This window comes from Sphingomonas folli (genome assembly GCF_019429525.1).
Classification (GTDB): Bacteria; Pseudomonadota; Alphaproteobacteria; order Sphingomonadales; family Sphingomonadaceae; genus Sphingomonas; species Sphingomonas folii.
Genome location: NZ_JAHXZL010000009.1, coordinates 55,490 through 166,580, shown reverse-complemented (window position 1 = coordinate 166,580; position 111,091 = coordinate 55,490). Strand labels below are relative to the sequence as shown.

109 protein-coding genes and 2 tRNA genes (2 of these 111 cut by a window edge) are annotated in these 111,091 nt (G+C 72.3%); 50 read left to right on the top strand and 61 right to left on the bottom strand.

Features of this window, described 5'->3' with window-relative positions; genetic code table 11:
- A protein-coding gene (locus KZ813_RS14640) for a M23 family metallopeptidase (RefSeq protein WP_219755714.1) crosses the window boundary here: on the top strand, window positions 1-495 show its final stretch. 975 nt of this gene lie to the left of the window's left edge; 495 of the gene's 1,470 nt are visible here — the last part of the coding sequence; its start codon lies beyond the left edge, outside the window; the stop codon is at window positions 493-495.
- Window positions 496-512: 17 nt separating this feature from the next.
- On the opposite strand, the gene KZ813_RS14635 is transcribed toward KZ813_RS14640, so the two are convergent.
- Window positions 513-866 carry a hypothetical protein gene (locus KZ813_RS14635; RefSeq protein WP_219755713.1) on the bottom strand — a complete coding sequence of 118 codons (354 nt, stop codon included), beginning with the start codon at window positions 864-866 and terminating at the stop codon, window positions 513-515.
- Between the two features lie 129 nt (window positions 867-995).
- Between KZ813_RS14635 and KZ813_RS14630 the strand changes: the two genes are divergently transcribed.
- On the top strand, window positions 996-2,465 hold the full coding sequence (locus KZ813_RS14630; protein ID WP_219755712.1) for a S41 family peptidase: 1,470 nt from the start codon (window positions 996-998) through the stop codon (window positions 2,463-2,465).
- A gap of 209 nt (window positions 2,466-2,674) precedes the next feature.
- On the opposite strand, the gene KZ813_RS14625 is transcribed toward KZ813_RS14630, so the two are convergent.
- Together KZ813_RS14625 and KZ813_RS14620 are read right to left on the bottom strand one after the other, a co-directional pair.
- The gene (locus KZ813_RS14625) at window positions 2,675-3,202 is read right to left on the bottom strand and encodes a YceD family protein (protein WP_219755711.1); all 528 of its coding nucleotides are present in this window, start codon (window positions 3,200-3,202) and stop codon (window positions 2,675-2,677) included.
- A complete protein-coding gene (locus KZ813_RS14620; protein WP_308461901.1) occupies window positions 3,199-3,720 on the bottom strand; it encodes a ubiquinol-cytochrome C chaperone family protein in 522 nt (173 codons plus the stop codon). Before KZ813_RS14620 ends, KZ813_RS14625 begins: the two co-directional genes overlap by 4 nt.
- A 132-nt stretch (window positions 3,721-3,852) precedes the next feature.
- Between KZ813_RS14620 and KZ813_RS14615 the strand changes: the two genes are divergently transcribed.
- The 8 genes from KZ813_RS14615 (at window position 3,853) to KZ813_RS14580 (ending at window position 13,057) form a co-directional block, all read left to right on the top strand.
- Window positions 3,853-4,329, top strand: a complete 477-nt coding sequence (locus KZ813_RS14615; protein ID WP_219755710.1) for an outer membrane protein assembly factor BamE — start codon at window positions 3,853-3,855, stop codon at window positions 4,327-4,329.
- Window positions 4,330-4,647: 318 nt separating this feature from the next.
- The gene (locus KZ813_RS14610) at window positions 4,648-5,973 is read left to right on the top strand and encodes a glycosyl transferase family protein (RefSeq protein ID WP_219755709.1); all 1,326 of its coding nucleotides are present in this window, start codon (window positions 4,648-4,650) and stop codon (window positions 5,971-5,973) included.
- Window positions 5,970-6,977 (top strand): hypothetical protein, encoded by a 1,008-nt coding sequence (locus KZ813_RS14605; protein ID WP_219755708.1) that lies wholly within the window; start codon window positions 5,970-5,972, stop codon window positions 6,975-6,977. The genes KZ813_RS14610 and KZ813_RS14605 overlap by 4 nt, the downstream gene beginning before the upstream one ends.
- 96 nt (window positions 6,978-7,073) lie before the next feature.
- Window positions 7,074-7,988: a sulfite exporter TauE/SafE family protein gene (locus KZ813_RS14600; protein WP_219755707.1), complete on the top strand. Its 915-nt coding sequence runs from the start codon at window positions 7,074-7,076 to the stop codon at window positions 7,986-7,988.
- Entirely contained in the window at window positions 7,985-8,749 is a 765-nt protein-coding gene (locus tag KZ813_RS14595) for a TIGR02186 family protein (RefSeq protein ID WP_219755706.1), read from the top strand. The genes KZ813_RS14600 and KZ813_RS14595 overlap by 4 nt, the downstream gene beginning before the upstream one ends.
- A 78-nt stretch (window positions 8,750-8,827) precedes the next feature.
- Window positions 8,828-10,510 (top strand): ATP-binding protein, encoded by a 1,683-nt coding sequence (locus KZ813_RS14590; protein WP_219755705.1) that lies wholly within the window; start codon window positions 8,828-8,830, stop codon window positions 10,508-10,510.
- Between the two features lie 101 nt (window positions 10,511-10,611).
- On the top strand, window positions 10,612-11,586 hold the full coding sequence (locus KZ813_RS14585) for a retroviral-like aspartic protease family protein (protein WP_219755704.1): 975 nt from the start codon (window positions 10,612-10,614) through the stop codon (window positions 11,584-11,586).
- 61 nt (window positions 11,587-11,647) lie between these two features.
- Entirely contained in the window at window positions 11,648-13,057 is a 1,410-nt protein-coding gene (locus KZ813_RS14580; RefSeq protein WP_258046806.1) for a M20/M25/M40 family metallo-hydrolase, read from the top strand.
- Window positions 13,058-13,263: 206 nt separating this feature from the next.
- On the opposite strand, the gene KZ813_RS14575 is transcribed toward KZ813_RS14580, so the two are convergent.
- From KZ813_RS14575 to KZ813_RS14530, 10 genes are all read right to left on the bottom strand, one after another.
- Window positions 13,264-13,896: a cell wall hydrolase gene (locus KZ813_RS14575; RefSeq protein ID WP_219755703.1), complete on the bottom strand. Its 633-nt coding sequence runs from the start codon at window positions 13,894-13,896 to the stop codon at window positions 13,264-13,266.
- A gap of 173 nt (window positions 13,897-14,069) precedes the next feature.
- A complete protein-coding gene (locus tag KZ813_RS14570; protein ID WP_219755702.1) occupies window positions 14,070-14,405 on the bottom strand; it encodes a DUF1491 family protein in 336 nt (111 codons plus the stop codon).
- Window positions 14,402-14,860, bottom strand: coding sequence for a PaaI family thioesterase (locus KZ813_RS14565; RefSeq protein ID WP_219755701.1), 459 nt, complete (start codon window positions 14,858-14,860; stop codon window positions 14,402-14,404). Before KZ813_RS14565 ends, KZ813_RS14570 begins: the two co-directional genes overlap by 4 nt.
- Window positions 14,847-15,317, bottom strand: a complete 471-nt coding sequence (locus KZ813_RS14560) for a PTS sugar transporter subunit IIA (RefSeq protein WP_219755700.1) — start codon at window positions 15,315-15,317, stop codon at window positions 14,847-14,849. Before KZ813_RS14560 ends, KZ813_RS14565 begins: the two co-directional genes overlap by 14 nt.
- Window positions 15,318-15,348: 31 nt before the next feature.
- Window positions 15,349-15,939: a ribosome hibernation-promoting factor, HPF/YfiA family gene (gene hpf, locus KZ813_RS14555; protein ID WP_219755769.1), complete on the bottom strand. Its 591-nt coding sequence runs from the start codon at window positions 15,937-15,939 to the stop codon at window positions 15,349-15,351.
- Window positions 15,940-15,993: 54 nt separating this feature from the next.
- A complete protein-coding gene (dnaQ, locus tag KZ813_RS14550) occupies window positions 15,994-16,689 on the bottom strand; it encodes a DNA polymerase III subunit epsilon (protein WP_219755699.1) in 696 nt (231 codons plus the stop codon).
- A 7-nt stretch (window positions 16,690-16,696) separates the two neighbouring features.
- Window positions 16,697-17,290 (bottom strand): dephospho-CoA kinase, encoded by a 594-nt coding sequence (gene coaE / locus KZ813_RS14545; RefSeq protein ID WP_219755698.1) that lies wholly within the window; start codon window positions 17,288-17,290, stop codon window positions 16,697-16,699.
- Between the two features lie 7 nt (window positions 17,291-17,297).
- Complete coding sequence (locus KZ813_RS14540) at window positions 17,298-18,113, bottom strand: shikimate dehydrogenase family protein (protein ID WP_219755697.1); 816 nt, start codon at window positions 18,111-18,113, stop codon at window positions 17,298-17,300.
- A complete protein-coding gene (locus KZ813_RS14535; protein WP_219755696.1) occupies window positions 18,110-18,697 on the bottom strand; it encodes a Maf family protein in 588 nt (195 codons plus the stop codon). Before KZ813_RS14535 ends, KZ813_RS14540 begins: the two co-directional genes overlap by 4 nt.
- Before the next feature lies 1 nt (window position 18,698).
- Window positions 18,699-19,529, bottom strand: coding sequence for a pyruvate, water dikinase regulatory protein (locus KZ813_RS14530; RefSeq protein ID WP_219755695.1), 831 nt, complete (start codon window positions 19,527-19,529; stop codon window positions 18,699-18,701).
- A 335-nt stretch (window positions 19,530-19,864) separates the two neighbouring features.
- On the opposite strand from KZ813_RS14530, the gene hemE reads away from it, so the two are divergent.
- From hemE to ribA, 7 genes are all read left to right on the top strand, one after another.
- Window positions 19,865-20,890: a uroporphyrinogen decarboxylase gene (gene hemE, locus KZ813_RS14525; RefSeq protein WP_219755768.1), complete on the top strand. Its 1,026-nt coding sequence runs from the start codon at window positions 19,865-19,867 to the stop codon at window positions 20,888-20,890.
- Window positions 20,891-20,905: 15 nt separating this feature from the next.
- Window positions 20,906-21,361 (top strand): CopD family protein, encoded by a 456-nt coding sequence (locus tag KZ813_RS14520; protein WP_219755694.1) that lies wholly within the window; start codon window positions 20,906-20,908, stop codon window positions 21,359-21,361.
- A gap of 158 nt (window positions 21,362-21,519) precedes the next feature.
- Window positions 21,520-22,776, top strand: a complete 1,257-nt coding sequence (gene rho / locus KZ813_RS14515) for a transcription termination factor Rho (RefSeq protein ID WP_219755693.1) — start codon at window positions 21,520-21,522, stop codon at window positions 22,774-22,776.
- A gap of 152 nt (window positions 22,777-22,928) precedes the next feature.
- The gene (locus KZ813_RS14510) at window positions 22,929-23,645 is read left to right on the top strand and encodes a TerC family protein (protein WP_219755767.1); all 717 of its coding nucleotides are present in this window, start codon (window positions 22,929-22,931) and stop codon (window positions 23,643-23,645) included.
- A 74-nt stretch (window positions 23,646-23,719) separates the two neighbouring features.
- Window positions 23,720-24,328, top strand: coding sequence for a LolA family protein (locus KZ813_RS14505; RefSeq protein ID WP_219755692.1), 609 nt, complete (start codon window positions 23,720-23,722; stop codon window positions 24,326-24,328).
- A gap of 257 nt (window positions 24,329-24,585) precedes the next feature.
- Complete coding sequence (locus KZ813_RS14500; protein ID WP_219755691.1) at window positions 24,586-25,368, top strand: exodeoxyribonuclease III; 783 nt, start codon at window positions 24,586-24,588, stop codon at window positions 25,366-25,368.
- 47 nt (window positions 25,369-25,415) lie between these two features.
- A complete protein-coding gene (ribA, locus tag KZ813_RS14495) occupies window positions 25,416-26,438 on the top strand; it encodes a GTP cyclohydrolase II (protein ID WP_219755766.1) in 1,023 nt (340 codons plus the stop codon).
- A 113-nt stretch (window positions 26,439-26,551) separates the two neighbouring features.
- Here the strand turns inward: ribA and KZ813_RS14490 are convergent, their stop codons facing one another.
- On the bottom strand, window positions 26,552-27,769 hold the full coding sequence (locus KZ813_RS14490) for a UbiH/UbiF/VisC/COQ6 family ubiquinone biosynthesis hydroxylase (protein ID WP_219755690.1): 1,218 nt from the start codon (window positions 27,767-27,769) through the stop codon (window positions 26,552-26,554).
- 117 nt (window positions 27,770-27,886) lie between these two features.
- On the opposite strand from KZ813_RS14490, the gene KZ813_RS14485 reads away from it, so the two are divergent.
- On the top strand, window positions 27,887-30,193 hold the full coding sequence (locus KZ813_RS14485) for an FtsK/SpoIIIE family DNA translocase (RefSeq protein WP_219755689.1): 2,307 nt from the start codon (window positions 27,887-27,889) through the stop codon (window positions 30,191-30,193).
- A 139-nt stretch (window positions 30,194-30,332) separates the two neighbouring features.
- Here KZ813_RS14485 and KZ813_RS14480 read toward each other — a convergent pair whose 3' ends face one another.
- Window positions 30,333-31,976 carry a S10 family peptidase gene (locus KZ813_RS14480; RefSeq protein ID WP_219755688.1) on the bottom strand — a complete coding sequence of 548 codons (1,644 nt, stop codon included), beginning with the start codon at window positions 31,974-31,976 and terminating at the stop codon, window positions 30,333-30,335.
- Between the two features lie 187 nt (window positions 31,977-32,163).
- The gene (locus KZ813_RS14475) at window positions 32,164-33,174 is read right to left on the bottom strand and encodes a ligase-associated DNA damage response exonuclease (RefSeq protein ID WP_219755687.1); all 1,011 of its coding nucleotides are present in this window, start codon (window positions 33,172-33,174) and stop codon (window positions 32,164-32,166) included.
- A gap of 80 nt (window positions 33,175-33,254) precedes the next feature.
- Between KZ813_RS14475 and KZ813_RS14470 the strand changes: the two genes are divergently transcribed.
- Entirely contained in the window at window positions 33,255-33,434 is a 180-nt protein-coding gene (locus KZ813_RS14470; protein WP_219755686.1) for a hypothetical protein, read from the top strand.
- A 90-nt stretch (window positions 33,435-33,524) separates the two neighbouring features.
- Window positions 33,525-35,918, top strand: a complete 2,394-nt coding sequence (locus tag KZ813_RS14465; RefSeq protein WP_373369284.1) for a ligase-associated DNA damage response DEXH box helicase — start codon at window positions 33,525-33,527, stop codon at window positions 35,916-35,918.
- 74 nt (window positions 35,919-35,992) lie between these two features.
- On the opposite strand, the gene KZ813_RS14460 is transcribed toward KZ813_RS14465, so the two are convergent.
- From KZ813_RS14460 to ftsE, 4 genes are read right to left on the bottom strand one after another with little or no spacing between them, the layout of a single operon-like run.
- On the bottom strand, window positions 35,993-36,688 hold the full coding sequence (locus KZ813_RS14460) for a lysophospholipid acyltransferase family protein (RefSeq protein ID WP_219755684.1): 696 nt from the start codon (window positions 36,686-36,688) through the stop codon (window positions 35,993-35,995).
- Window positions 36,685-37,224 carry a YdcF family protein gene (locus KZ813_RS14455; RefSeq protein ID WP_219755683.1) on the bottom strand — a complete coding sequence of 180 codons (540 nt, stop codon included), beginning with the start codon at window positions 37,222-37,224 and terminating at the stop codon, window positions 36,685-36,687. Before KZ813_RS14455 ends, KZ813_RS14460 begins: the two co-directional genes overlap by 4 nt.
- Entirely contained in the window at window positions 37,221-38,093 is an 873-nt protein-coding gene (locus tag KZ813_RS14450; RefSeq protein WP_219755682.1) for a cell division FtsX domain-containing protein, read from the bottom strand. Before KZ813_RS14450 ends, KZ813_RS14455 begins: the two co-directional genes overlap by 4 nt.
- Window positions 38,090-38,800: a cell division ATP-binding protein FtsE gene (ftsE, locus tag KZ813_RS14445; protein ID WP_219755765.1), complete on the bottom strand. Its 711-nt coding sequence runs from the start codon at window positions 38,798-38,800 to the stop codon at window positions 38,090-38,092. Before ftsE ends, KZ813_RS14450 begins: the two co-directional genes overlap by 4 nt.
- 144 nt (window positions 38,801-38,944) lie before the next feature.
- Between ftsE and KZ813_RS14440 the strand changes: the two genes are divergently transcribed.
- The 6 genes from KZ813_RS14440 to KZ813_RS14415 all read left to right on the top strand — a co-directional run bounded on the left by KZ813_RS14440 (window position 38,945) and on the right by KZ813_RS14415 (window position 45,264).
- The gene (locus KZ813_RS14440; RefSeq protein WP_219755681.1) at window positions 38,945-39,784 is read left to right on the top strand and encodes a zinc-ribbon domain-containing protein; all 840 of its coding nucleotides are present in this window, start codon (window positions 38,945-38,947) and stop codon (window positions 39,782-39,784) included.
- Window positions 39,785-39,876: 92 nt separating this feature from the next.
- Window positions 39,877-39,963, top strand: a tRNA-Leu gene (locus tag KZ813_RS14435).
- 112 nt (window positions 39,964-40,075) lie between these two features.
- Window positions 40,076-41,131, top strand: coding sequence for a type III polyketide synthase (locus KZ813_RS14430; protein ID WP_219755680.1), 1,056 nt, complete (start codon window positions 40,076-40,078; stop codon window positions 41,129-41,131).
- A gap of 41 nt (window positions 41,132-41,172) precedes the next feature.
- Complete coding sequence (locus KZ813_RS14425) at window positions 41,173-41,823, top strand: methyltransferase domain-containing protein (RefSeq protein WP_219755764.1); 651 nt, start codon at window positions 41,173-41,175, stop codon at window positions 41,821-41,823.
- Window positions 41,805-42,887 (top strand): NAD(P)/FAD-dependent oxidoreductase, encoded by a 1,083-nt coding sequence (locus tag KZ813_RS14420; RefSeq protein ID WP_219755679.1) that lies wholly within the window; start codon window positions 41,805-41,807, stop codon window positions 42,885-42,887. The genes KZ813_RS14425 and KZ813_RS14420 overlap by 19 nt, the downstream gene beginning before the upstream one ends.
- A 166-nt stretch (window positions 42,888-43,053) precedes the next feature.
- Complete coding sequence (locus KZ813_RS14415; RefSeq protein ID WP_219755678.1) at window positions 43,054-45,264, top strand: transglycosylase domain-containing protein; 2,211 nt, start codon at window positions 43,054-43,056, stop codon at window positions 45,262-45,264.
- Here KZ813_RS14415 and KZ813_RS14410 read toward each other — a convergent pair.
- The 3 genes from KZ813_RS14410 to KZ813_RS14400 are packed head-to-tail and all read right to left on the bottom strand — an operon-like array spanning window position 45,210 to window position 46,961.
- A complete protein-coding gene (locus tag KZ813_RS14410; RefSeq protein WP_308461900.1) occupies window positions 45,210-45,932 on the bottom strand; it encodes a M48 family metallopeptidase in 723 nt (240 codons plus the stop codon). The two genes, KZ813_RS14415 and KZ813_RS14410, sit on opposite strands and share 55 nt — an antisense overlap.
- Window positions 45,933-45,939: 7 nt before the next feature.
- Window positions 45,940-46,383 carry a YcgN family cysteine cluster protein gene (locus tag KZ813_RS14405; protein ID WP_219755677.1) on the bottom strand — a complete coding sequence of 148 codons (444 nt, stop codon included), beginning with the start codon at window positions 46,381-46,383 and terminating at the stop codon, window positions 45,940-45,942.
- Window positions 46,371-46,961, bottom strand: coding sequence for an SCO family protein (locus tag KZ813_RS14400; protein ID WP_219755676.1), 591 nt, complete (start codon window positions 46,959-46,961; stop codon window positions 46,371-46,373). Before KZ813_RS14400 ends, KZ813_RS14405 begins: the two co-directional genes overlap by 13 nt.
- 76 nt (window positions 46,962-47,037) lie before the next feature.
- Between KZ813_RS14400 and KZ813_RS14395 the strand changes: the two genes are divergently transcribed.
- Window positions 47,038-47,643 carry an ankyrin repeat domain-containing protein gene (locus KZ813_RS14395; RefSeq protein ID WP_219755675.1) on the top strand — a complete coding sequence of 202 codons (606 nt, stop codon included), beginning with the start codon at window positions 47,038-47,040 and terminating at the stop codon, window positions 47,641-47,643.
- 265 nt (window positions 47,644-47,908) lie between these two features.
- Here KZ813_RS14395 and KZ813_RS14390 read toward each other — a convergent pair whose 3' ends face one another.
- Entirely contained in the window at window positions 47,909-48,397 is a 489-nt protein-coding gene (locus KZ813_RS14390; protein ID WP_258046804.1) for an MmcB family DNA repair protein, read from the bottom strand.
- 104 nt (window positions 48,398-48,501) lie between these two features.
- On the opposite strand from KZ813_RS14390, the gene pdeM reads away from it, so the two are divergent.
- Entirely contained in the window at window positions 48,502-49,179 is a 678-nt protein-coding gene (gene pdeM / locus KZ813_RS14385; RefSeq protein WP_219755762.1) for a ligase-associated DNA damage response endonuclease PdeM, read from the top strand.
- Here pdeM and KZ813_RS14380 read toward each other — a convergent pair.
- Both KZ813_RS14380 and KZ813_RS14375 read right to left on the bottom strand, forming a co-directional pair.
- On the bottom strand, window positions 49,141-49,860 hold the full coding sequence (locus tag KZ813_RS14380; protein ID WP_219755673.1) for an HAD family hydrolase: 720 nt from the start codon (window positions 49,858-49,860) through the stop codon (window positions 49,141-49,143). The genes pdeM and KZ813_RS14380 overlap by 39 nt on opposite strands.
- On the bottom strand, window positions 49,857-50,537 hold the full coding sequence (locus KZ813_RS14375) for a YggS family pyridoxal phosphate-dependent enzyme (protein ID WP_219755672.1): 681 nt from the start codon (window positions 50,535-50,537) through the stop codon (window positions 49,857-49,859). The genes KZ813_RS14380 and KZ813_RS14375 overlap by 4 nt, the downstream gene beginning before the upstream one ends.
- A gap of 22 nt (window positions 50,538-50,559) precedes the next feature.
- Between KZ813_RS14375 and KZ813_RS14370 the strand changes: the two genes are divergently transcribed.
- Complete coding sequence (locus KZ813_RS14370) at window positions 50,560-51,084, top strand: thiamine phosphate synthase (RefSeq protein WP_258046803.1); 525 nt, start codon at window positions 50,560-50,562, stop codon at window positions 51,082-51,084.
- 7 nt (window positions 51,085-51,091) lie between these two features.
- On the opposite strand, the gene KZ813_RS14365 is transcribed toward KZ813_RS14370, so the two are convergent.
- Complete coding sequence (locus tag KZ813_RS14365; protein WP_219755671.1) at window positions 51,092-51,784, bottom strand: dienelactone hydrolase family protein; 693 nt, start codon at window positions 51,782-51,784, stop codon at window positions 51,092-51,094.
- A 120-nt stretch (window positions 51,785-51,904) separates the two neighbouring features.
- Here KZ813_RS14365 and KZ813_RS14360 point away from each other — a divergent pair, with 120 nt between their 5' ends.
- The 6 genes from KZ813_RS14360 to KZ813_RS14335 are packed head-to-tail and all read left to right on the top strand — an operon-like array spanning window position 51,905 to window position 57,440.
- Entirely contained in the window at window positions 51,905-52,138 is a 234-nt protein-coding gene (locus KZ813_RS14360) for a DUF6489 family protein (protein WP_219755670.1), read from the top strand.
- The gene (mnmE, locus tag KZ813_RS14355) at window positions 52,139-53,413 is read left to right on the top strand and encodes a tRNA uridine-5-carboxymethylaminomethyl(34) synthesis GTPase MnmE (protein ID WP_219755669.1); all 1,275 of its coding nucleotides are present in this window, start codon (window positions 52,139-52,141) and stop codon (window positions 53,411-53,413) included.
- A 10-nt stretch (window positions 53,414-53,423) separates the two neighbouring features.
- Complete coding sequence (gene mnmG / locus KZ813_RS14350; protein WP_219755668.1) at window positions 53,424-55,133, top strand: tRNA uridine-5-carboxymethylaminomethyl(34) synthesis enzyme MnmG; 1,710 nt, start codon at window positions 53,424-53,426, stop codon at window positions 55,131-55,133.
- Window positions 55,130-55,738: a 16S rRNA (guanine(527)-N(7))-methyltransferase RsmG gene (gene rsmG, locus KZ813_RS14345; RefSeq protein ID WP_219755667.1), complete on the top strand. Its 609-nt coding sequence runs from the start codon at window positions 55,130-55,132 to the stop codon at window positions 55,736-55,738. The genes mnmG and rsmG overlap by 4 nt, the downstream gene beginning before the upstream one ends.
- Complete coding sequence (locus KZ813_RS14340) at window positions 55,738-56,520, top strand: ParA family protein (RefSeq protein ID WP_219755666.1); 783 nt, start codon at window positions 55,738-55,740, stop codon at window positions 56,518-56,520. Before rsmG ends, KZ813_RS14340 begins: the two co-directional genes overlap by 1 nt.
- Window positions 56,517-57,440, top strand: coding sequence for a ParB/RepB/Spo0J family partition protein (locus KZ813_RS14335; RefSeq protein ID WP_219755665.1), 924 nt, complete (start codon window positions 56,517-56,519; stop codon window positions 57,438-57,440). Before KZ813_RS14340 ends, KZ813_RS14335 begins: the two co-directional genes overlap by 4 nt.
- A gap of 213 nt (window positions 57,441-57,653) precedes the next feature.
- On the opposite strand, the gene holA is transcribed toward KZ813_RS14335, so the two are convergent.
- The 4 genes from holA to KZ813_RS14315 are packed head-to-tail and all read right to left on the bottom strand — an operon-like array spanning window position 57,654 to window position 62,126.
- The gene (holA, locus tag KZ813_RS14330; RefSeq protein ID WP_219755664.1) at window positions 57,654-58,667 is read right to left on the bottom strand and encodes a DNA polymerase III subunit delta; all 1,014 of its coding nucleotides are present in this window, start codon (window positions 58,665-58,667) and stop codon (window positions 57,654-57,656) included.
- On the bottom strand, window positions 58,664-59,179 hold the full coding sequence (gene lptE / locus KZ813_RS14325) for an LPS assembly lipoprotein LptE (RefSeq protein WP_219755663.1): 516 nt from the start codon (window positions 59,177-59,179) through the stop codon (window positions 58,664-58,666). Before lptE ends, holA begins: the two co-directional genes overlap by 4 nt.
- Window positions 59,176-61,677 (bottom strand): leucine--tRNA ligase, encoded by a 2,502-nt coding sequence (gene leuS, locus KZ813_RS14320; protein WP_219755662.1) that lies wholly within the window; start codon window positions 61,675-61,677, stop codon window positions 59,176-59,178. Before leuS ends, lptE begins: the two co-directional genes overlap by 4 nt.
- Before the next feature lie 14 nt (window positions 61,678-61,691).
- The gene (locus tag KZ813_RS14315) at window positions 61,692-62,126 is read right to left on the bottom strand and encodes a DUF3576 domain-containing protein (RefSeq protein WP_183922552.1); all 435 of its coding nucleotides are present in this window, start codon (window positions 62,124-62,126) and stop codon (window positions 61,692-61,694) included.
- Between the two features lie 194 nt (window positions 62,127-62,320).
- Here KZ813_RS14315 and KZ813_RS14310 point away from each other — a divergent pair, with 194 nt between their 5' ends.
- Entirely contained in the window at window positions 62,321-63,046 is a 726-nt protein-coding gene (locus tag KZ813_RS14310) for a hypothetical protein (RefSeq protein ID WP_258046801.1), read from the top strand.
- 298 nt (window positions 63,047-63,344) lie between these two features.
- Window positions 63,345-65,924: an ATP-dependent chaperone ClpB gene (gene clpB / locus KZ813_RS14305; RefSeq protein ID WP_219755661.1), complete on the top strand. Its 2,580-nt coding sequence runs from the start codon at window positions 63,345-63,347 to the stop codon at window positions 65,922-65,924.
- Between the two features lie 142 nt (window positions 65,925-66,066).
- Here clpB and KZ813_RS14300 read toward each other — a convergent pair whose 3' ends face one another.
- Window positions 66,067-66,840 carry a glycosyltransferase family 2 protein gene (locus tag KZ813_RS14300; RefSeq protein ID WP_219755660.1) on the bottom strand — a complete coding sequence of 258 codons (774 nt, stop codon included), beginning with the start codon at window positions 66,838-66,840 and terminating at the stop codon, window positions 66,067-66,069.
- On the bottom strand, window positions 66,840-67,898 hold the full coding sequence (locus tag KZ813_RS14295; protein ID WP_219755659.1) for a glycosyltransferase: 1,059 nt from the start codon (window positions 67,896-67,898) through the stop codon (window positions 66,840-66,842). The genes KZ813_RS14300 and KZ813_RS14295 overlap by 1 nt, the downstream gene beginning before the upstream one ends.
- Before the next feature lie 56 nt (window positions 67,899-67,954).
- On the opposite strand from KZ813_RS14295, the gene KZ813_RS14290 reads away from it, so the two are divergent.
- Together KZ813_RS14290 and KZ813_RS14285 are read left to right on the top strand one after the other, a co-directional pair.
- The gene (locus KZ813_RS14290; RefSeq protein WP_219755658.1) at window positions 67,955-68,749 is read left to right on the top strand and encodes a glycosyltransferase family A protein; all 795 of its coding nucleotides are present in this window, start codon (window positions 67,955-67,957) and stop codon (window positions 68,747-68,749) included.
- Window positions 68,746-69,726 (top strand): hypothetical protein, encoded by a 981-nt coding sequence (locus tag KZ813_RS14285; protein WP_219755657.1) that lies wholly within the window; start codon window positions 68,746-68,748, stop codon window positions 69,724-69,726. The genes KZ813_RS14290 and KZ813_RS14285 overlap by 4 nt, the downstream gene beginning before the upstream one ends.
- A gap of 16 nt (window positions 69,727-69,742) precedes the next feature.
- On the opposite strand, the gene KZ813_RS14280 is transcribed toward KZ813_RS14285, so the two are convergent.
- The 6 genes from KZ813_RS14280 to dnaK all read right to left on the bottom strand — a co-directional run bounded on the left by KZ813_RS14280 (window position 69,743) and on the right by dnaK (window position 78,445).
- Entirely contained in the window at window positions 69,743-71,122 is a 1,380-nt protein-coding gene (locus KZ813_RS14280) for an efflux transporter outer membrane subunit (RefSeq protein ID WP_219755759.1), read from the bottom strand.
- A gap of 242 nt (window positions 71,123-71,364) precedes the next feature.
- On the bottom strand, window positions 71,365-72,516 hold the full coding sequence (locus tag KZ813_RS14275) for an HlyD family secretion protein (protein ID WP_219755656.1): 1,152 nt from the start codon (window positions 72,514-72,516) through the stop codon (window positions 71,365-71,367).
- Window positions 72,513-74,165: an MFS transporter gene (locus KZ813_RS14270; protein ID WP_219755655.1), complete on the bottom strand. Its 1,653-nt coding sequence runs from the start codon at window positions 74,163-74,165 to the stop codon at window positions 72,513-72,515. The genes KZ813_RS14275 and KZ813_RS14270 overlap by 4 nt, the downstream gene beginning before the upstream one ends.
- Before the next feature lie 226 nt (window positions 74,166-74,391).
- The gene (gene era / locus KZ813_RS14265) at window positions 74,392-75,309 is read right to left on the bottom strand and encodes a GTPase Era (RefSeq protein ID WP_308461899.1); all 918 of its coding nucleotides are present in this window, start codon (window positions 75,307-75,309) and stop codon (window positions 74,392-74,394) included.
- 23 nt (window positions 75,310-75,332) lie between these two features.
- Window positions 75,333-76,451, bottom strand: coding sequence for a molecular chaperone DnaJ (gene dnaJ / locus KZ813_RS14260; protein ID WP_219755653.1), 1,119 nt, complete (start codon window positions 76,449-76,451; stop codon window positions 75,333-75,335).
- Between the two features lie 83 nt (window positions 76,452-76,534).
- Window positions 76,535-78,445 (bottom strand): molecular chaperone DnaK, encoded by a 1,911-nt coding sequence (dnaK, locus tag KZ813_RS14255; protein ID WP_219755652.1) that lies wholly within the window; start codon window positions 78,443-78,445, stop codon window positions 76,535-76,537.
- Window positions 78,446-78,632: 187 nt separating this feature from the next.
- Here dnaK and KZ813_RS14250 point away from each other — a divergent pair, with 187 nt between their 5' ends.
- Entirely contained in the window at window positions 78,633-78,914 is a 282-nt protein-coding gene (locus KZ813_RS14250) for an ETC complex I subunit (RefSeq protein ID WP_219755758.1), read from the top strand.
- Between the two features lie 300 nt (window positions 78,915-79,214).
- Here the strand turns inward: KZ813_RS14250 and fumC are convergent, their stop codons facing one another.
- Window positions 79,215-80,636 carry a class II fumarate hydratase gene (gene fumC, locus KZ813_RS14245; protein WP_219755651.1) on the bottom strand — a complete coding sequence of 474 codons (1,422 nt, stop codon included), beginning with the start codon at window positions 80,634-80,636 and terminating at the stop codon, window positions 79,215-79,217.
- Between the two features lie 252 nt (window positions 80,637-80,888).
- Between fumC and KZ813_RS14240 the strand changes: the two genes are divergently transcribed.
- Window positions 80,889-82,211: a dicarboxylate/amino acid:cation symporter gene (locus KZ813_RS14240; RefSeq protein ID WP_219755650.1), complete on the top strand. Its 1,323-nt coding sequence runs from the start codon at window positions 80,889-80,891 to the stop codon at window positions 82,209-82,211.
- Between the two features lie 362 nt (window positions 82,212-82,573).
- The gene (locus KZ813_RS14235; RefSeq protein ID WP_219755649.1) at window positions 82,574-83,527 is read left to right on the top strand and encodes a hypothetical protein; all 954 of its coding nucleotides are present in this window, start codon (window positions 82,574-82,576) and stop codon (window positions 83,525-83,527) included.
- 9 nt (window positions 83,528-83,536) lie between these two features.
- Here the strand turns inward: KZ813_RS14235 and KZ813_RS14230 are convergent, their stop codons facing one another.
- The 7 genes from KZ813_RS14230 to KZ813_RS14200 form a co-directional block, all read right to left on the bottom strand.
- Window positions 83,537-84,616 carry a TrmH family RNA methyltransferase gene (locus KZ813_RS14230; RefSeq protein ID WP_219755648.1) on the bottom strand — a complete coding sequence of 360 codons (1,080 nt, stop codon included), beginning with the start codon at window positions 84,614-84,616 and terminating at the stop codon, window positions 83,537-83,539.
- A gap of 141 nt (window positions 84,617-84,757) precedes the next feature.
- Window positions 84,758-85,222 (bottom strand): transcriptional regulator NrdR, encoded by a 465-nt coding sequence (gene nrdR, locus KZ813_RS14225; RefSeq protein ID WP_219755647.1) that lies wholly within the window; start codon window positions 85,220-85,222, stop codon window positions 84,758-84,760.
- 32 nt (window positions 85,223-85,254) lie between these two features.
- On the bottom strand, window positions 85,255-85,452 hold the full coding sequence (locus KZ813_RS14220; protein ID WP_219755646.1) for a hypothetical protein: 198 nt from the start codon (window positions 85,450-85,452) through the stop codon (window positions 85,255-85,257).
- A gap of 11 nt (window positions 85,453-85,463) precedes the next feature.
- The gene (gene glyA / locus KZ813_RS14215; protein WP_219755645.1) at window positions 85,464-86,786 is read right to left on the bottom strand and encodes a serine hydroxymethyltransferase; all 1,323 of its coding nucleotides are present in this window, start codon (window positions 86,784-86,786) and stop codon (window positions 85,464-85,466) included.
- The gene (gene rpiB, locus KZ813_RS14210) at window positions 86,783-87,217 is read right to left on the bottom strand and encodes a ribose 5-phosphate isomerase B (protein WP_219755644.1); all 435 of its coding nucleotides are present in this window, start codon (window positions 87,215-87,217) and stop codon (window positions 86,783-86,785) included. The genes glyA and rpiB overlap by 4 nt, the downstream gene beginning before the upstream one ends.
- Window positions 87,218-87,340: 123 nt before the next feature.
- Window positions 87,341-89,188 (bottom strand): DUF885 domain-containing protein, encoded by a 1,848-nt coding sequence (locus KZ813_RS14205; protein ID WP_219755643.1) that lies wholly within the window; start codon window positions 89,186-89,188, stop codon window positions 87,341-87,343.
- A gap of 70 nt (window positions 89,189-89,258) precedes the next feature.
- Window positions 89,259-90,002 carry a dienelactone hydrolase family protein gene (locus KZ813_RS14200; RefSeq protein ID WP_219755642.1) on the bottom strand — a complete coding sequence of 248 codons (744 nt, stop codon included), beginning with the start codon at window positions 90,000-90,002 and terminating at the stop codon, window positions 89,259-89,261.
- 676 nt (window positions 90,003-90,678) lie between these two features.
- Between KZ813_RS14200 and KZ813_RS14195 the strand changes: the two genes are divergently transcribed.
- Both KZ813_RS14195 and map read left to right on the top strand, forming a co-directional pair.
- Complete coding sequence (locus KZ813_RS14195; protein ID WP_219755641.1) at window positions 90,679-90,876, top strand: ParD-like family protein; 198 nt, start codon at window positions 90,679-90,681, stop codon at window positions 90,874-90,876.
- 1 nt (window position 90,877) lies between these two features.
- Window positions 90,878-91,645, top strand: a complete 768-nt coding sequence (gene map / locus KZ813_RS14190; protein ID WP_219755640.1) for a type I methionyl aminopeptidase — start codon at window positions 90,878-90,880, stop codon at window positions 91,643-91,645.
- 227 nt (window positions 91,646-91,872) lie between these two features.
- On the opposite strand, the gene KZ813_RS14185 is transcribed toward map, so the two are convergent.
- The gene (locus KZ813_RS14185; protein ID WP_219755639.1) at window positions 91,873-93,699 is read right to left on the bottom strand and encodes an ABCB family ABC transporter ATP-binding protein/permease; all 1,827 of its coding nucleotides are present in this window, start codon (window positions 93,697-93,699) and stop codon (window positions 91,873-91,875) included.
- A 101-nt stretch (window positions 93,700-93,800) separates the two neighbouring features.
- On the opposite strand from KZ813_RS14185, the gene KZ813_RS14180 reads away from it, so the two are divergent.
- The gene (locus KZ813_RS14180; RefSeq protein ID WP_219755638.1) at window positions 93,801-94,034 is read left to right on the top strand and encodes a hypothetical protein; all 234 of its coding nucleotides are present in this window, start codon (window positions 93,801-93,803) and stop codon (window positions 94,032-94,034) included.
- A 175-nt stretch (window positions 94,035-94,209) separates the two neighbouring features.
- On the opposite strand, the gene ubiG is transcribed toward KZ813_RS14180, so the two are convergent.
- On the bottom strand, window positions 94,210-94,962 hold the full coding sequence (gene ubiG / locus KZ813_RS14175) for a bifunctional 2-polyprenyl-6-hydroxyphenol methylase/3-demethylubiquinol 3-O-methyltransferase UbiG (protein ID WP_219755637.1): 753 nt from the start codon (window positions 94,960-94,962) through the stop codon (window positions 94,210-94,212).
- Window positions 94,963-95,014: 52 nt separating this feature from the next.
- Here ubiG and KZ813_RS14170 point away from each other — a divergent pair, with 52 nt between their 5' ends.
- Window positions 95,015-96,316 (top strand): aspartate kinase, encoded by a 1,302-nt coding sequence (locus KZ813_RS14170; RefSeq protein ID WP_219755636.1) that lies wholly within the window; start codon window positions 95,015-95,017, stop codon window positions 96,314-96,316.
- Between the two features lie 158 nt (window positions 96,317-96,474).
- On the opposite strand, the gene KZ813_RS14165 is transcribed toward KZ813_RS14170, so the two are convergent.
- From KZ813_RS14165 to KZ813_RS14150, 4 genes are all read right to left on the bottom strand, one after another.
- Complete coding sequence (locus tag KZ813_RS14165) at window positions 96,475-97,326, bottom strand: TorF family putative porin (RefSeq protein ID WP_219755635.1); 852 nt, start codon at window positions 97,324-97,326, stop codon at window positions 96,475-96,477.
- A gap of 168 nt (window positions 97,327-97,494) precedes the next feature.
- Window positions 97,495-99,051 (bottom strand): SulP family inorganic anion transporter, encoded by a 1,557-nt coding sequence (locus KZ813_RS14160; RefSeq protein WP_219755634.1) that lies wholly within the window; start codon window positions 99,049-99,051, stop codon window positions 97,495-97,497.
- 256 nt (window positions 99,052-99,307) lie between these two features.
- On the bottom strand, window positions 99,308-100,621 hold the full coding sequence (locus KZ813_RS14155) for an ATP-binding protein (RefSeq protein ID WP_219755633.1): 1,314 nt from the start codon (window positions 100,619-100,621) through the stop codon (window positions 99,308-99,310).
- Between the two features lie 11 nt (window positions 100,622-100,632).
- The gene (locus tag KZ813_RS14150) at window positions 100,633-101,343 is read right to left on the bottom strand and encodes a response regulator transcription factor (protein WP_132908299.1); all 711 of its coding nucleotides are present in this window, start codon (window positions 101,341-101,343) and stop codon (window positions 100,633-100,635) included.
- 158 nt (window positions 101,344-101,501) lie between these two features.
- On the opposite strand from KZ813_RS14150, the gene KZ813_RS14145 reads away from it, so the two are divergent.
- Window positions 101,502-101,576, top strand: a tRNA-Gly gene (locus tag KZ813_RS14145).
- 54 nt (window positions 101,577-101,630) lie between these two features.
- Here the strand turns inward: KZ813_RS14145 and KZ813_RS14140 are convergent.
- Window positions 101,631-102,173, bottom strand: coding sequence for a cupin domain-containing protein (locus KZ813_RS14140; RefSeq protein WP_258046800.1), 543 nt, complete (start codon window positions 102,171-102,173; stop codon window positions 101,631-101,633).
- 230 nt (window positions 102,174-102,403) lie between these two features.
- On the opposite strand from KZ813_RS14140, the gene KZ813_RS14135 reads away from it, so the two are divergent.
- Together KZ813_RS14135 and KZ813_RS14130 are read left to right on the top strand one after the other, a co-directional pair.
- Window positions 102,404-103,078 carry an HPP family protein gene (locus tag KZ813_RS14135; RefSeq protein ID WP_219755631.1) on the top strand — a complete coding sequence of 225 codons (675 nt, stop codon included), beginning with the start codon at window positions 102,404-102,406 and terminating at the stop codon, window positions 103,076-103,078.
- A 54-nt stretch (window positions 103,079-103,132) separates the two neighbouring features.
- A complete protein-coding gene (locus KZ813_RS14130) occupies window positions 103,133-103,942 on the top strand; it encodes a DUF72 domain-containing protein (protein WP_219755630.1) in 810 nt (269 codons plus the stop codon).
- A 326-nt stretch (window positions 103,943-104,268) separates the two neighbouring features.
- On the opposite strand, the gene ribH is transcribed toward KZ813_RS14130, so the two are convergent.
- From ribH to KZ813_RS14100, 6 genes are all read right to left on the bottom strand, one after another.
- Window positions 104,269-104,688, bottom strand: coding sequence for a 6,7-dimethyl-8-ribityllumazine synthase (ribH, locus tag KZ813_RS14125; protein ID WP_219755629.1), 420 nt, complete (start codon window positions 104,686-104,688; stop codon window positions 104,269-104,271).
- Between the two features lie 345 nt (window positions 104,689-105,033).
- Window positions 105,034-106,167 carry a 3,4-dihydroxy-2-butanone-4-phosphate synthase gene (gene ribB, locus KZ813_RS14120; protein WP_219755628.1) on the bottom strand — a complete coding sequence of 378 codons (1,134 nt, stop codon included), beginning with the start codon at window positions 106,165-106,167 and terminating at the stop codon, window positions 105,034-105,036.
- Window positions 106,157-106,780, bottom strand: coding sequence for a riboflavin synthase (locus KZ813_RS14115; RefSeq protein ID WP_219755627.1), 624 nt, complete (start codon window positions 106,778-106,780; stop codon window positions 106,157-106,159). Before KZ813_RS14115 ends, ribB begins: the two co-directional genes overlap by 11 nt.
- Window positions 106,781-106,789: 9 nt before the next feature.
- On the bottom strand, window positions 106,790-107,827 hold the full coding sequence (ribD, locus tag KZ813_RS14110; protein WP_219755626.1) for a bifunctional diaminohydroxyphosphoribosylaminopyrimidine deaminase/5-amino-6-(5-phosphoribosylamino)uracil reductase RibD: 1,038 nt from the start codon (window positions 107,825-107,827) through the stop codon (window positions 106,790-106,792).
- 243 nt (window positions 107,828-108,070) lie between these two features.
- Window positions 108,071-108,418, bottom strand: coding sequence for a hypothetical protein (locus KZ813_RS14105; RefSeq protein ID WP_219755625.1), 348 nt, complete (start codon window positions 108,416-108,418; stop codon window positions 108,071-108,073).
- Window positions 108,419-108,435: 17 nt separating this feature from the next.
- Window positions 108,436-109,803 (bottom strand): glutamate--tRNA ligase, encoded by a 1,368-nt coding sequence (locus KZ813_RS14100; RefSeq protein ID WP_219755624.1) that lies wholly within the window; start codon window positions 109,801-109,803, stop codon window positions 108,436-108,438.
- Window positions 109,804-109,883: 80 nt separating this feature from the next.
- On the opposite strand from KZ813_RS14100, the gene KZ813_RS14095 reads away from it, so the two are divergent.
- On the top strand, window positions 109,884-110,819 hold the full coding sequence (locus KZ813_RS14095) for a ribose-phosphate pyrophosphokinase (protein WP_219755623.1): 936 nt from the start codon (window positions 109,884-109,886) through the stop codon (window positions 110,817-110,819).
- 64 nt (window positions 110,820-110,883) lie between these two features.
- Here KZ813_RS14095 and KZ813_RS14090 read toward each other — a convergent pair whose 3' ends face one another.
- Window positions 110,884-111,091, bottom strand: partial view of a sugar porter family MFS transporter gene (locus KZ813_RS14090; RefSeq protein ID WP_219755622.1) — the end only. It continues 1,148 nt past the right edge of the window; only the last 208 of its 1,356 coding nucleotides appear in the window; its start codon lies off the right edge, out of view; it ends in the stop codon at window positions 110,884-110,886.

Below are 111,091 nucleotides of genomic sequence, written 5' to 3'. Positions count from 1 at the left end.
GGCGGGCAGATGCTCGATCCGTCGGGCACGATCGAGCGCCGCGGCGCGATGGGGATGCCGGTGGCGGGGCGGATCACCTCCACCTTCGGCATGCGGATGCACCCGCTGCTCGGCTTCATGCGGATGCACAAGGGCACCGACATCGGCGCGCCCTACGGCAGCCCGATCTACGCCGCGGTCGACGGCGTGGTGCAGTTCGCCGGGCGCGCCGGCGGCTACGGCAATTTCATCAAGCTGGCGCACGGCGGCGGACTCGTCACCGGCTACGGCCATATGAGCCGCTTCGCGGTCGGCCAGGGCGCGCGCGTGCGTCGCGGCCAGGTGATCGGCTATGTCGGCTCGACCGGCATCTCGACCGGGCCGCACCTGCACTGGGAGGTGTGGAAGAACGGCCAGCCGGTCAACCCGCGCACGCTGTCGCTGTCGAGCGTGCAGACGCTGCCCGCCGAGACGATCCGCGCGATGCGCGCCAAGATTGCGCGGCTGATCGGATAGACGAGCCCGCGGGCGGCTCAGCCGGCGGCGCCGCGCCCCGCGATCGCGCGCGCGTCGGTGACGGTGGCGGTGCCGTCGTCGCTCAGGGTGACCAGCCACGCCGACCGATCGTCGCAGGTCGCGACCCAGGCGGCCTTGCCCGCGACCGGGTCGGTCGCGACCGAGCGCTCGACCTGCTGGCACGTGCGCCCGGCATCGCGGATGGCGCGGAACAGCGCGACGTTGCGTTCCTTCTCGTTGAGCGCCTGCATCTTGGCGACATAGTCGCCGCGCGGCGCCGCCGTGGCCTGGTTGGCGGTCTCGCTGCCGCCGCAGCCGGCGAGCGCGAGCAGCGCGGGGAGGACGAGCGGGGGGAGGGAGCGCGCGATCATGCCGCCACGCTAGCAGATCGTCCCGCGATGTTGCCAGTCCGGGCCGATCTCCGCGGGCGTCGCGCGGCGCCGCCATATACAAGTAGCCGACGCAGCGATACGAATGGCGCGGGTTCGTAGGAGTAGGTGATGCGTACACCGCGGTGGGTGGGCGCGCTCGCGCTGGCTGGCATGCTGGCAGGGTGCGGCGGCGGCGATGATCGGGCCAGCGGAGTCGGCACCGGTGGCGGGTCGACCGTGGTCGGCGGCGGCGGAAGTGGCAGCGGAAGCGGCAGTACGGGTAGCACCGGCGGCTGCGCGCTGCGCGCGCGGCAGGACTGGGCCTTCTCCATCCTCAACGAATGGTACCGTTACCCGGAACTGCTCGCCGGCAACGTCGACCCGGCGAGTTACTCCACGCTCGACGATTATGTCGACGCGCTCACCGCGCCGGCGCGCGCGCAGAACCGCGACCGCTATTTCACCTACGTCACCTCGGCGGCGGCAGACGCGGCCTATTTCGCCTCGGGCAAGACCGCGGGCATCGGCGTGCGGCTCGCCTTCGACTCGACCAACCGCCTGTACGTGAGCGAGGCATTCGAGAACGCGCCGGCGCTCGCCGCCGGGATCGACCGCGGCGCGCAGATCCTCGCGATCGGCACCTCGACCGCCAACTTGCGCGACATCAGCGACATCGTCGCCAAGAACGACAATGCGGCGCTGAACGCGGTGTTCGACGATTCGACGCCGGGCAGCCAGCGCGTGCTGCGGGTGAGCGATCCCGCCGGCACGCGCGTGGTGTCTCTGACCACCGCCGATTACTCGCTGACGCCGGTATCGACCCGGTACGGCGCCAAGGTGCTCGAGTCGGACGGGCGCAAGGTCGGCTACATCAACCTGCGCACCTTCATCGCCAGCGCCGACGACCAGCTGCGCAGCGCCTTCGCGACCTTCCGCGCGCAGGGCGTGACCGACCTGGTGATTGACCTGCGCTACAATGGCGGCGGGCTGCTCTCCACCGCCGAGACCTTCACCGACCTGCTCGGCGGCGCGCGCTCGACCTCGGACGTGCAGGCCTACACCAGCTATCGCCCGTCCAAGTCGAGCCAGGACGAGATCCGCTACTTCCGCCGCGAGGCGCAGGCGATCGCGCCGACCCGCGTCGCCTTCATCGGCACGGGCGCGACCGCCTCGGCGAGCGAATATGTCATCAACGCGCTGATCCCCTATCTCCACGCCGACGTCGCGCTGATCGGCAGCAACACCTATGGCAAGCCGGTCGGACAGATCCCGTTCGACAATCCGTCGTGCACCGACGACCGGCTGCTCGCGGTTTCGATCGCGCTGCAGAACTCGGCGCGGCAGGGCGACTATTTCAACGGCCTCGCCACCAAGGTCGAGGCGAGCTGCCAGGCGGACGACGACGTCTCCCACGCGCTCGGCGACCCGACCGAGAGCGCGCTGCGGACCGCGCTCGACTATATCGCGGGGCGCAGCTGCACGCGGATCGGCACCAGCGCCGCGCTGTCGCGCTCGACCCGGCTGTTCGCCCCCGCCGACCGCGCGCTCACCGTGCCCCACCCGAGCGCGGCACAGCGCGACCAGCCCGGCCTGTTCTGACCCGCCCGGCGCGGCGGCCGCCCACGCGCGCTCGGCCGGCGTCGCCGCTGACGTCTATGACGCGCGCGCCGCGGCGCCGCTGCTGGCATGGGACCGCGCGCACCCCGCCAGCGGTGACGGTCGGCGACGTGGCGGACCACGTCGTGGCGGTCGCGCGGGCGGGGCCGGCGCGGCCCGCGGTCGACGCCATCGCGCCCGACAGAGGCGGCTCAATCCTCCGGCGCCGCGAGCCTGGCCCTGAGCCCGGCGAGCGCGCCGAACGGCCCCGCCTCCTCCTCGCTCAGCACGCCCGCCGCGCGCAGCACCCCCGCCGCGCGCGGGCCGCGCGGGAAGGGATCGAGCGCGAGCGCCATGGTCTCCGCCGCGGTCTCGCCCAGGTCGACCCCCCCGCCCTCGAGCTCGACCGTGTCGATCGAGTCGCCGCCGAGCTCGATCTCGTCGTCGCCACCCGCCCCCGGCGCGACGAAGCGGAGCGCCACGGGCTCGTCGATCGTGGCGGGCAGCGGGTCGCCGGTGACCGAGCAGGCCTGCACCACCGCGGCGCGGACGGTGCCGTGCACCAGCACGCCCGCGGCGTCGCGCCGCACCGCGAACGCGCCCTCGAGCCGCTCGACCGCGACCAGGTCGAAGCGGCGGGCCAGCGCGGCGCGCTCGTCGGCGTCGGCCGCGATCGTCACGCGGCGGTCCTCGCCGCCGATCGTGTCGAGTCGCTCGACGCGGGAGAACTCGATCGTCACGCCAGTCGTCCTTCCATCATCTCGGTCACGCCGAGCGGGTCGAGCGCGCGGCGCAGCGCCTTGAGCTCGCCGCGCACGTGCGCCAGCGCGGCGGCGTCGGGGGCGACCCCGCGATAGAGGTTGCGCACCAGCGCCGCGTCGAGGTCGGCGTCGCCTTGCGCCGCCAACCCGTCGCGATAGACGCCGAGCCGGCCGCCCAGCATCCCCATCATCCGGCCGACATGCTTGCCCACGACCATGTCGCCGAAGCCGATCTGGCGCACCTGCGCGTCCATGTCGTCGACGAAACGCTCGGTCAGCCGCACCGAGGCGTCGGTGCCGTCGGGCACCTGCTCGAGCCGCAGCAGCACCATCGCCAGCACCGCGGCGACCATGTCGAAGCGGCCGTCGAGCGTGTCGGGCACCGCGCCGTCGAGATACCAGTGCGGCTGGCGCGCGCGCGCCACCACCGCGTCGTACAGCGGCAACGCCGCATCGCGCGGTCCGCGCCGCCGCAGCCACCCACTCAGCCAACCCACCTGACGCACTTCCTCTCGACCATCGGGCGCGGCGCTTGTCTCGCCCCGCGCGCCGGCATATTGAGGCGCGAGGCCGCAATGTCCACGCGCGCGTGTCGCGCGGGCGGGCGGCTGGGTTTCCGCGGAGTATCGATGCGCCCCCTTCTTCCCCTCGCCCTGGTTGCCGGCGTGCTCGCCGCCGGGTGCACGCCGCTTCGCTCGCACCAGGGCTATATCGTCGACGCCGACCTGGTGAACTCGATCCAGCCCGGGGTGGACAACCGCCAGTCGGTGCTCGCCACGCTCGGCACGCCCAGCTTCGCCAGCCAGTTCAACCAGGGCGACTGGTATTATGTCTCGCGCGACAGCCGCAACCTCGCCTTCACCCCGCCCAAGCCGCGCGACCAGCTGACGATGCAGATCAGCTTCGACCAGGCCGGCAACGTCAGCGCGGTGCGCAAGTCGGGGATCGACCAGGTCGTCGCGCTCAAGCCCGACGGCAAGACCACGCCGACGCTCGGGCGCAGGCGCGGCTTCTTCCAGGACCTGTTCGGCAACATCGGGACGGTCGGCGCGGCGGGCGCGGGCGGCGCCGGCGGCGGCCCGGGCGGCGGCGGCACCGGTCCCTGATCTCGCCGTAGCGGGGCGCGGGGCGACCCGGCCCCGCGGCGCGGTCGCGTGACGCCCCTATAACGATCGGGTGTGCAGCGACGTCGCGCCTTCGCTGGTCCCCCGCGGTTCGGCCGCGTCGCCACGAACGCCGCGACGCGGCCAGTACCGGCTTGGGGTCGGCACCGGTCCCGAAAGGGGGAAAGGGACCGCGGCGGCTAACGCGCGCCCGGTCGCTTTGTTCGCCGGCGTTAACGCTTTCTCGCGAACGTTGCCGATCGGCCACAGTCCAGCCGCGATGATCACCCCCGGCCGAGCGGTCGTCCTCGCGGCGGTCCGGTGAGCGCGGTCGCCCTGCTCGACCGGGTCGCGGCCGAGGCGGCGCTGTTCGCCGCGGTCACGCTGCTCCTGCTCGGGCTCGACGACCTGCTGCTCGACCTGATCGCCGCGGCCGCGCGGCGACCGGATCGCGTGTTGCGCGTGCCGGCGGGCACCCCGCCGCTGCGGTTCGCGCTGTTCGTCCCGGCGTGGCGGGAGGAGCGCGTGATCGGGGCGATGCTCCGGGCGACGCTCGCGCGCTACGATCATGGCGACTATCGGATCTATGTCGGCTGCTACCCGAACGACCCCGCCACCGCGGCCGCGGTGCGCGCCGTGGACGACGCGCGGCTGCGCCTCGTCGTCGGCGCGCGCGATGGCCCCACCACCAAGGCGGACTGTCTCAACCAGCTCTGGCGCGTGCTCGCCGCCGACCGCGACTGGCGCCCCGACGCGGTGGTGCTCCACGACGCCGAGGACATGGTCCACCCGCTCGAGCCGCGCGCGGCGGCGGACGCGCTGCGCGACGCGGCGCTGGTGCAGCTGCCGGTGCTGCCGCTGATCGACCCGGCGCGACGCTGGATCACCGGCCATTACGCCGACGAGTTCGCCGAGACCCACGCGCGCGACCTGGTGGCGCGCGGCGCACTCGGTGCCGCGCTGCCGCTCGCGGGGGTCGGCTGCGCGATCCGCTACGCCGCGCTGGAGCAGCTCGCGGCGGCGAACGGCCTGCCCTTCGCGGCCGACAGTCTCACCGAGGACTATGAGCTCGGGCTGCGCGCGGCGGCGCTCGGGCTGACGGTGCGGTTCACGCGGTGGCGCGATGCCGCCGGCGGGCTGATCGCGACCCGCGCCTATTTCCCCGACACGCTGCCGGGCGCGGTGCGGCAGAAAGCGCGCTGGGTCGGCGGCATCGCGCTCGCGGGCTGGGATCGCACCGGCTGGGGCGCGCGCCGCGTCGCCGAGCGCTGGATGCGCTGGCGCGACCGGCGCGCGCCGCTCGCCGCCGCCGCGGTGACGGCCGGCTATACCGCGGTCGCGTTGGCGGCGATGAGCGCCGCGGGGCATCACTGGCGCGGCGACTCGCCGCCGATGCCGCCGCGCGGGCTGCGCGCGATGCTCGCGATCAACGCCGTGCTGCTCGGCTGGCGGCTGGTCGCGCGCGCGCGGCTGACCGCGGCGGCCTATGGCTGGCGCGAGGGACTGCGCGCGCTGCCGCGGATCGCGGTCGCCAACGCGGTGCTGGTGTTGTCGGCATGGCGCGCGGCGCGGCTTCACGTCGCGGCGCTGCGCGGCGCGCCGCTGCGGTGGGAGAAGACCGCGCATCGCTTCCCGGACGTGCCGTGAGACGCGGGCGCGCGCTGCGCTGCTGGGGGCTGCTGCTCGCGCTCTGGGTGAGCGCGCGGGCGGCGTGGCTGTGGCAGGAGCGGGCGCCGGCGGCCCGTCGCGCGGCGATCGCGGCGTCGGTGATCGCGCCGCGACCGACCGCCCCGCTCGCCCCGCGCCCCGGAACCATCGTGGGCGCGTCGGTAGCACCCGAGCGTCGACCCGGTCACGTCGCGGTGCCACGTCCGGCCGCCCCGCACCCGCCGACCCGATCCCCGCGGCTGATCCTCGCGGCCCGGAGCGTGGCGCCGCCAGCGCTCCCGCCCGCGAGACCGGCCGAGCCTGACCATCGGCCATCGGGTGGACCGACGTCGCTCGGCCTCGACGGCACCGCGCCGCCGATCGGGGCCGACGCGGCGCCGCGCTGGTCGCAGACCGGCTGGCTGCTGCTACGCGGCGGCGCGGCGACGAGTACCGCCGCGCCGCAGCTCGGCGGGGCGCAGGTGGGTGCCCGGGTCGCCAGGGTGATCGACGACGACGCGCGCCTGGCGGTCTCGCTGCGGCTGGTGTCCGCCGTGCGGGCGCGCGAGCGCGAGGCGATCGCCGCGGTCGAGTGGCAGCCGCGCACGCTGCCGCTCCGGCTGCTGGCCGAGCGCCGCGTCGGCGTGGCCGGCCTGCGCGGCGGCTGGGGCCTCGGCGCGACGGGCGGGATCAGCGATCGGGCGATCGGTGCCGGCGCCCTGCTGGACGGCTATGTCCAGGCCGGCGCGATCGAGCGGCGCGGCGGCTACGCCGACAGCGCGGTGAGTCTCGAGCGGCCGGTCGCGACTCGCGACGGTGCCACGCTGCGGCTCGGCGTCGGCGCCTGGGGCGCGGCGCAGCGCGGTGCCGGGCGGCTCGACCTCGGCCCGACCGCGACGCTGCGGCTCGGGCACGCGCGCGCGACGCTGGCGTGGCGCGCGCGCGTCGCCGGGGACGCGCGGCCGGGCTCGGGCGCGGCGCTGACGATCGGGATCGATCGCTGACGGTGCGCCCGACGGGGGCCTCGTCCCGCGTCGCGCCGCTCGCGGCTTCCCGGCGGTGGCGCCGGCGCCCCGAACCGGCTAGCGGCTGGGAGCGCCATGGACATCTACCTGCCGATCGCGAATCTGTCGGTGAACGCGCTCGTGATGATCGCGCTCGGCGCGGGCGTCGGGCTGCTCTCGGGCATGTTCGGCGTCGGCGGCGGCTTCCTCACGACGCCGCTGCTGATCGTCTACGGCATCCCCCCCACCGTCGCCGCCGCCTCCGCCGCGACCCAGGTGACCGGCGCGAGCGTCTCGGGCGTGTTCGCGCACTTCCGCCGCAACGGCGTCGACACGCGGATGGGCACGGTGCTGGTGATCGGCGGCGTGCTCGGCTCGCTGTTCGGCGCCTGGCTGTTCCGCCTGCTGCAGCGCTGGGGGCAGATCGATACCACGATCGCGATCACCTACGTGCTGCTGCTCGGCTCGATCGGGCTGATGATGCTGCGCGAGGCGGTGAGCGCGATCCTGGTGGCGCGCGGGCGCCGCGCCGCGCCGCCGCGCCGCCGTCGCCACCACCCGCTGGTGGCGGCGCTGCCGTTCCGCATGCGCTTCTACGCCTCGGGGCTGTACATCTCGCCGCTGGCGCCGCTGCTGCTCGGCTTCTTCACGGGCATCCTGACGATCCTGCTCGGCGTCGGCGGCGGCTTCGTGCTGGTGCCCGCGATGATCTACCTGCTCGGCATGGCGACCTCGGTGGTGGTCGGCACCAGCCTGTTCCAGATCCTGTTCGTCACCGCCGCGGCGACGATGGTCCATGCCACCACGACGCGCGCGGTCGACATCGTGCTGGCCGCGCTGCTGCTCGTCGGTTCGGTCGTCGGCGCGCAGGTCGGCGCGCGTTTCGCGGCGCGCGCGCGGCCCGAGTATCTCCGGCTCGCGCTCGCGCTGATGGTGCTGCTGGTGGCGGGGCGGATCGCGCTCGGGCTCGGCTGGCGCCCCGACGAGATCTACGCGGTGGAGCTGACGTGAGGCGCGCCGCCTGGGCGCTGGCCCTCGCCGCGCCGCTGCTCACCGCGCAGAGCAAGCCGGTGCTGGTGCCCGACGTGTCGCAGCGCGACATCGAGATCGCCTACAGCTTCACCGGCGCCGAGCTGCTGCTGTTCGGCGCGATCCTCTATCCCGGCGGTCGGGTCCCGACCGGCGAGCGCCCCGCCGACATCGTCATCGTGGTGAAGGGGCCGACCCAGTCGATCACGATCCGCGAGAAGGAGAAAGTGGCGGGCATCTGGGTCAACGCCGGGCGGCTGCGCTATCGCTCGGCGCCCTCCTTCTACGCGCTGGCGTCGTCGCGCCCGCTCGGCCGGCTGGTCGACGCGCGCACCCGCGCGATCTACGAGCTGGGGCTCGACAGCCTCCAGCTCTCCCCCGCCTCGGCGGCGCCGACCGAGGTGCAGGACCGTTTCACCCGCGGGCTGGTGGAGCAGCGCCGTCGCGCCGGCCTGTTCTACGAGGCGCCGGGCGCGGTCGAGATCACCGACGGCGTGCTCTATCGCGCGCGGGTCGTGATCCCCGCGCGGGTCCCGGTGGGCCGTTTCACCGCCGAGACCTTCCTGATCCGCGACGGCCGCGTGCTCGCCGCCGCGGTGCGCGAGATCGACATCCGCAAGTCCGGCTTCGAGCGCTTCGTCGCCGCCGCGGCGCAGCGCCACGAGATCCTCTACGGGCTCGCCGCGGTGACGCTGTCGGTGCTGCTCGGCTGGGCGGCGGGACGGTTCGCGCAGCGCGGCTGAGGCGCGCGCCTCCATCCTATCTTTACGAAGCGGCGGTACCGCTGTCCCCGCTCGGATCGCAGGGAAAAGCAGTTTCGTATGAACGACATCGTCGGCCAGGGCGAGTTTCGCGCGGCACTCGCCGCGGCCTTCCCGGACGCGCCGCCCCCGGCGCCCACGCCCGCCCGCGCCGCGCCGCTCGGCTATGTGCTCGAGATCGCGGGCGGCCAGGGCGAGCTGGTGCTCGACTCGCCCTCGCTCGCCGCGCTCGCGGGCCATCCCGACCCGCTGGTCGCCAGCGCGGGCCAGGTCGGCGGCCAGCTCAAGGTGAGCGCCGGCGGGATGTGGCTGGTGGCCACGGTGCGGACCGTGCGGCTAGCGCGCGGCCAGGCCGACCAGGTGATCGCCGCGGTCGACTTCATCGGCGAGGGCGAGGTCGAGCGGCTCACCGGCCACCTCCACCATTTCCGCCGCGGCGTCACCGCCTTCCCGCTGCCGGGCGCGGAGGTGTTCGCGGTGACGGGCGCCGACCTCGAGCAGGTCCACGCCGCCTCGGGCCGCGCCGCGATCGCGATCGGCACCGTCCACCCCACCCGCGACGTGCGCGCCTCGCTGTACGTCGACTCGCTCTTGGGCAAGCATTTCGCGCTGCTCGGCTCGACCGGCACCGGCAAGTCGACCGCGGCGGCGCTGATCCTCCACCGGCTGTGCCGGCTGGCGCCGCAGGCGCACGTGGTGATGATCGACCCGCACGGCGAGTATGGCGCCGCCTTCGCCGAGGAGGGCGCGCTGTTCGACGTCTCGAACCTGCAGATGCCCTATTGGCTGATGAACTTCGAGGAACATTGCGAGGTGCTGCTCACCAGCGCCGGGCCGGAGCGCCAGGTCGACGCCGACATCCTCGCCAAATGCCTGCTCGCCGCGCGCGGCAAGAGCCGGCTGGGACAGGAGATCGCGCGGCTGACGGTGGACGCGCCGATCCCCTATCTGCTCAGCGACCTCTCCCAGATCCTGCAGCAGGAGATGGGCAAGATGGACCGCGCCGGCGACACCGCGCCCTATCTGCGGCTCAAGAACAAGCTCGACGAGCTGAAAGCCGACCCGCGCTACGGCTTCATGTTCTCCGGCATGCTGGTGGCGGACACGATGGCGGCGTTCGTGCAGCGCATCTTCCGCTTCTGCGGCGACGGCAAGCCGATCTCGATCATCGACGTCTCGGGCGTGCCGAGCGAGATCACCGCGGTGGTGGTGGCGGTGCTGAGCCGGATGGTGTTCGACTTCGCGATCTGGTCGCGCAACGAGCCGCAGCGCCCGATCCTGCTCGTCTGCGAGGAGGCGCACCGCTACGTCCCCGCCGGGCGCGAGGAGCGCACCGCGGTGGGGCGCATCCTCGGCCGCATCGCCAAGGAGGGGCGCAAGTACGGCGTCTCGCTCGGGCTGGTGACGCAGCGCCCGTCCGACCTCGCCGAGGGCGTGCTGTCGCAGTGCGGCACGATCATCTCGATGCGGCTCAACAACGAGCGCGACCAGGCGTTCGTGCGCGCCGCGATGCCCGAGGGCGCGCGCGGTTTCCTCGACGCTTTGCCCGCGCTGCGTAACCGCGAGGCGATCGTGTGCGGCGAGGGCGTGGCGATCCCGATCCGGGTCGCCTTCGACACGCTGGAGGAAGGCAAGCGGCCCGCGTCCGACGATCCGATCTTCTCGGCGCTGTGGCGCGAGGGCGGCGGCGAGGAGCAGATCGTGGCGCGCACGATCCAGCGCTGGCGCGGCCAGGGCCGCTGAGCGCCGGCGCCGCGCCGACCGCTCACCCTCGTGCCGCGCCCCGGCTCGGCGGCCGGCATCGCCGCTGGCGCTCCGTCCGGATCGGGCGTACCATCGCTGTCATGGAGAGGTGGCTCGCGCTCGTGCTGGCCGGCATGACCCTGCCCGCGACGGCGCAGGTCGGGGTGCCCTCCCCGGCGCCCGCGGCCGCACCGGGGGTCAGCCCGGTGACGCTGCCCGACGAGCTGCCCGCCGGGGTCGGCGACGAGCTCGACTTCCTCACCGCCGAGGACCGCATGACCGTGCCGGTCGAGATCGCCGGGGCGGGTCCCTTCCCCTTCATCATCGACACCGGCGCGCAGCGCAGCGTGATCTCGCGCCAGCTCGCCGCGCACCTCGGCCTGCCGCGCGGCCGCCGCGTTCGCCTGGTCGCGATGGCGGGGACGAGCGACGTCGACACCGTCATCATCCCGGCGATCACGGTGAGTCCGAGGCCCGTCGGCAGCGTCGGTGGCGAGCGGATCGAGGCGCCAGCGCTCGAGGCACGCCACCTCGGCGCCCCCGGCATGCTCGGGATCGACACGCTGCAGGGCCAGGCGCTGACGATCGACTTCGACTCGCAGCGGATGCAGGTGACCCCGTCGAGCAAGCGCGAGCGGCTCAAGCGCGAGCCCGGCGAGATCGTGATCCAGGCGCGCAGCCTGTTCGGCCAGTTGGTCGTGACGAGCGCCACGGTGGCGGGGCGGCGCGTGCGCGTGGTGCTCGACACGGGGACCAGCGTCAGCCTCGGCAACCTCGCGCTGCGGCGGCTCCTGTCGGGGCGACGCGGCGAGACGACGATGCTGACCAGCGTGCTCGGCGTCCAGCTCGCCGCCGATTACGCGCTGCTGCCCGAGATGACGCTGGGGCCCGCCAAGATCCGCTCGCTGCCGATCGCCTTCGCCGATGCCGCGCCGTTCCGCGTCTTCGGCATCGACGACAAGCCCGCGCTGATGCTGGGCATGGACGCGCTGCGGCTGTTCCGCCGGGTCCACATCGATTTCGCCAACCGCGAGCTGCGCCTGCTGCTGCCGCGCGACCTGCGCTACAGCGGCTGAGAGCCGTTGCGCCCCGCGCGCTTCGCTGCGAGGCTGGCGGCGGACGGACGAGGGAGGATCGATGCGCGGGATCGGGATGGCGGCTCTGCTCGCCGGGCTGCTGGCGGGGACGATGGTAGCGGGCGGCGCGGCGGCGCAGGCGCGACCCGACGAGAAGGCCTTCTTCGATCTCTACCGCGAGATGGTCGAGACCAACACGGTGGTCGACGTCGGCAGCTGCACCCAGGCGGCCGAGCAGGTCGCGGCACGGCTGAGGCGCGCGGGCTATGCCGACACCGACGTCACGCTCTTCTCCACCCCCGAGCACCCGAGGGACGGCGGCGTGGTCGCGGTGCTGCGCGGCAGCGACGCCGCGCTCAAGCCGATGCTGCTGCTCGGCCACCTCGACGTGGTCGAGGCCAAGCGCGCCGACTGGCAGCGCGACCCCTTCAAGCTCGTCGAGGAGGGCGGCTATTATTACGCGCGCGGCGCGGTCGACGACAAAGCGATGGCGGCGATCTGGGCAGACGCGATGGTCCGCTTCCGCGAGCAGAACTATCGGCCACGGCGCACGATCAAGCTGGCGCTGACCTGCGGCGAGGAGACCACCTTCGCCTTCAACGGCGCGCAGTGGCTGGCACAGCACCGGCCCGAGCTGATCGCGGCCGAGTTCGCGCTCAACGAGGGCGGCGGCGGGCGGCTCGACGCGCAGGGCAAGCGCCAGCTGCTGGCGGTGCAGGTCGGCGAGAAAGCGGCGCAGAATTTCACGCTGCTCGCGACCAACCCGGGCGGCCACAGCTCCACGCCCGTGCCCGACAACGCGATCTACGAGCTCGCCGACGCGATCAAGGCGGTGCAGAACTACGAGTTTCCGGTGCGCTTCACCGACACGACGCGCGCCTATTTCGCCGCCAGCGCGAGGCGCGTCGGCGGCGAGCAGGCGGCCGCGATCACGCGGCTGCTGGCCGACCCGCCGGACCGGGCGGCGGACGCGATCGTCAGCCGCGACAAGGTGATGCACTCGACGCTGCGGACCACCTGCGTGACGACGCTGCTGAGCGCGGGCCACGCCGAGAACGCGCTGCCGCAGCGCGCCACCGCCAACGTCAACTGCCGCATCTTCCCGGGCGAGACAGTCGACGGCACGCTGGCCAAGCTGCGCGAGCTCGCCGGGAGCAAGGTGACCGTCACGGCCAACCAGCCGATCCGCCCCACGGCGGTGCCGCCCACGCTCGATCCCAAGATCATCGGCCCGATGGAAGCGCTGGCGAGGAAGCATTTCCCCGGCGTGCCGCTGCTGCCGACGATGTCGACGGGGGCGACCGACGGCGTGTTCCTCGAGGCGATCGGCATCCCGGTCTACGGCGTACCGGGGACCTTCCTCGACCCCGACTTCAACGGGGTGCACGGGCTGAACGAGCGGATCCGGGTGGAGTCGCTGTACGCCGCCCGCGACTATCTGTTCGATCTGGCCAAGGCGTATGCGGGCTGAGCGTCGGGACGAGAACACCCCCTAGGTCACCGACGCGTCACCCCGGCGAAGGGCCGGGTCCAGCTGAGAACGCCGCGGTGAGACCCACGACGGTTCCGTAGCTGGACCTCGGCTCTCACCGGGGTGACGATCTCGTTGGGGGCCGACGTGCCCGATCAGCTACGGGCGGCGGACACTCGTCCCATCACCCGCGAGCGCGACCGCGCTCAGCGGAAGAAGACGTGGTTGCCGATCGAGGCGACGCGCTGGCCGGCGGCGCGGCCGGTGCTGCGGTGGTGGAAGTAGAGCGCGTTCGACGCGTCGGTCTCCCACGCGTCCTTCATCGCGACCTTGGCGACCGCCATCGCGGTGCGCCAGTCGTCGTTCGACGGCGCCGCCGGCATCACGCCGCCGCGGACGAAGGAGAACTGACCCTTCTGGGTGATGACGTCGCACACGCTGCCGCCGAAGCGGCGCGACTTGGTGCGGTTCAGGATCACCTCGGCGACCGCGAGCTGGCCCGTCAGCGGCTCGCCGCGCGACTCGAAATAGATCGCGCCGGCGAGGCAGCGCATGTCCTCGTCGGTGTTCGACGGGATCGACTGGTCGGCGACGGCGGCGGCGAGGGTGGGGTAGGCGACCTCGTCGTCCGCCTGGGCGGCGGAGTCCTGGTCGAGGATCTGGTCGGCGCTGTCGGGCGCCGACGTCGCCGGAACCGCGTCGGTGACGGCGAGTTGACTCGTCGCGACACCGGGGAGCGTCGGCACTTCGGCGGCGAGGCCGGGCGCGCTCTGCAGGGCGAGCGAGACGATCGAGGCAGTGAACGCTGCGAGAGCGGCAGCGCGGGAACGTAAGGGCATTCCAGGTCTTGTCTGTGCGGTGGGTACGCGGATACGGTCGCTGAAGCAGCGTTAGCTGTCCCAAAAGACCGACCGGGTGCCCCCCCGACTGCGTCACCGTCCGGGATCGCACCCCGTGTCGGCACAACGCCTGTTGTCGATCCCATCTCGCTACGGGCGAGAGGTTAACAGCGTCAATCGACCAGCATCGTTTCAGCGACGAACCGTTCGGCGTCCGGGACGTCCAGTTCGATCACCCACAGGTCGGGGTCGCGACGCCGTCGCAGCCGCCAGTAATCCTCGACCGCGATCGAGTCGCCGTCGCCCGGCCCGGCCGCGACCAGCACGTCCCGGTCGTCGATCCCGCGCATCCGCTCGACCGCGCGCATCGCGCGCCCCTCGCACAGCAGCACCAGCACCGCGCCCGACTGCGCCTCGCCCGAGGCGCGCACCACCGCCATGCCGCCGCTGTCGTTGACCCGGCGCAGCAGCGCGCCGACCGCGAGATGGGTGGGCAACCGCGCGCTCACGATGCCGCCGCATAGCCGGGCAGCGCGGCGAGCGCGATCCGCGAGCGCATGAAGGTGCCGGTGCCCCGCGCGACCTCCTCGCCGTCGGCGGCGACCAGCCGCGCCTCGGCGACGAAGACGCGTCGCTGCCCGCTCACCCAGCGCCCCTCCGCCACCACCTCGCCCTCGCCGAGCGGGCGCGTGAGCAGCAGGCTGAACTGGGTGGTGAGCAGGAAGCGGTTGGTCACCAGGCTGTTGCACGCGTAGAAGGCGGCGTCGTCGAGCATCTTGAAGTAACTGGTGCCGTGCGCCGCGCCGGCGGCGTGGAAGTGGCGCGGGTCGACGCGGAAGCGGATCCGCGCGACGCCGGGCTCGATGATCTCGAGCCGCGACTCGAAGAGCCGGTTGATCGGCGCGGCGGCGTAGAGCGACTCCAGCGCGCGGTGATGCGCCGCCGCGCCCTCAGGCCGCGTCACGCGTCTCGTCCGCGGTGAGCAACGCGTAGATCGCGTCGGGCGAGCCGGCGCCGCGCAGCTTCGCGACGAGCGTCCGGTCGCGGAAGCGCCGGGCCACGCGCGCCAGCGCCTTGAGGTGCGCGCCACCGGCCTGCGGCGGGGAGAGCATCGCCGCGACCACGTCGACCGCGACGTCGTCCACCGCGGCGAAGCCGATCGGCTGTGCCAGCCGCGCCACGATCAGCGCGACCCGCTTCATCCCCGCGAGCCGCGCGTGCGGGATCGCGATCCCGCCGCCGAAGCCGGTCGACCCTTCCCGCTCGCGCGCGGCCAGCCCGTCGGCGATCGCGCGCGCGTCCAGCCCCACCCAGGGCGCGGCGAGCGCGCCGAGCTGGGTGAAGAGGGCCTTCTTCGACGCCGCGGGCAGTCCCACGACGACGAGCTCGGGCACGAGCAGGTCGCTCAGGTCAGTAGCCATGATCGATGCCAAGTAGGTGGCCGCGCGCGCCTCAGCCAGCGCGCTGCGGCTCGACCCATCCGATCGTACCGTCGCCGCGGCGATAGACCATGTTGTACGAGCCCGTCCCGGCGTTGCGGAACAGCAGCGCCTGGGTGTTGCGCAGGTCGAGCATCATCACCGCGTCGGACACGCTCGCCTCGGGCACGTCGACGCGGGTCTCCGCGATCACCAGCGGCGCGTCGCCCGCCTCGTCCTCGTCGGCCGACTCGGCGAAGAGCGTATAGCCCGCATTGTCATAGCCGTTGCGGTCCTGCTCGGCCTCCACCGCGGCGTGCGCGGGGGTGCGGTCCTTGAGGCGGCGGACGTAGCGGCGCAGCTGCTTGTCGATCTTCTCGGCGGCGCCGTCGAACGACAGATGCGCGTCATGCGCGTCGTGACGCCCCTTGAGCACCAGACCGCGCGTGACGTGCGCGACGATGTCGCAGGTGAAGCCGTTGTCGTGCGGGCCCTTGCCGAAGGTGGTCTCGGCCGAGATGGCGCGCGCGAAATATTTGTCGGCGATACCCTGGAGCCGGTCCTGCACATGGGCCTTCAGCGCGTCGCCGATCGCCACCTGGTGACCTGATACCCGGATATCCATCATCTCTTCTCCATCGTTGCCGGTCGAGCCCCCGTCCGGCTGGTGCTAAGCGCGTCATCCGGACGCGTCGGCCCCCCAAAGGGGTTCGCTGACCCCCTTCAGAAACGCGGCGTGCGCGGCCAGTTCCGCCGCATTCGCCGAAAAGAGCCGCGGCGGGCGCGCGCGCGCCGGGGTCGGCGCGGCGCCGGCGGTCGCGGCGGCGACCATGATCGGCTCGCTCACCAGCCCCAGCCCGATCTGGCGGCCGCCCTGCAGCTCGACATAGACCTGAGCGAGCAGCTGCGCGTCGAGCAGCGCGCCGTGCAGCACGCGGTGCGAGCGGTCGATGCCGTAGCGGTTGCACAGCGCGTCGAGCGTGTGCTTGGCGCCGGGATGGCGCGTGCGCGCGAGCTGGAGCGTGTCGACCATGCGCGAGCGGCACACCGCGCTGCGACCGCAGCGCTCGAGCTCGCCGTTGAGGAAGGAGAAGTCGAACCCGGCGTTGTGCGCGATCAGCGGCGCGTCGCCGATGAAGTCGAGCAGCGCCTCGACGCCGAGCGCGAACACCGGGTGCTTGGCGAGGAAGTCGATGCGCAGACCGTGGATGCGCGCGGCCTCCTCGGGCATGTCGCGCTCGGGGTGGAAATAAGCGTGGAAGGTGCGCCCGGTCTCGCAGCGATTGACCAGCTCGACGCAGCCGATCTCCACCATCCGGTCGCCGCCGGCGAAGCTCAGCCCCGTGGTCTCGGTGTCGAAGACGATCTCGCGCATGAGGTGGTTATCGGCCCGCCGCGGCGCGCGCGCAAGCGATCAGGCGCAGCACCGCGGCGCGGGTATCGGCCAGCGGCACGTCGGTGGCGATCACCGCGTCGGCGCGCTTGCGCTTCTCCGCGTCGGGCAGCTGGCGCGCCAGGATCGAGTCGAGCTTGGCCGCGGTCATGCCGGGGCGGGCGAGCGTGCGCGCGCGCTGCACCGCCGGTGCGGCCGATACCACCGCGACCTGGTCGACCGCGGCGTCGCCGCCGGTCTCGAACAGCAGCGGCACGTCGAGCACCACCAGCGACGCGGCGGCGTGGCGCGCGAGGAAGTCGGCGCGCTCGGCCGCGACCGCGGGGTGGACGATCGCCTCCAAGTCGCGCAGCGCGACTTTGTCCCCCAGCACCGCGGCGCCGAGCGCGACACGGTCGACCCCCGCCGGACCGGTCGTCCCGGGGAAGCGCGCCGCGATCGCCGCGACCAACGCGCCCCCGGGCCCCTGCAGCCGGTGGACCACCGCGTCGGCGTCGAACACCGGCACGCCCGCCTCGGCGAACATGTGCGCGACCGTGGTCTTGCCCATGCCGATCGAGCCGGTGAGCCCGAGCACGATCATCGCGCGCTCACGCCAGCAGCAGGTCGCGCAGCGCGTCGTCGTCCTCGCGCGGCGGCGCGGCGCCGAAGAACAGCTCGAAGGCGAGCGCGGCCTGGCCGATCAGCATCTCCAGCCCATCGACGGTGTCGAGCCCGCGCGCGCGCGCGGCGGCGAGCAGCGGGGTCTCGAGCGGGGCGTAGACGATGTCGTAGACGATCGCGTCCTCGGGCAGCGGCGCGAGGTCGAGCGACAGCGGCGGCTGACCCGCCATGCCGAGCGCGCTGGCGTTGACCAGCAGCGCGGTGTCGGGGCGCGGCCGCGCCTCGAGCGGCAGCGCGTCGCCCTTGAGGCCGAACCCGGCGAGCAGCGCGGCGGCCTTCAGCGGGGTCCGGTTGAGCAGGGTCACGCGCCCTACCCCCACCTTGGACAGCGCGAACAGCACCGCGCGCGCTGCGCCGCCCGCACCGACGACGGTCACCGCCGCGCCGCCGAGATCGAGGTCGGCGATCGGCGAGAGGAAGCCGGCGGCGTCGGTGTTGGTGGCGGCGAGCCGACCCGATCCGTCGCGGAACACGGTATTGGCGGCGCCGATCGACTCGCGCACGCCGCCGGGATCGGGGACATGGTCGAGCGCCGCCACCTTGTGGGGCACGGTGACGTTGCAGCCGCGCCAGTCGGGGTCGGCCGCGCGCGCCGCGAAATAGCCGGCCAGCCCGTCGGCCGCGACGCGCTCGGCGCGATAGTCGCCGGCGATCCCCAGCCGCTCGAGCCAGAAGCGATGGATCAGCGGCGACTTGGAATGCGCGATCGGGTCGCCGATCACCTCGGCATAGGGGGTGGTCACGTCGGCAGCACCTCGCGCGTGCGGAGATAGTCGAGCACCGGCAGCAGCGGCATGCCCAGCACCGTGAACTGGCTGCCCGACACCTTGGCGAACAGCTGCACGCCCGGCCCCTCGATGCGATAGCAGCCGACGCAGCCCGCGATGGCGGGCCACTCGGCGTCGAGATAGGTCTCGATGAAGGGGTCGGAGAGGGTTCGGACGAGGATCCGCGCCGAATCGACCACCCGCCACACCGCGCGGCCCCCTTCCGCGATCACCGCCGCGCTGACGAGATCGTGGTGGCGCCCCGACAGCCGGCGGAGATGGTCGCGCGCCTCGTCGCGCGACGTCGGCTTGTCGAGCACGGTGCCGTCGTCGAGCACCGCGAGGCTGTCCGAGCCGAGCACCAGCGCGCCGGGATGACGCGCCGAGACCTTGAGCGCCTTCAGCTCGGCGAGCGCGTCCGCGAGGTCGCGCGGGCGCGCGCCCGTCATCGCCGCCTTGAGCGCGGCCTCGTCGGCGTGCGCCGGCTCGGCGGTGAAGGGCACGCCCGCGGCGGACAGCATGGCGGTGCGCGAGGCGCTCTGCGAGGCGAGGATCAGCATGTCAGTCGGTCGCGCGCGTCGCGGTGCCGCGGCGCTCGTTGACCAGCGCGATGATCGCCGCGGCAGTCTCCTCGATCGAGCGCCGCGTGACGTCGATCACGGGCCAGCCGTTATCGGCGAAGATGCGGCGCGCGAAGGCGATCTCGCGCGCCACCGCGTCCTGGTCGACATAGTCGGTCTCGGGCGCCTGGTTGAGCGAGAGCAGCCGGTTGCGGCGCACCTGGATCAGCCGGTCGGCGCTCGTCGTCAGCCCTACCACGAGCGGATAGTCGAGCGCGAACAGCGAGGCCGGGGGTGGGCTCTCCACCACGATCGGGATGTTGGCGGTCTTATAGCCGCGGTTGGCGAGATAGATCGAGGTCGGCGTCTTGGACGAGCGGCTCACCCCCGCCAGGACGATGTCGGCCTCCTCCCAATCGTCGTGCGCGATGCCGTCGTCGTGCGCGATGGTGAACTGGATCGCGTCGACGCGCGCGAAATAGGCCGCGTCGAGCACGTGCTGCCGGCCCGGGCGGGCCTTGGCCTGCTGGCCGAGCAGCATCGAGAGCGCGTCGTTGACCGGGTCGAGCGGCGCCACCGTCGGCAGGCCGAGCGCGCGGCAGCGGTTCTCCAGCGCGGCGCGCGTCGCGGGGTTCACCAGGGTGAACACCACCAGCCCCGGGTTCTGCGCGATCTCCTGGAGGATGCGGTCGAGGTGCATCTCGGTGCGCACCATCGGCCAGAAGTGCCGCACCGTCTCGACGTCGTCATATTGCGCCAGCGCCGCCTTGGCGATGTTCTCCAGCGTCTCGCCGGTGGAGTCGGAGAGCAGGTGGAGGTGGAGGCGCACCATCCTCAGCCGCCTGGGGATCGAACTGTGGACAACATGGTGACGCGCGCTAGCGCAACTCGCCCGCGCCGCCAAGCGAGCGCCGCGGCGGTGGACGAATCGGATTCGATCCACAATCTCGTCCGCAGCCGCGGGGTTCCTCCACAGCCTGTGGATAGCGGGGACGAGGAGTGACGAATCCCCGGCTCCGCGTCGGACTCGCGCCGTCAAGCTGTTGGCATTTCCGGTGACGGCGGATTAAGCCACCGCAACCCACGCGCCATCCGCATCAACATCCTTCTTCGAGATTCTATTATCTGAAGGGGGCGAGGACGATCTCACCCGTGCCCACTCCCCCGATCCAGCCGACCAAGACGCTGTTGCGCGCGCTGCGCGGCGAGCGGCAGGAACGGCCGCCCCTCTGGCTGATGCGCCAGGCCGGGCGCTACCTCCCCGAGTATCGCGCCCTCCGCGCCGAGAAGGGCGGCTTCCTCGCGCTCGCCACCGACCCCGAGGCGGCCGCCGAGGTGACGCTGCAGCCGATCCGCCGCTTCGGCTTCGACGGCGCGATCCTCTTCTCCGACATCCTGATGGTGCCCTGGGCGCTCGGCCAGGCGCTCAGCTTCGGCGCGGGCGAGGGGCCCCGGCTCGCGCCCCGGCTGATCGACGCCGCGCTCGAGTCCCTCGCGGCAGCGCCCGCTCGGCTCGACCCGGTCTACGCCACGGTGCGTCGCGTCGCCGCCGCGCTGCCGCCCGCCACGACGTTCCTCGGCTTCGCCGGCTCGCCCTGGACGGTGGCGACCTATATGGTCGCGGGCCAGGGCAGCCGTGACCAGGAGGAGACGCGGCTGTTCGCCTATCGCGACCGCGTCGCCTTCGAGTCGATCATCGACGCGGTGGTCGCGCTGACGGTCGACTATCTCGCAGCGCAGCTCGACGCCGGGGTCGAGGCGGTGCAGCTGTTCGACAGCTGGGCGGGCAGCCTGTCGCCCGAGCAGTTCGAGCGCTGGGTGATCGCGCCCAATCGCGCCATCGTCGACTCGCTGCGCGCGCGACGGCCGGGCGCGACGATCATCGGTTTCCCCAAGGGCGCGGGCGGCAAGCTCCCCGCCTATGCCGCGGGCACCGCGGTGGACGCGATCGGGCTCGACGAGACGGTCGACCCCGCCTGGGCCGACCGCGTGCTCCCTTCCGGGCTGCCGGTGCAGGGCAACCTCGACCCGCTCGCGCTCCGCGTCGGCGGCGCCGCGCTGGATGCCGGGATCGACCGCGTGCTCGCCGCTTTCCCCGAGCGGCCGCACGTGTTCAACCTGGGCCACGGCATCGGCCAGCACACCCCGGTGGCGCACGTCGAGCATCTGGTCGCGCGCGTGCGCGGCGCGTAAGGGCAGCATATGGGCATGGCGGGTTTCCTGGGCGCGACCTACGACTGGGTGAAGGCGGCGCACCTCATCTTCGTGATCTTCTGGATGGCGGGGCTGTTCATGCTGCCGCGCTACCTCGTCTATCATCAGGAAGGTCTGGGCGGCCCGGCCGAGGCGGCGCGCTGGGTCGAGCGCGAGGGCAAGCTCCGCTCGATCATCCTGACGCCCGCGATGATCCTCGTGTGGCTGCTCGGCGTCGCGCTCGCGCTCAACGCCGGCATCGCCGACGGCACGCCGGGGCTGGGCTGGCTCCACGCCAAGATCGCGCTGGTGGTGCTGCTGTCGGGCTATCACGGCTGGGCGATCGGCTACGCGCGCAAGCTCGCCGCGGGGCGCGCCACGCTGTCCAACCGCGCGCTGCGGCTGGTGAACGAAGTGCCCGCGATCGCCGCCGTGCTGATCGTGATCCTGGTGATCGTGAAGCCGTTCTGAGACGCCCGCGCCGGCTTGACTAAGCCGCGGCCGACTCTTACCTCGCGGTCACGGCGTGACCGGTCCCGGCCACCCGCCTCCTCTACAGCTTCGTATCTCGAGCGTATTCTTCGCCGGCCGAGCTTCCCCCCACTCCCGAGCACATCGGACACGTCTACATGCATCTCAAGGATTTGAAGAAGAAGGCCCCGGCCGACCTCGTGCAGCTCGCCGAGGAGCTGGGGGTCGAGGGCGCGTCCACGCTGCGTAAGCAGGATCTGATGTTCGCCATTCTCAAGGTCCAGGCCGAGAACGGCGAGCAGATCATGGGCGAGGGCACGATCGAGGTGCTGCCCGACGGCTTCGGCTTCCTCCGCTCGGCGCAGGCCAATTATCTCGCCGGCCCCGACGACATCTACGTCAGCCCCAACCAGGTGCGGAAGCACGGGCTGCGCACCGGCGACACGGTCGAGGGCGAGATCCGCGGGCCCAAGGACGGCGAGCGCTACTTCGCGCTGGTCAAGATCACCCAGGTCAATTTCGAGGATCCCGACCGCGTCCGCCACCGCGTCAACTTCGACAATCTGACGCCGCTCTACCCCGACGAGCGGCTCAAGATGGAGATCGAGGACCCGACGATCAAAGACAAGTCGGGGCGCGTGCTCGACGTCGTCGTGCCGATCGGCAAGGGCCAGCGCTGCCTCATCGTCGCCCCGCCGCGCGTCGGCAAGACGATCATGATGCAGAACATCGCGCGCGCGATCAGCCACAACCACCCCGAGGTGTTCCTGCTGGTGCTGCTCATCGACGAGCGCCCCGAGGAAGTCACCGACATGTCGCGCACGGTGATCGGCGAGGTGGTCTCCTCCACCTTCGACGAGCCCGCGACGCGCCACGTGCAGGTCGCCGAGATGGTGATCGAGAAGGCCAAGCGCCTGGTCGAGCACAAGAAGGACGTGGTGATCCTGCTCGACAACATCACCCGCCTGGGCCGCGCCTACAACACGGTGGTGCCCTCGTCGGGCAAGGTGCTGACCGGCGGCGTCGACGCCAACGCGCTGCAGCGGCCCAAGCGCTTCTTCGGCGCGGCGCGCAACATCGAGGAGGGCGGCAGCCTCACCATCATCTCGACCTCGCTGATCGACACCGGCAGCCGCATGGACGAGGTGATCTTCGAGGAGTTCAAGGGCACCGGCAACGCCGAGATCGTGCTGGACCGCAAGGTCGCCGACAAGCGCATCTTCCCCGCGATCGACGTCGGCAAGTCGGGCACGCGCAAGGAAGAGCTGCTGGTCGAGAAGGACAAGCTCAGCAAGATGTGGGTGCTGCGCCGCATCCTGATGCAGATGGGCACCGTCGACGCGATGGAGTTCCTTCTCGGAAAGATGAAGGATTCCAAGACGAACGACGATTTCTTCGACTCGATGAACCAGTGAGCCGCGCCCGCGCCGGTCACACCGGCGCGGGCGTGACAGGCGGGTGAAAGCTCCCGCCGGTTAGCACAGGATAACTTTGGCCGGGCGGCGCGTTGTCACGACGTGCCGCCCGCTCGTATCTCCAGGAGACTGACTAAGTGAGCCTGATCGCCATGCTGGCCGCCGCGGGGGCGGCCGCCGCGCCGCAGGGACCGGGCTCGCTCGGCGACATCTGGCAGCATATCGTCGCCGATTTCTCGAACCTCTCCGACCCCGCCGCGCTCGCGGCCTTCGGCTCGGTGCTGATGATCGACCTGGTGCTGGCGGGTGACAACGCGATCGTCGTCGGCGCGCTCGCCGCGGGCCTGCCCTCCGACCAGCGCAAGAAGGTGATCCTGATCGGCATCGGCGCCGCGCTGGTGCTACGCATCTTCTTCGCGCTGATCGTCACCTGGTTGATGGGGATCGTCGGCCTGATCTTCGCGGGCGGCCTGCTGCTGCTGTGGGTCAGCTGGAAGTTCTGGCGCGAGATTCGCGCCGACGGTCACCAGCCCGACGCCGAGGGCAACGGCGACGCCGCGGTGGCGCCCGCGCGCAGCTTCGTCGGCGCCGCCTGGGCGGTCGCGGTCGCCGACGTGTCGATGAGTCTCGACAACGTGCTCGCGGTCGCCGGTGCGGCGCGCGAGCATCCCGGCATCCTCGTCGTCGGCCTGCTGCTGTCGGTCGCGCTGATGGGACTCGCCGCGAACTTCATCGCGCGGATCATCGATCGCTACCGCTGGATCGCCTATGTCGGCCTCGCCGTGATCCTCTTCGTCGCGGGCAAGATGATCTACGAGGGCTGGGTCGGCGCCGAGAACACGCCGGGGCTGGTGACACTGCTCGGGTGAGCGGATCGCGCCGGGTTCACAGCGCGTTCAACGCCGTCGCGTCAGTCTCGCGCCGGCCTGACAACGGAGTGACGATGCGTATATTCACCGTGCCGCTGGCGGCGATCGCGATCGTCGCCGCACCGGCCGCCGCGCAGGGCAACGATCTCGCCGCGGTCCAGCGCTTCCTGACCGCGGCCGAGACCATGACCGCCAATTTCAGCCAGACCGATCGCGACGGTCGCGTGCTGACCGGCGTGCTGACGCTCAAGAAGCCCGGCAAAATCCGCTTCCAATATGAGAAGGGGGTGCCGCTGCTCATCGTCAGCGACGGCAAGGCGTTCACCTTCATCGACTATTCGGTGAAGCAGGTGCAGCGCTGGCCGATCGGCAACTCGCCGCTGGGCGTGCTGATCGATCCCAGCCGCGACATCTCGCGCTATGCCAGGGTGGTCCCCTCGCCCAACCCCGACGTGCTCTCGGTCGAGGCGAACGATCCCAAGCACCCCGAGTTCGGCCGCATCACGATGGTGTTCGCGCGCGACGCCGCGGCGCCGGCGGGGCTGATGCTCCAGGGCTGGGTCGCGCTCGACAGCCAGGGCAACCGCACCACGATCCGGCTGAGCGGGCAGAAGTTCAACGCGCCGGTGAGCGACGGCGCCTTCCGCTGGACCGACCCCCGCCGCCGCGGCCGCAACGGCTGACGAATTTTTCCAACCCGTTCATCTGACCGACAGCTTAATTGTCCTAAATGAAGGGCGTGGGGGCGGACGCCTCGGGGATTTTCCCCCTGTTGCCCTGAGCCCTTCTCCCCCGCTTGCGTGATGAACGCTGTGTCGGCCCTCGCTCCATGCCCCCGGAGCGGGGGCCTTTCACGTTCTGGGCCTCTCTCGTTCGCGGGCCGCGCCGAGACGGGCGTCGGGCGCTTCCCGCGGCGCACTCGACCGCCTATGTCGCGCGCGTGAAGATCGTCTCCTGGAACATCAACTCGGTCCGCTTCCGCCTCGACATCGTCGAGCGCTTCCTCCGCGAGGCCGCCCCCGACATCCTGTGCCTGCAGGAGACCAAGGTCATCGACCCCGACTTCCCCGTCGCGGCCTTCCGCGCGCTCGGCTACGAGCACGTCCTGCTCAACGGCCAGCGCATGCACCACGGCGTCGCGATCGTCAGTCGCGTGCCGATCGAGGCGGACGAGCGGCTCGACTGGCAGGCCAACCGCGAGGCGCGCCACCTCGGGGTGCGGCTGCCCGGCGGCGTCCGGCTGGAGAACGTCTACGTGCCGGCGGGCGGCGACGTGCCCGACCGCGAGGTGAACCCCAAGTTCGGCCAGAAGCTCGACTTCGTCGAGCGGATGACGCGCTGGTCCGAGACGCTGGACGTGCCGACGATCCTCACCGGCGACTTCAACATCGCGCCGCTGCCGAGCGACGTGTGGAGCCACAAGGCGCTGCTCAAGGTGGTGAGCCACACGCCCGTGGAGGTCGAGGCGCTCGAGCGGCTGCGCGCCTCGAACGACTGGGTCGATCTGGGGCGCCACTTCCACCCCGCGCCGGCGCGGCTCCACACCTGGTGGAGCTATCGCTCGCCCGACTGGACCAGGAACGATCGCGGCCGCCGGCTCGACCATATGTGGGCCACCGCCGACGTCGCGCGGACGGCCACGTCGCACATCGTCCACGAGGATTGCCGCAGCTGGCTCAAGCCGAGCGACCACGTGCCGATCATGACCGAGTTCGCCTGGTGAGCGGTGCCAGCGCCGACCCGCGCGACGCGGCGCGCGCGATCGACGCGATGCGCCGCGGCTGGCCGGTCGCGCTCCACGCGCCCGGCGAGCCGGCGCTGGTGCTACTCGCGGTCGAGACCGCCGACGCCGCGCGGCTCGCCGCCTTCGCCCCGGGCGACGACTATGCGATCCTGATCTCGGCCGGGCGCGCCGAGACGCTGACGTTGACCAACCAGCGCGAGTCCGCCGCGCCCGACCTGCCCGTGCTGATCGAGCGCGCGCCCTGGTTCGACATGGCGCTCGCCACCGCGCTGGCGGACCCGCAGCTCGACCTCGCCACCCCGCTCAAGGGCCCGTTCCGCACCGCCGAGCTGGCCAGCCCGGTCGCCGCCGCCGCGGCGCTGCGGCTGGCGCGCGTGGCAGGACTGCTCCCCGCCTTCTTCACCGCCGCGGCCGAGCCGGCGGTCGCGATCGACGTGGCCGCGATCGACGCGCACGAGGACGCCACCCGACTCTCGATCGCCGTGCGCGCGCGGCTGCCGGTGGCGCGGGCGGAGGACGCCGAGATCGTCGCCTTCCGCTCGCCCGAGAGCGCCGACGAGCATGTCGCGCTGCTGATCGGCCAGCCGACCGGCGTGCCGCCGCTGGTGCGGCTGCACAGCGAGTGCCTGACGGGGGACGTGCTCGGCAGCCTCAAATGCGACTGCGGCCCGCAGCTCCACGCCGCGATCGACCGTATCCGCGCCGCCGGCTGGGGCATCCTGCTCTACCTGCGCCAGGAGGGGCGCGGCATCGGGTTGGTCAACAAGTTGCGCGCGTATGCGCTGCAGGACCAGGGCTATGACACGGTCGACGCCAACACGCGGCTCGGCTTCGCGGTGGACGCGCGCGACTTCGGCGTGGCGGCGCGGATGCTGGTGCTGCTCGGACAGGAGCGCGTGCGGCTGCTGACCAACAACCCCGCCAAGGTCGCGGGGCTCGAGGCCGCGGGGGTGACGGTGGTGGAGCGCGTGCCCCACGCCCTGCCCGCCAACCCGCACAACGAGCGCTATCTCGCGACCAAGCGCGACCGGACCGGGCACCAGTTCTGAGGGTGGGTGGGGACGATAGGTGGCGCCATCCTCACCCTCCCCTCTCCCAGCGGGAGGGGAAGGGTGGCGCGCAGCGCCGGAAGGGTGAGGGTGACTCCTGACCGAGCGTCGGCCTAGACCGTCGCGCCCATCAGCAGCTTGGGCAGGTCGCCGCTCTCGCCGCGTGCTTCGCTCATGAAACGGTCCTTGAGCGGCGGGATCCGGTCGACCGCGCCGATGCCGAACCGGCGCACCGCGCTCGCCGCCTTGCCCGGTATCCCGAACAGCCGCGTCAGCGTGTCGGTCGCCGCCGCCACCATGAAGGTGTCGAGCCCGCGCCACGCCTCGTAGCGGCGCAGCAGCTGCGCGTCGCCCGCGTCGAGACCGAGCCGCCGCCCCTCGACCAGCACCTCCACCAGCGCGGCGACGTCGCGATAGCCGAGGTTGACCCCTTGGCCCGCGATCGGGTGGATGCCGTGCGCCGCGTCGCCCACCAGCACCAGCCGCGTGCCCGTCACGCGCGCGGCGTGGTGGAAGCCCAGCGGGTAGCTCGCGCGCGGGCTGGCGTGCGACAGCGCGCCGAGGAAGCCGCCCATGCTCTTCTCGGCCTCGGCGAGGAAGCCGCGGTCGCCCAGCTTGAGCATCCCCGCCGCCTGGTCTGCCGCGACCGTCCAGACGATCGCCGAGCGATGGCCGATGTCGTCGTCGGGCAGCGGCAGCAGCGCGAAGGGGCCGGCGGGGTAGAAGATCTCGTAGGCGACGTTCTCATGGTCGCGCGCGTGGTGGAACGCGCCGACGATCGCGGCGTGGTGGTACTGCCAGCGCGCCACCGCGATCCCCGCCGCCTCGCGGGTCGGTGACCGGCGCCCCTCGGCGGCGACGAGCAGGTCGGCGGTGACCGTGCGCCCGTCGGACAGGGTCGCGCGCACGCCGTCCTGGTCGCGCTCGACCGTCGTCGCGCGCGTGCCCATGCGGAGGTCGACCCGCGACGCGGCGCTGACCGCGTCGTAGAGCGCGCGCCGCAGCAGCCGGTTCTCGTACATCGTGCCGAGCGCGGCATCCTCGGGCGCGGGCACGAAGTCGAGCTTGCCGGGCGCCAGCCCGTCGCTCACGCGGATATGGCGGATCGGGCAGCCCTTGCCGCGCAGCGCCTCGCCCACCCCGATCGCGTCGAGCATGCGGTGGCTCGCGCTCGCCACCGCCGAGGCGCGGCCGTCGAAGCCGTCCGCGAGCATCACCGACGGGTCGGCGGGATCGACGACGATGGCGGAGAGGCCGTGGCGGTCGAGCGCGACCGCGAGCGCGCTGCCGACCAGCCCGCCGCCGAGGATGAGCACGTCTGCGTGGTCCATGGCGCTGCCCTACAGGGTCGCGCGCGGGCGGGAAAGGCCGGCTCTCTTGACGCGGACTCGCCGGCGGCGGACAATGAGCGCCGGGCATCTCGGACATCGTTGAGGACGGAAGCAAGCATGGCGAGCAGGGCCGACGCGCCGCTGTGGCGCGAGACGGTGAAGGCGGGGGCGCGGCGCAGCGGCGCGCTGATCGTCGCGGTGGCGCTGGTCGCGCTCACGCTGGCGATGGCGCTGGCGCTGGCCAGCTACCGCCCGAGCGACGCCGCGTTCAACACCGCCGCGGGCGGGGTCGGCGGCAATCTGCTCGGCGCGCCGGGGGCCTGGTTCGCCGACCTCGCGCTGACGCTCTTCGGCCCGGCGGTGGCGTTGCTGCTGCCGGTGGCGCCGCTGGTGGCGGCGCGGCTGTGGCGCGAGCAGCCCGCGGGCGCGTGGCCGCGGATGCTGCGCGGCACCGCGGTGGCGGTGGCGCTGATGGCGGTCGCGCTCGGCTGCGCCGCACCGGGCGCGGTGCCCGCGCTGCCGTTCGGCTGGGGCGGCGCGGTCGGGCTGGGCGTGGTCGCGGCGACGCGCTGGGCGCTCGGGCTGGTCGGCGACGCGCAGGTGCGCTGGTGGGGCGTGGTCGCGCTCGGCGTGGTCAGCGGCGTCGGCGGCGCGTTCCTGTGGGGTCGAAGCCTGGAGATCGACTTCGCGCGGCTCGCGCCGCGCGGGGGGCTGCGGCGCGCGCGCGGCGACGCCGACGACGGGCGCGACGACGTCGACGCGCCGTTCGACACCGCCGACGCCCCCGCGCCGGCGCGCCGCCCCGCGCCGCGCGCGGTGGCCGAGCCCAACGATCGCCCCGCGCCCGTCATCAGCGACCGCACGCTGGCGCCCTCCGCGGCGCGGCCCAAGCCGCAGCAGCGGCTCGACCTGCGCGACAGCTACACGCTGCCGGGGCTCGACCTGCTCACCCCCTCGCCCGCCAACCAGAACAACCCGGTCGACAAGGCGGCGCTGGAGCGCAACGCGCGGCTGCTCGAGACCGTGCTCGACGACTTCAACGTCAAGGGCAACATCACCGAGGTGCGCCCCGGCCCCGTCGTGACGATGTACGAGCTCGAGCCCGCGCCCGGCATCAAGGCGACGCGCGTGATCTCGCTCGCCGACGATATCGCGCGCAACATGTCGGCGATCTCGGCGCGCGTCGCGACGATCCCCGGGCGCACCGTGATCGGCATCGAGCTGCCCAATGCCAGGCGCGAGATGGTCTCGCTGCACGAGCTGGTGGCGAGCCAGGCGTTCGAGGACCAGTCGGCGCAGCTCCCCGTGATCCTGGGCAAGAACATCGCCGGTGATCCCGTCATCGCCGATCTGGCGCCGATGCCGCACCTGCTGGTCGCGGGCACGACCGGCTCGGGCAAGTCGGTCGGCCTCAACGGCATGATCCTGTCGCTGCTGTACCGGCTCACGCCCGACCAGTGCCGCATGATCATGATCGACCCGAAGATGCTCGAGCTGAGCATGTACGACGACATCCCGCACCTGCTCTCGCCCGTCGTGACCGACCCGGCCAAGGCGGTGCGCGCGCTCAAATGGGCGGTCGAGACGATGGAGGACCGCTACCGCCAGATGTCCTCGGTCGGGGTCCGCAGCCTCGCCTCGTTCAACGAGAAGGTCCGCGCCGCGCGCGCCAAGGGCGCGCCGCTCGGCCGCCGCGTGCAGACCGGCTACGGCGAGAACGGCCAGCCGGTCTACGAGGAGGAGCAGCTCGACTATGACGTGCTGCCGCAGATCGTCGTCATCGTCGACGAGCTCGCCGACCTGATGATGACCGCGGGCAAGGAGGTCGAGTTCCTGATCCAGCGGCTGGCGCAGAAGGCGCGTGCCGCGGGCATCCACCTGATCATGGCGACGCAGCGCCCCTCGGTCGACGTCATCACCGGCGTGATCAAGGCCAACCTGCCGACACGCATCTCCTTCCACGTCACCAGCAAGATCGACTCGCGCACCATCCTCGGCGAGCAGGGCGCCGAGCAGCTGCTCGGGCGCGGCGACATGCTCTACATGCCCGGCGGCAAGGGCATCGTCCGCGTCCACGGCCCGTTCGTCAGCGACGACGAGGTGCGCGCGGTGACCGACCATTGGCGCGCGCAGGGTCAGCCCGACTATATCGAGTCGGTCACCGAGGAGCCCGCCGAGAGCTTCGCGCTGGAGGGCGCGCCGACCGGCGAGGACTCGGCCGAGGACCAGCAGTATCGCGCCGCGGTGGCGATCGTGTGCGGCAGCCAGAAGGCGTCGACCTCCTGGCTCCAGCGCCAGCTGCGGATCGGCTACAACTCGGCGGCGCGGCTGATCGAGCGGATGGAGAAGGAGGGCGTGGTGAGCCGCCCCGACCATGTCGGCCGGCGCGAGGTGCTCCGCGACGGGGACGGCAACCCGCTGTAAGTGCGCCGTCCTCGGGGGCACGGCCGCCGCTTAGGGTCCGACCGGTGCGAGCGGACCCGTGCTCCCGCGCTCGCCGGAGCACGCCGATCGTTCCGATGAGCCGGACCGGACCCGCGAGGCGATCGGCGCGGGCGGGCGCTCAGTTCGGCGACTGCCCCGGCCCCTCCGCCGCCGACACCGATCCGCGCGCGGGCGGCGCGTCCGAGCGCGCGACCGCGAGCGCGCGGTCGTACCAGTCCGACAGGTCGCGCTTCATCGCGACCAGCGCCGCGGGGTTGAGATAGGTCATGTGCCCGGCGGGATAGTAGACGAAGCGCAGGTTGCCGCGCTGGCTCGGCTCCAGCATCATGTGGCCGAGGTCGTTCTCGGTGCCGAAGAACGGCGTCGCCATGTCGTACCAGCCGTTCATCGACAGCACCTGGAGATAGGGGTTGGCGCGCATCGCCGCGGCGAGGTCGACCGCGGTGTTGGGGTTGTTCTGCGGCCCTGCCCCACGCAGCGGCGACTCGTGCTTCCAGTTCCACGTCCAGCCCGCCGCGTCGCGCGCGGAGAGGCGGTAGGGCATGTCGGTCTTGTAGCCGAGCTGGTGCGTCACATAGTCGGTGAAGGTGGCGATGAACGCGCCCGAGATCGCGTCGGACGAGACGTCGGTCTCCGGGCGCTCCCCCGCCGCGTCGCTGTCGGTGCCGATGTAGCGCGAGTCGAAGCGCCCGACCGTCTGGCGCGTGCCGCGCAGCAGCTCCTTCTGGAAGCGCGGCAGGTCGATCCGCAGGTTGGCACGGCGGATGAAGTCGGGCGACAGGCCGATCAGCTCGCTCATCCGCTGCGCCACCTGGTCGCGCTCGGCATCGGAGATATTCTGCCCCTTGGCCAACGCCGACATATAGGGGCCGACCGCGAAGTCGCGCGCCTGCTGGACGATCGTGGCGACGTCGGCGGGGCGGTTCGCCAGCCGGTTGTGATACCAGGCGGTCGCGGCGTAGCTCGGCAGATAGTTGAGGTACACCTGGTCGAGCCCGGGCTGGCGATAGCCGTAGTTCATGATCGAGCTGAGCAGCACCACGCCGTTGAGCGCCATGCCGCGGTCCTGCAGCTGATAGGCCAGCGCGCCCGAGCGCAAGGTGCCGTAGCTCTCGCCGAAGATGAACTTGGGCGAGTTCCACCGGCCGTACTTCGTGGCGTAGCGCAGGATCGCCTTGGCGAAGGCGTCCGCGTCCTCGTCGACGCCGTAGAAGGCGCCGGGCTTCATGTCGCCGAGCGGGCGCGAGTAGCCCGCGCCGATCGCGTCGAGGAACACCATGTCGGTCTTGTCAAGCAGGGTGTTGGGGTTGGGACCGAAGTCGTAGGGCGCGGGGCGGATGAACTCGGGGTTGCCGGTCTGCAGCCGCACCGGCGCGAACGAGCCCATGTGGAGCCAGAAGGTCGGGCTGCCCGGCCCGCCGTTGTAGAAGAAGGTGATCGGCCGCCTCGTCCCCGGCCTGGTGCCGTCGAGCGTGTAGGCGGTGTAAAACATCGAGGCGGTCGGCTTGCCCTCGAGGTCGCGCAGCGTCAGCGTGCCGGCGGTGGCGGTGTAGCCGAGCTTGCGGCCGCCGACCGTCACCACGCCCTTGGAGCGCTCCTCGCGCTCCTCGACCGGCGCGTTGGCATAGGCGCCCTCGACCGCGGCCTTCTGCGCCTCGGCGTTGGTCTTGGCGGCGGGCCTGGCGGGCGCGGCGTCCTTCTCCTGCGCGGCGGCGGGCAGGGCGGCGGCGGCGAGCAGGGTGGCGGCGAGACCGAGGCGCATGAGGTTCCCCCAAATTTTTACGTGAGCCTCGCTGTCTAATGGGCGTCCGGCGGTCGGAGCAAGGTGGCGTGTGATGGCCGCGCGCCGCCGTGCGGGCCGGGCGGAGTAGGAGCGACGCCAGGTAAGTCGGCGCGACCCTGGCTTCCCGCGTCCGCGCGAACACGAGGGGGAGGCAGTATGGCCTCCCTCAGTCGTCCTCGTCCTCGAAGCCCGACAGCGCCAGCGCGCGTGCGCGGATCTGGCGCGTCATGCACCAGTGGACCAAGGCCTCCTCGCGGCCGTGCGTCACCCACACCTCCCTCGGCGCGATCTCGCTCAGCGTCGCGGTCAGCTCGTCCCAGTCGGCGTGGTCGGAGAGGATCAGCGGCAGCTCGACGTTCTTCTGCCGCGCGCGCTGGCGTACGCGCATCCAGCCGCTCGCCATCGCGGTGATCGGGTCGGGCAGGCGGCGCGCCCAGCGGTCGTTGAGCGCCGAGGGCGGGCACATCACCACGTGCCCCGCCATCTCCGCCTTCGCCGCGCCGGTGGCGGGGCGCAGCTCGCCCAGCCGCACGCCCAGCTCCTCGTACAGGTCGCACAGCCGCTGGAGCGCGCCGTGGAGGTAGATCGGCGCCGCATGCCCGCGCGCGCGCAGCTCGGCGATGACGCGCTGCGCCTTGCCCAGCGCATAGGCGCCCACGACGACGCAGCGCTCGGGGTTGGCGTGGAGCCGCTCGAGCAGTTTGTCGATCTCGTCGCCGGTGTCGGGGTGGCGGAAGACCGGCAGCCCGAAGGTCGCCTCGGTGACGAAGACGTCGCACGCCACCGGCTCGAACGGCGCGCAGGTCGGGTCGGCGCGGCGCTTGTAATCGCCCGAGACGACGACCCGCTCGCCGCGATGATCGAGCACGATCTGCGCCGAGCCGAGCACGTGGCCCGCGGGAACGAAGCCGACGTCGACGTCGCCGAGCCGGATCGTCTCGCCATAGGCCACCGCTCGCCCGCTCTGCTCGCCGTAGCGCGCCGCCATGATCGCGAGCGTCTCGGGGGTGGCCCAGACCTCACCGTGGCCGCCGCGCGCGTGATCGGCGTGGCCGTGGGTGACGAGCGCGCGCGGCTCGGGCGTGGAGGGATCGATCCAGGCGTCGGCCGGGCGGACGTAGATGCCGTTGGGGTGCGGCTCGAGCCAGTCGCCGAGCGTCGGTGCGCGAGTCGCCATGGCGGAACAACCGCGGCAGCGGATCGAAGTTCACCGCGGGGACGTTGGCCATGGGAAAGAAACAGCGGACGGAGAGTGACATGGCGGGCGACGGCCTGTGGAGCTTCGTGGTGATCGGGGGGCCGATCATCCTGGTCGCGGCGCTGCTGTTCGCGATCCTGCGCAACCGCCGCAGCCGCCACGAGGAGGCGCGCACCGAGGAGGCGACGCGCGCACTCTACAAGGAGCAGTCGGCGGAGGACCGCGCGCGCACGCCGTGACGCGCGGGGCGGGGGCGGGCGGGCAGCGGTAGCGCACCTTGCCCCACCCCGGCGCGTCGCTACATCTGGCCCACCTTGGCCGCGCTCCCCTTGCTCCTCTCCGACTGGTTCGCGCGCCGCGGGTGGCAGCCGCGCCGGCACCAGCTCGCCATGCTCGACGAGGCGCGCGCCGGCCGCCATGCCCTGCTCATCGCCGCGACCGGCGCGGGCAAGACGCTCGCCGGCTTCCTGCCGACGCTCGCCGAGCTGATCGAGACGCCGACCGAGGGGCTGCACACGCTCTACGTCTCGCCGCTCAAGGCGCTGGCGGTCGACATCCAGCGCAACCTCGTCACGCCGATCGACGAGATGGGCGCCGACATCCGCGTCGAGACCCGCACCGGCGACACGCCGTCCGACCGCAAGGCGCGCCAGCGCGTGCGGCCGCCGCAGATCCTGCTGACCACGCCCGAGTCGCTGTCGCTGCTGCTGAGCTACCCCGACAGCTTCACGATGTTCGCCGGGCTGCGCGCGATCGTGGTCGACGAGGTCCATGCCTTCGCCACCGGCAAGCGCGGCGACCTGCTCGCGCTGTGCATGGCGCGGCTTCAGACGATCGCGCCGGCGTGCCGCCGCGTCGCGCTCTCCGCCACCGTCGCCGACCCCGACGGCTATCGCGCCTGGCTCGCGCCGGACGGCGACATCGACCAGGTCGCGCTGGTCGAGGGCGAGCCCGGCCCCGACCCTGACATCGCCATCCTGCTGCCCGAGGACCGCGTGCCCTGGGCAGGCCACTCGGGCCGCTACGCCGCCGAGCAGGTGATGGCCGAGATCGAGACGCACCGGACCTCGATCGTCTTCTGCAACACCCGCAGCCTCGCCGAGCTGATCTTCCAGGACCTGTGGAAGGCCAACGCGATGCAGCTGCCGATCGGGATCCATCACGGCAGCCTGGAGAAAGAGGCGCGTCGCAAGGTGGAGGGCGCCATGGCGGCGGGGAGGCTGCGCGCGCTGGTCGCCACCGCCAGCCTCGACCTGGGGGTCGACTGGGGCGACGTCGACTGCGTGATCCAGATGGGCGCCCCCAAGGGCTCGTCGCGGCTGCTGCAGCGGATCGGGCGCAGCAACCACCGCCTCGACGTGCCGAGCGAGGCGATCGTCGTGCCCGGCAACCGCTTCGAATATCTCGAGGCGCGCGCCGCGCTCGACGCGGTCGAGGCGGGCGAGCTCGACCCCGACCTGTTCCGCATGGGCGCGCTCGACGTGCTGGCGCAGCATCTGATGGCCTGCGCCTGCGCCGCGCCGTTCGACCAGCGCGCGATGCTGGCGGAGGTGCGCTCGGCGCTGCCTTACTCCGCGCTGAGCGACGAATTGTTCGAGCGCGTGCTCGGCTTCATCCGAGACGGCGGCTACTCGCTCAAGGCGTACGACCGCTTCAAGCGGCTGACGCAGGACACCGACGGGACGTGGCGCGTCAGCCACCCGCGCTTCGTCGCGCAGCATCGGCTCAACGCCGGGATCATCGTCGAGGCGACGATGCTCAAGGTGCGCTTCCGCAACGGGCGCGCGCTCGGCAAGGTGGAGGAAGGCTTCGCCGCGACGCTCAGCCACGGCGACACCTTCTTCTTCGCCGGGCTGAGCCTCGAGGTCGAGAAGATCGACACCGAGGATCTGATCGTCCGCGCCACCAGCCGCCCGGCGCGCATCCCCACCTACGGCGGCAGCCGCATGCCGCTCTCGACCAACCTCGCCTCACGCGTGCGCCGCTTCCTCGCCGAGCCGGGCGAGTGGCATCGCTTCCCCGCCGACGTGCGCGACTGGCTCGAGATCCAGTCGCGCCGCTCGACGCTGCCCGCGCCCGAGCAGCTGCTGGTCGAGACCTTCCCGCGCGAGGGGCGCCACTATATGGTCGCCTACAGCTTCGAGGGGTGGAACGCGCACCAGTCGCTCGGCATGCTGGTGACCAAGCGGATGGAAACGCTCGGGCTCAAGCCGCTCGGCTTCGTCGCCAACGATTACGCGATCGCCTGCTACGGGCTGGAGAAGGTGACCGATCCCGCGGCGCTGTTCTCGGCCGATATCCTGGAGCATGAGTTCGTCGAGTGGGTGGAACGCTCGCATCTGCTCAAGCGCGCCTTCCGCGAGGTGGCGGTGATCGGTGGGCTGGTCGAGCGCCAGCACCCGGGCAAGCGCAAGACCGGGCGGCAGGTGACCTTCTCGACCGACCTGATCTACGACGTGCTGCGCCAGTACGAGCCCGGCCACGTGCTGCTCGAGGCGGCCTGGGCGGACGCGCGCGCGCGGATGACCGACGTCGGCCGGCTCGCCGACCTGCTCGACCGCGCCGCGGACACGATGGTCCATGTCGACCTGCCGCGCGTCACGCCGCTGGCGGTGCCGGTGCTGACGCTGATCGGGCGCGAGAAGGTGGCGACGGGCAGCGCCGACGACTCGCTGCTGATCGAGGCCGAGGCGCTCGCGGCGGAGGCCATGCGCGTCGACTGAGCGCCCGTGGCGGCGCCGGACGGACGGTTCCGCCCGCCTCGGCCGGGCTGACGCTGGCCGCGGCGTTCACGAGGTCACGCCGCGGCGCCGGCGTTCAGCGCGTTGATCGCGGCGTGCACCCGTGCCTCGATCTCGCGGCGCGGCAGGCCCGGCGGGATCGGCTCTCCCAGCCGCACCGTCACCTCGCCCGGCGTCACCGTGCCGCTTCGCAGCCCCAGCCGCCCGCTGTCGAGCGCGATGGGCACCACCGGATAGCCCAGCGCCTTGTACAGACCGGCGAAACCCGAGCGCAGCGGCGGCCGCTCGCCGTGCGGCACGCGCGTGCCCTCGGGGTAGACGATCACCGAGCGGCCCGCCGCGCGCGCCACCTTCGCGTCGCGCACCAGCTGCCGCAGCGCCGCCGCCGAGGCGTCGCGGTCGACCGGGATCGCGCCGTACACCCGCGTCGCCCAGCCCCAGAAGGGGATGTTCCACAGCTCGCGCTTGAGCACCACCGCCGGGCCCCGCAGCAACGGCTGCAGCTCGACCGTCTCGTACATCGCCTCGTGCTTGGCGGCGTAGAGCACCGGCCCCTCCGGCAGCGTCCCCTCGAAGCGCGTGCGCACCCCGAGCAGAGCGCGCGTCGCCCAGCGGTGATAGTATGACCAGACGTGCGCGTAGGGCACCATCGCGCGCTGGCCGAACAGCGCGACGATCGGCACCACCAGCACGATCGGCACCGAGCCGGCGTAGAACACCAGCCGGAAGAGCCAGGACCTCAGCGCGCTCACCGTCTCACCCGCTCCCAACCCAGTACCGCGCCGCGCAGCAGCAGCTTGTTATACTCGTTGACCGCCTGGGCCAGCGTCGGCTCGCTCGGCACGCCCTCCACCGCGACGCTGACGTCGCCGCCGAGCGACGCGGCGAGTTCGAGCGCGGCGCGGCGCGCGTGCCAGTCCGAGGTGACCAGGCGGATCGAGCGATAGCCGTGCGCCCGGACCCAGGCGGCGGTCTCCTCGGCGTTGCCGCGCGTGTCGACCGCCTCGGCGCCGAGATCGACGCAGCAGGCGAAGGTCGCGGCATGGCCGCTGATCCGCGCGAGGTCGGCGCGGGTGACGCCCGGCGCGGTGCCGGTCACCAGCATGCGCCGCGCGCGCCTCTGCTCGAGCAGGTCGAGCCCGCGCGTGATCCGCCCCGCCGCCCCGGTGGGCACCACGATGGCGTCGGTGCGCAGCTTCGCGTCGGGCGCGCCCGGCAGCGCCAGCATGAACAGCGCGAAGCCCAGCGCCCAGCCGAGCAGCACGAGGGCGACCAGCCGCTTGATCACAGCGTCCGCGCCAGCGCATGGGTGACCGCGCGGCGCGCCACGAGGCCGGCGAAGGCGACGAAGACCAGCGGCAGCGCCGCCAGCGCGCCCCATCCCTGGCCACCGAGCGCCACCGCGCCGCCGAGCGGCCCGACCCCGTCGGCGAGCTGTCGCGCCACCGCCAGCCCGGTCAGCCCCGCCCCGGCGCTCGCCAGCAGCGCGGCCAGCGCGGCGTCGCGCGTTATACGGCGCTGGAAGAGCCGCCCCACCTGCGCGTCGGTCGCGCCGAGCGCGTGCATCACCGCGATCGTGGCGCGGTGCGACTCCAGCCCGGCGCGCGCCGCCAGCACCACCACCGCCGCGCTCGCCGTCACCATCAGCAGCGCCGCGCCGATCGCCAGGGCCGCGGCGGCGCGCAGCAGCCGCGCCAGCGGCGCCACCGCCGCCCCGTGCGAGTCGATCACCGCGCCGGGCGCGGCGCGCGCCAGCACCGCGCGCGCCGCCGCGAGCGCGCCGTCGCCGGGGGCGAGCTCGAGGTCGATCAGCTCGGGCATCGGCAGATCGGGATCGTCCGCCGCGCTGCCGAGCCAGGGCGCGACCAGCCGCGCCAGCTCGGTGCGCGGCACCGCGCGCGCGCCCGCGACCGCGGGCGAGGCGCGCAGTGCCGCGAGCGCCCGCGCCGCCGCCGCCGCGCGCGCCGCGGGGTCGGCGTCGGTCAGCTGCACCGTGGCGCGCTCGCTCAGCCGCGCCCCCAGCGCGGTCGCGCCGCGCGCCGCGCCGATCCCCGCCGCGGCCGCGAGCAGGGTCAGGAACAGCATGATCGCGAGCACGCCCACCATCGCGCGCCCGGCGGACGCTGGGTCGAGCACGCGGGCGGTCGCCGCGCTCATGCCATGCTCACCCGCGCCGGAGGGAAGCGCAGCGCGCCCGTCGGGTCGAGCAGCCGCCCGTCGGCCAGCCGCATCATCTGCGCCGCCTTCACCCGCCGGAGCAGCTGCGGGTCGTGGGTCGCCACCACCACGGTGGTGCCGAGCCCGTTGAGCGAGGCGAACAGCTGCATCAGCCGCTCGGCCATCGTCTCGTCGACGTTGCCGGTGGGCTCGTCGGCGAGCAGCAGCTCGGGCCGCCCCACCACCGCGCGCGCGATCGCCACCCGCTGCTGCTCGCCGCCCGACAGCGTCGCGGGCAGCGCCGCGGCGCGGTGCGACAGACCGACCCAGGCGAGCATCTCGCGCACCGCCTCGGCGACGTCCGTCTCGTCCGCCGCGGCGATGCGCAGCGGCAGCGCCACGTTGTCGGCGATGCTGAGGTGCGGCACCAGGCGGAAGTCCTGGTAGACCACGCCGACGCGGCGGCGGAAGGCGGGCATGCGCGCGCGCGGCAGCGTCACCACGTCCTCGCCGAACAGCCGGATGATGCCGCGGCTGGGGCGCTGCGCGAGGTAGAGCAGGCTCAGCAGCGAGGTCTTGCCCGCGCCGCTCGCGCCGGTGAGGAAATAGAACTCCCCGGGGGCGAGCGCGAAGCTGACGTCGCGCAGCACCTCCTCGCCCTGGCCGTAGCGCAGCCCGACATTCTCGAACTGGACGATCCCCGCCACCCGGCCGCTCACCACCTCTCGCCCCGTATCGCTGATGCCCGCCATCGCACGCGTGCCCGCGCGCATCAAGCAGGCGACGGGCCGCTTGCCTCAGGGGGCACGCACGTGCTTAGAATCGCGATCAGTTCCTGCCGGTGGCCCGCCATGATCATCGAATGTCCCGAATGCCGCGCGCGCTATCAGGTGCCGGACGGCACGGTCGGCACGACCGGCCGCACCGTGCGCTGCGCCAACTGCCGCCACAGCTGGTACCAGGAGCCGCAGGACGACATCGCGTTCGAGGAGCTCGAGGCCGGAGAGGACAGGGCGGCGGCGCCGGTCGCGCCCGAGCCGGACATCCATCGCCCCGAGCCACAGCCCGAGCCTGAGCCCTGGTCGGGACCGGCGGCGCGCGCCGCGGAACCGGTGACGGTGGCGCCGCCCCCTCCGCCCCCGGCGTCTCCGCTCCCTGCCCGCCCGCCGCTGGTCGCGCCCGCGATGGTCGAGGCGGATCCCGAGCCCTCCGCGGTGGCCGCGGGCTACGACGCCTTCGCGCATCGCCCGCCGTTCCGCCCCGAGCGCAACACCGCGCGCATCCGCACCATCGCCAGCCTCGCCGCGGGGCTGCTGATGCTCGCCGCGGTGGCGGTGATCCTGTGGACCACCGCGCCGGGCCTGGCGCAGCAGGTCGGGCTCGCGATCGGGCCGGCCGAACTGCCGCTCCGCATCGTCGACCACCCGATCGAGCGCCGCAAGATGGCCAACGGCTCGGAGCTGTTCGCGGTCAGCGGGCAGATCACCAACCCGTCGCCGACGCGCCAGCGTGTCCCCGACATCCGCGCCGACCTGCGCGATGCCCAGGGCAAGATCGTGTTCAGCTGGACGATCACGCCGCAGCAGCGCACCCTGCTGCCCAACGGCGCGCTCGACTTCAACTCGGCGCAGGTCGACGTCCCCGCCACGTCGAAGCGGCTCGACCTCAGCTTCGTCGGCGAAGAAAGCTGAGCCGGGCGACGAAACGATGTTGCCAGCCCTACGGGGCTTTGCTAGGGGCCCGCTCCTGCCAGCCGCCGGGCCAGCCCCGGCGGACATCACGTGCGGTCGTGGCGGAATTGGTAGACGCGCAACGTTGAGGTCGTTGTGTCCGAAAGGACGTGGAAGTTCGAGTCTTCTCGACCGCACCACCTTCCCGCCTGAGCGCGGGTGCCACGGGCCCGGAGCGCCCGTCTCCCTGTCCTGTCGGGGCACAGCCCGATCTCGGCGCCGAGCGCCGTCGCCGTGCGTTATGACCGCCACATGACCTGTCCCGCGTATCTCCGGGCGATCGGCACCGCGACGCCGACGCACGATATCCACACCGCCTTCGTCGACTGGGCGCGCGAGCGCCTGCCCGCGCGCCCGGCGCGGCTGTTCGAGCGGATGGCGGCGCGCGCGGGGATCGCCCATCGCTGGTCGGTGCTGCCCGAGAGCGCGGGCTCGCCCGTCGCGCCCGGCGGCTTCTACGCCGCCGAGCCGCTGCCCGGCACCGGCGCGCGGATGGCCCATTACGCCGAGGCGGCGCCCGCGCTCGCGCTCGCGGCGATCGCCGCTCTGGCCGAGCAGGTCGGGCTGGACGGTATCACCCATCTCGTGGTGGCGAGCTGCACCGGCTTCGTCGCGCCGGGGATCGACCAGATCATCGCGCGCCGGCTCGGGCTGGCGGGGACGGTGGAGCGCACGCTGATCGGCTTCATGGGCTGCTACGCCGCGGTGGTGGCGCTGCGCACCGCGCGCCATATCGTCCGCTCCGAGCCGGGCGCGCGCGTGCTCGTCGTCACGGTCGAGCTGTCGACGCTCCACCTCCAGGCGAGCGGCGAGCTGGAGCCGCTGCTGGCCATGCTCCAGTTCGGGGACGGCGCCGCCGCGGCGCTCGTCACCGCGGCACCGGGCGGGCTCGCGCTGGAGCGTCCGTTCAGCGCCGCCTTGGAGGAATCCGACCGGCTGATCCGCTGGGACATCACCGACCGCGGCTTCGCGATGCATCTCTCGGGCGAGGTGCCCGGCCGATTGGGCGTGGCGCTGCGCGCGCCCGCGCTGGTCGAGTCGCTCACCGGGGGCGCGCCGGTCGACCGCTGGGCGGTCCATGCCGGCGGCCGCTCGATCCTCGACTCGGTCGAGCAGGCGCTGGCACTGCCCGCCGAGATGCTCGCCGACTCGCGCGCGGTGCTGCGCGACTGCGGCAACATGTCCTCGGCGACGCTGCTCTTCGTGCTGGCGCGCGTGCTCCGCGGCGCGCCGGTGCGGCACGGCGTGGCACTGGCCTTCGGGCCGGGGATGGCGGCGGAGGGGATCGCCTTCCGCAGCGCGCCGTGAGCGCGTCCTCGCTCGCCGAGCGGCGCGTCGCGGACGAACTGATGGACGCCGACGACCTCGACCCGTCGGTCTATGCCGCGGTGGTGGCCGATCTCGCCCGCGTCAACCGCGTGACGCTGGCGGCGCGCCCCACCCTCGCCTTCCTGCGCCGCGCGTGCAGGCCGGGCGGGCGCTACCGGCTGCTCGACGTCGGCTACGGCGACGGCGACATGCTGCGGCGGATCGCGCGCTGGGGCGAGCGGCGGGACGTCGCGTTCGAGCTCGTCGGGGTCGACCAGAACGAGCGGAGCCGAGCCGCCGCACTGGCGCACAGCCCGGCGGGGCTCGCGGTGGACTGGCGCGTCGGCGACTATCGCGCGCTCGGCGACGAATCCTGGGACCTGGTGATCTCGAGCCTGGTGGCGCATCACATGACGCGCGACGAACTCGTCGCCTTCCTCGCGTGGATGGAGCAGCACGCGCGGGTCGGCTGGCTGGTCAACGACCTCCATCGCCACGGGCTCGCCTATCGCGCCTGGCCGCTGCTCGCGCGCGGCTTCGGCTGGCACCCGATCGTGCGGCACGACGGCCATGTCTCGATCGCGCGAAGCTACCGCCCCGACGAGTGGGTGCCGCTGCTCGCCGCCGCGGGCGTGCGCGACGCGCGCGTCTATCGCGCCTTCCCGTACCGGCTGTGCGTCGAGCGCCGCTGATCCTGGGCGGCGGGCCCGCCGGGGCGGCGGCGGCGATCACGCTCGCGCGCGCCGGCGTGCGCCCGCTGGTGATCGAGCGGACGCGCGAGACCGGCGACGCCCTGTGCGGCGGCTTTCTCAGCTGGCGCACGCTCGCCGCGGTGGAGCGGCTCGGCGTCGACCCCGAGGCACTCGGCGCCGCGGTGGTGCGGCACGTTCGTCTGTTCGCCGCGGGTCGCGTGGTCGAGGCGCCGCTACCCGCGCCCGCGCGCGGCGTCTCGCGCCACCGGCTCGACTCGCTGCTGCTCGCGCGCGCCGCCGAGGACGGTGCGGCGGTGGAGCGCGGCCTTGCGGCGCGCGCGGTCGAGGACGGCTGCGTACGCACCGCCGACGGGGCGGTGTTGGCGTGCGACGCGCTCTTCCTGGCCAGCGGCAAGCACGACGTGCGCGGCGCCGCTCGCCCGGCGCCGGAGGGTGACCCCGCGCTGGGACTGCGCACGCGCCGGGCCGACTCGCTCGCGCTGGCACGATTGGTCGGCGACGCGGTCGAGCTCCACCTGTTCCGCGGCGGCTATGCGGGGGTGGTGCGGCAGGAGGACGGCAGCACCAACATCTGCCTCGCGCTGCGCCGCTCGCGGCTGACCGCGGCGGGCACGCCCGCGCGGCTGCTCGACACGCTCGCGATGGAGGCGCCGGCGCTGGGCGAGCGGCTCGGCGGCGCGGCCGACGGCGCGATCGAGGCGGTCGCCAACGTGCCCTACGGATGGCGTGCGAGGTCGAGCGCGGCCGGCCTGTTCCGGCTCGGTGACCAGGCCGCGGTGATCCCCTCGCTCGCCGGCGAGGGCATGGGGATCGCGCTCGCGAGCGGCAAGAGCGCGGCCGCGGCGTGGCGCGACGGGGGCGCGAACGCGGCGGAATCGTGGCAGGCGCGCTTCGCTCGCCGCGCCGGTCGACCGGTGGCGGTGGCGGGAGCGGTGCGCGCGGTCGCCGAGCATCCGCTGCTCGCCGCCCCGCTGCTGGCGCCGCTCGCCCGCGCGGGTATGCTCGAGATGCTGGCGCGATGGACCCGGATCGGGGAAGAATAGCCACCCGGCGGCGCGCCGTCGCGACGCAGACCGCGCCTCATCCCTCGGCTCCACCTGCGACATCTCCCATGCCCATGCCGCCTACGCCGATCACCGCAGCGAGTTAATCGCGCGCCAAGTCGCTTGTTAAGCCTGGCTCAAGCCACTATCCGCCAGGGCCGACGCCATGGCCCGCGCCCCCTCCCGCACCTCCCGCTCGCGCCCGGCGCGCTCCCCGTGGCGGCGTCGGCTGAGCGTCGCGCTGAAGACGCTGCTCGCGCTCGCGGTGCTCGCGGTCGGCGCGCTGGTGGTGGCGGTGTATATCGCGCGCTCGCAGCTGCCGAGCTTCGAGTCGCTCAAATCCTCGCCCAACGGGCAGATGGTGCGCGTCCATGCCGCCGACGGCAGCGTGCTGGTGTCGCTCGGCCCGAGCTACGGCCAGTGGCTGAGCTACGACCGCATCCCCCAGGTGATGTCCGACGCGACGATCGCGGTGGAGGACCGGCGCTTCCGCAGCCATCTCGGCGTCGACCCGATCGGCATCGCCCGCTCGGTCGGCGTGCGCTACGAGCGCGGCCATTGGGTGCAGGGCGGCTCGACCATCACCCAGCAGCTCGCGCGCACGGTCTTCCTCAACAACCAGAAGAAGTTCGGCCGCAAGTTCCGCGAGGCGATCCTGGCGCTCGCGATCGAGCGCAAGTTCAGCAAGGACCAGATCCTCGAGCTGTACCTCAACAAGGTCTATTACGGCGGCGGCGCCTATGGCATCGATGCCGCCAGCCGCAAGTTCTTCGGCCATGGCGCGAGCCAGCTGAGCCTCACCGAGGCGGCGGTGATCGCGGGCCTGGTGAAGGCGCCGTCCAATTACTCCCCCACCGCCGACGCCGAGGCCGCGGTCGGGCGCGCCGGGGTGGTGATCCAGCAGATGGTGCGCAACGGCTTCATCACACCGGGCCAGGCCGCCGCCGCCGATCCCAACGACGTCCGCCTCGCGCCCGCGCCGCGGCAGAACAGCGTCCGCTATTTCACCGACTGGGCGTTGCCCCAGCTCGAGCTGCTGATCGACGAGACCGAGAAGCCGCTCGAGGTGTGGACCACGCTCGACCCCGCGATGCAGCGCGCGGCCGACGAGGCGGTGCGCGCCAACGCTCCCGCGGGCACGCAGGGCGCGCTCGTCGCGCTCGACCGCGACGGATCGGTCCGCGCGATGGTCGGCGGTACCGACTATGTCAGCTCCAACTACAATCGCGCCACCAAGGCCCAGCGCCAGCCGGGCTCGTCGTTCAAGCTGTTCGTCTATCTGTCCGCGCTCGAGGCCGGGCGCACGCCCGAGGACCGCGAGGTCGACGAGCCGGTCACGATCGACGGCTGGAGCCCGCGCAACGACTCGCGGCGCTTCTCGGGCGAGGTCACGCTGCGCACCGCCTTCGCTTTCTCGCTCAACACGATCGCGGCCAAGCTCGGCTATGCGGTCGGGTTCCAGACGGTGGCCGACATGGCGCGGCGCTTCGGCATCACCACCGCGGTCAACACGCATCCCTCGATGGTGCTCGGCACCTCGGAGGTGCGCGTGATCGACATGACCCGCGCCTTCGCCAGCGTCGGCAACAAGGGCGTCGCGGTGACGCCGTTCGGGATCACGCGGGTCACCGCCGAGGGCGAGGAGATCTATCGCCACGAGGTCGACCGCAGCCACGTGCTGGTCGCGCCCAACGTCGCGGCGCAGATGATCGACCTGCTCCAGACCACGGTCAATACCGGCACCGGCCGCGCCGCGCAGATCGGCCGCCCGGTGGCGGGCAAGACCGGCACCACCACCAGCAGCAAGGACGGCTGGTTCCTCGGTTTCTCCTCGGGGCTGACCACCGGCGTGTGGATGGGGCGCGACGACGCCAAGCCGGTCGGCGGGCTGCACGGCGGCACCGCGCCCGCTCGCGCCTTCGCGCAGTTCATGCGCCAGGCGGTGGCCAACCGCCCGATCGAGCAGTTCGACACCCAGGTGACGCTGCCCGAGGCGCAGCTCGAGCCCGACGCCGAGAGCTATTACGGCGCGCCGGACAATGCGGCCTTCGTGGGCGACGACGGCTATGCACTCGATCCCGGCGCACCGGCGGACCCACAGGCACCGGTGTTCGGTCCCGAGCGACCGGTGGTACAGCCGGTACCGCGCGCACGCGACGACGATGCCGCGACCGACGACGGGACCGACCCGCGCGACGCCCCGCCGCCGGCGCCGGCGCAGCGGCTCGATCAGGAGTGGCTCGATCGGGTCACCGGCCGCCCGCAGCGCGACCAGGGACGCGACCAGGGGCGCGACCAGTCTCGGGATCGCGCCCCGCGCGCTCAGCCGCCGCGCGCTCCCGCGGGCGACCCGTCGGGCGACCGCCCGTACCAGTGAAGCGCGGCGCCGTTGGCGCGTAGCCAATCGCGCTCGGCGACGGGTTCGCGGCCGTACAGCTCGGCGACCAGGGCGTGGAAGCGCGGCGAATGGTCCATGTGGACGCGATGCGCCACCTCATGCGCCGCGGTGGCGCGGCGCACCGCGCGCGGCGCCAGCACCAGCCGCCAGCTGTAGCGGATCGCGCCGTGGTGCGCGCAGCTGCCCCAGCGCCCGCGCGGGTCGCCGACGCTCACGCCGCTGACGGTGACGCCGGCCAGCGCCGCATAATGCGCGGTATCGACCGCGAGCAGCGCGAGCGCCTCGCGCCGCAGCCACGCCGCGACCCGCCGCTCGACCATCTCCGCGGGGCCGCCGACCACGAGCCGCGCATCCTCTACCCGCGGCGTGCGCGGCGCCTCGGCGCGATGGTCGATCGTCAGCGGTCGGTCGTCGACGGTCAGCGTCGTGCCCGGCACGAACGGGCGCGGTTGCGGCAGCCGGGCACGCTGCGCCTCCAGCCAGGCGTGCTGCACGACCGCCCATCGCAGTGCCTTGGCCGCGGACGCGCGCGGCGGCAGTGTCAGTCGGACCCGCCCGCTGGTGGGATCGAAGGAGAGCCGGGTGCGGCGCGCGCGCGGGTTGCGCACCAGCTCGATCGCGTCCTCGGGGATGGTCGCGCCGGTCACCGCCGGATCACAGCTCCCGGTCGACGATATGATGCTCGAGGTCGCCCGCGTCGTCCTCGCTGATCGTCCAGCCGCGCACCGACTGGCCGGCGCGATGCACCGCCTCGCGGTCGCCGCTGACGAGATAATGCCACTCGGGCAGCGGCTCGCCGTTGGCGCGCAGCCGATAGGCGCAGGTCGACGGCAGCCAGTCGATCGAGTCGACGTTGCCCGTCGTCAGCCGCACGCACTCGCTGACATAGGCGCGGCGGTGGCGATAGTTGGAACATTGCCCGCTGCGGCGGTCGAGCAGGCGGCAGGCGACGTTGGTGGCGACCAGCTCGCCGGTGTCCTCGTCCTCCAATTTGTGCAGGCAGCATTTGCCGCAGCCGTCGCACAGCGCCTCCCATTGCGCGCGGTCGAGCCGATCGAGCGGCACGTCCTCCCAGAAGCGGCCGGTCAGCGCGCCCATCGGCGCACCTCGTCGGCGATCGCCTGGGGCGGTCCCTCGGGCAGCAGCGCGAGCGGGCGCCCCTGCGGGTCGAACAGGTAGATCTGGCGGCTGTGGTCCATCAGATAGCCGTCGGCATTGCCCTTGCCGCGCGCGTAATAGATGCCGAACGTCTTGGCCGCGGCGGCGATCTGCTGCGGGGTGCCGGTCAGCCCGACCAGCCGCGGGTGGAAGGCCGAGACGAAGCGCTTGAGCGCGGCGGGCGTGTCGCGCGCCGGGTCCACCGTCACGAAGATCGGTGTGATCCGCGCCGCGAGCGCCGGCTCGCTCTTCTCGATCAGCCGCAGCCCCGCGGCGATGTTCTGGACGTCGGTCGGGCAGACGTCGGGGCAGAAGGTGTAGCCGAAATAGACGATGCGATACTGGCCGGCGAAGTCCCGCTCGGTGCGCGCGCGCCCGTCCTGGTCGGTCAGCGCGAAGGCGCCGCCGATCCGCGCGCCCGCGAGCGGTGGGGTCGCGGCCGGCTCGCTCGAGCAGCCCGCGACCGCTCCGACCAGCGCGAGCGCGAGCGCGGCGGTGACGTGTCGACGCATGTTCATGGTGGCGGCAGATGTGATGCGTTATAGCGCTCGCCGCAACCCTTTCCCGCCCCGGCCACGCGAGACCGACCGACCCATGATCCGCCGCCTGCTCCCCGCCGCCGCGCTGCTGCTCCCGCTCGGCACGCTCCCCCTCCCCGCCGCGGCGCAGCAGCAGTCGCAGAGCTACAAGTTCCTGGAGGCGATCCGGAAAGGCGACGGCAACGCGGTGATCGCCACGCTCGACCAGCCCGGCCAGACGATCATCAACACCCGCGACGTCACCACCGGCGAGGGCGCGCTCCACATCGTCGTGAAGCGCGGCGACACGGCCTATCTGCGCTACCTGCTCGCCAAGGGGGCCGACCCGAACCTGCGCGACCGAGACGGCGAGACGCCGATGATGCTCGCGGTCCAGGCCGGCCAGCCCGAGATGGTGCAGATCCTCGGCACCGCCAAGGCGAACGCCAATCTCGCCGACGGCAGCGGCGAGACCCCGCTGATCCGCGCGGTGCAGCGCCGTGACCTCACCCTGGTCCGCGCGGTGCTCGCCGCCGGGGGCAACCCCGACCAGCCCGACAATCTCGCCGGCATGTCGGCGCGCGAATATGCCAAGCGCGACCCGCGCTCGACCGCGATCGCCAAGGTGCTGGACGAGACGCCGGCGAAGACCCAGCGCGCGGTGGCCGGTCCGCGGCTCTGAGACGCGCGGGGCACCGCCCCTGCGCCCTGTCGTTGCCGCGGGGCTTAAGGGCCGGGAGTGTTTTCGCTCAAATAAGTGGCGGACGGGCCCCTCTGGCCGCGGGAGCTCAGAGCGGAGAGCGTCATCGCTGCGGCACTGGACTCCGGCGTCCGCCGGAGGACGGTCCGGCTCAGCTCGGACCCACTTCCCTCTAGCGATCGCGACCGGCGATCACCCTCGCTCTCTCGCCTGCGTTCGAGGGTTACCGCACCCGGTATCGCCCCGCTCAGAACCCCTGCACCGCCTCGGGGTCGTGCGCCGCGATCAGCCGCCGCGCCGCCCGGCGCGCGAAGGCGAGCGTGCAGCGCTTGCGGACGTGCGCGGGCAGCGGCTCGGTGCGCGCCTCGCGCACGATCGCGGCGTCGTAGCGGTCCGCGACGATCAGCCCGGTGCGCTCGGGCAGGAAGGCCGGGCCGTCGATCGGCGCGGCGTCGAAGCCGGCGGGCACCGCCCAGTAGAAGCGGTCGCAGTGCGCGAGATAATCCTGCCACTTGCCGTCCCCGAGCAGGTCGGCGCGCGACACCTTGATCTCGACGATCACCAGCTGTCCGCGCTGGTCGAGCGCCATCAGATCGGCGCGGCGGCCGCCGTCGAGCGGCACCTCTGGGATGGCGGTGAGCTCGTGGCGCAGCAGCATGCGGGTCACGCCGCGCGCGACATCGGCGGCACACAGCGGGCCGGGTGAGTCGACGCAGGATTCGGGGGTCGTCAGCATCCCGCCATGATAGAACATCCAGCGAACGCTGGCAAAGCCCGGGTGCGCCCGCGATCGCGAGCAAGTGGTTGATCGCCCGCGTCCTCTCGGGCATGGGTGGCGGGATGGTTCCCGTTCCGTTCGCCGCGCTCTCCTTCGCCGGGCACGACTGGTGCGCGCTGCCGCAGGGCGCGCTCTACTGGCCGGCGCGGCGCGCGCTGCTGGTGGCGGACCTGCACCTGGAGAAGGCGAGCTGGTACGCGCGCGGCGGGCAGATGCTGCCGCCCTATGACTCGATCGCGACGCTCACCGACCTCGCCGCGCTGGTCGATACGCTCGCGCCCGACGAGCTGTGGTGCCTCGGGGACAGCTTCCACGACGTCGAGGGATGCGACCGTCTCCCCGCCGACGCGCGCGCGCTGCTGACGCGGCTCACCGGCTCGACGCGCTGGACCTGGATCACCGGCAACCACGACCGCGCCTATGTCGACCGCTGCGGCGGCGCCGTGACCGACGAGGCGGTCGTCGAGGGCGTCGTGCTGCGCCATGAGGCCGTGCGCGGCGAGACCCGCCCCGAGCTGTCGGGCCATTTCCATCCCAAGTTGCGCGTGCGCGTCCGCGGCAAGCTGGTGGCGCGGCGCTGTTTCGTCGCGAGCGCGCGCAAGCTGATCCTCCCCGCCTTCGGCGCGCTCACGGGCGGGCTCGACGCGACCCACCCCGAGATCGGTCGCGCCGCAGGCGGCCCCGCCGAGGCGCTGGTGGCGCTACCCGACCGGCTGCTGCGTTTCCCGCTCGCCGCCTGAGCGCAGCCGAGTCAGCAGCGCGCTCACCTCGTCATAGTCGCGCGCGATCGCGTCGACTCCGATCGCGCGAAGCCGCTCGGCATGGTCTGGGCCGCAGTGCGACGCCGCGACCAGACCGATGACGAAGGCCCCGCTCGCCACCGCGCCCGTGGCGCCGACGGGCGAGTCCTCGATCACCGCGCAGCGCTCGATCGGGACGCCGAGCCGCGCCGCGCCGTGCCAGTATAGATCGGGCGCCGGCTTGCCGCGCGCGACATGCTCCGCACCCGAGTAGAGATGCTCGCCGAACGCCTCGAGCAGCCCGAGATGACGGAGGTGCGCGCGGATCCAGCGCACCCGGCTCGACGACACGACCGCGCGCGGCAGCCCGGGCGGCAGCGATCGGACGAAGGCCGCCGCCCCCGCCACCTCCTCGATGCCCTCGACGAGGCAGCGCTCGTCCTCGGCCTGGCGCGCGGCGCGGAAGTCGTCGGGCAGCGCGCGACCGATCCAGCGCTCGACCGCACCGGTGAAGTCGGTGCCCGAGAGGCCCATGAACATCGCCATCGCCTGCTCGGGCGAGGTGGGATGCCCCGCCGCGGTCAGATACTCGGCGAGATGCCGGTTGCCGCTCGCCTCGCTCTCGATGAGCACGCCGTCGAAGTCGAACAGCAGTGCCTCGATCGGCGGCACCGCGCTCATGGCCGCGCCCCGAACAGCGCCGAGCCGACGCGGACGTGAGTCGCGCCCAGGGTCACCGCGGTCTCGAGATCGTCCGACATGCCCATGCTCAGTCCGCCCAGGCCGTGCTCGCGCGCCAGCTTGGCGCAGAGCGCGAGATAGGGCGCCGGCTCGAGCTCGGCGGGGGGGATGCACATCAGCCCGGCGACGGGCAGGCCGGCGTCCCGCGCCTGACGCAGCAGCGCGGGCAGGTCCGCGATCGGGCAGCCGCCCTTCTGCGGCTCGGCCCCGATGTTGACTTGGAGGAAGCAGCCGGGCGCGCGCCCGCTCGCCGCGATGGCGCGGGCCAGCGCCTCGATCAGCGACGGGCGATCGACCGAGTGGATCGAGTCGGCGAGCGCGACCGCGTCGGCCGCCTTGTTCGACTGGAGCTGCCCGATCAGGTGCAGCCGCGCGTCGGGATAGTCCGCGCGCAGCGTCGGCCATTTCGCCTGCGCCTCCTGCACGCGGTTCTCGCCGAAGTCGCGGACGCCGGCGGCGAGCAGCGGGCGGATCGCCGCGGCGTCGTGCGTCTTCGTGACCGCGATCAGCGTCACGTCGGCCGGGTCGCGCGCCGCGACGCGCGCGGCGCGCGCGATGCGCTCGCGCACCGCCGCGAGCCGCTCGTCGGCGGCGTGGGAGAGGTCGTCCTGGATCATGGCCCGGGCTATAGGTGCAGGGATGCGCCCCCGCCACCCCGACCGCTGGCTGATGACCGATGAGCGCCAGGGCGCGGCGCTGTGGCGCGCGCTCGAGCGGCTGCCCCGCGGCGGCGGCGTGGTGTTCCGCCATCATGCCACGCCGCCGGCCGAGCGCGCCCGGCTGTTCGCGGGCGTGGCGGCGGCGGCGCGGCGCCGGGGGCTGGTGCTGGTCCGTGCTGGGGCGACGCCGATGCGCGGCGAGGCCGGCACCCACGCGCGGCGCGGGCGCGGGCTCGTCACCTGGCCCGCTCACTCCCGGCGTGAGGCGATCGCGGCGGTTCGCGCCGGCGCGGGGCTCGTCTTCGTCTCGCCGGTCTTCGCCACCCGGTCTCACCCCGGCGCGCGCGGGGTCGGTCCGTCTCGCGCGGCGGCGATCGCGCGGGGGTTGCCCGTGACGGCGATCGCCCTCGGCGGGGTAGACGAGCGCCGTTACCGTCGCAGGCTGCGCGCGCTCGGCTTCCACGGCTATGCGGCGATCGACGCCTGGGGCGAGCCGCCGCGCTGACCCCGTCTCAGCCGATATGCTCGGCGAAGAAGGCGGCGGTGCGCTCGTCCGCCAGCGCGGCGGCGGCGTCCGATCGGCGCTTGCCGAACTCGGTCGCGAAGCCGTGGTCCTCGCCGGCATAGTCGTAGAGCGTGACTCGCGGGTGATCGTCCAGCCCCTCGTGCATCGCGCGCTGGGTGGCGGCGTCGACGAAGCCGTCCGCACCGGCGATGTGGAGGAGCAGCGGGCGCGCGATGGCGTGCTTCTCGCCGAGCAGCCCGTCCACCCCGACGGCATAATAGCCGACGCTCGCGTCGACGTCGGTGCGCGCGGCGGTCATATAGGCCAGCCGCCCGCCGAGGCAGTAGCCCACCGCGCCGACCTTCTTGCCGCTCTCGGCCCGCGCGTAGCGGATCGCCGCCTCGATGTCGCGCACGCCACCGTCTTGGTCGAACTCGTTCATCAGCGACAGCGCGCGCTCCATCTCCGGGGCGATGTCCGGATCGAGCTCGGTCCCGGGGACGATCCTCCAGAACAGGTCGGGCGCCACCGCGAGATAGCCCGCCTCCGCCAGCGTGTCGCACTTGCGGCGGATGCCCGCGTTGATGCCGAAGATCTCCTGGATCACGACGATCGCGCCGCGCGGCGTGCCGGCGGGGTCGGCGCGGTAGGCGGGCATGTCACCGCCGTCGAGCGCGGTGATGGTAGTGAGGGCGGTCATGCGGGGCATACTCCTGGAGCCCGCGGCCCCGCCCCGCGGACGTTGCGGAGCATCGGCGATCACGGGCATAAGCGGCATCACGCTATCGCGCCCGACGGGCGCGCTCAAGGAGCCGCGGCGATGAAGGTGACGATCGAGCTGGACTGCACGCCCGAGGAGGCGCGCCGCACGATGGGCCTGCCCGACCTCACGCCGCTGCACGATCTGTACCTCTCCCGCATGCGCGAGGCGCTCGACGGCCGCGTCGCGCCCGAGACGGTCGCGGCGATGATGCGGAGTTGGACACCGGTCGGGGACGCCGGACTGGACTTCTGGCGCCAGCTCTTCGTGGCCAGCGGTGGCAAGTCCGGCTGAGTGACCGCCGATACGATCTACGCGCTGTCGAGCGGCAGCCCGCCCGCGGCGATCGCGGTGGTGCGGGTGAGTGGGCCGGACGCGATGGCGGCGGCGGCGGCCTTGGCGGGTCGGCTTCCTTTGCCCCGGCGTGCCGGACTGCGGACACTCCGCGGCGCGGACGGTGCGCCGCTCGACCGCGCCTTGGTGCTGGTCTTCCCCGGCCCGCATAGCGCGACGGGCGAGGATCTGGTCGAGCTGCACCTCCACGGTGGCCGTGCGGTGGTGTCGGCGGTGAGCGCCGCGCTCGCGGCGCTTCCCCGGCTCCGCCAGGCGCGACCGGGCGAGTTCACCCGCCGGGCGCTGACGAACGGGCGTCTCGACCTGACCCAGGCGGAGGGGCTCGCCGACCTGCTCGAGGCCGAGACCGAGGCACAGCGTCGCGCCGCTCTGTCCGCGACGGAGGGTGTGCTCGGCGCGACGCTCTCGCGATGGATGGGCGAGCTGAGTGTGGCGGCGGCGCTGATCGAGGCGGGTATCGACTATGACGACGAGGCGGAGGTCGCCTCGACGGTCCTCGACACCTGGCGCCCCATCGTGGCGCGCGTTCGAGCGGAGATCGTCGCGCTGCTCGCGCAACCGTCCGTGGAGCGGCTGCGAGACGGCCTGCTGGTGGTGCTCGCGGGGCCGCCCAACGCGGGCAAGTCGTCGCTGTTCAATGCGCTGCTCGGGCGAGAGGCCGCGATCGTCACGCCGATCGCCGGGACGACCCGCGACGTCATCGAGGCGCAGGTCACGCGGGATGGCATACCGTACAGATTGTGCGACACGGCGGGACTGACGGAAGACACCGAGGATCCGGTCGAGCGGTTGGGGGTAGAGCGCGCGCGGGCGCTGGCGGCGCGCGCCGATATTCTCCTGTGGCTCGGCGAACCGGCCGCCGCGCCGGAACGGGCCGTACGGGTGGGTGCCAAGGCCGATCTCGGTACCCCCGCTAACATCGACATCGCGGTTTCCGTGCACCAGCCGGCGACGATCGAGCGCCTGTGGGCGGTTCTCGCCCGGGACGCCTCGGAGGCGCTCACGCTGACCTCGGACATCGCTCTTCGAGAACGGCAGCGTGGCGTCGCCGCCGACGTCGCACGTCTTCTCGACGACATGCTGGACGAGCGCGATCCGCTCGTCGCGGCGGAGCATTTGCGCGTTGCGCGTCGGCGGTTGGGAGAGCTAGTGGGTCAGGACGCGACCGAGGCCATGTTGGACGCGCTGTTCGGCCGTTTCTGCCTCGGCAAGTGAGTTGTTCCACGTGAAACACTACGACGTGATAGTCGTCGGCGGCGGGCACGCCGGCACCGAGGCTGCCGCCGCCGCGGCGCGGCGCGGTGCGTCCGTGATGCTCCTCACGCAGCGGCTCGAGCAGATCGGCGCCATGTCGTGCAACCCGTCGATCGGGGGCGTCGGCAAGGGGCACCTCGTCCGCGAGGTCGATGCGCTGGACGGCCTGATGGGGATTGCCGCCGACGAGGCTGCGATCCATCGCCGCATGCTAAACCGGTCGAAGGGCCTCGCCGTCCAAGGGCCGCGCGTGCAGGCGGATCGGCGGCGGTATCGCGCGTCGATCCAGTCACAGCTCGTTGGCTACGCCGCTCTGGAAACGGGCGAGGACGAGGCGGTAGAACTGCTGACCCGAGGGGGGCGGATCTCGGGCGTTCGCACCCGTGCGGGGGTCTCGTTCGACGCGCCGTCGGTCGTTCTCGCCACGGGCACCTTCCTCGGCGGCCGGCTATTCCGCGGAAACGAGCGGCTCGATGGCGGCCGCATCGACGAGAGTCCCAGCCGCCGGTTGAGCGAGCAGCTTCGCTCGCTCGAATTGCCGATCGCGCGGCTGAAGACCGGAACGCCCCCTCGTTTGGACGGACGAACGATCGACTGGGCGCGACTGGAGCGCCAACCGTCGGACGATGAGCCTTGGCAGATGTCGTTCCTCCCCTCGTCGGTCGCCCTGCCCCAGGTCGCCTGCGCGATCACGCGGACGAACGATCGCGGGCATGACATCATCCGGGCCGGTCTCGCCGACTCCCCTCTGTTCGCGGGGGTGATCGAGGGCGGCGGGCCGCGTTACTGCCCGTCGATCGAGGACAAGGTGCATCGCTTCGGTGATCGCGACGGCCATCAGATCTTCCTCGAACCCGAGGGACTGGACGATCACACCGTCTATCCCAACGGCATCTCCACCTCCCTCTCCCGCGCGACCCAGGATCGCCTGATCGCGAGCGTCGACGGGCTAGAGCGAGCGCGCATTTCGACCTACGGCTATGCGGTCGAGTACGACTACCTCGATCCCCGCGCACTGGACCACCGGCTCGCGCTCCACGCCTTGCCCGGTCTCTTCTGCGCGGGGCAGATCAACGGCAGTACCGGCTATGAGGAAGCAGCGGCGCAGGGCCTGATCGCGGGCCTAAACGCGGCGGCGCACGCACGTTCGCTCGTCCCCTTCGTCTGCGACCGCGCGACCGGCTATATGGGAGTCATGGTCGACGATCTGGTTCTGCAGGGTGTGAGCGAGCCGTATCGTATGCTGACCGCACGCGCCGAGTATAGGCTGGCGCTGCGCGCCGACAATGCGGAGACGCGCCTCACTGGTCTCGGCATCATGGCGGGTTTTATCGGAGAGCCGCGACAGGCCTCGTTCCGACGCCGGGAGGAGATGCGGGCACGGGCGAGGGTCGGCGAGCACGAGGGAGTCGACTCCGACGTGCGGCGCGAGATTGAGGAGGATGCGCGCTACGCTCCCTATCTGGCACGTCAGGCGGATGAGGTCGCGCGCATGCGGGCCGACCGGGACGTCGTTGTCCCGTCGCCCGAGATGCTGGCTCACGTCCCCGGTCTCTCGACCGAGATGATCGAGCGGCTGACCATTGCGCGTCCGACGACACTGGACGAAGCGTCGCGCGTCCGGGGTGTCACACCGGCGGCGCTCTCGGCCTTGTGGCTGCACGCGCGGAAGTCGGCGTGACCGAGGAGGAGGCGCGCGACTGGGTCGTCGGCCGCTTCGGTAAGGCGGCGGCACGGCGGCTCGACCGGTTCGGGGCGTTGGTGATCGCCGAGAACGAGCGGCAGAATCTCATCGCCCCCGCCACCGCCGCGCGGATGTGGTCGCGACACCTGCTCGATTCCGCCCAGCTTCTTACGTTGGCGAACCGCCCAGGCGATTGGCTCGACATCGGCACCGGCGCGGGCTTCCCCGGCATGGTCATCGCCGCACTGAGTGATCGGGCGGTGACAATGGTCGAACCGCGCGGTCGGAGGGTCGATTTCCTCGAGACCGCGGTGGAGGAACTCGCCTTAGACAATGCGACGATCCTCCGAGGCCGCGCGGAGACGCTGCCGCCCCATCGCTACGACGTGATATCAGCGCGGGCGGTGGCAGCGCTCGAGGAGCTGCTCACCATGACGCGTCAGCTTCGCGGCGCCGATACACGTCTCATCCTACCGCGCGGGCGCGGTGCCGCCACCGAGATTGAACTCGCCCGGTCACGCTGGCAGGGTACGTTCCACGTGGAACACAGCGTCACCGACCCTGAGTCACTCATCGTCATCGCCGACGGAGTATCTGCCTGATGTTCTGCATCGCTATCGCCAATCAGAAGGGCGGGGTCGGGAAAACCACCAGCGCGATCAACGTCGCGACCGCGCTCGCGGCATCTGGGCACCGCGTCCTCCTGATCGACCTGGATCCACAGGGTAACGCGTCGACGGGGCTCGGGATCGCGCAGGCGCAGCGCGAGCGCTCGACCTATGACGTCCTGCTCGACGACGCCGGCCTCGCCGACGCGGCCGTGGCCAGCGGCATACCGCAGCTCGACGTGATCCCCGCGACGGTCGATCTCTCCGGCGCCGAGATCGAGCTCGTCGAGTCGAGCGACCGCACGCACCGGCTCCGCCGCGCGATCGATCGGTCGGAGCGTTCCTGGGACGTGGTGCTGATCGACTGCCCGCCCTCGCTCGGCCTGCTCACGATCAACGCGATGGTCGCGGCCGACGCGCTGCTCGTGCCGCTCCAGTGCGAGTTCTTCGCGCTGGAGGGGCTCAGCCAGTTGCTCAACACGGTCGAGCGCATTCGCTCGCGCTTCAACCCGTCGCTGTCGATCCTGGGGGTCGCGCTGACGATGTACGACCGTCGCAACCGTCTCACCGAGCAGGTCTCGGCCGACGTGCGAGCGGTGCTCGGCAAAGTAGTGTTCGAGACGGTGATCCCGCGCAACGTGCGCCTGTCCGAGGCGCCGAGCCACGGCCTGCCCGCGCTGATCTACGATCATCGCTGCAGCGGGTCCGAGGCCTATATGGCGCTGGCACGCGAGTTGATCCAGCGGCTGCCGCGAGAGGAGAATGTAGCAGCATGAGTGATGCAGGAACGCGACGCGCGCGCGGCAGTCTCGGACGCGGCCTGAACGCGCTGCTCGGCGACGTCGCGCAGGACGAGCGCGAGGCCGGCGACGCGCCGTCGCGCGGTGGGGTGCGGATGATCCCGGTGTCGGCGATCGCGCCCCACCCCGAGCAGCCGCGGCGCCATTTCGACGAGGCGGCGCTGGACGAACTCGCCGCCTCGATCGCCGAGCGCGGCGTGATCCAGCCGATCATCGTCCGCCCGCACGGCCACGACTATCAGATCGTCGCGGGCGAGCGGCGCTGGCGCGCGGCCCAGCGCGCGCGGCTTCACGAGGTTCCCGTCGTCGTCCGCGAATATAGCGACAGCGAAACGCTTCAGATCGCGCTGCTCGAAAATATCCAGCGGCAGGATCTCAACGCGATCGAGGAGGCGCGCGCCTATCAGCGGCTGATCGATGAGTTCGGCCACACCCAGGACGCGCTCGCGCGCGCGGTGCACAAGTCGCGCAGCCACGTCGCCAACCTGCTCCGCCTGCTCGACCTGCCAGAGGAAGTGCAGTCGCGCGTCGTCAGCGGCACGCTGACGATGGGACACGCGCGCGCGATGGTGGGCGCCGACGACCCGGTCGCGCTCGCCGATCAGGTGGCCGATCGGGGGCTCTCGGTCCGCCAGACCGAGAAGCTCGCCAGCAGCGACAAGCGCGGTGGTGTGGGCACGTCGACGCGCCCAGGTAGCGGCGGCGCGCGCGCGATGGGACCGGCGAGCGGGGGCAGCGCGGACATCGCCGCGCTGGAGAACCAGCTGGCCGACCTGCTCGGGCTCAAGGTCCATATCAGCTTCAACGAGGACGGGCGCGGTTCGATCACGCTCGACTATAGCTCGCTCGAGCAGCTCGACATGGTGTGCCAGCGGCTCAGCGGCGAGCGGATCTGACGTTCACGGACCTGATCCACTCGGTGGCCGAGGCGCGCGAATAGTGACTTCCCTCGCGGTCGGGGACACGTGCGCTCCCGGGCGCGTCGGCGCGACCACTCTATCCCCGGCGCTAGAGTCTAATTTGTGCTCCGGCGAACGCCGGAGCCCAGAGCCGCTCTCGGGACCCCGGGCTCCTGTGTCCGCAGGAGTTCACATCAGCTGGATCAGCCTCTAGCGCCCCACGCGCTGCGCTAGCCGCAACAGGAAGGTCTCCGCCACCACGCGGCCCGCTGCGCCCGCGGCGATCACCTCGCGCTCGGTCCGACGCGCCGCTGCCAGCGCCGCCGCCAGCGCGGGAAGTCGCCAGCGCCGGAGCGCGGCGGCGGTGCTCGCCTCCTCGCGCCAGAAGACGCGGTGGCGCTTCATGACCTGGTCGACGCCCTCGCCCGAGTCGACCGCGGCGCGCATGTCGGCGAGTGACAGCAGCCGGCGGCCGAGCGCGCGCAGCAGCGGGATCGGCGAGCTGTCCGCCACCGCCATCCGGCGCAGCCCATCCACCAGCGCGGGCACGTCGCCGCCGGTGGCGGCGAGCACGACCTCGCCGATCTCGCCCTCGCTGAGGTCCGCCCCGATCGCGTCGAGCGCCTCCTCGTCCGCGTCCGCGGGCCGGTCGGGCGCCGCGTCGAGGTAGAGCGCCAGCTTCTCGATCTCGCGCGCCATCACCGCGCGATCGCCGTCGCTGGCGCGGACGATCCGCTGCACCGCGGTCGGCGCGATCCGCAACCCCTCGGCGCGGCCGAGCTCGGTGACCACCGCGGCGGCGTCGCGCGCGTTGGGCGGGTAGCAGGCGAAGGCGAGCGCGCGATCCGACTCGATCGCGGCCTTGACCAGCTTGCCCGTCGCCTTGACCGTGGAGGCGATCAACACGACCGGGTTGCCGGCCTTCTCGAGCGCGAGCAGCGCGGCGACGGCCTCCAGCACCTCCTCACCCGCCCCCGTCACGCGGATATAGCGGGGGTCGCCGAACAGCGAGATGGCCGCGGCCTCGTCGCCCAGCCGCGCGGGGTCGACGCGCAGCGTGGCACCGTCGAGGTCGATCCGCTCGACCCCCTGCCCCAGCGCCCGTCCGAGTCGCGCGGCATAGGATTGGGCGGTGGCCTCGTCCGGACCGTGGAGCAGGAAGAGGCGGAGGTCCGCCGGCGGCTTATCGAGCGCGGCGGTGAGCCGTGGCTCGGTCGCCTTCATGGCGCGGGCGGCTGCGTCCGCCGCGCGTAGAGCGCCAGCCGGGCGACGATCTGGTCCGCCACCGTCTCGGAGAGGCGCTCGAGCGCGGTACTCTCGGCCGCGATCGTCGCATATTCCGAGCCGACCACGTCGATCCCCGCGTCCGACCCGGCGGTGGCGTCGACCACCACCGTGCCCTGCGCCGCGTCGATCAGCTGGTAGCGCGCGCGCAGCGTGCGGCGCTCGCGCGCGACCGAATCGTCGCTGCGCGTGCCGAGGCCCACGATATCGTCGTCGAGCCGCACCGTGAGCCGGTACCGGGCGGCACCCCCGCCCTGCCCCATGGCGCCGAGCCGGTCACGCAGCGCGTTCGCCATCAGCCAGCCCGACCGGCCCTGGATCGGCGCGACGTCGACGCTGCCGAGCGTGGCCGCCACGGGGCTGGCACCCCCGCCGGCGTAGAGCGGCTTCAGCCCGCAGCCCGCGAGCGCGAGCGCCAGCGGCACGATCAGCCCGGGGAGCGCGTGCCTCATGCGACGACGTTGACCAGCCGGTCGGGCACGACGATCACCTTGCGCGGGGCACGGCCCTCGAGCGCGCGCGCGACCTTGTCGTTGGCGAGCGCGGCGGCCTCGACGTCCTCGCGCGACAGGCCCTTGGGGAGCGTGAGCGTGTCGCGCAATTTGCCGTTGACCTGGATCGCGACGGTGACCTCGTCCTCGACCAGCAGCGCGGCGTCGACCGCGGGCCACGGCGCGTCCGCCACCAGCCCGCCCGCGCCGACGCGCGCCCAGGCCTCCTCGGCGATGTGCGGCACCATCGGCGCGACCAGCCGGACCAGCGCCCGGACCGCGGTGTCGCGCGACGCCGAGGGCGCCGCCTTCTCGATCGCGTTGACCAGCTCGTACAGCTTGGCCACCGCCTTGTTGAACGACAGCGCCTCGACGTCGGCTGCGACGCTGGCGATCGTCTGGTGGAGCTTGCGGTCGAGCGCGGCGTCGCCACCCGTGCCGGCCGGCCCCTCGGCCAGGGCGTCGAACAGCCGCCACAGCCGCTGGACGAAGCGCCACGCGCCCTCGATGCCGTTCTCGCTCCACTCCAGGTCGCGCTCGGGCGGCGAGTCGGAGAGCATGAACCAGCGCACCGCGTCGGCGCCATATTGGTCGACGATCGGCGCGGGATCGACCGTGTTCTTCTTCGACTTCGACATCTTCTCCACGCGCCCGACCGTCACCGGCAAGCCGCTCGCCAGCTCGAGCCCGCCGCCCACCTCCTCGGGCGCGAGCCAGCGGCCGTCCGCCGCCTTATAGGTCTCATGGGTCACCATGCCCTGGGTGAACAGGCCGGTGAAGGGCTCCGCCAGGTCGATCAGCCCGACGTGGCGCAGCGCGCGCGTCCAGAATCGCGCGTAGAGCAGGTGGAGGATCGCATGCTCCACCCCGCCGATATATTGCCCCACCGGCAGCCAGCGCTCGGCCTGCGCACGGTCGAACGGCCGGTCCTCGGGCTGGCTGGCGAAGCGGATGAAATACCAGGACGAGTCCGCGAACGTGTCGAGCGTGTCGGTGTCGCGCAGCGCGTCGCCGCCGCACTGCGGGCAGGTGACGTGCTTCCATGTCGGGTGGCGCTCGAGCGGGTTGCCCGGCACGTCGAAGCTGACGTCCTCGGGTAGCGCCACGGGCAGCTGCTCGCGCGGCACCGGCACCTCGCCGCAGGCGGCGCAGTGGATGATCGGGATCGGCGTGCCCCAGTAGCGCTGGCGGCTGACGCCCCAGTCGCGCAGGCGATAGACGGTCGAGCCCTGGCCCCAGCCCTCGCGCTCGGCACGCTCGATCACGACCCGCTTGGCCTCCTCGACCGCGAGGCCGTCGAGGAACCGCGAGTTCACCAGCGTGCCCGGCCCGGTATAGGCCTCCTCGCCGTCGAAGGCAGGGTCGGTGCGCTCGCCGTCGGCGACGACGCGGCGGATCGGCAGCCCATATTTGCTCGCGAACTCGAAGTCGCGCTGGTCGTGCGCGGGCACGCCGAACACCGCGCCGGTCCCATAGTCCATGAGCACGAAATTGGCGATGTACACCGGCAGGTCGCCCGCGCCGAGCGGGTGCGCCGCGGTGAGCCCGGTGTCGTAGCCGAGCTTCTCCTGCGTCTCGAGCTCGGCCGCGGTGGTGCCGCCCTGCTTGCAGCGCTCGACGAAGGCCGCCGCCGCCGGGTCACGCGCGGCGAGCGCCTGCGCGATCGGGTGATCGGCCGCGACCGCGACGAAGCTGGCGCCGAAGATCGTGTCGGGCCGCGTGGTGAAGACCTCGACGCTGTCGCCGTCGCTCAACCCGAAGCGGAACTGCAGCCCCTGGCTCTTGCCGATCCAATTCTCCTGCATCAGCCGCACCTTGTCGGGCCAATGCGCGAGCGAGCCGAGCCCCTCGAGCAGCTCGTCGGCGAAGCGCGTGATGCGCAGGAACCATTGCGAGAGCTTGCGCTTCTCGACCAGCGCGCCGGAACGCCAGCCGCGCCCGTCGATGACCTGCTCGTTGGCGAGCACGGTCATGTCGACCGGGTCCCAGTTCACCGCCGATTCCTTGCGATAGACCAGCCCGGCGCGGTAGAAGTCGAGGAACAGCGACTGTTCGTGGCCGTAATAGCTCGGGTCGCAGGTCGCGAGCTCGCGCGACCAGTCGAGCGCGAAGCCGAGCCGCTTGAGCTGCGCCTTCATCGCCGCGATGTTCTGGCGGGTCCACTCGCCGGGATGGACCTTCTTCTCCATCGCCGCATTCTCGGCCGGCATGCCGAAGGCGTCCCACCCCATCGGGTGGAGCACCTCGTGGCCGGTCATCCGCCGGAAGCGCGCGAGCACGTCGCCCATCGTATAGTTGCGGACGTGCCCCATGTGGATCTTCCCCGAGGGATAGGGGAACATCTCGAGAACGTAGCTGCGCGGCCTGGGGCTATCGTCGCGCGCCGCGAAGGTCTGCGCCTCGTCCCACACCTGCTGCCAGTGCGTGTCGGCCTTGAGCGCGTTGAAGCGTGACGCCATCGGGTCGGCGCGCCTCAGCCGGTGATCGCGCCGCGGCGCAGGTCGCGCGCGCGGGTGAGGATGATGTCCTCGAGCTTCTGCGTCGTCGCCGCCTCGACCGGCGCGGCGATCCACTGGCCGCCGCGGCTGATCTCGCGCAGCGCGGCGACGCGGACCGCGTCGGCACGCAGGTCCTGGTCGAGGATCGACACGGTCACCTTCATCCGCTCGGTCGGCACCTGCGGGTTGACGTACCAGTCGGTGACGATGACGCCGCCGTTGGAGTCGGTCTGGAGCAGCGGCATGAAGCTGAGCGTGTCGAGCGAGGCGCGCCACAGGTAGCTGTTGACGCCGATCGTCGTCACCTTCGATGCGGCGAGGTCACCCTCGGGGCGCGCCGCCTTGCCGCCGCAGGCGGACAGAGCGAGGGCGGCGAACAGGCCAACCGCGAGGCGCGAGGGGCGGAGCATCGGCAAGGTCCTTCAGGGCAGGAACGGGTATCGTGCCCGCTCTACCCGCCCCCCTCCCGCCGGGCAAGCGCGCCTCATTGTGGACATAGTGCAACAGAGTTTCCGAAAAGAGCCACGACCCCGATGGACAAGGAACTGAATCCTGTTACGCCCGCTCCAGGGACCGGCGTGCAGACTCGCCGGGCATAAAGGGGATGGACGAGATCGTGGCCGCAGGTCGCCACATCGCAGCATGTGTCTCGGGGGCCACATTGGTCGCCGCGATCGCGGCTGTCCCTGCGCTGGGCGCGCCCGACTCCGCGCCCAAGGCGGCGCGCCGCGACGCGGGACTGCCGCGGCTCGCGGGATCGTTCACCCCCTCGGCCGCCGATCCCAAGCTGGCGGCGCTGTTCGCGCGCGGCGGGCTCGATGCCAGCGGCTTCCGGTTCACCCCCTCCGAGTCGCGCAGCGGCAACCGCGCGGTCACCGTCGCGGTGCGCGCGCGCTCCTCGCTGGCGGCGCGCGACGATGCGCGACTCGCCGCGTCCGCGCCGACCACGGTCGGCGTCGCGCCGATCGCCTATAACCTGGGCGTCGCGGTCGGCTGGAAGCGCTTCGCGGTCTCGGGCGACCTCGCCAAGGTCGATCTCGGCGCGCTCCCCGGCGGTCGCGAGGCGGCGGACGTCGCGCTCAGCTACTCGGCGAGCAAGTGGACCGGCCGGGTCAGCGCGAGCAGCGATCGCGCGCTCCCCGGCGCCGCGCGCGCGGTGGCCGAGCCGCAGTCCTACTCGCTCGACGTGGGCGGCAGCTACTCGATCACCCGCAACCTCGACCTGACCGCGGGCATGCGGCTGAAGAGCGAGCGCGACCGGCTAACCCGGATCGACGACGAGCGCCGCGACAGCCAGGCCGTATACGTGGGGACGGCGTTCCGCTTCTGAGGAGGCGGGCGGCCGCGTGCCGCTCCGACGACAGAACGATGGTGCGGGCAGTCGGCGTGGGTCACCGCGTCGCAGGCTCAGGTGTCAGCGGCACGGGCATCGTCGGGGACGTGCACGTCAGGTCAGCTCCAGCGAGCTGCCGGGGCGGACGTTCCGCGCGCACACGGTCGACCTGCGCGCCGCGGCGGATCGGCGCCAGTCGGATCAGCGACAGCACGAGCCACCGATGGCGCGACGTGACCCCTTGTGTTGCCCGAAAGCCACACCATCTCTCGGGAGAGAATAACAGGGCGTCACGATGAACCTCGAGAAATTCACCGACCGCGCGAAAGGCTTCCTCCAGTCCGCGCAGACCGTCGCGATCCGCATGAGCCATCAGCAGATCGCGCCCGAGCACCTCCTCAAGGCGCTGCTCGAGGACGAGCAGGGCATGGCCGCGGGCCTGATCCAGTCGGCCGGCGGCGACCCGCGGCGCGCGGTGAGCGAGATCGACCTCGCGCTCTCCAAGCTGCCATCGGTCTCGGGCCCCGGCGCGCAATCGTCGCCGGGCCTCTCCAACGACGCGGTGCGCGTGCTCGATCAGGCCGAGCAGATCGCGCAGAAGGCGGGCGACAGCTATGTCACCGTCGAGCGCCTGCTCGTCGCGCTGGCGCTCAGCCTCCACACGGCCGCGGGCAGGGCGCTCCAGGCCGCGGGCACCAGGCCCGAGGCGCTGAACCAGGCGATCAACGCGCTGCGCGGCGGCCGCACCGCGGACACCGCCGGCGCCGAGGACCGCTACGACGCGCTCAAGAAGTTCGCGCGCGACCTCACCGAGGCGGCGCGCGCGGGTAAGCTCGATCCCGTGATCGGGCGCGACGAGGAGATCCGCCGCACGATCCAGGTGCTGGCGCGCCGCACCAAGAACAACCCCGTGCTGATCGGCGAGCCCGGCGTCGGCAAGACCGCGATCGTCGAGGGGCTCGCGCTGCGCATCGCCAACGGCGACGTGCCCGACGGCCTCAAGGACAAGACGCTGATGGCGCTCGACATGGGGTCGCTGATCGCGGGCGCGAAATATCGCGGCGAGTTCGAGGAGCGGCTGAAAGGCGTGATCGACGAGGTGAAGGGCGCCGAGGGCGCGATCATCCTCTTCATCGACGAGATGCACACGCTGATCGGCGCGGGCAAGTCCGAGGGCGCGATGGACGCGGGCAACCTGCTCAAGCCCGCGCTGGCGCGCGGCGAGCTGCACTGCGTCGGCGCCACCACGCTCGACGAGTATCGCAAGCACGTCGAGAAGGACCCGGCGCTGCAGCGGCGCTTCCAGCCGGTCTTCGTCGGCGAGCCCACGGTCGAGGACACGATCTCGATCCTGCGCGGGCTCAAGGAGAAATATGAGCTGCACCACGGCGTGCGCATCACCGACGGCGCGCTCGTCTCGGCGGCGACCTTGTCGAACCGCTACATCACCGATCGTTTCCTGCCCGACAAGGCGATCGACCTGATGGACGAGGCCGCGAGCCGCATCCGCATGGAGGTGGAGAGCAAGCCCGAGGAGATCGAGTCGCTCGACCGCCGCATCCTGCGGCTCAAGATCGAGCGCGAGGGGCTCAAGCGCGAGACCGACGCCGCCAGCCTCGACCGACTCGAGACGCTGGAGGACGAGCTCGCCAACCTAGAGCAGCAGTCGGCCGAGCTGACCGCGCGCTGGCAGGCCGAGAAGGACAAGATCGCGGGCGAGGCCAAGCTCAAGGAGCAGCTCGACGCCGCGCGACTCGAGCTGGAGCAGGCGCAGCGCCAGGGCGATCTCGCCAAGGCGGGCGAGCTCTCCTACGGGCGCATCCCCGCGCTGGAGAAGCAGCTCGCCGAGGCGGCCGGCCAGACCCAGGGCGCGATGCTGCGCGAGGAAGTCACCGCCGACGACATCGCCGGCGTGGTCAGCCGCTGGACCGGCGTGCCGGTCGACCGCATGCTCGAGGGCGAGCGCGAGAAATTGCTGCGCATGGAGGAGGTGCTCGGGCAGCGCGTGATCGGCCAGGCCGAGGCGGTGCGCGCGGTCTCCACCGCGGTACGGCGCGCGCGCGCGGGCCTGCAGGACCCGAACCGGCCGCTCGGCTCGTTCCTGTTCCTCGGGCCGACCGGGGTCGGCAAGACCGAGCTGACCAAGGCGCTCGCCGAGTTCCTGTTCGACGATTCGGCCGCGATGGTGCGGATCGACATGAGCGAGTTCATGGAGAAGCACGCGGTGGCGCGGCTGATCGGCGCGCCGCCGGGCTATGTCGGCTACGAGGAGGGCGGCGTGCTCACCGAGGCGGTGCGGCGCCGGCCCTACCAGGTCGTGCTGTTCGACGAGGTGGAGAAAGCGCACGGCGACGTGTTCAACGTGCTGCTCCAGGTGCTCGACGACGGGCGGCTGACCGACGGCCAGGGGCGCACGGTCGACTTCTCGAACACGCTGATCATCCTCACCTCGAACCTGGGCAGTCAGTATCTGGCGAACCTCGACGAGGGACAGGCGGTGGAGGCGGTCGAGCCGCAGGTGATGGAGGTGGTGCGCGCGCACTTCCGGCCCGAGTTCCTCAACCGGCTCGACGAGGTGATCCTGTTCCACCGGCTGGGGCAGGCGCACATGGGGCCGATCGTCGACATCCAGGTGGCGCGCGTCGGCAAGCTGCTCGCCGAGCGCAAGGTGTCGCTGGAGCTCACCGACGCGGCGCGGGCGTGGCTCGGCCGCGTCGGCTACGACCCGGTGTACGGCGCGCGCCCGCTCAAGCGCGCGGTGCAGCGCTACCTCCAGGACCCGCTCGCCGAGGCGATCCTGCGCGGCGAGGTGAAGGACGGCGCCTCGGTGCGGGTCGACGAGGGCGACGGGAGGCTGGCGCTCGAGGTGGGGTGAGGGCTGAGGCAGTTCCTCCCCGGCACGGGGAGGTGGCAGCGCGGAGCGCTGACGGAGGGGGCTCTCCACGCACGAGCCGGTGCGTGGGCGGAGGGCCCCCTCCACCATGCTTCGCATGGTCCCTCCCCGCGAGCGGGGAGGATCAGCTCTCGTCCTCCCACGTCTTCTCGCGCAGGTTGAGGTGGCCCAGCCTCCGCCTGGCCAGACGCGGCCCTAGGAAGCGGTAGAAATACCAGTCCTTCGCCGCCGCCGGGCTGAGATGGTAGAGCAGCCGCTCCGCCAGCGTCCAGCGCACGCGACGTCGGTCGCCGCGGCGGTCGGACGGCACGCACCACAGGTCGTAGGGGTAGACCACGCGCCCCTGCTGCACCACGCGCTGCATCACCTCGTGGTCCATCAGCACATAGGGCCAGTGGCGCTCGGCATAGCCCCCCGCCGCCACCAGCGCGGCGGCGCGGAAGGTCTGGCCGAAGCCGCCGGTGTGGGTCTGCTTGGGCCACAGGCGGCTGACGAGCTGGTTGTGCCGCCGCTTGCGACGCGCCTTCTCCGGATCGAGCGGCACGTCGGTCGCCATCGCGGCGACCACGCGCGGGTCCACGTCCAGCGCGGCCTCGGCGGTGGCGAGATAGTGCGGCGGATAGAAGGTGTCGGCGTCGCCGAACGCGACATAGTCGGTGGCGATCGCCGCCATCGCACGTTCGAGCGCCATGATCTTGCCCGGCCGCGGCTCGGTGAGATGCACGAGCTCGATCCCGTCACTCGCGAACGCGCGGGCGATCGCCGCCGAGGAGTCGGTCGAGCCGTTGTCGACCAGCACGAGCCGGAACGGCCGCAGCGTCTGCGCCGCGAGGCTGGCGAGCGTGTCGGCGAGATAGGCCTGCTCGTTGTAATAGGCGATCACGAAGGTCCAGCGCATCAGCGCGCCTCCGCCAGCCGCAGCAGCGTGCGACACGCCGGCGCGCTCGAGCGCGGCCCATGAGTCGCCAGCACGTGCGCGCGCGCCGCCGCGCCCATCTCGACCATGCGCCGCTCGTCCCGCAGCAGCGCGGCGACGAGCGGGCGATAGTCGCGCTCGGTCACGCGCAGCCCGCAGGCGTCGGGCAGCACGTCGGCGCCGATGCGGTCGGCGAAGGCCACGACCGGGCGCGCGCAGGCCATCGCCTCGGGGATGGCGCGCGGGAAATAGTCGCGCCGGCCGGCGTGGAAGAACAGCCCGGTCTGCGCGAGCAGGTCGGGGACGCGCGCGTGGGGGACGTGGCCGAGCCAGTCGATGTCGGGGAAGCGCCGCTTCATCACCGCCTCCTGCGGCCCGCCGCCCGCGACCGCGACGCGATGCTGGCGCGAGAGCATGCCCACCTCGGCGAAGCTCTTCCACCGCGTCACGCGGCTGACCGACAGCAGCGCCCAGGCGCGCTCGGCCGCCTGTGGGCGGAACAGCTCGGTGTCGATCGTCTTGGGCAGCCGCTCCATCCGCTCGCGTGGGATCGCGCGCCGCAGCCAACCGCCCGCCGCCAGCGCCTCCTCCTGCACCGCGCTCTCGGTGAGCAGCAGGCTGGCGTGCGGCACCAGCCGACTCCAATAGTCGCCGCCGATGATCAGCGCGAAGCGGCGCCGGTCGGGGCGCAGGCAGCGGTCGTAGAGGCGATAGCCCGCGCCGCCGTTGGTGCCGATCAGCACGAACAGGTCGGCCGGATCGGCGCGCGCCGCCGCGACCATCGCGTCGCTGTGATGATCGCGCGACTTCGCCCCGCCGCCGGTGCGCGCGAACAGCCGGATCGTGTAGGGCAGGCCGATCGGCGCGGCCGGGCGATGCTCGGCGCTCGCCTCGGCGACGCCCCATAACTCGACATCCACCCCCATCGCGGCTAACAGCGCCGGCATCCGACGGTCGCGATTGTCCCATCGCAGCCACTCCGCCGGATCGGCGACGCCGTGGTAGGTCGGGTAGGTGAGGACGAAGATGATGCGTGTCATGGGCCCGGGTCGCACGCCCGTACCAGCGCCGGCACGCGCTGCCTAGGTTGACGCCCGTGAACGATTTTCCTGCCCCCGCCCGGTTCGCAGAGGAGGGCCCGCGGGTCTCCTGCCTGATGGTCACCGCCGACCGGCGCCGGCTCGCCGAGCGCTCGGTCGACTGCTTCCTCGCGCAGACCTATCCCAACCGCGAGCTGGTGATCGTGGACGACGGCAGCGAGGATTACGCGCCGATCCTCGCGCGCGTCCCGGCCGAGCGCCTGATCCACCATCGCCTGGCCAAGGATCCCGCGACGACGCTGGGCGAGCTGCGCAACCTCTCGCTCGACCTCGCGCGCGGCGCGCTGATGGCGCATTGGGATGACGACGACTGGTTCGCGCCGCAGCGGTTGGCGCGCTCGGTCGAGACGCTGGACGACAAGGCCGCGGTCTGGGCCGAGGCGACGCTGATGCACCTCGACGACCCCGCCTGGGTCGACCGGCCCTATCTCAGCTGGTTCAAGGGCGGTGCCCCGAGCACGATCGTCCACCGCCGGCGCGACGACATCCGCTATGCCAGCGAACGCAAGGGCGAGGACAGTACTTTCCGCGACGCCTGGCTGCGGCTCGGCACCGCGCTGATCCCCAGGAGCGAGGCGCACCTGCTGATCCGCTGCTTCCACGGCAGCAACACCTGGGACCGCGGTCATTTCGAGCGGCGGCTGGCGCTGCGCCCGGCGCAGATCGTCGAGTGGACGCTGCGCCGCTGGACCGGCACCACCGCCGGCTATTCCGCCTTCCGACTGTCGCCCGCGCAGCGCGCCGCGTTCGACGCCTATGTCGCGCAGTCGCGCGCGCTGGGGCTGTTTTGAGCGACCCGGACGCGCCGCCCGCGACCGGGTGGCAGGCGTGGGGCGAGCGGCCGTGGGTGCGCCGGCTGGGCTGGGCGGCGCGCGCGCTGTTCTTCGCCGGGATGGTCACCTGGATGGTGCTCAAGGTGAACGCGATCGGCTGGGCCCAGGTGGCGCGGTCGTTGCCGACGAACCCGTTGTTCTACCTGTTGTTCGTCGTCACCTTCCTGGTGCTGCCGGCCTCCGAGATCGCGGTGTTCCGCACCATCTTCGCGCGCCCGTTGCCGGGTGCCTTCCCGGTGCTGGTGCGCAAGCGCATCCTCAACAGCGCGCTGGTCGGCTATTCGGGCGAGCTGTACCTCTTCGTGTGGCTGCGCCGCGTGATCGGGCTGCGCGCCAAGACGATCGCGATCGGGCTGAAGGACAATGCCATCCTCTCGGCGGTGTCGTCGGGGCTGGTGACGCTGCTGCTGCTGCTCGGCTTCGCGGCGGCGGGGAACGGACGGCGCATCGCGGCGTGGCTCGATCCCGGCCCGGCGCTGGTGATCGCGGGCGGCGTCGGCGCGGTGTTCCTGGTGCCGCTGCTGTTCCGACTGCGGCGCCAGCTGATCGCGATGCCGCTGCCACTCGCCGCGCGCGTGCTGGCGATCCACGTCGCGCGGATCGCGGGCGTGGTGCTGCTCCAGGCGACGCAATGGGCGGTGGTGCTGCCGCAGGAGCCGTGGAGCGTGTGGCTGGTGTTCCTCACCGCGCAGATGGTGATCTCGCGGCTGCCGATCGTGCCCAACCGCGACCTGCTGTTCCTCAGCGCCGCGCTGGAGATGAGCGGCACGATCAACGGCCCGCGCGAGGCGATGGCGGGTCTGCTGCTCGCCGGCGGCGCGCTGACGCAGGGGAGCAACCTGATCTTCTACCTGCTCACCGCGCTGTGGAAGCAGCCGGAGGTAGAGAGCCGTGAGGCCCTGGCGGCGGAGGAAGAGGCGGAGCGCGCGGTCTAGGTCGCGGCGCGCCGGGTCACCGCACCACCGCCGCCACCTCCGCGGGCGTCCAACCGCCGCCCATCGCCTGGTACAAAGCGACATAGCTGGTCAGCCGGTCGGCCTGCGCCTGCACCAGCGACAGCTCCGCGGTGAGCAGGGTGCGCTGCGCGTCGAGCTGCTCGAGATAGGCCGAGTATCCCGCGCGATAGCGGTTGGTGGCATTCTCCAGCGCGCCGCGCGAGGCGTCGGCCTGCGCCGCCAGCGCCGCGGCCTGCTCGCCGGTGCGGCGCACGCCGACGAGCGAGTCGTCGACCTCGCGGAACGCCACCAGCGCGGCGCGACGATAGGCATAGGCGGCCTGGTCGCGCCGCGCGGTGGCGACCCGCTCCTGCGCGCGGAGCCGGCCGCCGTCGAAGATCGGCCCCAGCACGCTCGCCCCGAGCGAGAAGATCACCTCGGGCTGCGCGAGCGCGGTCGAGAGCACCAGGTTGCCCGCACCGGTCAGCGACAGGCTGGGCAGCATCGCGGCGCGCTGGCTGTCAAGCGTGCGGTCGGCCGCCACCAGGGTCTGCTCGGCCTGGTAGAGGTCGGGGCGGCGGCGCAGCAGCTGCGCGGGCAGTCCGCCCGGCAGCGGCGGGGTCGCGAGCCGGTCGAGCGCCAGCCCGCGCGCCACGGCCCGCGGCGAGTCGCCGGTGAGCAGCGCCAGTGCATTCTCCTGCCGCGCGATCGCCAGCTCGGCGGCGGGGACGAGCTGCTGCGTGGCGGCATATTCCGCCTGCGCCTGACGGTACTCGAGCCGGGACGAATAGCCGGTCTCGTAGCGCCGCCGCGCGATCCGCAGCGCCTCGGCGCGCGCCGTGAGGGTCTGCCGCGCGATCGCCAGCCGCTGGTCGAGCGCGCGCAGCGTGACATAGCCCGAGGCAGCGGTGGCCGCGGTCGCGAGCCGTACCGTGTCGCGCGCCGCGGCGGTGGCGAGCAGCTGCGCGCGCGCGGCGCGGCTCGCCTGGCGCAGCCGTCCGAACAGGTCGAGGTCGTAGCTGAGCTGCACGCCGGGCTGCACCGCGGCCGCGCGCGCGGTGGTGCCGAGCGCGCTGATCGACTGGCCCTGCGACTCGGGCACCGTGCCGCCTAGCTGAGGGAGCAGCTGCGCGCGCGCGAGCGCCTCGGCGGCGCGCGCCTCCTCGACGCGGGCGGCGGCGGCGAGCACGTCGAGGTTGTTCGCCAGCGCGCGCTCGACCAGGGCGGTGAGCACCGGATCGCCGAACCCCTGCCACCACGCCGCGCTCACCGGCGAGGCGTCTGGCGCGGTCAGCGCGCTCCGCCACGCCGGGGGTGGCGTGACGGTGGCGTCGGGCGGCGCGGCGCGGCGGGGGCCGGGCAGGGCGCAGGCGGCGAGAAGGAGCGGGAGGAGCAGCGCGCGGAGGGTACGGGGGGCGGAGCGGCTCGTGGGCGGTCCGCTGGTGAGTCCGGCTCGCTTCTCCACACTCCTGCCGTCATCCCGGACTTGGTCCGGGATCCACTGTCCCGCATATGCAGCGGCCGGCGAGTGCGCGGGCGGGTGGATCCCGGACCAAGTCCGGGATGACGTCAGGGTGGGAGGCACGGGCAGCGTCGCGCCATCGACGCCACGTCCGCCTGTCACCCGAGCGCGCCCCTTCATCGCGGCGCCGGCGTGCCGGCGGTGTCGACCCGTGCCTGCACCGACATGCCCGGGCGCAACCGTGCCGCCAACGCCTGCCCCGGCTCAATCCGGATGCGCACCGCGATCCGCTGCGGCACCTTGGTGAAATTGCCCGTCGCATTGTCCGACTTGAGCACCGCGAACTCGCTCCCCGCCGCCGGCGAGATACGCTCCACGCGCCCGTACAGCCGCGCGTCGGCGAGCGCGTCGACGGTGAAGCTGGCGCGCTGCCCCACCGCGATGCGCGCGGTCTGCGCCTCCTTGTAATTGGCGATCACCCAGGTCTCCGCGGGCACCAGGAACATCAGCTGCGAGCCCGCGGTGACGTACTGGCCGACGCGCACGCCCACCTCGCTCAGCCGCCCTGCCTCGGGCGCGCGGATCACGGTGTTGGCGAGGTCGATGCGCGCCAGTCGCAGCGCCGCCTGCGCGCCCGACACGCCCGCCTCCTGCCCGCCGCGCCCGACCTCGACGGTGCGGATGTCTTGCCGCGCGATCTCGCGCGCCGCCCGGGCCTGCTCGAGCTGCGCCTGCGCCTGGCGCAGCGTCGCGAGCGTCTGGTCGCGCTCGCGCAGGCTGACCGAGCCATCGGTGACCAGGTCGTTGACCCGGTTCATGTCCGCCTGCGCGCGGAGCAGCTGCGCGCGCGCGCTCGCCAACGCGGCCTCCTGCCCACCGAGGCTCGCCTGGCGGCTGGCCGCGGCCTGGACGCTGTTGGCGAGCGTGGCGCGCGCGTTCTCGACCTGCGCCTCGGCCTGCTCGACACGCTGCCGGTAGATGCGCTGGTCCACCACCACCAGCGGCTGGCCGGGGCGCACGGTCGCGAAGTCGCGCACCAGCACCTGCGCGACATAGCCCGAGACCTGCGGCGCGATCACGGTGGTGCGGCCGCGGACGTAGGCGTTGTCGGTCGACACCGCGTCGCTGGTGAAAGGCCACATCCGCCACGCCGCCAGCACCGCGAGCACGCCCGCGAGCGCGAGCAGTCCGATCAGCAGCGTCGCGGTCGCGGATAGCCGCGGCGGGCGCCAGCCCGACCCGGTCGGCGCCGGCGCCGCGGCGGCCGCCTCGGCGGCGCGCTCCTCGGTTAGGGGGTCGGGGGCGACGGGCGAGCGGGGGTCGGTCATGCGATACTCTGGCGACGCGCGCGCCACTCGCGGCGCAGCAGGAGGAAGAGGAGGTACAGGAAGGTCAGCGCGGCGAGTATCGCGATCAGCCGGAACACGTCGTCATAGGCGAGCACGTTGGCCTCGCGCGTCGCCGCCTGCGCCAGCAGCGCGCCGCCCTCGGCCGAGCGCAGCCCCGGGTCACCGAGCACGCGCGCCACGCCGCCGGACCCCGCGGCGAGCCGCGCCTGCACCTGCGGGTCGGTGGGATCGACCAGCTGCACCAGCGCGGCGCTGTTCGCCTTCTCGCGGACGATCTGATAGGTGCCGAGCAGCGCCGCGCCGGCCAGCCCGCCGATCGAGTTGAGCACGCCGAACAGCGCGATGAAGCTGATCACGTGGCCGGTCCCCTCCTTCAGCGCGCGGGTCATGCCGAACAGCAGCGAGGGGCCGAGGAAGAAGGCGCCGGCGAAGGCGATGGTCGCCTGGGTGAGATACAGCTGCGGCGCGCGGGTCAGGCTCGTCGAGGAGGAATCGATCCAGGCCGCGACCGCGACCAGCCCGATCGCGAGCATCACCGGGTGCGCCAGTCGGTCGACGTCGAGCGTCGCGGCACTGACGACGAAGCCCGCCGCGGTGGCGAGGAAGATGATCGTGAAGAACGCGCCGAGCTGGTCGTTGTTCTGCCCCAGCACGGTGAGCAGCCCGACCGCGCCATAGGTCTGTTCGGACAGCACGACCCGCGCCATCAGCGTCACCACCGCGAAGCGCAGGATATCGGCGCTGCCGAGCCAGCGCGTGTTGAGCAGCGGGTTGGCACGATGATGCTCGATCACCAGCGCGGCGGCGAGCATCGGGATGGCGGCGAGCAGCGCCCAGCCGATCCAGCGCGCCTCGGTCCACCACACGTAGCGCCCCAGGCCCAGCACCGCGGCGAACAGCCCCATCGCCCCGGCGTAGAGCGCGAAGGTGAGGAAATCGAGTTTCTCGAACGCTGGCTGGCGGGTCGTCGGCGGTAGGCGCACCATCGTCACCGCGGCCAGGCTCAGCGCGGCCAGGCCGAGCTCGAACAGGTACAGCGTGCGCCACTGGCTCATGGCCAGCAGCTCGGGCGAGAAGAGCCGCGCGAGCGGGGTGGCGAGCTGCGGCGCGCCCAGACCGAGCACCAGCGCGCGCAGCCGCCACTTCGCCGGGAAGGCCTGCATGAGATAGTAGAGCGCGAAGGTGCTCAGCGGCGCCGCCGCCAGCCCGCTCGCCGCGCGCACCAGGATCGCCGAGGCGAAACCGTGGACGAACAGGTGCGCGAGCGTGACCGCGACATAGATGCCCACGAACAGCAGCGCGAAGGGGCGCAGCCCGAACTGCTGCCGGAACTTGATCAGCAGCAGGTTGATGCTGACGTTGGTCATCACATAGACCGTCGGCAGCCAGGCGATCTCCGACGGGTCGAGCCCGAGCGCGCCCGCCAGCGTCGTCGTGTTCGCCGCCACCAGCGCGTTGCCGAAACCGCCGGTGAGCCCCACCAGGAGCGCGACCAGGCCGTAGGCGAGGCGGCGGCGCATCGGGTGCTCGGGCGAGCCCGGCGAGCCGGGCATGACGGGGCGCTCGTGCGGGGCGAACTCCCAGCGTTCCTCGCTCACGAAGTCGCGCAGCCGCGTCAGCACCGCCATGTCGCCGTCTGGTGCACCCCCCTCGCGGCCCGTCGCCGGCCGATGCGGAGTAGGACGCACGGAGCGCAGGCAAGTTCATCCGGGTGAGCTGCCCGCTGCGCTCTCCGCCGTTATCCCGGGCCGGTTCCGGGACCCACCGTCCCGCGAGCGGCGCGGGCGAGGCGGATCCTCGACCGTGTCCGTATCGCGACAGTCCGGGTGACGCATCGGACCCGCGCCAGCCGCGTCACTCCACCCAGTCGAGCCCGATGTCGCGGTAGACGCCGCGGTCCTCGTCCCAGCCGGGCTTGACCTTGACGTGCAGGTAGAGGTGCACCGGCCGATCGAGCAGCACCGCCAGCTCGGCCCGCGCCCGCGCGCCGATCTCGCGGATGCGCGTGCCGCCCTTGCCGAGCACGATCGCGCGCTGGGTCACGCGCTCGACCAGGATCTGCTGGTGGATCTCGGCCGAGCCGTCCTCGCGCTCGCTGAACTTCTCGGTCTCGACCACGCTGGCATAGGGCAGTTCGGCGTGGAGCTGGAGATAGAGCTGCTCGCGCGTCACCTCGGCCGCCAGCGCGCGCTCGGACGCGTCGGACACCTGGTCCTCGGGATAGTGCCACGGCCCCGCGGGCATCGCCGCCGCCAGCGCGCGCTTGAGCTGGGGCAAACCGTCGCCGGTCTGCGCCGAGACGAAGAAGGTCTCGGCGAAGGGCAGCATCGCGTTGAGCTTCTCCGCGTGGGTCAACAGCTTGGGCTTGTCGGCGAGGTCCACCTTGTTGAGCACAAGGTAGATCGGCTCGCGCCGCTCCGTCAGCGATTCGACGATCTCGGTCACCTTCGGGCCGAGCCCGCCCTTGCCGTCGACCACCAGCGCGATCACGTCGGCGCCCTCCGCACCGCCCCAGGCCGCCGCCACCATCGCGCGGTCGAGCCGGCGGCGCGGCGCGAAGATGCCGGGCGTGTCGACCAGCAGCAGCTGGGTCTCGTCCTGCAGCGCCACGCCCATCAGCCGAGCGCGCGTGGTCTGCGCCTTGGGGCTGACGATCGCCACCTTCTGCCCGACGAGGGCATTGACCAAGGTAGACTTCCCCGCGTTGGGCGCGCCCACCACCGCGACCAGGCCGCAGCGCGTCGCGGGCGAATGTTGCGAATGTTGAGTCACCGGCGCGTTATCGTCCACGCCGCTCACTCGCCCGCGAACGCGTTCTTGAGCCGCGAGAAGAAGCCCTGGCTCTGCGGGCATTCCTCGCCCGTCTCGGTCTCGCGGAACTCCTCCAGCAAGGCGCGCTGGCGCGTGCTGAGCTTGGACGGCGTCTCCACCTCGACCTGGATCACCAGGTCGCCGAAGCCGCGCCCCTGGAGCACGGGCATGCCCGCGCCGCGCTGGCGCAGTTGCTTGCCCGACTGGATACCCGCGGGGATCTTCACCTCGTGGCGCTTGCCGTCGAGTCCGGGGATCGACATCGTCCCGCCGAGCGCCGCGGTCGTGAAGCTGATCGGCGCGCGCGCGAACAGGGTCGTGCCCTCGCGCTCGAAGATCCCGTGCCGCTTGACGTGGAGGAAGATGTAGAGGTCGCCCGAGGGCGCGCCGCGCGCGCCCGCCTCGCCCTCGCCGGTGAGCCGCACGCGCGTGCCCTCGTCGACGCCCGGCGGCACGTTCACCGCGAGCGTCTTGGTCTTCTCCACGCGCCCCTCGCCGCGGCAGTCGGGGCAGGGATCGGTGATCACCTCGCCCGAGCCGTGGCACAGCGGACAGGCCCGCTCGACCACGAAGAAGCCCTGCTGCGCGCGCACCTTACCATGGCCGTGGCAGTGCTGGCAGGTGTGCGCGTGGGTGCCCGGCTTGGAGCCGGAGCCGTGGCAGGAGTCGCACGCGGCGGAGATGTCGACGGTGATCTCCGTCTCCTTGCCGTGATACGCCTCCTCCAGCGTGATCTCCATGTCGTAGCGCAGGTCGGCGCCGCGGCGCACCTGGCGACCGCCGCCGCGCTGCCCGCCCATGAACTCGCCGAACACGCTCTCGAAGATGTCGGAGAAGCCCGCGAAGTCCTGCGCGCCGCCGCCCGCGCCGCCGCCGTTCCGGAAAGCGGCGTGGCCGAAGCGGTCATAAGCGGCGCGCTTCTGCGGGTCCTTGAGGCACTCATAGGCCTCGCTGACCGCCTTGAAGCGCGCCTCGCTGTCCTTGCAGCCGGCGTTCTTGTCGGGATGGTATTTCATCGCGAGCTTGCGGTACGACGCCTTGATCGTCGCCGCGTCCGCGGTCCGCTCGCACTCGAGCAGCTCGTAATAGTCGATCTCGGTCATGCAGCGCCCCTGCGCCCGTCGCCGCCACCCCGGCCCAGGCCGGTATGGCGGGAGAGGCCCATGTCAGTTCACTCCGGCGCGGATCACGCCTTGTGGTTGTCGTCGACTTCCGAGAATTCGGCGTCGACCACGTCGTCCTTCGGCGCGTCGGCGGTCGCGGTCTCGCCCTGCGGCGCGGCTTCGCCCTGCTGCTGCTTCTCGTAGATCGCCTGGCCCAGCTTCATCGCGACCTGCGCGAGCGCCTGGCTCTTCTCGTTCATCTGCTCGGGATCGTTCGACTCGACCGCCTTCTTGGCGGCGTCGACCGCGCCCTGGATCTCACCGCGGAGCGACTCGTCGACCTTGTCGCCGTTGTCGGCGAGCTGGCGCTCGGTGGTGTGGATCAGCGACTCGGCGTTGTTCTTCGCCTCGGCCGCGGCGCGGCGCTTCTTGTCCTCCTCGGCGAACGACTCGGCGTCGCGCACCATCTGGTCGATGTCGGCGTCGGACAGGCCGCCCGAGGCCTGGATGCGGATCTGCGTCTCCTTGCCGGTGCCCTTGTCGCGCGCCGAGACGTTGACGATGCCGTTGGCGTCGATGTCGAACGTCACCTCGATCTGCGGCACGCCGCGCGGCGCCGGCGGGATGCCCACCAGGTCGAACTGGCCGAGCAGCTTGTTGTCCGCCGCCATCTCGCGCTCGCCCTGGAACACCCGGATCGTCACCGCCTGCTGGTTGTCGTCGGCGGTCGAATAGACCTGGGTCTTCTTGGTCGGGATCGTGGTGTTGCGGTCGATCATGCGCGTGAACACGCCGCCCAACGTCTCGATGCCGAGCGAGAGCGGGGTCACGTCGAGCAGCAGCACGTCCTTGACGTCGCCCTGCAGCACGCCCGCCTGGATCGCCGCGCCCATCGCGACCACCTCGTCGGGGTTCACGCCGGTGTGCGGGTCCTTGCCGAAGAACTGCTTCACGATCTCGCGCACGCGCGGCATGCGCGTCATGCCGCCGACCAGCACGACGTCGGCGATGTCGTTGGCGGAGACACCCGCGTCGGCCATCGCCTTCTTGCACGGATCGAGCGTGCGCTTGATCAGGTCCTCGACCAGCCGCTCCAGGTCGGCGCGGGTGATCGTCTTGACGAGGTGCTTCGGGCCGTTCTGGTCGGCGGTGATGAAGGGCAGGTTGACCTCGGTCGACTGCGCCGACGACAGCTCGATCTTGGCCTTCTCCGCGGCCTCCTTGAGGCGCTGCAGCGCGAGCTTGTCCTTGGTGAGGTCGATGCCCTCGTCCTTCTGGAAGCCCTGCGCGAGATAGTCGACGATCTTGTTGTCGAAGTCCTCGCCGCCGAGGAAGGTGTCGCCGTTGGTGGCCTTCACCTCGAACACGCCGTCGCCGATCTCGAGGATCGAGACGTCGAACGTACCGCCGCCGAGGTCATACACCGCGATCGTCTTGCCGTCCTGCTTGTCGAGGCCGTAGGCGAGCGCCGCGGCGGTCGGCTCGTTGATGATCCGCAGCACCTCGAGGCCCGCGATTTGGCCGGCATCCTTGGTCGCCTGGCGCTGCGCGTCGTTGAAATAGGCCGGGACGGTGATCACCGCCTGGGTGACCGTCTCGCCGAGGTAGGACTCGGCGGTCTCCTTCATCTTCTGCAGCGTGAAGGCACTGATCTGCGACGGGCTATACTCTTTGCCGCCGGCGCTGACCCAGGCGTCGCCGTTGCTGCCACGCACGATCTTGTACGGGACGAGCTCGGTATCCTTCTTGGTGACGGGATCGTCGAAGCGACGGCCGATCAGGCGCTTCACCGCGAAGATCGTGTTGTCGCCGTTGGTCACGGCCTGGCGCTTCGCCGGCTGGCCGATCAGCCGCTCGCCGTCCTTGGCGAAGGCGACGATCGACGGCGTGGTGCGCGCGCCCTCCGCATTCTCGATGACCTTGGCCTTGCCGCCTTCCATCACGGCGACGCACGAGTTCGTGGTGCCGAGGTCGATACCGATAACTTTTGCCATGAGTGCTTTGCCTAGCCCCTGCGTTGACTGTGTTGCGGCGATCGCGCCCCGTTACGGCAGCGCAACCGCGATGACGAAGCGCGATATAGGTGCGCGGTCGCGCCCCGCAAGTTCGCGGCGGCGGTGTGGCGGGGACCGACCGGGAACGATTGCCCGACTCGCGCGTGTCCCTTAGGGAGGCACGATGATGCAGACCGCCCGTATCTACCAGCGCCCGAAGAACGCCATGCAGTCGGGCAAGGCCCGCACCGATCACTGGCAGCTCGAGTTCGAGCCGGGCGAGCCCAAGAAGGCCGACGCGCTCACCGGCTGGGCGGGCAGCGGCGACACGCGCGATCAGGTCAAGCTTGGCTTCCCGACGTGCGAGGCGGCGGTGGCCTATGCCGAGCAGCAGGGGCTGCGCTACACGGTGATCCCGACCCCGACCAAGACGCTGAAGCTGCAGAGCTACGCGGACAATTTCCGGTAGGTCCGTTCGGGGGAGAAGCGCCCGCACTCCTCCCCGCGCGCGGGGAGGGGGACCAGCCGCGGGCTGGTGGAGGGGGGCTTCCACGGGCGGTAGCGTTAGCGGTGAGCCCCCTCCACCACCCGGCTGCGCCGGGCGGTCCCCCTCCCCGCCAGCGGGGAGGATCTGAGGTCTAGGTCTGATCCGCCTCCATCGGTCCGTGCTCCCGCGTCCGTAGGAGCATCCCGCTGGGTCAGGTCAGATGGATCAGCCTCCAGGCCGCGTCGAGGGTCAGCTGATCCTGCCTAGGAAGGACGACGCGCCCTAATTGGAGCGCTCCCCCAGCATCGCCTCCGGCCGCACCACGCGGTCGAACGTCGCTTCGTCCACCAGCCCGAGCTCCAGCCCGGCCTCGCGCAGCGTCTGCCCGCGCTCATGCGCGTGCTTGGCGATCTTGGCGGCGGCGTCGTAGCCGATCTCGGGCGCGAGCGCGGTCACCAGCATCAGAGAACGCTCGACCAGCTCGGCGATCCGCCCCTCGTTGGCGCGCAGGCCGTCCACGCAGCGCAGCGCGAAGCTCTCGCACCCGGTCGCGAGCAGGTCGATCGAGCGCAGCACCGCCGCGCCGAGCATCGGCTTGAAGACGTTGAGCTCGAGATGCCCCTGCGCGCCGCCCACGGTGATCGCCACGTGGTTGCCGATCACCTGCGCGGCGACCATCGTCAGCATCTCGCACTGGGTCGGGTTGACCTTGCCGGGCATGATCGAGCTGCCCGGCTCGTTGGCGGGCAGGTCCAGCTCGCCCAGCCCGCTGCGCGGCCCCGAGCCGAGCAGGCGGATGTCGTTGGCGATCTTGTTGCACGCCACCGCCAGCGTGTTGAGCACGCCCGAGAGATGGACCAGCGGGTCGTTGCTCGCCAACGCCTCGAAGAGATTCTCCGCCGGCGCGAACGGCACGCCGGTGATCGCGGCCAGCTCGGCGGCGACGTCGCGCGCGAAGCCCTTCGGCGCGTTGAGCCCGGTACCTACCGCGGTGCCGCCCTGCGCGAGCCGGTCGGTGCCATGCTCCACCGCCGGTTCGATCCGGCGGAGGCAGCGGTGCAGCTGGTGCGCGTAGCCCGAGAACTCGTCGCCGAGCGTCAGCGGGGTCGCGTCCTGCAGGTGGGTGCGCCCGATCTTGACCAGACCGGCCCACTCGCGCGCGCGCGCGTCGAGCGAGGCGTGCAGCGTCTCCACCGCGGGGATCAGCCGTTGGCGCACCGCGAGCGAGCAGGCGACGTGGAGCGCGGTGGGGAAGCTGTCGTTGGACGACTGGCCGCGGTTGACGTCGTCGTTGGGGTGGACGGGCGACTTGCCGCCGCGCTCGCCGGTGAGGATCTCGTTGGCGCGCCCCGCGATCACCTCGTTGACGTTCATGTTACTCTGCGTGCCGCTGCCGGTCTGCCAGATCACCAGCGGGAACTGGTCGTCGAGCAGCCCCTGCGCGATCTCCTGCGCCGCGGCCTCGATCGCCTCGGCCTTCTCGGCGGCGAGCCCGTGGCGGCGGTTCACCCGCGCGGCCGCCTGCTTCACCAGCGCGAGCGCGCGGACGATCTCGATCGGCATGCGCTCGCGCGCGCCGAAGGGGAAGTTCTCCAGGCTGCGCTCGGTCTGCGCACCCCAATAGGCGCTGGCGGGCACCGCGATCGCGCCGATGGAGTCGGTCTCGGTGCGGTTGGGGGCGGGATCGGGGGGCGCGTCGGTCATGCCGGCGCAACGCGCGGCGCGGCGGGGCGTTGCGCCGGCGCCGACCCGAGGCGGCGCGCGGACTTCGGCACGGACGCGACCGCGGCGCGGCGGGAATCCGCACGCCGGGTCACCGAAGCCACCGGGTCGCTCGCCTGAAAACCCCGCTTTTCCGCCACTCCCGGCGCCTCGACGGGGCCGCGCTGGCGCGCCGACGCGACGCGGTTATCCTAGGAGCATGAGACGTCCGACCGCCGGACGCAGGAGAGGCCCATGACCGTCATCCCCGCCGCCGCGCCGCCCGCCGCGCCGCGCCCCTTCTACCAGCACCTCTACGTGCAAGTGCTGGTCGCCATCCTCGCGGGCGCGCTGCTCGGCCATTTCCAACCGACGCTCGGCGCCGCGCTCAAGCCGCTCGGCGACGCCTTCATCAAGCTGGTCAAGATGGTGATCGCGCCGGTGATCTTCCTCACGCTGGTGAGCGGCATCGCGGGGCTCAGCGAGCTCCGCTCGGCCGGGCGGATCGCGCTCAAGGCGTTCGGCTATTTCCTGTTCTTCTCGACGCTCGCGCTGATCGTCGGGCTGATCGTGGCCAATGTCGTCCAGCCCGGCGCGGGCATGAACGTCGATCCCGCCACGCTCGATACCGGCGCGGTGAAGGACTATGCCGCCAAGGCGCACGAGACCTCGCTGATCGGCTTCCTGCTCGCGATCATCCCCACCACGCTCGTCTCCGCGCTGGCGCAGGACAATATCCTCCAGGTGCTGCTGGTCGCGATCCTGTCCGGCGTGTCGATCAGCCTCGTCGGGGAGCCGGCGCGGCCGGTGCTCGAGCTGGTCGAGCGGCTCAACCTCGTCGTGTTCAAGGTGGTGGCGATCCTCATGCGCGCCGCGCCGATCGGGGCGTTCGGCGCGATCGCCTTCACCGTCGGCAAATATGGCGCGGGCAGCCTGGTGAACCTCGGCGGGCTGGTGCTCACCTTCTACGCCACCTCGCTGATCTTCGTGCTGGGCGTGCTGGGCGTGGTGGCGCGGCTGCACGGGTTCTCGATCCTGCGGCTGATCGCCTATCTCAAGGGCGAGCTGCTGCTGGTGCTCGGCACCTCCTCGTCGGAGCCGGCGCTGCCGGGGCTGCTGACCAAGCTGGAGGCGGCGGGCTGCGACCGCGGCGTGGTCGGGCTGGTGGTGCCGACGGGCTATTCGTTCAACCTCGACGGCACCAACATCTACATGACGCTGGCGGCGCTGTTCATCGCCCAGGCGTGCAACGTCGACCTCACGCTCGGCCAGCAGCTGCTGCTGCTCGCGGTGGCGATGCTCTCGTCCAAGGGAGCGGCGGGGGTGACCGGCGCGGGCTTCATCACGCTGGCGGCGACGCTGTCGATCGTGCCGACCGTGCCGGTCGCGGGCATGGCGCTGATCCTCGGCGTCGATCGCTTCATGAGCGAGTGCCGCAGCCTGACCAACTTCGTCGGCAACGCGGTCGCCGCCGTGGTGGTGGCGCGCTGGGAGAACAAGCTCGACCGCGCGCGACTCGACGCGGCGTTGCGCGGGCAGGGCGCGATCCCCGACGCGATGCCGCACGCGGCCGAGTGATCGTGAGCGTTCGTGGTTACGAACCATCTTACCGATCATCCTCGGGCGAGTAGAAATAAGATTCCGCGCCATCCCTATGCCGATGCACCAAAATAATTAGGGCGCCCGATCAGTCGCAAGCCGAGCACTGCGTGGCCGAAAGATGAGCTACCAACCATAATGGGTAAAAGGTGGCTGTGCGAAGGTCGTCCTCCAACGTATAATGTACTCATTCCGCTGAAAAAGGCATCGCGGGGCCGACGTGCTGCACGGGCTAAGCAGGGGGTTCGTGCAACCATTGAAAAGCGTCGGTTCTCGTCTGTCTTTATCCGGGATGGATTGTCTTGACGGCGATGGTTACTGGACTTGAAAGGACCAGCACGGTGCCGAATTATGCGACTGCCGCGCAACGCCAGACCGACATGACTTCGGCCCAGGCCAGCGTTCGCCTCTCGCTGCCCATCCATCAGAAGGTGCGGCTGATCGCCGAGCTGCACACCGGCATCAACGTCGCGGTGCTGCGGCCGCTGCGCGGCAACGTGGACCGGATGCTCGTCCTCGCGCTGCTGATGCGCACCGCGCTGACCAAGCCCGAGCGCGACGGCGCGATCTCGATCCACTCGGCGGCGTTGTCGATGGGCCGCCCGTTCGAGACGGTCCGCCGCCACATCGCGGCGCTGATCGAATCGGGCCTGTGCCACCGGATCGACGCCGGCGTGACGATCTCGCCGCGCTTCTGGCGCAGCCGCTTCATCAAGGGCAAGCTGCAGTACGCGCACGATTGCTTCGTCCGCTTCGTGGCCGATGCCACCGCCGCCGGCGCGGTCGAGCTGCCGACGGTCCGCTCGGTCGGTCATTTCGACGAGATCGACGGCGTGTGCGCGGTGCTGGACCTGGTGCTCGCGCTGGTCGACCAGAACCGCAACCTCTTCCCCGAGGCGGTGGACGTCGCGATCTTCTCCGCGATCCTCCACGCCAACATGCAGCGTTTCGCCGCCGAGGGCGGCACGCTGGCGGCGCGGGGTGAGAGCAGCACGAGTTTCCGCCAGAGCCACGCGGTCCGGGTCGCGGCGATCGCGCGCGCTTTGTCGCTGCCCGATACCACCGTGCGCCGTCGGATCGCCGCGATGACGGGGCCGAGCGGTCCCCTGATGCGCACGCGCTCCGGCACGTTGGTCGACCCGGCGTGGCTCGAGCGCGCCAACGCGATCGCGTGCGAGGCGCGGCACGGCTCGATGCAGCTGATCCTCAACCGAGTCGCGGCGGTCGGCTTCCCCTTCCACGCGCCCGCCTCGGCCTATCTGTGCGGCCGGCCGGACAGCCCCCGGATCGCCTGAGCGCCGCGCTCAGCCGCGCGGCGGGCGCGGCGCGAGCGCGGAGAGGACGCCGCGCATCGTGCGGACCTCCTGGCTGGTCCAACCAGGCTTGGTCAGCATCGTCCGCAGCGTGCGCCGGGAGGCGGGGGCGCGATCGCGCGGGAAGAAATAACCCGCGGCGTCGAGCAGGGTGTCGAGCTGCGCGATCATCCCGTCCAGCTCCTCCTGCGGGGCCGGCGGATCGAGTTCCGTCTCGGGCGGGCTGGCGAGCGCCTGACCCTTGGACCATTCGTACGCGACCAGGATCACCGCCTGGGCGAGGTTGAGGCTGCCGAACGCGGGGTTGATCGGCACGGTGACGATCGTGCGCGCCACCGCGACGTCGTCGGTCTCGAGCCCCGAGCGCTCGGGGCCGAACAGGATCGCGGCGCGGCCCGCGCCGGCGTGGATCGCGCGCGCGGCGACCTCGGGCGTGACCACCGGCTTGGTGACGCCGCGCCTGCGCACCGTGGTGGCATAGACCTCGGCGCAGTCGGCCACCGCGTCCGCGACGCTGTCATACACCCGCGCGCGCTCGAGCACGACGTCGGCGCCCGACGCGGCGGGGCCGGCCGAGGGATTGGGCCAGCCGTCGCGCGGCGCCACCAGTCGCAGCTCGGTCAGGCCGAAGTTGAGCATCGCGCGCGCGGCCTTGCCGATGTTCTCGCCGAGCTGCGGGCGGACCAGCACGATGACGGGGGGCGGGGCGGGGGTCGCGATCACACCGTGCTGGCTCATGCCCTGCTCCTCTTCCGTTCGGTTCGAGCCGGCGTCGAGCGCGGCCGAGACGCGCGGGCGAGAACGCGCCGACTCCGCGACCACCTCCCAGTCGGCGCGGAACAGCGCCTCCTTCTGCTTGCGCGACCAGTCCTTCACCTGAAGCTCGCGCTCCACCGCCTCGGCGCGCGTGGGAAAATCCTGCGACCACATCAGTTCCACCGGCCGGCGATCGTGGGTGTAGCCCGGGATCGTGCCCGCCTGATGTTCGGCGACGCGGCGCTCCAGATCCTCGGCATGGCCCGTGTAATAGCTGCCGTCGGCGCAGCGCAGCATGTAGACGTGGAAGCTCATCGCCGGCCTATGTTCTCGACGGACGCCTCTCGGCAAGCGCGATGCTGCTCGAACGAAGCGGGAGGAGTAGCGGCAGCCGCATCGGAAGACGGCGACGGAACCCCGCGCCGACTCCTACCGGTGCGGAGGCGGCCCCCGCCGTCACCCCTCGCGCCCGGCCTCCTCGACGCTGCCGGCGAACTCCTCGAAATCGCGCGCCTCGCTGAAGTCGCGGTAGACGCTGGCGAAGCGGATATAGGCGACCGAGTCGAGGCCCTTGAGCCCGTCCATCACCATCTCGCCGATGCGCTTGGCCGAGACCTCGGCCTCGCCGCTGGTCTCGAGCTGGCGCTGGATGCCGCTCACCAGCTTCTCGAGCTGGATCGGCTCGACCGGTCGCTTGCGCGCCGCGATCGCGACCGAGCGGAGCAGCTTCTCGCGATCGAACGGCTCGCGGCGGTGCTCGCTCTTCACCACCGTCAGCTCGCGCAGCTGGATCCGCTCGAAGGTGGTGAAGCGCGCGGCGCAGCCCTCGCACTGGCGCCGGCGCCGGATCGCCGCCCCGTCGTCGGTGGGGCGGCTGTCCTTCACCTGGCTCGCGTCATGGCCGCAGAACGGGCAGCGCATCTCGGTCCTTCACCCGTCCAGCGGCGCGGCGGTCACAGGCCGCGGTTCTTGGTGCCCTTGTGATAGGCATAGGCCGCGCCCGCGATCGCGCCGAACACCGGGCCGATCACCGGCACCGGGATCGCCACCACCGCGCCGAGCGCGCTCCACTTGGCCATGCTTTTGCCCAGTCCGGGCGTGCCCTTGACGTTGCTCTGCACCGCGCGGGCCTTCTCGTCGAACGTCGCCACCGGCGAACCTCCTATTGATAGATCGGGAAGCGCGCGCACAGGGCCCGCACGCGGTCACGAACGCGCGCCTCGACCTGCGGGTCCCCCGCCTCGCCCTTCTGCGCGAGGCCGTCGAGCACGTCCGCGACCATCTCGCCGATCTCGCGGAACTCGCCCGTGCCGAAACCGCGCGTGGTGCCCGCGGGCGAGCCGACGCGGATGCCGCTGGTCTTCACCGGGGGCAGCGGGTCGTTGGGGATGCCGTTCTTGTTGCAGGTGATGCCCGCGCGCTCCAGCGCCTCGTCGGCGTCGCGGCCGGTGACGCCCAGCGGGGTGAGGTCGACCAAAGCGAGATGCGTGTCCGTGCCGCCCGAGACGAGGTCGGCGCCGCGCTCCTTGAGCGTCGCCGCCAGCACCTTGGCATTCTCCACCACCGCGGCGGCATAGCCGCGGAACTCGGGGCGCAGCGCCTCGCCGAACGCCACCGCCTTGGCGGCGATGACGTGCATCAGCGGGCCGCCCTGCAGCCCGGGGAAGACCGCCGAGTTGATCTTCTTGGCGATGGCCTCGTCGTCGGTCAGGATCATGCCGCCGCGCGGGCCCCGCAGCGTCTTGTGCGTGGTGGTGGTGACGACGTGCGCGTGGCCGAACGGCGTCGGGTGGACGCCGCCCGCGACCAGCCCCGCGAAATGCGCCATGTCGACCATGAAGGTCGCGCCGACCTGGTCGGCGATGGCGCGGAAGCGAGCGAAGTCGATGTGGCGCGGATAGGCCGAGCCGCCCGCGATGATGACGCGCGGCTTATGCTCCGCGGCGAGCCGCTCGACCGCGTCATAGTCGATCAGATGCGTCGCGGGGTCGACGCCGTACTGCACCGCGTTGAACCACTTGCCGCTCATCGCCGCGCGCGCGCCATGGGTCAGGTGCCCGCCGGCGTCGAGGCTGAGCCCCAGGATCGTGTCGCCCGGCTTGGCCAGCGCCAGCATCACCGCGCCGTTGGCCTGCGCCCCCGAATGCGGCTGTACGTTGACGAAGCCGCAGCCGAACAGCTGCTTGGCGCGATCGATCGCGAGCTGCTCGACCTCGTCCGACGGGTGGCAGCCCTGGTAATAGCGCTTGCCGGGGTAACCCTCGGCATATTTGTTGGTGAACACCGAGCCCTGCGCCTCGAGCACCGCGCGGCTGACGATATTCTCGCTCGCGATCAGCTCGATCTGGGTCTGCTCGCGCGCCAGCTCGTGCTCGACCCCGGCGAACACCGCGGGATCGGCCTCGGCCAGGCCGCGATCGAAGAAGCCGCTCGGCGCGGCGCCGGTCCCCGCGGGGGAGAGCTGGTGGACGGGGTTGGTGCTCATACGGGCTCCTTGAGCATGTCGACGCGGGCGGCGTGGCGCCCGCCGAGGAAGTCGGTCGCGAGGAAGGTGACGACGCACTGTTTGGCCATGTCGAGCCCGATCAGCCGCGCGCCCATGGCGATCGCGTTGGCGTCGTTGTGGCTGCGCGCCAGCGCGGCGGAGAAAGGCTCCGTGACCAGCGCGCATCGCACCGCCGGGTTGCGGTTGGCCGCGATCATGATGCCGATGCCCGAGCCGCACAGCGCGATGCCGCGCTCGGCCTGGCCCGCGGCGAGCGCCTCGCCCAGCACGCGGCCGTAATCGGGGTAATCGACGCTCGCGGTACCGTCGGTGCCGAGGTCGATCACGGCGTGGCCCTGCTCGTTGAGCCAGGCCTTGAGCTCCTGCTTCAGCGCGAAGCCGGCGTGGTCGGTAGCGATGGCGACTCGCACGGGATCGATCCTCCGGGCGCGGGCGGACGTTCGCCCGCGATCCCTGCCGGGTGCCCCCCGGGCGCGGCGCAGTCAAGCGCGAATGGGGCGCCGCCGCCGGCCCCGCGCGCGCCGCGGCGCCGCTTACCCCTTCTTGGCCGCGATATAGCGGTCGACCTGCTCCTCCAGCACGCCGAGCGGCAGCGCGCCCTGGCTCAGCACCGCCTCGTGGAAGTCGCGGATGTCGAACCTGGGCCCCAGCGCGCGCTCGGCGCGCGCGCGCAGCTCGGCGATCTTGAGCTGGCCGACCATGTAGCTGGTCGCCTGTCCCGGCCAGTTGAAATAGCGGTCGACCTCGCGCGCGATGTCGGTGTCCGAGACCGAGCTGTTGGCGCGGAAATAGGCGATCGACTGGTCGCGGGTCCAGCGCTTGGCGTGGATGCCGGTGTCGAGCACCAGCCGGATCGCGCGCCACACCTGCAGCGACAGCATCCCGAACCGATCGTACGGCGTCTTGTACACGCCCATCTCGTCGGCGAGCCGCTCGGAGTACAGCCCCCAGCCCTCCATGTACGCGCCGTAGCCGCCGTATTTGCGGAACTTGGGCAGGTCGGCCAGCTCCTGCTGGCGCGCGATCTGGAAGTGATGGCCCGGCGCGCCCTCGTGCGCGGCGATGCCCGCGACCTGGACCTTCTGCGTCTGGTTCATGTCGACCAGGTTGACGTAATAGATCCCCGGCCGCGTGCCGTCGGCCGAGGGCGGGTTGTAGAAAGCGGTGGAGGCGGTGCCCTCGCGCCACTTCTCCACCGCGCGCACCTCCAGCGGCGCCTTGGGCAGCACGCGGAAGTAGCGCGGCGCCGCCGCCATCACGCCCGCGATCACCCCGCGCGCGTCGCCGAGATACTGCTCGCGCCCGGCGGCGGTGTTGGGATATTTGAGCGACGGGTCGGTGCGGACGTGCTCGAAGAACTGCTCGAGCGTGCCGGTGAAGCCGACCCGGCGCTTGATCGCCTCCATCTCGCCGCGGATCGCCGCCACCTGCTGGAGCCCGATCTGGTGGATCTGCTCGGCGCTGAGATCGGTGGTGGTCGAGTCGCGCAGCCGGTCGGCGTAATAGGCCGCGCCGTCGGGCAAATGCCACGCGCCGAAATTGCCCGTCGCCTTGGGCGCGATCTCGTCCAGCGCCGCGATCAGCACCGTGTAGCCCTGGCGGAACGGGCCCTTGAGCGCCGCGGTGGCGTCGGCGAGCAGCCGCGCCTTGGTCGCGGCCGGCGCGTCGAGCGCGGTCACCTTCTTGCGGAAGTCGGCGAGCAGCGTCGAGTCGGGGCCCGCGTCGAAGGGCGCGCCGGTGACGACCTTGAGCGCGTCGGCGCGCGCGGGCGCGAAATTGACCTGGTTGGGGATGATGCCGCTGGCCGCCTGCGCGCGCATCGTCGCGGCGACCTCGCGCATCACGCGCTGGGTGTCGCGCAGCCGGGCGACATAGGCCTGCGCGTCCGCGACGGTGTCGACGCGGTGGTTGTTGATCAGCAGCACCGGGATCGCGCCCGCCGGGCTGCCGTTGGTCGAGACCGGGAAGCGCAGTCGGCGGAAGCGGAACGAGGCGCGGTCGCGCGCCACCTGCTCCTCGAACAGGCGGTAGCTCACCCGCGCCGACTCACCGAGCTGCGCGGGGCGGAAGCGCGCGTGCAGTTCGGCGAGCTGGCGCTCCGCGAGGTCGCGCGCGCGCACCTGCGCGGCGTCGGTGTAATCGTCGAGCCGATCCTCGTCGGTCTTGAGCCCGAGCTGGGTCTGGCCCTCCGGGCTGAGCGCGAGCTGCTCGTCGAACTTCCGGTCGAGGAACACGAGCAGCGCGCGGTCGGCCGCCCGGGTCGCGGCGGGAGGCGCCTGCGGCGCAGGGGCGGCGGGCGCCGCGGGAGGCGCCTGCGGCGCGGGGGCAGCGGCGACCAGCGCGGGCGCCATCGCCGACGACAGGATCGTGTTCAGGCGCATTCACTCTCTCCCGGTGCGACGCGCCTTCATGTCCGCCGCGCGGCACCGGCGCAATGGCCGGCGGTGCGGTTCATCCCAGCGCGCGGCGATACAGCGCCAGCGTCCAGGCGACACTCTGCAGGAACAGCGCCGGGTCGTAGCGCGGCCCTTCGTCGCGCAGGAAGGCGTGCGGGGCGTTGACCTCATGCCACTCGTAGCGCGCCTCGACCGCCTCCAGCCGCGCGCGGACCGCCTCGCGCCCGGCGAACGGCACGTGCGGGTCCTGCCGGCCCCAGACGAACATCGCCTCGGCCTTCAGCTCGGCCATCCGCGCGAGACTGTCGTCGGCGCGACCCTCCCCGAGCGTGGCCGAGTGGATGTCCGTGGCGTAGAAGCAGGCGGCCGCGCCGACGCGCGGGTCGAGCGCGGCGCGATAGGCGAGATGCCCGCCGAGGCAGACCCCGAAGGTGGCGAGCCGGCCGTCGCAGCCGGGGTGCGCCGCCAGCGCGGTGAGCGCGGCGCGCGCGTCGGCGTCGTATCGCGCGACCGGCTTGGCGACCTTGAGCGCGTTGCCGCGGTCGGTGCCGGGCTGGTCGTAGGCGAGCACGGTGCCGGCGGGCTCGTACTCGTGGTACACCTCGGGGACCGCCACGACATAGCCGTTGCCCGCCAGCAGCGTCGCGAGCCGGCGGATCGGCGCGGTGACCTGGTAGATCTCGGAGAAGAACAGGACGCCGGGGAAACGTCCCGCGACGGCGGGTCGGAACAGATGGGTGCGCATCGTGCCGGCGCCGGGCACGGCCACGTCCTCGCTCTCGTCGCCGCGCACGATCATGGTCGCTGTCCCCTCACTGTGGCGCGCCGCTGTGGCAGCGCGGCGGCGCTGGGGCAAGGCGCTGGCCGGGGTGGGGCGGGTCGGAAGCGCGGTACGCGGGGCGGGCTCGGCCACACGCGCGAGGCGCACGCCGCTTGCTCGCCCCTGCGTCATCGCCGGGCGGAGGGGGAGCGTCGGTTCGGCGAGCCGTGCGAGGCACGCCGCCCACTCCCATGCGCCCTCCCCGCGGAGGCGGGGATCCAGACACGACGACCTTCGCGATGGAGCCGCACGGTCCGCGCGTCTGGTTCCCCGCCTTCGCGGGGATGACGGTTGGGGAGTGGGGGCGGGGGCTTGGCATAAGGGTTGGGGTTGAGGATGACGTTCGGGGGTTGAGAATGACCGCCGGAGATCGGGCATGACCGCCGGAGATCGGGAATGACCGCCGGAGATCGGGAATGACGGTCGGGGTTGCGGATGACGGAGTGGGGTTGGGGAAGACGGAAGCGGGTCGGGATGATGGAGGCGGGCCGCGATGGCGGAAGCGGGACGGGGCTGGGGCTCCCCGGTAGCGGCGCCGGCGGCATCCGCACGAGCCACGATAGGGCGCCATGCACCGCGCCATCCCCCGCACGCTTGCCCGCCGACACAACGCTCCATATACGTTCCGTATCGTCACTCATCCCAGGAGAGCGCCATGGGCATCGTCAAGATCGACGACGAGCTGCACGCCGAGGCGCGCCGCGCGAGCGCGGTGATGTGTCGCTCGATCAACGCCCAGGCCGAGTTCTGGATGACGATCGGCAGGCTCGCCGAGGCGAACCCGACGCTGAGCTTCAACGAGATCGTGCGCCGGCGGTATGAGGCGGCGCAGCCCCGCCCCGTGGCCGCCTGAGATGGTCAAGACGCCCGACGAACTGGCGCTGATGCGGGTCTCCGGCCGGCTGCTCGCGTCGGTGTTCGAGATGCTCGACCGCCAGCCGCTCGCCGGGCTGTCGACGCTCGCGGTCAACGACCTGGTCGAGCGCTACATCACCGTCGACCTGCAGGCGCGCGCCGCGAGCAAGGGACAGTATGGGTTCGAGTACGTGCTGAATTCCTCGCGTAACCAGGTGGTGTGCCACGGCGTGCCCGACGTCGCCGAGATCATCCGCGACGGCGACATCGTCAATTTCGACATCACGCTGGAGAAGAACGGCTATATCGCCGACTCGAGCAAGACCTACGCCGTCGGCGCGGTGCCGCCGGCGGCCCGGCGGCTGGTGCAGGTGGCGCAGTCGGCGATGTGGAAGGGGATCGGCGCGGTGCGCCCGGGCGCGCGGCTCGGCGACGTCGGCGCCGCGATCGAGCGCCACGCCAGGAAGCACGGCTACGCGGTCGTCCGCGAGTTCTGCGGCCACGGGATCGGGCGCGAGATGCACGAGGAGCCGCAGGTGCTCAACTTCGGCCGCCCCGGCACCGGCGCGGTGCTGCGCGAGGGCATGGTGTTCACGGTCGAGCCGATGCTCAACCAGGGCAGCCGCCGGGTCGAGACGCGCGACGACGGCTGGACCGTCGTGACGCAGGACGGCAAACTTTCGGCGCAGTTCGAACATACGGTGGCGGTCACCGCGACGGGCGTCGAGGTGCTGACGCTGCGGGGCGACGAGCGCCGCGCCGCCTAGAGGCTGATCCACCTGATGTGAACCGACGGGGTGCTCCTGCGGGCGCGGGAGCACGGATCGATGGAAGTGGATCAGACCCCGGCGCAGTTCGAGAAGCGGGAGGCCCGTGGCCCTGGGCTCCTGCCCGCGCAGGAGCACGTCGGAGGGGCGGCGGATACGCGACGGCTAGGAGGCGGGCGTCCATCGCGTGATCCGGCGCGGCCGGGCTCGCCCGGCGCTCCGACCGCTCACGCCACCGCGACCGGCGCCTCCTCGGCCTCCTCGCTCTCGGCCGCCTGGCGCGCCCACATCGACGCGTAGAGCCCGTCGCGCGCGAGCAGCTCGGCGTGGCTGCCGCGCTCGACCACGCGCCCCGCGTCCAGCACCACGATCTGGTCGGCGTGGACGATGGTGGAGAGCCGATGCGCGATCACGATCGTGGTGCGACCGCGCTCGATCGCGGCGAGCGTCTCCATGATCTCGCCCTCGGTGCGGCTGTCGAGCGCGCTGGTCGCCTCGTCGAGGATCAGCAGCGGCGGGTCCTTGAGCAGCGTCCGCGCGATCGCCACGCGCTGCTTCTCGCCGCCCGACAGCTTGAGCCCGCGCTCGCCGACCCGCGTCTTATATCCCTCCGGCTGGCGCTCGATGAAGCCCGCGATCGCTGCCCCGCGCGCCGCGGCGGCGACCTCCGCCTCGCCCGCGCCCTCGCGGCCGTAGGCGATGTTGTAGCCGATCGTGTCGTTGAACAGCACCGTGTCCTGCGGGACGATCCCGATCGCGGCCCGCAGCGAGTCCTGCCGCACGCGCGCGATGTCCTGCCCGTCGATCGTGATCCGGCCACGGTCGACGTCGTAGAAACGGTACAGCAGCCGCGCCAGCGTCGACTTGCCGGCACCCGAGGGGCCGACCACCGCGCAGGTGGTGCCCGCGGGCACGTCGAGGTCGATGCCCTTGAGGATCGGCATGCCCGCGTCATAGCCGAACGCCACGCCCTCGAAGCGGACATGCGCGTCGCGCACGTCGAGCGCGGGCGCGTCGGGCGAGTCGACCACCTCGGGCGGCGTGTCGATCAGGTCGAACATCGCGCCCATGTCGATCACGCCCTGGCGGATCGTGCGATAGACCATGCCGAGCAGGTCGAGCGGGCGGAACAGCTGCGACAGGAGCGTCGACACCAGCACGACGTTGCCCGCGGTGAAGCGTCCCTGGCTCCACCCCCAGGCCACCCAGGCCATGCCCGCGGCGAGCATCAGGTTGGTGATCAGCGCCTGACCGATGTTGAGCCACGCCAGGCTGTTCTCGCTCTTCACCGCGGCCTCGGCGTAGGAGCGCATGGCGCCGTCGTAGCGCTTCGCCTCGCGCTCCTCGGCGCCGAAATATTTGACCGTCTCGAAGTTGAGCAGCGAGTCGACCGCGTGCGCCACCGCGCCGGTGTCGAGGTCGTTCATCCGCTCGCGCAGCGACGAGCGCCAGTCGGTGACGGTGCGCGTGAACCAGATGTACAGCACCACCATCGCCAGCGTCGCGACCACGAGCTGCCAGCCGAACTTGACCTGGAAGATGCCGAGCACCAGCGCCAGCTCGAGGATCGTCGGCGCGATGTTGAACAGCAGGAAGTAGAGCATCGTGTCGATGCTCTTGGTGCCGCGCTCGACCACCTTGGTGACCGCGCCGGTGCGCCGCTCGAGGTGGAAGCGCAGCGAGAGGCGGTGAAGGTGGCGGAACACGCGCGCGGCCAGCCGCCGCGTCGCCTCCTGCCCGACCTTCTCGAACACGGTGTTGCGCAGATTGTCGAACAGCGTGGTGCCGAAGCGCGCCGCGGCATAGCCGACCACCAGCAGCACGATCAGCGACACGGGGGTGGTCGGCACCGCCATGCCGTCGACCGCGCCCTGGAGCGCGAAGGGCGCGCCATAGACCTGCACCAGCTTGGAGAGCACCACCAGCACGAGCGCGCCGGCGACGCGCAGCTTCATCCCCGGCGAGTCGCTCGGCCAGAGATCGGGGAGGAAGCGGCGGAGCGTCGGCAGCAGCGGGCGCTCGGTGCCGGGGGCGGCGGGGCGGTCGGGAGGCATGTGCCCGAGATGTCGTGTGCCGGAACGGGAGCGTCAACCGGTCCGCGGGAATCGGAACGCCGCGCCGCAGCGATCGTTTTTCACGACGAACGGAGGCGGTGATGGACGCATTGTTCTACGTGATGGCGATCATGGGCTGCGGCGACGGCGCGAGCGGCTGCGCCGAGGCGCGCGTCGCGCCCGCGCATTACGCGACGGTGCAGCAGTGCCAGGCGGCGATGGCCGACGTCCTCGCGCGCAACAACGACCTCGATTTCCCCGTGGTGAGCGCGACGTGCCGCCGCAGCGGGCCGCAATGGGTCGGGCGCGGCGCGGCTGGCGAGCGGAGAGGGTGAGGTGAGATCGGCGAGGTCTGTGTCGCAGATCCTCCCCGCCGGCGGTGGGGAGAACCAACCGCAGGCTGGTGGAGGGGGGCTTCCGCCTACGCGCCGGTGCGTGTGACGAACGCCCCCTCCACCACCGCGCTGCGCGCGGCGGTCCCCCTCCCCGTGCCGGGGAGGATCTGCCTCCCTACCGCACCGCCGTCACGAAATAGTCGAGTGCGGTAGAGCTCCCCAGCGCGAAGCCCTTCGTCCCCAGCGTCAGCCCGGTGACGTCCACCACCCGCAGCCCCGCTTCCGATATCATCGCGCCCAGCTCGTCCGGGGTCAGGAACTTGTCCCAGTCGTGCGTGCCGCGCGGGATCTGTCCCAGCGCCTCGGCCGCCTCGACCAGCGCGGCGCGCGACAGCCAGGTGCGGTTGGGCGTGCTCATCACCAGCAGCCCACCTGGCGCCACCGCCGCCGCCAGCCCCGCCACGAAGGCGCGCGCGTCGGCGACATGCTCGACCACCTCGAGCGAGGCGACGAGGTCGAAGGTCTCGCCCGCCACCGCCTCCACCCCGCCGACGCGATAGTCGATCGCCAGCCCGCGCCGCGCCGCATGGTCGCGCGCCACCGCGACGCTCTCCGCCGCGGCGTCGACCCCGGTCACCGCCGCGCCCAGCCGCGCCAGCGGCTCGGCGAGCAGCCCTGCGCCGCACCCCATGTCGAGCGCGCGCCGGCCCGCGAGCGGCGCGAAGGAGCGGTCGTCCAAGTCCCAGTGGCGGTCCACCGCGGCGCGCAGGTAGCGGAGCCGCACCGGGTTGAGCCGGTGCAGCATCGCCGAGGATCCCGCGGGGTCCCACCAGTCGCGCGCCAGTCGACCGAAATGGGCGGCCTCCTCGGCCACCACCGAGGCATGATGCGGCGACATGGTTGCGGTTGTTACGCTTGCGTCGGTCATGCGCGCTTCCTATCAGGACGCCCCTCTTCTCCCAAGGCGTTTGGATACGGCATTGGCGCGGATCGTCATGAAGTTCGGCGGCACCTCGATGGCGGGGATCGAGCGCATCCGCTCGGTCGCGGCGCGGGTGAAGCGGGAGGTGGCGGCCGGCAACCAGGTGGCGGTGGTGGTCTCGGCGATGGCGGGGGAGACCGACCGGCTGGTCGGCTTCTGCCGTGAGGCCTCGCCGCTGTACGACGCGCGCGAGTATGACGTCGTCGTCTCCGCGGGCGAGCAGATCACCAGCGGGCTGCTCGCGATCGCGCTCCAGGCGATCGACGTGCCGGCGCGTTCCCTCCTCGGCTGGCAGCTGCCGATCCGCACCGACACCGCCTTCGCCAAGGCGCGCATCGACACGATCGACACCGCCGCGCTGGAGGCGAGCTTCGCCGCCGGCGCGGTGGCGGTGATCCCGGGCTTCCAGGGAGTCGCGGCGGGCGAGCGCATCACCACGCTCGGCCGCGGCGGATCGGATACGTCGGCGGTGGCGGTCGCGGCGGCGATCCGCGCCGATCGCTGCGACATCTACACCGACGTCGACGGCGTCTACACCACCGACCCGCGGATCGTGCCGCGCGCGCGCAAGCTCGCCAAGGTGACCTACGAGGAGATGCTGGAGCTCGCCTCGGTCGGCGCCAAGGTGCTCCAGACCCGCTCGGTCGGGCTGGCGATGAAGGAGAAGGTCCGCGTCCAGGTGCTGTCGTCGTTCACCGACGAGGCCGCGCCGATGGCGGACACATTGCCCGGGACGATGATCGTGGGCGAGGAGGAGGCAGCCTTCAAGGAGAATGGGGACGTGGAACGCCAGCTCATCACCGGCATCGCGCATGACAAGAACGAGGCCAAGATCACGCTGACGCGCGTGCCCGACCAGCCCGGCACGGTGGCCAGCATCTTCGAGCCGCTGGCGGCGGCGAACATCAACGTCGACATGATCATCCAGAACATCGCGCACCAGAGCGCGAGCAACGGCGCGAGCAGCACCAGCGCCACCGACGTGACCTTCACCGTCCCGGCCGCCGACCTCGCGCGCTCGATCGAGGCGCTCAACCAGGCGCGCGAGGCGATCGGCTTCGGCGAGCTGATCCACGACACGCGCGTGGCGAAGATCAGCGTGGTGGGCGTCGGCATGCGCAGCCACGCCGGCGTGGCGAGCACGATGTTCACCACGCTCGGCGCGCGCGGGATCAACATCCAGGCGATCTCGACCAGCGAGATCAAGGTCTCGGTGCTGATCCACGAGGACGAGACCGAGCTCGCGGTGCGCGTGCTCCACACGGCCTACGGGCTGGACGCCGAGACGGCCCAGGGCTGACCCATCGCCACTGGCTCACACCAGGTGAATCAGCCTCTAGCCGCCGAAGGCGCCGCGGTGTTCCCGCCGGTGTAGACCCACCTCCTCGAGGGAGATGGCGCTGCCCGGCGCGGAGGAGGGCGGCCTCTCCCGCGCGCGCCGAAACGCGCGCGGGCGCCTCAGAAGGCGGCGGTCAGCGACACCACGACGGTGCTGCCGGCGATCGTGCCGGTACCGTCCTGCCCCTTGCTGAAGCTGGGCTGGAGATACGCCGCCTCGCGATCGGAGATGTCGGTGTCGATATAGGCGACGCCGAGCGTCAGCGGCGTCGTCGGGATCGCGTAATCCGCGCCGAGCATCCAGTCGACATACTCACCCGTCGGCGCGACGCTGGTGGCGAACGGCCCGAGCCCGCTGTTGCCCTTCGACGCGCCGATATGCGCCTTGGCGGTCAGCCCGGTGTTGGGGATCGCCGCGGCGACGTCGCCCCACACGTAGAGGTTGTCGTTCTTGTCGCCGGGGCGGTCGTACACGCCGTTCGCCGCCGAGGTGCCGTTGAGGTACCAGTTGCCGAGTGCCTCCTGCTTCGGCGCATAGGCCACGCCGGCGGTCAGCGAGGCCGGGCCGAGCGTCCCCGACAGCTTGGCATAGGGCTCGATGAAGTCGGTGTTGTCGAAGCCGCCCGGATACATGTACCAGGTCGCGCCGACGTCCAGCGTGCCGCCGCCGACCGGGAACTTGTAGCCCGCGATCAGGTCGAGCTCCATGTTGGCGCCGCCGAACGTGCCCCAGCCCGCCAGGTTCGAGCCCCAGGTGCCGATGTAGACGCCGCTCTCGTGCGCGATGGTGAAGCCGCCCTGCACCGCGAGATTCTCGTCGGACTGCGACACGCCGCGGAAGCGATAGTCGCTGACGAGGCCGACCGAGCCGGAGACGGTGATCGGCTTCGGCGGGGCGGTGTCCTGCGCGGCGGCGGGCACGGCGAGGCCGGCTGCGACCAGCGCGGCGGCGAGACGAAGATGGTAGTTCATGGAACCTCCTTTGTTACAGAGGCTCCTCCTGCTCGTGACCCGGGCTCGCTCTCCCCCGTGCCGCGGAAGAGGCGTCGGGAGGGCAGCCGCTAAGCCACCCTCCCGAGGTATTGGGACTATGTTGCCGGTCTATTGCCAAACTGTATCAAAACATGTGGGCGCGCCTGCTCAGGGGCGATGCTCACCGAGTGTGGCGATCCTGCCACGCGCGCCGGTGATCTCGACGGTCGCGCCCGTCGCGCGGCGCCGCTGGAACCAGTCGCGCAGCATCTCCGCGCTGGTGTGATCGACCGCGTCGAGTCGCGAGGCGTCGATGCGCACGTTGGTGCCCGCGGGCACGCGGTCGAGCGTCTCGGACAGCTTGGGCAGCGTCACGAAGGTGGCGGTGCCGTCCAGCGTGATCGCGTGCGCCTCGCCGTCGCTCGCCTCGAACACCTTGAGCCGCAGGCGGCGCAGATGCGGCACCAGCTCCAGCATGGTCAGGCCGATGCCGACCAGCACGCCGGTCAGCAGGTCGGTGGTCACCACCGTCACCAGCGTCGCCGCCCAGATCAGCACCGGCAGCGCGCCATAGTCGCGGAACAGGTGGGTGGCGTGCTTGACGCTCACCAGCCGCACCCCGGTCACCACGAGCACCGCGCCGAGCGCCGCCATCGGGATGGCGGTGAGCACGAACGGCAGCGCCGCGACGAAGCCGAGGATCCACACGCCGTGGAGCATCGACGACAGCCGCGTCGCCGCCTGCGCCTGGACGTTGGCCGAGCTGCGCACGATCACGCCGGTCATCGGCAGCGCGCCGGCGAGCCCGCACAGCAGGTTGCCGACGCCCTGCGCGCGCAGCTCCTTGTTATAGTCGGTGCGGACGCCGTCGTGCATCTTGTCGACCGCGGCGGCGGAGAGCAGCGTCTCGGCCGAGGCGATGAAGGCGATGGCGAGCGCCGCGGCGAGGATCGAGGGGTTGAGCCAGGTCGCCAGCGCCGAGCCGCTCGGCGGCGCGATCGCGCCGACGATCGAGGCGGGCACCTGCACGCGCGCGACGTCGAGCCCGAGCGTCAGCGACAGCAAAGTGCCGACCACGACGCCGACCAGCGCGCCCGGCAGCAGCCGCAGCGCCCCGGGGCGGAACTTCTCCCAGCCGAGCATCGCCAGGATCGTCGCGACGCCGATCGTAAAGGCGAACTCGGTCGCCTGGAGGTTGCTCGACAGGCCGAAGAGCCGGCCCGGCGCGGCGGCGAGGTTCTGCAGGCCGCTCGGCAGCGGGCGATGGTCGAACAGCACGTGGAACTGGCCGACGACGATCAGCACGCCGATGCCCGCGAGCATGCCGTGCACCACCGCCGGCGAGATGGCCTTGAACCAGCCGCCGAGGCGGAACACGCCCGCGACGAACTGGACGAGCCCGGCGAGGATGAGGATCGGGCCGAGCGCGCCGATGCCCTGGTCGCGCACGAGCTCGTAGACGATCACGGCCAGGCCGGCGGCGGGGCCGCTGACCTGGAGCGGCGAGCCGGCGATGGCGCCGACGATGATGCCGCCGATGATGCCGGTGATCAGCCCCTTCTCCGCGGGCACGCCCGAGGCGATCGCGATCCCCATGCACAAAGGCATGGCGACGAGGAACACGACGATCGAGGCGGTGAGGTCGCGTCCGAGGAAGCGGACCGACGGCACCGAGACGCCGGGGCGCGCGGCGGCGGCGGCGGCGGGCGAGGCGAGGCTGGCCATCACGCCGCGTCCGCCCGCGGGAGAAGGGCGGGGGGGAAACGGGCGGGGGCCGGGGCGCGCGCCACCACCCCTCGACTGAACACGCGTCCGCTGGCGTCGTCCATGGCGGCAACCTCCCGGTGAGTAATCGTCCAGGCGATAGCGCCGCGCGGTGTCCGGTGTTCGACCGCGGCGTGTCGTTGTGTTGCTTGTCCGGGGCGGTGCGGATGGCCGGGCGTCGAACCGAGACACGGTCAGGACGAGAGTCGTCGGGCGCTCACCGCCGCGGCAGCACGATCTCCGCGCGCAGTCCGCCCTCCGCGCGGTTGGACAGCGCGAGCGTCCCCCCCTCGGCGGCGACCGCGAGCTGAACGATCGACAGCCCCAGCCCGAACCCGACCGTGTCCCGCCCGCGCGCGAGGTCGAGCCGGACGAACGGCTCGAGCACGCGGGTGAGCTGGTCGTCGGGGATGCCCGGCCCGTCGTCCTCGACACGGATCGTCAGCGCGGCGTCCCCCGGCAGCAGCGTCAGCCGCGCGCGCGTGCCATAGTGGAGCGCGTTCTCGACCAAATTGACCAGCGCGCGCTTGAAGCCGAGCCGTCGCACGTTCCACTCGCAGTGGTCCGGCCCATCGTACTCGGCGTCGGCGCCGCGGTCCTGCGCGTCGTCGATCACGGTGGCGCACATCACCGCCAGGTCGACCGCGCTCGCCGGCTCGGGCTCGGCCTCGCCGCCGAGGAAGGCGAGCAGCGAGGTGATCATCGCCTCCATCTCCGCGACGTCGTGCGCGATCGCCTCGCGCGCCTCGACCTGGGGCAGCGACTCGGTGCGCAGGTGGAGCCGCGCCAGCGGCGTGCGCAGGTCGTGCCCGACCGCGGCGAGAGCCTGGGTGCGTCCCGCGATCAGCGCCTGGATGCGGTCCTGCATGCGGTTGAAGGCGCCGATCACGCGGCGCACCTCGCCCGGCCCGTCCTCCTCCACCGGCACGACCTCGCCGTGGCCGACCCGCTCGGCCGCGGCGGCGAGCCGGCGCAGCGGCAGCAGCACGCGGCGCAGCAGGATCCCGCCCAGCACCATCAGCGCGATCGCGGGCACCATCGCCAGCGCGATCCGCTCGAAGGCGAGGTTGATCGTCGCCACCGGCTCGACCGTGCGGAAATACAGCCAGCTGCCGTCGTCGAGCCGGAGCCCGCCGGTCACCACCGAGCGTCGCCCCGGGGTCTGCACGCGCAGCCGCAGGTCGGTCGCGGCGAGCGAGGGCTCCCACTCGATCACCTGGCGCTGCATCTCGTCGAGCGCGGGCGCGATCGGTGGCGGGGCGGGCAGCGCCTCGCTCCAGCGCAGCGCGTAGCGATCGGTGGTGAGCTCGGACGCCATGCGCTCGCGCTGCGCGGCGGGGCGCTCGGCGAGCAGTCGGCGGCTGATGACGAGATGCTCGGCGAGCCGGTTGGCCTCGTCGTCGCGCACCGCGAAGCGGCTCGCGCGCTCGTAGAGGAGCGTGCTCGCCCCGAACTCGATCACCAGCGTGAGCAGCAGGATCGCCACCACCTGGCCGAGCAGGCCGAGCGCGGGTCGGCGCAGCGAGCGCATCCGCGCGCGCGTCAGCCGCGCTCGACCGGGGCGTTGAGCATGTAGCCGACGCCGCGGACCGTCACGATCGGCGCGGGCGCGCCGGCGCTGCCCAGCTTGCGGCGCAGTCGGCTGATCAGCACGTCGATCGAGCGGTCCGAACTGTCGCCCAGCCGGGTGCGGCTGAGCTCGATCAGCCGCTCGCGCGCGATCACGCGCTGTGCATGGTCGGCGAGCACGACGAGCAGGTCGAACTCGGCCCCGGTGAGGTCGACGATCGCGCCGCTGGGCGAGCTGAGCTCGCGCCGCGGCAGGTTGATCGTCCAGCCGTCGAAGGTCAGCATGCCCTGGTCGCCCGCGCCGGCGCGGCGGTCGAGCGCGGGGCGGCGCAGCACCGCGCGCACCCGCGCCACCAGCTCGCGCGTGCCGAACGGCTTGGCGATATAGTCGTCGGCCCCGAGTTCGAGCCCGACGACCCGGTCGGTCTCGGAGGCGCGCGCCGACATGAAGATGATCGGCACGTCGCTCTTCTGGCGCAGCGAGCGGCACAGGTCGATCCCGCTGGTGCCGGGCAGCATGATGTCGAGCAGCACCAGGTCGACCGGCCCCGAATCGAGCGCCAGCCACATCTCGGGCGCGGCGGAGGCGGGACGGACCGCGAAGCCGTTCTCCTGCAGCGCACGCGCGGTGAGCATGCGGAGCGAGGGATCGTCCTCGACGAGCAGGATCGTTGGAGCGGTCATGCCCGCGGGACCTAAGGTCCGGGCTGATGCGGGTCAATTCGCACGTGCGGCGGAAAAATGCGCCGCCGTGTAAAAAGCTGTTGCCGGGCCCCGGGGGCGCTGCTAGTGGCCGCGCCTCACCCAGCCGGTCCGTGCGAACGGTCGGCTCAGGCGCCAGAGCGGGCGTAGCTCAGGGGTAGAGCACAACCTTGCCAAGGTTGGGGTCGAGGGTTCGAATCCCTTCGCCCGCTCCAGTCGGCGTCGCCGACGCGCCATGCCGCCGCGACGTTCCGGGCGGCGCCAAGCCTTCACAGCACGATCGGCGGTCCGCGTCGCTCCATGCCGTAGGAGCGCAGCAGTGCGGCGTCCTTCTCCTGCGAATAGCCGCCCGGCGTGAAGCCGAGCTGTTCCCAGGCGTTGAAGAAAGCCTCCATCTTGCCCGCGGGCGCGTAGCTCAGCAGCAACCGCCCCGTCCCTGCGCCGACGAACGCCCAGGCATGCGGCACCCCGCGTGGACCCAGGATACAGTCGCCCGCGCCGAGCGGGTACCGTCGATCGCCGACCTGGACGATATAGTCGCCTGCCAGGACGTAGAACAATTCATCCTCGCCGTGATGGACGTGAAGCGGCGGCCCGCCGCGGCGCTGATTGGCCTGCTCGACGACGAACAGCGCGCCCCCGGTCTCCCGGGTCACCGCCTTGTAGGTGGTGGCGCTCACACCGATCCGATGCGGCCGACCGTCGTGGTCGCTGCCCGCCCGCACCATCCCGGCCGTCGCCGGCGTCGCGGCGCCTGCTGGCTCGCCGAGCGACGTACTGCCGACCAGCGTGGCCAGCGGAAGCCCCAGCATCGTCCGGCGTTCCATACGTCTTCCCTCCCGCTTGTGGTCGAGGATGCGAAGGTGCTGGCCCGACTCGTCGCCGACATCGGCAGCCTGAGCGTATCATGGCGCCGGTCGTCGCCGGTCGCGCTTTGATTTACAGTCCGAGCGGGCGTCCGGCCACGGCGCGGAGAGGTGAATGATCGGCCCGTGCCGGCGCGAATTGACGTCATCTGCGCGCCACGACACACCGGCGCGCGATGCCGACACGCCTCTTCAAGCCCCTGCTCTCCGGCGCACATTTCCGCGAGCGGCTGATCGCGTGCGCCGGCGCCGCGATCGGCATCGCGCTGACCGCGCTGCTCGGCGCACTGCTGGAGGGGGGCACCGCGCTGCCGCTGATCGTCGCGCCGCTCGGCGCCTCCGCGGTACTGGTCTTCGCGGTGCCGGCGAGCCCGCTGGCGCAGCCCTGGCCGGTGATCGGCGGCAACACGCTCTCCGCGCTGGTCGGCGTGGCGGTGTACCGGCTCGTCCCCGGCACCGCGCTCGCCGCGGGCGTGGCGGCGGGCGGCGCGATCCTGGTCATGTCGCTGGCGCGCTGCCTCCACCCGCCCGGCGGCGCCGCGGCGCTCACCGCGGTGATCGGCGGGCCCGCGGTCCATGCCGCGGGCTTCGGCTTCGCGCTGCTGCCCGTCGCGCTCAACTCGCTGACGCTGGTCGGCGCGGGTCTGCTGTTCCACCGCGTCGCCGCGCGCTCCTATCCGCATCGCCCCGCCGCCCCGGTGGCGGCGGGGCTCCACGCCGCCGACATCGACGCCGCGCTCGCCGACCTGCACGACACCTTCGACATCGCCCCCGCCGACCTCGACGCGCTGCTCACCCGCGCCGAGTGGCACGCGGCGCGGCGGCGCACCGCACCGTCGCCGCGCCGGTAGCGCCGCCGCCCGCGGCGATGGACAGCGGGCGCGCGACGCGGCACGCCGGTCGGCATGACGAGCGAGGCGAACATCCGAGTCGGCATCGGCGGCTGGACCTACGAGCCGTGGCGCGGCACCTTCTACCCGGAGAAATGGCCGCACAAGCGTGAGCTGGAATATGCCAGCCGCCACGTCACCGCGATCGAGGTGAACGGCACCTTCTACTCCTCGTTCAAGCCCGCCACCTTCGCGACGTGGCGCGACGGCGCGCCCGACGGCTTCGTCTTCGCGCTGAAGGCCTCGCGCTACTGCGTCACGCGCAAGGTGCTCGCCGAGGCGGGCGAGTCGGTGCAGCGCTTCGTCGGCCAGGGGATCACCGAGCTGGGCGACAAGCTCGGCCCGATCCTGTGGCAGATGGCGGCGACGCGGAAGTTCGACGCGGACGACCTGCGCGCCTTCCTCGCGCTGCTGCCGGCGAGGCAGGACGGCGTGGCGCTGCGCCACGCGATCCAGGTGCGCCACGAGTCGTTCGCGGCGCCCGAGTTCGTCGCGCTGTGCCGCGCCGCCGGGGTGGCGATCGTCCACGGCGACTCGGCCGGCTATCCCGCGCTCGCCGACGTCTCGGGGGACTTCGTCTACGCCCGGCTGGAGGACGCGCGCGAGGCGGAGGCGACCGGCTATGCGCCCGCGGCGCTGGATCGCTGGGCGACGGTGGCACGCGACTGGGCCGCGGGGAAGAGCCCCGCGGGGCTCCCCTATGTCGCGGCGCCCGCGCCGCTGCGCCCGCGCGACACGTTCGTGTTCATGATCAACGGCGCCAAGGTGCGCGCACCGCACGCCGCGATGGCGCTGCTCGCGCGGCTGGGTTGGACGCCGGCGTAGCGCGAATGTTGCGAATGTTGAGTCGATAGGCGCTCCCGCCCGCGCGGCGTGCCGCGCCCGCATGGTGTCCGGCGCGCGCGAGCGTCGAGCCGCGCGCGCGCGGGGCGAGGACGATGGTCGAGGCGACCCACGCGCGACGGTGCCGGGCATTCGGACGCTGCCTCCGCTCCACACGAACCCCATCGTGCTCCGGCGGACGCCGGAGCCCAGGGCCGCGAGGACGAGGCCCGTGGCGCCGGGCGACCGCGGTCGCAGGAGCACGCGTCAGTTCAGATGACAGGACTCGGACGCTAGCCCCGCGCCTGCCACGTAGGACAGCCGCCCGCTCACCCCAGCCGGTCGCGCAGGTCGAGCAGCGCCAAGGCCGCCCTGGCCGCGGCGCCGCCCTTGTCGAGCTGCGCCGGGTCGGCGCGCGCGATCGCCTGCGCCTCGTCCTCGGTGGTGAGCACGCCGTTGCCGATCGCGACGCCGTCCATCGTGAGCGCCATGATGCCGCGCGCGCTCTCGTTGGCGACGATCTCGAAATGATAGGTCTCGCCGCGGATCACCACGCCGAGCGCGACGAAGGCGTCCCACCGCCCGCGCTCGGACGCCATGGCGATCGCGCCGGGCAGCTCGAGCGCGCCGGGCACGGTGAGCACCTCGCAGCTATGCCCCGCCGCCTCGATGGCGCCGCGCGCGCCCGCCACCAGCAGGTCGTTGAGATGGTCGTAGAAGCGCGCCTCGACGATCAGGATATGCGCCATGCTGGTCTCCGTTGCTGTGGTCGTGTGTCGGTGTCGGTTAATCAGGTGTGGGTGCCGACCCTGCGCCCTCTTCCCGTCATCCCCGCGCAGGCGGGGATCCAGACGCGCGGTTCTCGCGGCTCTGGTCCCGCGCCACGCCAGGGACGTGCCATCGCGCCGCAACGCTGGCGCCGCTCGCTACCACGCTCGTCGGCGTGTCTGGATCCCTGCCTTCGCAGGGATGACGTACGGTGGTGACGCGGCCATGATCGATCGCGCGGCGAGGCTGAAGCCGAGGGCGTGGCTGGCCACTCCGTCCCTCGCTCACGCCTGGCAGGTCGCGCCCGGCCCACGCCCTGCCCCGCCTCAATCGATCTCGCGCTCGCCGACGATCGACAGGCCGTAGCCGTCCAGCCCCACCAGCGTGTGGTGCGTGTTGGTCAGCAGCACCATGTCGTGGACGCCCAGCTCGGCCAGGATCATCGCGCCGACGCCATAGTCGCGCAGCTCCTCCATATCGACCGTCACCGCCTCGCCGGCCTTCATCCGCACCGCGGTGGTGAAGGCGTCGGCGCGCTGGCGGTTGATCACCACGATCACGCCCGCGCCCGCCGCCGCGATGATCTCCATCGAGCGCGACAGCAGGTGGCTGCGCTGCCCGTCCTCGCCGAACATGTCGGCGAAGGGCGAGAGCGCGTGCATCCGCACCAGCGTCGGCTTGCCGGGGTCGACGCGGCCCTTGACCAGCGCGATCTGCTCGGTGCCGGTGGCCTTGTTGCGATAGGCGCGCACCGTCCAGTCGCCGCCCCAGCGGCTGGTGAAGGGTGCCTCGCTGACCAGCTCGACGAGATGGTCGTGGCGGCGGCGATAGGCGATCAGGTCGCGGATCGTGCCGACCTTGAGGTGGTGGAACTGCGCGAAGGTGACGAGATCGTCCAGCCGCGCCATCGTGCCGTCCTCGTTCATGATCTCGCAGATCACGCCCGAGGGGTTGAGCCCGGCGAGCCGCGCGACGTCGACCGCCGCCTCGGTGTGGCCGGCGCGCACCAGCACGCCGCCGTCGCGCGCCACCAGCGGGAAGACGTGGCCGGGTGTGACGATGTCGTCGCGCGCCTTGGTCGAGTCGATCGCCACCGCGATCGTGCGCGCGCGATCGGCCGCGGAGATGCCGGTGGTGACGCCCTCCCTCGCCTCGATCGAGACGGTGAAGGCGGTCTCGTGGCGAGTGCCGTTGTTGCGGCTCATCAGGTCGAGACCGAGCTGCTCGACGCGGCCCTTGGTGAGCGCGAGGCAGATCAGCCCGCGGCCGTACTTGGCCATGAAGTTGATCTTCTCGGGCGTCGCCATCTGCGCGGGGATGACGAGGTCGCCCTCGTTCTCGCGGTCCTCGTCGTCGACCAGGATGAACATCCGGCCGTTGCGCGCCTCGTCGATCAGCTCCTCGGGCGAGGAGAGATAGCCGTGGCGCAGCCGCGCCAGCGCCGCGGGCTCAGCGACCACGATAATGCTCCATCCGCTGGAGATAACGCGCGAGCACGTCGATCTCGATGTTGACCTGCTGGCCCTCGGCGAGCGCGCCCAGCGTGGTGACCGCCTGGGTGTGCGGGATCAGGTTGACGGTGAAGCGCGTGCCGTCCGCGGCATCCTCCACCGCGTTGACGGTGAGCGACACGCCGTCGACCGTCACCGATCCCTTGGGCGCGAGGAACGGGGCCAGCTCGCCCGGCACGCGGAAGGCGATGCGGCGCGAGTCACCGTCGGCGGTGATCGTCTCGACCGTCGCCACGCCGTCGACATGGCCGGTGACGATGTGGCCGCCGAGCTCGTCGCCCAGCCTCATCGCGCGCTCCAGGTTGAGGAGGCGCCCCTCGGCCCATTGCGCCGGCGCGGTGCGGCTGAGCGTCTCGTGCGAGACGTCGACCGCGAACCAGCCCCCCGCGCCGGACTCGTGCGGCGCCTTGTCGACGACGGTGAGGCACACGCCCGAGCAGGCGATCGACGCGCCCAGCTCGATCGCGGCGACGTCATAGGCGGTGTCGATCACCGCGCGGGTGTCGCCGCGCTGCGCGATCTGGCGGATGGTGCCGATGTCGGAGACGATGCCGGTGAACATGATGACCTCTCAGCCGCGCTCGTAGACTTCGAGCCGATCGCTGCCAAGCTGGCGCGAGTCGGTCAGCCGCCAGCGCGCGTGCGCGGCGCCGAGGTCGGCGAGGCCGATGTCGGGCAGCGTCCGCCCGCCGCCGATCAGGATCGGCGCGCGGTAGAGCAGCAGGCGGTCGACCAGGTCCTCGCGCAGGAAGGCCGCGGCGGTGCGCGCGCCGCCCTCGACCAGCAGGTGGTCGGCGGGCAGGGTGGTGATCTGGGCGGGGGAGGTGATCCGATGCGGGTCACCCTCACCCTTCCCACCCGGCTGCGCCGGGCGGGGCCCTTCCCCCTCACTCTGGGAGAGGGAGGGAGGGGCGTCGGCGCCGGAAGGGTGAGGGTGATCGGTGACCACGTCCCCCGACGACAGCACCACCCGCAGCGGCGCCCTCGCCTCCAGCCCCGGCAGCCGCACGTCGAGCCGCGGCCGGTCCGCCTCCCAGGTGCCGCGACCGACGAGGATCGCCTCGTGGCGCGCGCGCTCGAGATGCGCGTGCGCGCGCGCCTCCGGTCCCGTGATCCACTGGCTGCGCCCGTCCGCCATCGCCGCAGCGCCGTCGAGCGACAGCGCCAGCTTGAGCGTGACGTGCGGCCGCCCCTGCGCGCGCCGCGTCAGGAAGCCCGCCATCGCGCGTCGCGCCGCCTCGGCCGCCACGCCGACCTCGACCGCGATCCCGGCGGCGCGCAGCCGCGCGAGGCCGGCCCCGTCGGTGCGCGGGTCGGGGTCGCCGAGCGCCACCACCGCGCGCGCGATCCCCGCCGCGACGAGCCGGTCGGCGCAGGCGGGGCCGCGCGGGCTGGCGTGCGCGCAGGGCTCGAGCGTGACATAGGCGGTGGCACCGCGCGCGCGCTCGCCCGCCCGGTCGAGCGCCATCGCCTCGGCGTGCGGGCGGCCGCCGGGCTGGGTCCAGCCGCGGCCGACGACATGGCCGTCGCGAACGAGGACGCAGCCGACGTTCGGGTTGGGGAAGGTGCGCGCGCGGGTCCGCTCGGACAGCGCGAGCGCGGCGGCCATCCAGCGGGGGTCGTCGGGGAGATTTCGAGGTGACATGGGCGGCACGCGATCAGCGACGGGAACTGTCGTTCGGCCCCGCGTCGCCTATTCCGCGACCACCACGGCGAACGCCGGGGTCCAGGTGGGAAACGATAAAGGGACTCACGACAGCCTTCCCACCTGGGCCCCGGCGTTCGCCGGGGCGGTGACACCCTCGCTGCACCATCCGCATGGGGCATTCAGCCGGCACGGCATGCGCCCAGCTCAGATCCCCATCGCGTTGAGCTTGTCGTCGAGCCGCTTGAAGCCCTGGCGCAGCTTCTCCTCGCGCGCGCGCTGCTCGCGCTCGGCGATCTCGCGCTTGGCCTGGTCGATCTTCTGCTGCGCGATGATCTGCGCGTCGGTGCGATCCAGCTTCCACTGCTCGAAGTAGATGATGTTGGGCTTATACTCTTTCTCGAAGTGCGAATCGTGGAAGAACGCCCAGACCAGGAAGCCGGTGATCGCCACCGACAGCGCCAGGAACCCCCATTCGTACCGGTCGCGCGTGTGAAAGAAGAAGCGGAGGTCGCGCGCGGCGCGCAGCGGCGACAGTCGGGCGAAGAACTGCATCACGCCGATATAGGGCCTCAGCCGCCGCGGTTCGAGTCCGCCGCGGCATCGAGCCGCGCCAGCGCGCGGTCACGCCCGATCAGCGGCAGCAGCGCGGCCATGTCGGGCCCGTGGTCGCGCCCGGTCAGCGCGCGGCGCAGCGGCAGGAACAGGGCCTTGCCCTTGCGCCCGCTCTCTTCCTTGAGCCGCGCGGTGAGCGCGTGCCACGGGTCGCCCGCCCAGTCGATCGCGCGCGCCGCCGCCGCGGCCTGGGCGAGATAGGCCGAGTCCTCGGCCGCGGCGGCCGGGCCGATCGGTCCCTCGATCACGCCCCACCAGTCCGCCGCCTCGGCGACGGTGGCGAGGTTGGGGCGCACCGCCTCCCACGCCGCCGCGTCCATCCCCGTGGGCAGCCGCTCGGCCACCGCGGCGAACGGCAGCTGGTGGACGATCCGCGCGCTCACCTGCGCCAGCTCGGCCTCGTCGAAGCGCGCGGGGGCGCGGCCGAAGTGCGCGAAGTCGAGCGACTCGATCAGCGGCGCCGGGTCGGCGAGCGGCTCGACCGGCTGGCTGGTGCCGATCCGCGCCAGCAGCGACAGCACCGCCGCCGGCTCGATCCCACTCTCGCGGAAATGGTCGACCCCGAGCGAGCCGAGCCGCTTCGACAATTTGCCCTCGCTCCCGGTCAGCAGCGCGGCGTGCGCGAAGGCGGGCGCGGGCGCGCCCATCGCCTCGAACATCTGCAGCTGGAGCGCGGTGTTCGAGACGTGGTCCTCGCCGCGCACGACATGCGTGACGCCGAGATCGGCGTCGTCGATCGCCGAGGGCAGCATGTACAGCCACGAGCCGTCGGCGCGGCGCACGACGGGGTCGCTCATCGTCGCGGGGTCGAAGCGCTGCGGCCCGCGCACCAGGTCGTCCCACGCGATCGGCGAGTCATGGTCGAGCCTGAAGCGCCAGTGCGGGCGCACGCCGTCGCGCTCCAGCGTCGCGCGCTCGGCGTCGCTCAGGCGCAGCGCGGCGCGGTCGTAGACCGGCGGCAGGCCGCGGCCGAGCAGCACCTTGCGCCTGAGGTCCAGCTCCTGCGCGCTCTCATAGGCCGGGTAGATCCGCCCCGCCGCGACCAGCGCGTCGAAGCGCGCCTGGTAGAGCGCGAACCGCTCCGACTGGCGCACCTCGGCGTCGGCCACCAGCCCGAGCCAGGCGAGGTCGGCGCGGATCGAGTCGACGTAGCGCTCCTCGCTCCGCTCGGCGTCGGTGTCGTCGATGCGCAGCAGGAAGCGCCCGCCGTCGCGTCGCGCCAGCATCCAGCCGTGCAGCGCGGTGCGGATGTTGCCGACGTGGAGGCGGCCGGTCGGCGAGGGCGCGAAACGCGTGACGACGGGGGAGGGAGCGGCGCTGGTCATGGCCCGCCCGCGCTTACGCGCCGCCCCTTCCCCTCGCCAGCCCCCCAGCCTAGAGCGGCGGGCGCGAAAGGGTGTTCTCGATGAAATTGATGACCGGCAACTCCAACCTGCCGCTGGCGCGCGCGATCTCGAGCTACCTCGAGGTGCCGCTGACCGAGGCGCTGGTGCGTCGCTTCGCCGACGAGGAGATCTTCGTCGAGATCATGGAGAATGTCCGCGGCGAGGACGTGTTCGTCGTCCAGTCGACCAGCTACCCGGTCAACGACAATCTCATGGAGCTGCTGATCATGATCGACGCGCTGAAGCGCGCGTCGGCCAAGCGGATCACCGCCGTGCTCCCCTATTTCGGCTACGCGCGGCAGGACCGCAAGCCCGGCCCGCGCACCCCCATATCGGCCAAGCTGGTCGCCAACCTGCTGACCACCGCGGGCGCCGACCGCGTGCTGTCGGTCGACCTGCACGCCGGGCAGATCCAGGGCTTCTTCGACATCCCCACCGACAATCTCTTCGCCGCGCCGGTGATGTCGCAGGACATTCGCGCGCGCTTCGGCGAGAAGAACCTGATGGTGGTCTCGCCCGACGTCGGCGGCGTGGTGCGCGCGCGCGCGCTGTCGAAGCGGCTCGACAACGCCCCGCTCGCGATCGTCGACAAGCGCCGCGAGCGCGCGGGCGAGTCCGAGGTGATGAACATCATCGGCGACGTCGAGGGGCGCTTCTGCGTGCTGATCGACGACATCGTCGACTCCGCCGGCACGCTCTGCAACGCCGCCGCGGCGCTGCGCGAGGCGGGGGCGGAGGGCGTGGTCGCCTATGTCAGCCACGGCGTGCTCTCGGGCGGCGCGGTGGCGCGCGTCGAGGGCTCGGCGCTGCACGAGCTGGTGATCACCGACTCGATCGGCAACCACGAGGCGATCGGCGAGGCGGCCAAGATCCGCCACCTCACGATCGCGCCGCTGCTCGCCGAGGCGATCCGCCGCATCGCCGACGAGTCGAGCGTCAGCAGCCTGTTCGACTGAGGCGAGATAGATGCTCCCGCGCGCGCGGGAGCACCGCTGATGCCGGGCGCCTCGCGCCCGTGGGTCAGCTCACTCCCAGCCGCCGCTCCATCTCCTCGAGCGGCACGCCCTTGGTCTCGGGGAAGTACAGGGTCACGACCACGAGCTGCAGCAGCATCATCGCCGCGAAGACGTAGAAGGGCAGGCTCACCGACAGCGCCGCCACGGTCGGGAAGGCGGCGGCGATGATCGCGTCCAGCCCCCAGTGCGCCGAGGCGCCGACCGCGCTGCCG

Coding starts and splice junctions, on each gene's coding strand:
- KZ813_RS14630 (WP_219755712.1), top strand. CDS start 996: ATGCGTACACCGCGGTGGGTGGGCGCGCTCGCGCTGGCTGGCATGCTG.
- KZ813_RS14150 (WP_132908299.1), bottom strand. CDS start 101,343: ATGACCGCTCCAACGATCCTGCTCGTCGAGGACGATCCCTCGCTCCGC.
- KZ813_RS14365 (WP_219755671.1), bottom strand. CDS start 51,784: ATGACCGCCCTCACTACCATCACCGCGCTCGACGGCGGTGACATGCCC.
- KZ813_RS14475 (WP_219755687.1), bottom strand. CDS start 33,174: ATGGCGACTCGCGCACCGACGCTCGGCGACTGGCTCGAGCCGCACCCC.
- KZ813_RS14275 (WP_219755656.1), bottom strand. CDS start 72,516: ATGACCGACCCCCGCTCGCCCGTCGCCCCCGACCCCCTAACCGAGGAG.
- pdeM (WP_219755762.1), top strand. CDS start 48,502: ATGGTTCCCGTTCCGTTCGCCGCGCTCTCCTTCGCCGGGCACGACTGG.
- KZ813_RS14095 (WP_219755623.1), top strand. CDS start 109,884: ATGAAATTGATGACCGGCAACTCCAACCTGCCGCTGGCGCGCGCGATC.
- KZ813_RS14360 (WP_219755670.1), top strand. CDS start 51,905: ATGAAGGTGACGATCGAGCTGGACTGCACGCCCGAGGAGGCGCGCCGC.
- fumC (WP_219755651.1), bottom strand. CDS start 80,636: ATGACCGACGCGCCCCCCGATCCCGCCCCCAACCGCACCGAGACCGAC.
- KZ813_RS14535 (WP_219755696.1), bottom strand. CDS start 18,697: ATGCTGATCCTCGCCTCGCAGAGCGCCTCGCGCACCGCCATGCTGTCC.
- lptE (WP_219755663.1), bottom strand. CDS start 59,179: ATGAGGCACGCGCTCCCCGGGCTGATCGTGCCGCTGGCGCTCGCGCTC.
- dnaQ (WP_219755699.1), bottom strand. CDS start 16,689: ATGCGCGAGATCGTCTTCGACACCGAGACCACGGGGCTGAGCTTCGCC.
- KZ813_RS14485 (WP_219755689.1), top strand. CDS start 27,887: ATGGCGAGCAGGGCCGACGCGCCGCTGTGGCGCGAGACGGTGAAGGCG.
- KZ813_RS14520 (WP_219755694.1), top strand. CDS start 20,906: ATGGCGGGTTTCCTGGGCGCGACCTACGACTGGGTGAAGGCGGCGCAC.
- KZ813_RS14430 (WP_219755680.1), top strand. CDS start 40,076: ATGACCTGTCCCGCGTATCTCCGGGCGATCGGCACCGCGACGCCGACG.
- KZ813_RS14490 (WP_219755690.1), bottom strand. CDS start 27,769: ATGGACCACGCAGACGTGCTCATCCTCGGCGGCGGGCTGGTCGGCAGC.
- KZ813_RS14370 (WP_258046803.1), top strand. CDS start 50,560: ATGCGCCCCCGCCACCCCGACCGCTGGCTGATGACCGATGAGCGCCAG.
- KZ813_RS14600 (WP_219755707.1), top strand. CDS start 7,074: ATGGACATCTACCTGCCGATCGCGAATCTGTCGGTGAACGCGCTCGTG.
- KZ813_RS14205 (WP_219755643.1), bottom strand. CDS start 89,188: ATGCGCCTGAACACGATCCTGTCGTCGGCGATGGCGCCCGCGCTGGTC.
- KZ813_RS14635 (WP_219755713.1), bottom strand. CDS start 866: ATGATCGCGCGCTCCCTCCCCCCGCTCGTCCTCCCCGCGCTGCTCGCG.
- ribD (WP_219755626.1), bottom strand. CDS start 107,827: ATGGCCGCCGCGCTCGCGCTGTCCGAGCGGACCCGCGCGCGCACCTTC.
- KZ813_RS14425 (WP_219755764.1), top strand. CDS start 41,173: ATGGACGCCGACGACCTCGACCCGTCGGTCTATGCCGCGGTGGTGGCC.
- leuS (WP_219755662.1), bottom strand. CDS start 61,677: ATGGCGTCACGCTTCAACGCGCTCAAGGCCGACACGCACTGGCAGCAG.
- dnaK (WP_219755652.1), bottom strand. CDS start 78,445: ATGGCAAAAGTTATCGGTATCGACCTCGGCACCACGAACTCGTGCGTC.
- glyA (WP_219755645.1), bottom strand. CDS start 86,786: ATGAGCACCAACCCCGTCCACCAGCTCTCCCCCGCGGGGACCGGCGCC.
- ribA (WP_219755766.1), top strand. CDS start 25,416: ATGCGCCGCGGCTGGCCGGTCGCGCTCCACGCGCCCGGCGAGCCGGCG.
- coaE (WP_219755698.1), bottom strand. CDS start 17,290: ATGATCGTGCTCGGGCTCACCGGCTCGATCGGCATGGGCAAGACCACG.
- KZ813_RS14405 (WP_219755677.1), bottom strand. CDS start 46,383: ATGGGCGCGCTGACCGGCCGCTTCTGGGAGGACGTGCCGCTCGATCGG.
- KZ813_RS14510 (WP_219755767.1), top strand. CDS start 22,929: ATGCTGGCCGCCGCGGGGGCGGCCGCCGCGCCGCAGGGACCGGGCTCG.
- KZ813_RS14530 (WP_219755695.1), bottom strand. CDS start 19,529: ATGGTGCGCCTCCACCTCCACCTGCTCTCCGACTCCACCGGCGAGACG.
- dnaJ (WP_219755653.1), bottom strand. CDS start 76,451: ATGACCGAGATCGACTATTACGAGCTGCTCGAGTGCGAGCGGACCGCG.
- KZ813_RS14295 (WP_219755659.1), bottom strand. CDS start 67,898: ATGACACGCATCATCTTCGTCCTCACCTACCCGACCTACCACGGCGTC.
- KZ813_RS14135 (WP_219755631.1), top strand. CDS start 102,404: ATGCCGACACGCCTCTTCAAGCCCCTGCTCTCCGGCGCACATTTCCGC.
- ribH (WP_219755629.1), bottom strand. CDS start 104,688: ATGGCGCATATCCTGATCGTCGAGGCGCGCTTCTACGACCATCTCAAC.
- KZ813_RS14240 (WP_219755650.1), top strand. CDS start 80,889: ATGACCGTCATCCCCGCCGCCGCGCCGCCCGCCGCGCCGCGCCCCTTC.
- KZ813_RS14130 (WP_219755630.1), top strand. CDS start 103,133: ATGACGAGCGAGGCGAACATCCGAGTCGGCATCGGCGGCTGGACCTAC.
- KZ813_RS14250 (WP_219755758.1), top strand. CDS start 78,633: ATGCAGACCGCCCGTATCTACCAGCGCCCGAAGAACGCCATGCAGTCG.
- KZ813_RS14615 (WP_219755710.1), top strand. CDS start 3,853: ATGCGCCCCCTTCTTCCCCTCGCCCTGGTTGCCGGCGTGCTCGCCGCC.
- KZ813_RS14505 (WP_219755692.1), top strand. CDS start 23,720: ATGCGTATATTCACCGTGCCGCTGGCGGCGATCGCGATCGTCGCCGCA.
- KZ813_RS14590 (WP_219755705.1), top strand. CDS start 8,828: ATGAACGACATCGTCGGCCAGGGCGAGTTTCGCGCGGCACTCGCCGCG.
- KZ813_RS14310 (WP_258046801.1), top strand. CDS start 62,321: ATGGACGAGATCGTGGCCGCAGGTCGCCACATCGCAGCATGTGTCTCG.
- rho (WP_219755693.1), top strand. CDS start 21,520: ATGCATCTCAAGGATTTGAAGAAGAAGGCCCCGGCCGACCTCGTGCAG.
- KZ813_RS14440 (WP_219755681.1), top strand. CDS start 38,945: ATGATCATCGAATGTCCCGAATGCCGCGCGCGCTATCAGGTGCCGGAC.
- KZ813_RS14335 (WP_219755665.1), top strand. CDS start 56,517: ATGAGTGATGCAGGAACGCGACGCGCGCGCGGCAGTCTCGGACGCGGC.
- clpB (WP_219755661.1), top strand. CDS start 63,345: ATGAACCTCGAGAAATTCACCGACCGCGCGAAAGGCTTCCTCCAGTCC.
- KZ813_RS14375 (WP_219755672.1), bottom strand. CDS start 50,537: ATGATCCAGGACGACCTCTCCCACGCCGCCGACGAGCGGCTCGCGGCG.
- KZ813_RS14270 (WP_219755655.1), bottom strand. CDS start 74,165: ATGGCGGTGCTGACGCGGCTGCGCGACTTCGTGAGCGAGGAACGCTGG.
- KZ813_RS14580 (WP_258046806.1), top strand. CDS start 11,648: ATGCGCGGGATCGGGATGGCGGCTCTGCTCGCCGGGCTGCTGGCGGGG.
- KZ813_RS14575 (WP_219755703.1), bottom strand. CDS start 13,896: ATGCCCTTACGTTCCCGCGCTGCCGCTCTCGCAGCGTTCACTGCCTCG.
- KZ813_RS14155 (WP_219755633.1), bottom strand. CDS start 100,621: ATGCGCTCGCTGCGCCGACCCGCGCTCGGCCTGCTCGGCCAGGTGGTG.
- KZ813_RS14140 (WP_258046800.1), bottom strand. CDS start 102,173: ATGCTGGGGCTTCCGCTGGCCACGCTGGTCGGCAGTACGTCGCTCGGC.
- KZ813_RS14185 (WP_219755639.1), bottom strand. CDS start 93,699: ATGCCTCCCGACCGCCCCGCCGCCCCCGGCACCGAGCGCCCGCTGCTG.
- KZ813_RS14450 (WP_219755682.1), bottom strand. CDS start 38,093: ATGAGCGCGGCGACCGCCCGCGTGCTCGACCCAGCGTCCGCCGGGCGC.
- KZ813_RS14560 (WP_219755700.1), bottom strand. CDS start 15,317: ATGGCTACTGACCTGAGCGACCTGCTCGTGCCCGAGCTCGTCGTCGTG.
- KZ813_RS14470 (WP_219755686.1), top strand. CDS start 33,255: ATGGCGGGCGACGGCCTGTGGAGCTTCGTGGTGATCGGGGGGCCGATC.
- map (WP_219755640.1), top strand. CDS start 90,878: ATGGTCAAGACGCCCGACGAACTGGCGCTGATGCGGGTCTCCGGCCGG.
- KZ813_RS14340 (WP_219755666.1), top strand. CDS start 55,738: ATGTTCTGCATCGCTATCGCCAATCAGAAGGGCGGGGTCGGGAAAACC.
- KZ813_RS14585 (WP_219755704.1), top strand. CDS start 10,612: ATGGAGAGGTGGCTCGCGCTCGTGCTGGCCGGCATGACCCTGCCCGCG.
- nrdR (WP_219755647.1), bottom strand. CDS start 85,222: ATGCGCTGCCCGTTCTGCGGCCATGACGCGAGCCAGGTGAAGGACAGC.
- KZ813_RS14105 (WP_219755625.1), bottom strand. CDS start 108,418: ATGCAGTTCTTCGCCCGACTGTCGCCGCTGCGCGCCGCGCGCGACCTC.
- KZ813_RS14180 (WP_219755638.1), top strand. CDS start 93,801: ATGGACGCATTGTTCTACGTGATGGCGATCATGGGCTGCGGCGACGGC.
- KZ813_RS14115 (WP_219755627.1), bottom strand. CDS start 106,780: ATGTTCACCGGCATCGTCTCCGACATCGGCACCATCCGCCAGATCGCG.
- KZ813_RS14415 (WP_219755678.1), top strand. CDS start 43,054: ATGGCCCGCGCCCCCTCCCGCACCTCCCGCTCGCGCCCGGCGCGCTCC.
- KZ813_RS14380 (WP_219755673.1), bottom strand. CDS start 49,860: ATGAGCGCGGTGCCGCCGATCGAGGCACTGCTGTTCGACTTCGACGGC.
- KZ813_RS14100 (WP_219755624.1), bottom strand. CDS start 109,803: ATGACCAGCGCCGCTCCCTCCCCCGTCGTCACGCGTTTCGCGCCCTCG.
- KZ813_RS14315 (WP_183922552.1), bottom strand. CDS start 62,126: ATGCTCCGCCCCTCGCGCCTCGCGGTTGGCCTGTTCGCCGCCCTCGCT.
- KZ813_RS14200 (WP_219755642.1), bottom strand. CDS start 90,002: ATGATCGTGCGCGGCGACGAGAGCGAGGACGTGGCCGTGCCCGGCGCC.
- KZ813_RS14400 (WP_219755676.1), bottom strand. CDS start 46,961: ATGAACATGCGTCGACACGTCACCGCCGCGCTCGCGCTCGCGCTGGTC.
- KZ813_RS14395 (WP_219755675.1), top strand. CDS start 47,038: ATGATCCGCCGCCTGCTCCCCGCCGCCGCGCTGCTGCTCCCGCTCGGC.
- KZ813_RS14165 (WP_219755635.1), bottom strand. CDS start 97,326: ATGAACTACCATCTTCGTCTCGCCGCCGCGCTGGTCGCAGCCGGCCTC.
- KZ813_RS14195 (WP_219755641.1), top strand. CDS start 90,679: ATGGGCATCGTCAAGATCGACGACGAGCTGCACGCCGAGGCGCGCCGC.
- KZ813_RS14300 (WP_219755660.1), bottom strand. CDS start 66,840: ATGCGCTGGACCTTCGTGATCGCCTATTACAACGAGCAGGCCTATCTC.
- hpf (WP_219755769.1), bottom strand. CDS start 15,939: ATGGATATCCGGGTATCAGGTCACCAGGTGGCGATCGGCGACGCGCTG.
- KZ813_RS14480 (WP_219755688.1), bottom strand. CDS start 31,976: ATGCGCCTCGGTCTCGCCGCCACCCTGCTCGCCGCCGCCGCCCTGCCC.
- KZ813_RS14160 (WP_219755634.1), bottom strand. CDS start 99,051: ATGGCCAGCCTCGCCTCGCCCGCCGCCGCCGCCGCCGCGCGCCCCGGC.
- ubiG (WP_219755637.1), bottom strand. CDS start 94,962: ATGACCGACGCAAGCGTAACAACCGCAACCATGTCGCCGCATCATGCC.
- holA (WP_219755664.1), bottom strand. CDS start 58,667: ATGAAGGCGACCGAGCCACGGCTCACCGCCGCGCTCGATAAGCCGCCG.
- KZ813_RS14230 (WP_219755648.1), bottom strand. CDS start 84,616: ATGAGCTTCCACGTCTACATGCTGCGCTGCGCCGACGGCAGCTATTAC.
- KZ813_RS14390 (WP_258046804.1), bottom strand. CDS start 48,397: ATGCTGACGACCCCCGAATCCTGCGTCGACTCACCCGGCCCGCTGTGT.